Annotated in this window: 102 protein-coding genes and 2 pseudogenes (1 of these 104 running past the window's edge); 41 read left to right on the top strand and 63 right to left on the bottom strand. The window is 60.4% G+C overall.

The window, feature by feature from the left end; translation table 11 throughout:
• A protein-coding gene (locus tag ABIE33_RS20530; protein WP_429128739.1) for an MFS transporter crosses the window boundary here: on the top strand, positions 1 to 1,092 show its 3' portion. The gene continues 528 nt to the left of window position 1, outside the view; the window shows 1,092 of its 1,620 coding nt (coding positions 529–1,620); the start codon falls outside the window, past its left edge; its stop codon occupies positions 1,090 to 1,092.
• A 6-nt stretch (positions 1,093 to 1,098) separates the two neighbouring features.
• On the opposite strand, the gene ABIE33_RS20525 is transcribed toward ABIE33_RS20530, so the two are convergent.
• Positions 1,099 to 1,425 (bottom strand): hypothetical protein, encoded by a 327-nt coding sequence (locus ABIE33_RS20525; protein ID WP_429128737.1) that lies wholly within the window; start codon positions 1,423 to 1,425, stop codon positions 1,099 to 1,101.
• Between the two features lie 101 nt (positions 1,426 to 1,526).
• Between ABIE33_RS20525 and ABIE33_RS20520 the strand changes: the two genes are divergently transcribed.
• The 3 genes from ABIE33_RS20520 (at position 1,527) to ABIE33_RS20510 (ending at position 2,936) form a co-directional block, all read left to right on the top strand.
• Positions 1,527 to 1,742, top strand: a complete 216-nt coding sequence (locus ABIE33_RS20520) for a hypothetical protein (protein ID WP_429128734.1) — start codon at positions 1,527 to 1,529, stop codon at positions 1,740 to 1,742.
• 358 nt (positions 1,743 to 2,100) lie between these two features.
• Positions 2,101 to 2,457, top strand: a complete 357-nt coding sequence (locus ABIE33_RS20515; protein ID WP_429128732.1) for a hypothetical protein — start codon at positions 2,101 to 2,103, stop codon at positions 2,455 to 2,457.
• Positions 2,458 to 2,618: 161 nt separating this feature from the next.
• Positions 2,619 to 2,936: a FliM/FliN family flagellar motor switch protein gene (locus ABIE33_RS20510; RefSeq protein ID WP_429128729.1), complete on the top strand. Its 318-nt coding sequence runs from the start codon at positions 2,619 to 2,621 to the stop codon at positions 2,934 to 2,936.
• A 276-nt stretch (positions 2,937 to 3,212) separates the two neighbouring features.
• On the opposite strand, the gene ABIE33_RS20505 is transcribed toward ABIE33_RS20510, so the two are convergent.
• The gene (locus ABIE33_RS20505) at positions 3,213 to 4,199 is read right to left on the bottom strand and encodes a cyclase family protein (RefSeq protein WP_429128726.1); all 987 of its coding nucleotides are present in this window, start codon (positions 4,197 to 4,199) and stop codon (positions 3,213 to 3,215) included.
• A 114-nt stretch (positions 4,200 to 4,313) separates the two neighbouring features.
• Between ABIE33_RS20505 and ABIE33_RS20500 the strand changes: the two genes are divergently transcribed.
• Positions 4,314 to 5,210 carry a LysR substrate-binding domain-containing protein gene (locus tag ABIE33_RS20500; RefSeq protein ID WP_429128723.1) on the top strand — a complete coding sequence of 299 codons (897 nt, stop codon included), beginning with the start codon at positions 4,314 to 4,316 and terminating at the stop codon, positions 5,208 to 5,210.
• Between the two features lie 156 nt (positions 5,211 to 5,366).
• Here the strand turns inward: ABIE33_RS20500 and ABIE33_RS20495 are convergent, their stop codons facing one another.
• A complete protein-coding gene (locus ABIE33_RS20495; RefSeq protein WP_429128721.1) occupies positions 5,367 to 6,440 on the bottom strand; it encodes a LacI family DNA-binding transcriptional regulator in 1,074 nt (357 codons plus the stop codon).
• A 117-nt stretch (positions 6,441 to 6,557) separates the two neighbouring features.
• Between ABIE33_RS20495 and ABIE33_RS20490 the strand changes: the two genes are divergently transcribed.
• From ABIE33_RS20490 to ABIE33_RS20445, 10 genes are all read left to right on the top strand, one after another.
• Entirely contained in the window at positions 6,558 to 7,658 is a 1,101-nt protein-coding gene (locus tag ABIE33_RS20490; protein WP_429128718.1) for a glycoside hydrolase family 88/105 protein, read from the top strand.
• Complete coding sequence (kduI, locus tag ABIE33_RS20485) at positions 7,655 to 8,491, top strand: 5-dehydro-4-deoxy-D-glucuronate isomerase (protein WP_429128716.1); 837 nt, start codon at positions 7,655 to 7,657, stop codon at positions 8,489 to 8,491. The genes ABIE33_RS20490 and kduI overlap by 4 nt, the downstream gene beginning before the upstream one ends.
• Positions 8,488 to 10,974, top strand: coding sequence for a hypothetical protein (locus ABIE33_RS20480; RefSeq protein ID WP_429128714.1), 2,487 nt, complete (start codon positions 8,488 to 8,490; stop codon positions 10,972 to 10,974). The genes kduI and ABIE33_RS20480 overlap by 4 nt, the downstream gene beginning before the upstream one ends.
• A 74-nt stretch (positions 10,975 to 11,048) precedes the next feature.
• Positions 11,049 to 12,317, top strand: coding sequence for an ABC transporter substrate-binding protein (locus ABIE33_RS20475; RefSeq protein WP_429128711.1), 1,269 nt, complete (start codon positions 11,049 to 11,051; stop codon positions 12,315 to 12,317).
• 182 nt (positions 12,318 to 12,499) lie between these two features.
• Positions 12,500 to 13,528: a carbohydrate ABC transporter permease gene (locus ABIE33_RS20470; RefSeq protein WP_429128709.1), complete on the top strand. Its 1,029-nt coding sequence runs from the start codon at positions 12,500 to 12,502 to the stop codon at positions 13,526 to 13,528.
• Positions 13,525 to 14,577, top strand: coding sequence for a carbohydrate ABC transporter permease (locus ABIE33_RS20465; RefSeq protein WP_429128707.1), 1,053 nt, complete (start codon positions 13,525 to 13,527; stop codon positions 14,575 to 14,577). Before ABIE33_RS20470 ends, ABIE33_RS20465 begins: the two co-directional genes overlap by 4 nt.
• Positions 14,578 to 14,587: 10 nt before the next feature.
• On the top strand, positions 14,588 to 15,673 hold the full coding sequence (locus ABIE33_RS20460; RefSeq protein ID WP_429128704.1) for an ABC transporter ATP-binding protein: 1,086 nt from the start codon (positions 14,588 to 14,590) through the stop codon (positions 15,671 to 15,673).
• Positions 15,657 to 16,415 (top strand): 2-dehydro-3-deoxy-D-gluconate 5-dehydrogenase KduD, encoded by a 759-nt coding sequence (gene kduD, locus ABIE33_RS20455; protein WP_429128702.1) that lies wholly within the window; start codon positions 15,657 to 15,659, stop codon positions 16,413 to 16,415. The genes ABIE33_RS20460 and kduD overlap by 17 nt, the downstream gene beginning before the upstream one ends.
• A gap of 65 nt (positions 16,416 to 16,480) precedes the next feature.
• Positions 16,481 to 17,317: an alpha/beta hydrolase family protein gene (locus ABIE33_RS20450; protein ID WP_429128699.1), complete on the top strand. Its 837-nt coding sequence runs from the start codon at positions 16,481 to 16,483 to the stop codon at positions 17,315 to 17,317.
• Between the two features lie 382 nt (positions 17,318 to 17,699).
• Positions 17,700 to 18,917: a S41 family peptidase gene (locus ABIE33_RS20445; RefSeq protein WP_429128932.1), complete on the top strand. Its 1,218-nt coding sequence runs from the start codon at positions 17,700 to 17,702 to the stop codon at positions 18,915 to 18,917.
• A gap of 37 nt (positions 18,918 to 18,954) precedes the next feature.
• Here the strand turns inward: ABIE33_RS20445 and ABIE33_RS20440 are convergent, their stop codons facing one another.
• Both ABIE33_RS20440 and ABIE33_RS20435 read right to left on the bottom strand, forming a co-directional pair.
• A complete protein-coding gene (locus ABIE33_RS20440) occupies positions 18,955 to 20,442 on the bottom strand; it encodes a pyridoxal phosphate-dependent decarboxylase family protein (protein ID WP_429128697.1) in 1,488 nt (495 codons plus the stop codon).
• A 51-nt stretch (positions 20,443 to 20,493) separates the two neighbouring features.
• Complete coding sequence (locus tag ABIE33_RS20435; protein WP_429128695.1) at positions 20,494 to 21,342, bottom strand: class I SAM-dependent methyltransferase; 849 nt, start codon at positions 21,340 to 21,342, stop codon at positions 20,494 to 20,496.
• Between the two features lie 279 nt (positions 21,343 to 21,621).
• Between ABIE33_RS20435 and ABIE33_RS20430 the strand changes: the two genes are divergently transcribed.
• Positions 21,622 to 23,430, top strand: coding sequence for an ABC transporter ATP-binding protein/permease (locus ABIE33_RS20430; protein WP_429128692.1), 1,809 nt, complete (start codon positions 21,622 to 21,624; stop codon positions 23,428 to 23,430).
• A gap of 111 nt (positions 23,431 to 23,541) precedes the next feature.
• Here ABIE33_RS20430 and ABIE33_RS20425 read toward each other — a convergent pair whose 3' ends face one another.
• Both ABIE33_RS20425 and ABIE33_RS20420 read right to left on the bottom strand, forming a co-directional pair.
• Entirely contained in the window at positions 23,542 to 24,369 is an 828-nt protein-coding gene (locus tag ABIE33_RS20425; RefSeq protein WP_429128689.1) for a bifunctional allantoicase/(S)-ureidoglycine aminohydrolase, read from the bottom strand.
• Positions 24,370 to 24,444: 75 nt separating this feature from the next.
• Entirely contained in the window at positions 24,445 to 25,131 is a 687-nt protein-coding gene (locus ABIE33_RS20420) for a GntR family transcriptional regulator (protein WP_429128686.1), read from the bottom strand.
• Between the two features lie 192 nt (positions 25,132 to 25,323).
• Here ABIE33_RS20420 and ABIE33_RS20415 point away from each other — a divergent pair.
• Positions 25,324 to 25,524, top strand: a pseudogene (locus tag ABIE33_RS20415) (flavin reductase family protein); the annotation flags it as partial.
• Between the two features lie 68 nt (positions 25,525 to 25,592).
• A complete protein-coding gene (locus tag ABIE33_RS20410) occupies positions 25,593 to 26,327 on the top strand; it encodes an aspartate/glutamate racemase family protein (RefSeq protein WP_429128685.1) in 735 nt (244 codons plus the stop codon).
• Between the two features lie 81 nt (positions 26,328 to 26,408).
• On the opposite strand, the gene ABIE33_RS20405 is transcribed toward ABIE33_RS20410, so the two are convergent.
• The 10 genes from ABIE33_RS20405 to ABIE33_RS20360 form a co-directional block, all read right to left on the bottom strand.
• Positions 26,409 to 27,401 (bottom strand): ABC transporter ATP-binding protein, encoded by a 993-nt coding sequence (locus ABIE33_RS20405; RefSeq protein ID WP_429128682.1) that lies wholly within the window; start codon positions 27,399 to 27,401, stop codon positions 26,409 to 26,411.
• Entirely contained in the window at positions 27,398 to 28,384 is a 987-nt protein-coding gene (locus ABIE33_RS20400; protein ID WP_429128679.1) for an ABC transporter ATP-binding protein, read from the bottom strand. The genes ABIE33_RS20405 and ABIE33_RS20400 overlap by 4 nt, the downstream gene beginning before the upstream one ends.
• Complete coding sequence (locus ABIE33_RS20395) at positions 28,377 to 29,867, bottom strand: amidohydrolase family protein (RefSeq protein ID WP_429128676.1); 1,491 nt, start codon at positions 29,865 to 29,867, stop codon at positions 28,377 to 28,379. Before ABIE33_RS20395 ends, ABIE33_RS20400 begins: the two co-directional genes overlap by 8 nt.
• A complete protein-coding gene (locus tag ABIE33_RS20390) occupies positions 29,864 to 31,057 on the bottom strand; it encodes an amidohydrolase family protein (protein WP_429128674.1) in 1,194 nt (397 codons plus the stop codon). Before ABIE33_RS20390 ends, ABIE33_RS20395 begins: the two co-directional genes overlap by 4 nt.
• A 3-nt stretch (positions 31,058 to 31,060) precedes the next feature.
• The gene (locus tag ABIE33_RS20385; RefSeq protein ID WP_429128672.1) at positions 31,061 to 32,011 is read right to left on the bottom strand and encodes an ABC transporter permease; all 951 of its coding nucleotides are present in this window, start codon (positions 32,009 to 32,011) and stop codon (positions 31,061 to 31,063) included.
• Positions 32,012 to 32,020: 9 nt separating this feature from the next.
• The gene (locus ABIE33_RS20380) at positions 32,021 to 32,992 is read right to left on the bottom strand and encodes an ABC transporter permease (RefSeq protein ID WP_429128669.1); all 972 of its coding nucleotides are present in this window, start codon (positions 32,990 to 32,992) and stop codon (positions 32,021 to 32,023) included.
• Between the two features lie 59 nt (positions 32,993 to 33,051).
• Positions 33,052 to 34,614 carry an ABC transporter substrate-binding protein gene (locus ABIE33_RS20375; protein ID WP_429128667.1) on the bottom strand — a complete coding sequence of 521 codons (1,563 nt, stop codon included), beginning with the start codon at positions 34,612 to 34,614 and terminating at the stop codon, positions 33,052 to 33,054.
• A 453-nt stretch (positions 34,615 to 35,067) separates the two neighbouring features.
• Positions 35,068 to 36,372, bottom strand: a complete 1,305-nt coding sequence (locus ABIE33_RS20370; protein ID WP_429128930.1) for an HlyD family type I secretion periplasmic adaptor subunit — start codon at positions 36,370 to 36,372, stop codon at positions 35,068 to 35,070.
• Positions 36,373 to 36,374: 2 nt separating this feature from the next.
• A complete protein-coding gene (locus ABIE33_RS20365) occupies positions 36,375 to 38,126 on the bottom strand; it encodes a type I secretion system permease/ATPase (protein WP_429128665.1) in 1,752 nt (583 codons plus the stop codon).
• A gap of 130 nt (positions 38,127 to 38,256) precedes the next feature.
• Positions 38,257 to 44,193, bottom strand: coding sequence for an Ig-like domain-containing protein (locus tag ABIE33_RS20360; protein ID WP_429128663.1), 5,937 nt, complete (start codon positions 44,191 to 44,193; stop codon positions 38,257 to 38,259).
• 263 nt (positions 44,194 to 44,456) lie between these two features.
• Here ABIE33_RS20360 and ABIE33_RS20355 point away from each other — a divergent pair, with 263 nt between their 5' ends.
• Complete coding sequence (locus tag ABIE33_RS20355; protein ID WP_429128660.1) at positions 44,457 to 45,407, top strand: LysR substrate-binding domain-containing protein; 951 nt, start codon at positions 44,457 to 44,459, stop codon at positions 45,405 to 45,407.
• A 34-nt stretch (positions 45,408 to 45,441) separates the two neighbouring features.
• Here ABIE33_RS20355 and ABIE33_RS20350 read toward each other — a convergent pair whose 3' ends face one another.
• From ABIE33_RS20350 to ABIE33_RS20310, 9 genes are all read right to left on the bottom strand, one after another.
• Positions 45,442 to 46,473, bottom strand: coding sequence for a histone deacetylase family protein (locus tag ABIE33_RS20350; RefSeq protein WP_429128657.1), 1,032 nt, complete (start codon positions 46,471 to 46,473; stop codon positions 45,442 to 45,444).
• Between the two features lie 22 nt (positions 46,474 to 46,495).
• Positions 46,496 to 47,008, bottom strand: a complete 513-nt coding sequence (locus ABIE33_RS20345; protein WP_429128654.1) for an N-acetyltransferase family protein — start codon at positions 47,006 to 47,008, stop codon at positions 46,496 to 46,498.
• 58 nt (positions 47,009 to 47,066) lie between these two features.
• A complete protein-coding gene (locus ABIE33_RS20340) occupies positions 47,067 to 48,014 on the bottom strand; it encodes a 3-keto-5-aminohexanoate cleavage protein (protein ID WP_429128651.1) in 948 nt (315 codons plus the stop codon).
• A 10-nt stretch (positions 48,015 to 48,024) separates the two neighbouring features.
• Positions 48,025 to 49,392 carry an aspartate aminotransferase family protein gene (locus ABIE33_RS20335; RefSeq protein ID WP_429128648.1) on the bottom strand — a complete coding sequence of 456 codons (1,368 nt, stop codon included), beginning with the start codon at positions 49,390 to 49,392 and terminating at the stop codon, positions 48,025 to 48,027.
• A gap of 12 nt (positions 49,393 to 49,404) precedes the next feature.
• Complete coding sequence (locus tag ABIE33_RS20330; RefSeq protein ID WP_429128645.1) at positions 49,405 to 51,042, bottom strand: N,N-dimethylformamidase beta subunit family domain-containing protein; 1,638 nt, start codon at positions 51,040 to 51,042, stop codon at positions 49,405 to 49,407.
• Between the two features lie 8 nt (positions 51,043 to 51,050).
• A complete protein-coding gene (locus ABIE33_RS20325) occupies positions 51,051 to 51,815 on the bottom strand; it encodes an amino acid ABC transporter ATP-binding protein (protein ID WP_429128642.1) in 765 nt (254 codons plus the stop codon).
• Complete coding sequence (locus tag ABIE33_RS20320; RefSeq protein ID WP_429128639.1) at positions 51,812 to 52,471, bottom strand: amino acid ABC transporter permease; 660 nt, start codon at positions 52,469 to 52,471, stop codon at positions 51,812 to 51,814. Before ABIE33_RS20320 ends, ABIE33_RS20325 begins: the two co-directional genes overlap by 4 nt.
• A 13-nt stretch (positions 52,472 to 52,484) precedes the next feature.
• Positions 52,485 to 53,132, bottom strand: a complete 648-nt coding sequence (locus ABIE33_RS20315) for an amino acid ABC transporter permease (RefSeq protein WP_429128636.1) — start codon at positions 53,130 to 53,132, stop codon at positions 52,485 to 52,487.
• A gap of 78 nt (positions 53,133 to 53,210) precedes the next feature.
• Complete coding sequence (locus ABIE33_RS20310; RefSeq protein WP_429128633.1) at positions 53,211 to 53,993, bottom strand: ABC transporter substrate-binding protein; 783 nt, start codon at positions 53,991 to 53,993, stop codon at positions 53,211 to 53,213.
• Positions 53,994 to 54,134: 141 nt separating this feature from the next.
• On the opposite strand from ABIE33_RS20310, the gene ABIE33_RS20305 reads away from it, so the two are divergent.
• Positions 54,135 to 55,094, top strand: a complete 960-nt coding sequence (locus tag ABIE33_RS20305; protein ID WP_429128631.1) for a LysR family transcriptional regulator — start codon at positions 54,135 to 54,137, stop codon at positions 55,092 to 55,094.
• A 21-nt stretch (positions 55,095 to 55,115) separates the two neighbouring features.
• On the opposite strand, the gene ABIE33_RS20300 is transcribed toward ABIE33_RS20305, so the two are convergent.
• Positions 55,116 to 55,535, bottom strand: coding sequence for an acyl-CoA thioesterase (locus ABIE33_RS20300; RefSeq protein ID WP_429128628.1), 420 nt, complete (start codon positions 55,533 to 55,535; stop codon positions 55,116 to 55,118).
• A 212-nt stretch (positions 55,536 to 55,747) separates the two neighbouring features.
• Between ABIE33_RS20300 and ABIE33_RS20295 the strand changes: the two genes are divergently transcribed.
• Positions 55,748 to 56,323, top strand: coding sequence for a nucleoside 2-deoxyribosyltransferase (locus ABIE33_RS20295; protein WP_429128625.1), 576 nt, complete (start codon positions 55,748 to 55,750; stop codon positions 56,321 to 56,323).
• A 12-nt stretch (positions 56,324 to 56,335) separates the two neighbouring features.
• Here the strand turns inward: ABIE33_RS20295 and ABIE33_RS20290 are convergent, their stop codons facing one another.
• The gene (locus ABIE33_RS20290; RefSeq protein ID WP_429128622.1) at positions 56,336 to 57,124 is read right to left on the bottom strand and encodes a pentapeptide repeat-containing protein; all 789 of its coding nucleotides are present in this window, start codon (positions 57,122 to 57,124) and stop codon (positions 56,336 to 56,338) included.
• A 489-nt stretch (positions 57,125 to 57,613) separates the two neighbouring features.
• Between ABIE33_RS20290 and ABIE33_RS20285 the strand changes: the two genes are divergently transcribed.
• A complete protein-coding gene (locus tag ABIE33_RS20285; protein WP_429128619.1) occupies positions 57,614 to 59,011 on the top strand; it encodes a PLP-dependent aminotransferase family protein in 1,398 nt (465 codons plus the stop codon).
• Positions 59,012 to 59,196: 185 nt separating this feature from the next.
• A complete protein-coding gene (locus ABIE33_RS20280) occupies positions 59,197 to 59,607 on the top strand; it encodes a DUF983 domain-containing protein (protein ID WP_429128617.1) in 411 nt (136 codons plus the stop codon).
• Between the two features lie 173 nt (positions 59,608 to 59,780).
• On the opposite strand, the gene ABIE33_RS20275 is transcribed toward ABIE33_RS20280, so the two are convergent.
• From ABIE33_RS20275 to ABIE33_RS20245, 7 genes are all read right to left on the bottom strand, one after another.
• Positions 59,781 to 60,386 carry an alkylhydroperoxidase domain protein gene (locus ABIE33_RS20275; protein WP_429128614.1) on the bottom strand — a complete coding sequence of 202 codons (606 nt, stop codon included), beginning with the start codon at positions 60,384 to 60,386 and terminating at the stop codon, positions 59,781 to 59,783.
• An 18-nt stretch (positions 60,387 to 60,404) separates the two neighbouring features.
• Positions 60,405 to 61,022, bottom strand: coding sequence for a CMD domain protein (locus ABIE33_RS20270; RefSeq protein ID WP_429128611.1), 618 nt, complete (start codon positions 61,020 to 61,022; stop codon positions 60,405 to 60,407).
• A 56-nt stretch (positions 61,023 to 61,078) separates the two neighbouring features.
• Positions 61,079 to 62,128 (bottom strand): putative FMN-dependent luciferase-like monooxygenase, encoded by a 1,050-nt coding sequence (locus tag ABIE33_RS20265; protein ID WP_429128608.1) that lies wholly within the window; start codon positions 62,126 to 62,128, stop codon positions 61,079 to 61,081.
• Positions 62,129 to 62,157: 29 nt separating this feature from the next.
• On the bottom strand, positions 62,158 to 63,807 hold the full coding sequence (locus tag ABIE33_RS20260) for a dipeptide ABC transporter ATP-binding protein (RefSeq protein WP_429128605.1): 1,650 nt from the start codon (positions 63,805 to 63,807) through the stop codon (positions 62,158 to 62,160).
• Entirely contained in the window at positions 63,804 to 64,688 is an 885-nt protein-coding gene (locus ABIE33_RS20255; protein ID WP_429128602.1) for an ABC transporter permease, read from the bottom strand. Before ABIE33_RS20255 ends, ABIE33_RS20260 begins: the two co-directional genes overlap by 4 nt.
• Positions 64,685 to 65,629: an ABC transporter permease gene (locus ABIE33_RS20250; protein ID WP_429128599.1), complete on the bottom strand. Its 945-nt coding sequence runs from the start codon at positions 65,627 to 65,629 to the stop codon at positions 64,685 to 64,687. The genes ABIE33_RS20255 and ABIE33_RS20250 overlap by 4 nt, the downstream gene beginning before the upstream one ends.
• A 67-nt stretch (positions 65,630 to 65,696) precedes the next feature.
• Positions 65,697 to 67,337 (bottom strand): TIGR04028 family ABC transporter substrate-binding protein, encoded by a 1,641-nt coding sequence (locus tag ABIE33_RS20245; RefSeq protein ID WP_429128596.1) that lies wholly within the window; start codon positions 67,335 to 67,337, stop codon positions 65,697 to 65,699.
• A gap of 308 nt (positions 67,338 to 67,645) precedes the next feature.
• Between ABIE33_RS20245 and galE the strand changes: the two genes are divergently transcribed.
• A complete protein-coding gene (galE, locus tag ABIE33_RS20240) occupies positions 67,646 to 68,632 on the top strand; it encodes a UDP-glucose 4-epimerase GalE (protein WP_429128593.1) in 987 nt (328 codons plus the stop codon).
• Between the two features lie 40 nt (positions 68,633 to 68,672).
• Here the strand turns inward: galE and ABIE33_RS20235 are convergent, their stop codons facing one another.
• The 4 genes from ABIE33_RS20235 to ABIE33_RS20220 form a co-directional block, all read right to left on the bottom strand.
• The gene (locus tag ABIE33_RS20235; RefSeq protein WP_429128928.1) at positions 68,673 to 69,674 is read right to left on the bottom strand and encodes an acyltransferase family protein; all 1,002 of its coding nucleotides are present in this window, start codon (positions 69,672 to 69,674) and stop codon (positions 68,673 to 68,675) included.
• 14 nt (positions 69,675 to 69,688) lie between these two features.
• Complete coding sequence (locus ABIE33_RS20230) at positions 69,689 to 70,972, bottom strand: O-antigen ligase family protein (protein WP_429128590.1); 1,284 nt, start codon at positions 70,970 to 70,972, stop codon at positions 69,689 to 69,691.
• Positions 70,973 to 70,981: 9 nt separating this feature from the next.
• Complete coding sequence (locus ABIE33_RS20225; RefSeq protein WP_429128926.1) at positions 70,982 to 72,184, bottom strand: polysaccharide biosynthesis/export family protein; 1,203 nt, start codon at positions 72,182 to 72,184, stop codon at positions 70,982 to 70,984.
• 143 nt (positions 72,185 to 72,327) lie between these two features.
• Positions 72,328 to 73,008: a sugar transferase gene (locus ABIE33_RS20220; protein WP_429128587.1), complete on the bottom strand. Its 681-nt coding sequence runs from the start codon at positions 73,006 to 73,008 to the stop codon at positions 72,328 to 72,330.
• Between the two features lie 782 nt (positions 73,009 to 73,790).
• Here ABIE33_RS20220 and ABIE33_RS20215 point away from each other — a divergent pair.
• On the top strand, positions 73,791 to 74,075 hold the full coding sequence (locus ABIE33_RS20215; RefSeq protein WP_429128584.1) for an exopolysaccharide production repressor protein: 285 nt from the start codon (positions 73,791 to 73,793) through the stop codon (positions 74,073 to 74,075).
• A gap of 152 nt (positions 74,076 to 74,227) precedes the next feature.
• Complete coding sequence (locus ABIE33_RS20210; protein ID WP_429128581.1) at positions 74,228 to 75,247, top strand: glycosyltransferase family 2 protein; 1,020 nt, start codon at positions 74,228 to 74,230, stop codon at positions 75,245 to 75,247.
• 47 nt (positions 75,248 to 75,294) lie between these two features.
• Here the strand turns inward: ABIE33_RS20210 and ABIE33_RS20205 are convergent, their stop codons facing one another.
• Entirely contained in the window at positions 75,295 to 76,245 is a 951-nt protein-coding gene (locus ABIE33_RS20205; RefSeq protein ID WP_429128578.1) for a polysaccharide pyruvyl transferase family protein, read from the bottom strand.
• 87 nt (positions 76,246 to 76,332) lie between these two features.
• The gene (locus ABIE33_RS20200; protein WP_429128576.1) at positions 76,333 to 77,298 is read right to left on the bottom strand and encodes a glycosyltransferase family 2 protein; all 966 of its coding nucleotides are present in this window, start codon (positions 77,296 to 77,298) and stop codon (positions 76,333 to 76,335) included.
• A 124-nt stretch (positions 77,299 to 77,422) separates the two neighbouring features.
• Here ABIE33_RS20200 and ABIE33_RS20195 point away from each other — a divergent pair, with 124 nt between their 5' ends.
• The 9 genes from ABIE33_RS20195 to ABIE33_RS20155 all read left to right on the top strand — a co-directional run bounded on the left by ABIE33_RS20195 (position 77,423) and on the right by ABIE33_RS20155 (position 88,817).
• On the top strand, positions 77,423 to 78,907 hold the full coding sequence (locus ABIE33_RS20195; RefSeq protein ID WP_429128574.1) for a lipopolysaccharide biosynthesis protein: 1,485 nt from the start codon (positions 77,423 to 77,425) through the stop codon (positions 78,905 to 78,907).
• A gap of 410 nt (positions 78,908 to 79,317) precedes the next feature.
• Positions 79,318 to 80,433, top strand: a complete 1,116-nt coding sequence (locus tag ABIE33_RS20190; RefSeq protein ID WP_429128572.1) for an acyltransferase family protein — start codon at positions 79,318 to 79,320, stop codon at positions 80,431 to 80,433.
• 2 nt (positions 80,434 to 80,435) lie between these two features.
• Entirely contained in the window at positions 80,436 to 81,218 is a 783-nt protein-coding gene (locus ABIE33_RS20185) for a glycoside hydrolase family 16 protein (protein WP_429128569.1), read from the top strand.
• A gap of 105 nt (positions 81,219 to 81,323) precedes the next feature.
• Positions 81,324 to 82,526, top strand: coding sequence for a glycosyl transferase family 1 (locus ABIE33_RS20180; RefSeq protein ID WP_429128566.1), 1,203 nt, complete (start codon positions 81,324 to 81,326; stop codon positions 82,524 to 82,526).
• Positions 82,523 to 83,521, top strand: coding sequence for a glycosyltransferase family 2 protein (locus ABIE33_RS20175; RefSeq protein WP_429128563.1), 999 nt, complete (start codon positions 82,523 to 82,525; stop codon positions 83,519 to 83,521). The genes ABIE33_RS20180 and ABIE33_RS20175 overlap by 4 nt, the downstream gene beginning before the upstream one ends.
• Before the next feature lie 17 nt (positions 83,522 to 83,538).
• Positions 83,539 to 84,465, top strand: coding sequence for a glycosyltransferase (locus tag ABIE33_RS20170; protein WP_429128561.1), 927 nt, complete (start codon positions 83,539 to 83,541; stop codon positions 84,463 to 84,465).
• A complete protein-coding gene (locus tag ABIE33_RS20165; RefSeq protein ID WP_429128558.1) occupies positions 84,462 to 85,478 on the top strand; it encodes a glycosyltransferase family 2 protein in 1,017 nt (338 codons plus the stop codon). The genes ABIE33_RS20170 and ABIE33_RS20165 overlap by 4 nt, the downstream gene beginning before the upstream one ends.
• A 4-nt stretch (positions 85,479 to 85,482) precedes the next feature.
• On the top strand, positions 85,483 to 86,388 hold the full coding sequence (locus tag ABIE33_RS20160; protein WP_429128555.1) for a UTP--glucose-1-phosphate uridylyltransferase: 906 nt from the start codon (positions 85,483 to 85,485) through the stop codon (positions 86,386 to 86,388).
• A gap of 71 nt (positions 86,389 to 86,459) precedes the next feature.
• Entirely contained in the window at positions 86,460 to 88,817 is a 2,358-nt protein-coding gene (locus tag ABIE33_RS20155; RefSeq protein WP_429128552.1) for a polysaccharide biosynthesis tyrosine autokinase, read from the top strand.
• A gap of 30 nt (positions 88,818 to 88,847) precedes the next feature.
• Here the strand turns inward: ABIE33_RS20155 and ABIE33_RS20150 are convergent, their stop codons facing one another.
• Positions 88,848 to 90,233 (bottom strand): TrkH family potassium uptake protein, encoded by a 1,386-nt coding sequence (locus tag ABIE33_RS20150; protein WP_429128924.1) that lies wholly within the window; start codon positions 90,231 to 90,233, stop codon positions 88,848 to 88,850.
• A 336-nt stretch (positions 90,234 to 90,569) separates the two neighbouring features.
• Here ABIE33_RS20150 and ABIE33_RS20145 point away from each other — a divergent pair, with 336 nt between their 5' ends.
• Complete coding sequence (locus ABIE33_RS20145) at positions 90,570 to 90,812, top strand: hypothetical protein (protein ID WP_084814700.1); 243 nt, start codon at positions 90,570 to 90,572, stop codon at positions 90,810 to 90,812.
• Positions 90,813 to 91,095: 283 nt separating this feature from the next.
• Here ABIE33_RS20145 and ABIE33_RS20140 read toward each other — a convergent pair whose 3' ends face one another.
• Both ABIE33_RS20140 and traA read right to left on the bottom strand, forming a co-directional pair.
• Complete coding sequence (locus tag ABIE33_RS20140) at positions 91,096 to 91,224, bottom strand: hypothetical protein (protein WP_429128549.1); 129 nt, start codon at positions 91,222 to 91,224, stop codon at positions 91,096 to 91,098.
• 174 nt (positions 91,225 to 91,398) lie between these two features.
• Positions 91,399 to 96,006 (bottom strand): Ti-type conjugative transfer relaxase TraA, encoded by a 4,608-nt coding sequence (traA, locus tag ABIE33_RS20135; protein WP_429128546.1) that lies wholly within the window; start codon positions 96,004 to 96,006, stop codon positions 91,399 to 91,401.
• Between the two features lie 189 nt (positions 96,007 to 96,195).
• Between traA and ABIE33_RS20130 the strand changes: the two genes are divergently transcribed.
• Genes ABIE33_RS20130 through traG form a run of 3 tightly spaced genes read left to right on the top strand, consistent with a single transcriptional unit; the run spans position 96,196 to position 98,617 of the window.
• Positions 96,196 to 96,420 (top strand): TraC family protein, encoded by a 225-nt coding sequence (locus ABIE33_RS20130; RefSeq protein WP_429128543.1) that lies wholly within the window; start codon positions 96,196 to 96,198, stop codon positions 96,418 to 96,420.
• A gap of 49 nt (positions 96,421 to 96,469) precedes the next feature.
• The gene (locus ABIE33_RS20125) at positions 96,470 to 96,682 is read left to right on the top strand and encodes a conjugal transfer protein TraD (protein ID WP_429128540.1); all 213 of its coding nucleotides are present in this window, start codon (positions 96,470 to 96,472) and stop codon (positions 96,680 to 96,682) included.
• A gap of 12 nt (positions 96,683 to 96,694) precedes the next feature.
• The gene (traG, locus tag ABIE33_RS20120) at positions 96,695 to 98,617 is read left to right on the top strand and encodes a Ti-type conjugative transfer system protein TraG (RefSeq protein ID WP_429128537.1); all 1,923 of its coding nucleotides are present in this window, start codon (positions 96,695 to 96,697) and stop codon (positions 98,615 to 98,617) included.
• Positions 98,618 to 98,688: 71 nt separating this feature from the next.
• On the opposite strand, the gene ABIE33_RS20115 is transcribed toward traG, so the two are convergent.
• The 16 genes and pseudogenes from ABIE33_RS20115 to ABIE33_RS20040 form a co-directional block, all read right to left on the bottom strand.
• Positions 98,689 to 98,835 carry a hypothetical protein gene (locus tag ABIE33_RS20115; RefSeq protein WP_429128534.1) on the bottom strand — a complete coding sequence of 49 codons (147 nt, stop codon included), beginning with the start codon at positions 98,833 to 98,835 and terminating at the stop codon, positions 98,689 to 98,691.
• 354 nt (positions 98,836 to 99,189) lie between these two features.
• Positions 99,190 to 99,534 (bottom strand): DUF2958 domain-containing protein, encoded by a 345-nt coding sequence (locus ABIE33_RS20110; protein WP_429128531.1) that lies wholly within the window; start codon positions 99,532 to 99,534, stop codon positions 99,190 to 99,192.
• Positions 99,535 to 99,605: 71 nt separating this feature from the next.
• Positions 99,606 to 99,929, bottom strand: a complete 324-nt coding sequence (locus tag ABIE33_RS20105) for a DUF736 domain-containing protein (RefSeq protein WP_429128528.1) — start codon at positions 99,927 to 99,929, stop codon at positions 99,606 to 99,608.
• Between the two features lie 523 nt (positions 99,930 to 100,452).
• Complete coding sequence (locus tag ABIE33_RS20100; RefSeq protein ID WP_429128527.1) at positions 100,453 to 100,662, bottom strand: dodecin; 210 nt, start codon at positions 100,660 to 100,662, stop codon at positions 100,453 to 100,455.
• 297 nt (positions 100,663 to 100,959) lie between these two features.
• Positions 100,960 to 101,955: a P-type DNA transfer ATPase VirB11 gene (virB11, locus tag ABIE33_RS20095; protein WP_429128525.1), complete on the bottom strand. Its 996-nt coding sequence runs from the start codon at positions 101,953 to 101,955 to the stop codon at positions 100,960 to 100,962.
• Positions 101,956 to 101,965: 10 nt separating this feature from the next.
• Entirely contained in the window at positions 101,966 to 103,138 is a 1,173-nt protein-coding gene (gene virB10, locus ABIE33_RS20090) for a type IV secretion system protein VirB10 (protein ID WP_429128523.1), read from the bottom strand.
• Positions 103,135 to 104,004: a P-type conjugative transfer protein VirB9 gene (gene virB9 / locus ABIE33_RS20085; RefSeq protein ID WP_429128921.1), complete on the bottom strand. Its 870-nt coding sequence runs from the start codon at positions 104,002 to 104,004 to the stop codon at positions 103,135 to 103,137. The genes virB10 and virB9 overlap by 4 nt, the downstream gene beginning before the upstream one ends.
• Before the next feature lie 5 nt (positions 104,005 to 104,009).
• The gene (locus ABIE33_RS20080) at positions 104,010 to 104,681 is read right to left on the bottom strand and encodes a virB8 family protein (RefSeq protein WP_429128520.1); all 672 of its coding nucleotides are present in this window, start codon (positions 104,679 to 104,681) and stop codon (positions 104,010 to 104,012) included.
• Positions 104,682 to 105,010: 329 nt separating this feature from the next.
• Entirely contained in the window at positions 105,011 to 105,943 is a 933-nt protein-coding gene (locus ABIE33_RS20075; protein ID WP_429128518.1) for a type IV secretion system protein, read from the bottom strand.
• Between the two features lie 5 nt (positions 105,944 to 105,948).
• Positions 105,949 to 106,092, bottom strand: coding sequence for a hypothetical protein (locus tag ABIE33_RS20070; protein WP_429128516.1), 144 nt, complete (start codon positions 106,090 to 106,092; stop codon positions 105,949 to 105,951).
• Complete coding sequence (virB5, locus tag ABIE33_RS20065; RefSeq protein WP_429128513.1) at positions 106,089 to 106,781, bottom strand: P-type DNA transfer protein VirB5; 693 nt, start codon at positions 106,779 to 106,781, stop codon at positions 106,089 to 106,091. Before virB5 ends, ABIE33_RS20070 begins: the two co-directional genes overlap by 4 nt.
• Positions 106,778 to 109,147 carry a VirB4 family type IV secretion/conjugal transfer ATPase gene (locus ABIE33_RS20060; RefSeq protein ID WP_429128510.1) on the bottom strand — a complete coding sequence of 790 codons (2,370 nt, stop codon included), beginning with the start codon at positions 109,145 to 109,147 and terminating at the stop codon, positions 106,778 to 106,780. The genes virB5 and ABIE33_RS20060 overlap by 4 nt, the downstream gene beginning before the upstream one ends.
• Positions 109,131 to 109,477: pseudogene (locus ABIE33_RS20055) on the bottom strand (type IV secretion system protein VirB3). Before ABIE33_RS20055 ends, ABIE33_RS20060 begins: the two are co-directional and overlap by 17 nt.
• Positions 109,478 to 109,482: 5 nt before the next feature.
• The gene (locus tag ABIE33_RS20050) at positions 109,483 to 109,779 is read right to left on the bottom strand and encodes a TrbC/VirB2 family protein (RefSeq protein WP_429128507.1); all 297 of its coding nucleotides are present in this window, start codon (positions 109,777 to 109,779) and stop codon (positions 109,483 to 109,485) included.
• Positions 109,776 to 110,498 (bottom strand): type IV secretion system protein VirB1, encoded by a 723-nt coding sequence (locus tag ABIE33_RS20045; protein WP_429128504.1) that lies wholly within the window; start codon positions 110,496 to 110,498, stop codon positions 109,776 to 109,778. The genes ABIE33_RS20050 and ABIE33_RS20045 overlap by 4 nt, the downstream gene beginning before the upstream one ends.
• Entirely contained in the window at positions 110,485 to 111,024 is a 540-nt protein-coding gene (locus ABIE33_RS20040; RefSeq protein WP_429128501.1) for a hypothetical protein, read from the bottom strand. The genes ABIE33_RS20045 and ABIE33_RS20040 overlap by 14 nt, the downstream gene beginning before the upstream one ends.
• An 87-nt stretch (positions 111,025 to 111,111) precedes the next feature.
• Between ABIE33_RS20040 and ABIE33_RS20035 the strand changes: the two genes are divergently transcribed.
• Positions 111,112 to 111,465: a MarR family transcriptional regulator gene (locus ABIE33_RS20035; RefSeq protein ID WP_429128498.1), complete on the top strand. Its 354-nt coding sequence runs from the start codon at positions 111,112 to 111,114 to the stop codon at positions 111,463 to 111,465.
• Positions 111,466 to 111,569: 104 nt separating this feature from the next.
• On the opposite strand, the gene ABIE33_RS20030 is transcribed toward ABIE33_RS20035, so the two are convergent.
• The 3 genes from ABIE33_RS20030 to ABIE33_RS20020 form a co-directional block, all read right to left on the bottom strand.
• Complete coding sequence (locus tag ABIE33_RS20030) at positions 111,570 to 111,947, bottom strand: hypothetical protein (RefSeq protein WP_429128495.1); 378 nt, start codon at positions 111,945 to 111,947, stop codon at positions 111,570 to 111,572.
• Positions 111,928 to 113,211: an aminotransferase class I/II-fold pyridoxal phosphate-dependent enzyme gene (locus tag ABIE33_RS20025; protein ID WP_429128918.1), complete on the bottom strand. Its 1,284-nt coding sequence runs from the start codon at positions 113,209 to 113,211 to the stop codon at positions 111,928 to 111,930. The genes ABIE33_RS20030 and ABIE33_RS20025 overlap by 20 nt, the downstream gene beginning before the upstream one ends.
• Before the next feature lie 178 nt (positions 113,212 to 113,389).
• Positions 113,390 to 114,118 (bottom strand): response regulator transcription factor, encoded by a 729-nt coding sequence (locus tag ABIE33_RS20020; protein ID WP_429128492.1) that lies wholly within the window; start codon positions 114,116 to 114,118, stop codon positions 113,390 to 113,392.
• A gap of 376 nt (positions 114,119 to 114,494) precedes the next feature.
• Between ABIE33_RS20020 and ABIE33_RS20015 the strand changes: the two genes are divergently transcribed.
• Positions 114,495 to 114,728 (top strand): hypothetical protein, encoded by a 234-nt coding sequence (locus tag ABIE33_RS20015; protein WP_429128489.1) that lies wholly within the window; start codon positions 114,495 to 114,497, stop codon positions 114,726 to 114,728.
• The last annotated feature ends 93 nt before the right edge of the window (positions 114,729 to 114,821 follow it).

Genomic DNA, 114,821 nt, shown 5'->3' with positions numbered 1-114,821 from the left:
GGCATCCTCGTCGTCGTCTCAGCCATCGTTCTTCTTCTGAGCTTCCGCCTAAAACCGGATCAAGGCCGGCCCGAGGTGCAAATCGACATGATCGGCGTGCTGTTTGCGGCCAGTGCGATCGCTCTGATCAGCTTCGGATTCAACAATCTGAATGGCTGGGGCCTAGTCTTGGCAAGTCCCAATGCTCCTTTTAACATCCTCGGTGTTTCGCCAGCGCCGGTTATGATTGTCATTGGCATCGTACTGGGCCAAGCCTTTTTCCTTTGGACCCGGCGCCGTGAAGCGTCCATGCGGACACCCCTGCTGCCGCTCGAAGTCTTGGATTCTCCTCAGGAAAGGGCAGCCGTTTACGCGATGTTTTCCGTTGTCGCCCTGGAGGCTGCGCTTAATTTTTCCGTCCCGCTCTATATACAGATCGTACAGGGACGTTCGCCGCTCGCGACCGCAGTCGCGATGTTGCCCTTCAATCTCACCGTTTTCTTTGCAGCAATGCTGATCGTTCGCTTCTATGAACGCGTTACTCCAAGACAGATTGGGCGGTTCGGCTTCGCGGCCTGTGCCCTTGCGCTTTTATGGCTGGCGTTTGTTGTCCGCAACGATTGGAGTTCGGGTCCCGTATTGTTGGGGCTCATCCTGTTCGGAGTTGGCCAAGGATCGTTGGTCACTCTCCTATTCAACGTGCTGGTGACGGCCTCGCCGAAACATCTCGCCGGAGACGTCGGGTCTTTAAGAGGGACCACCAACAACCTTGCAGCCGCCGTCGGCACTGCCGTGTCAGGAGCCCTGCTCGTGGGCCTTCTGAGCTCCGCGGTCATGCGTCAATTGACTGCGAACCCTACTCTACCGATCGAAATCCAATCCCAGGTCAATCTCGATAGCATTACGTTCGTTAGCAACGATCAACTGGCGTCGGTCATACAAGCGACATCCGCCACGCCTGAACAAAAGATGGAGGCGCTGCGCATCAATACCGAATCAAGGCTTTTGGCGCTGAAGATCGGTTTTTTGATTATGGCCGGACTTGCACTTCTCGCCTTGCTGCCTGCGGGTCGGCTTCCGAACTATCGGCCAGGGGAAATACCAGACAAGTGAGCGTGCCTATTGGAAGTGTCGTCGCATGCAAGGCGGATGCAGCGGGCTAAGCCGCTCCCCAACCGTAGAGCGGCCACCGACCGACGAGTTGAACCAGCAGAAGATCGGTTGCCCACTGCCGGCCCGATGTTTGATAAAGTCGATTGCGGTGGCCGACGTCTCGTTGTCGATTTTCTCCATGCGCTTCTTGGCCAGGGGATCCATTCCTTCAATCATCTGCTTGCCGACACGACGCCAGCGCGGATGCTCGGTCGGATCGTCGGTTTCACCGACGCTCCCGCTAACCTGTCGCCACTCCCCGGGGGGAAAGCGGTTGGCGATGCGCGCGGCCATTGGTGCATGCGAGCATATTGAGGCGGGTGGATATACCGGGATCTACAGAAACGCTACAATCGCGTTTGGGTGCGAGGCGTCGAAAGACCGCAGAGAAGGCCATGCATAAGTTCACCGTCACTATCACGGAAGAGATCGCGGCTGATACCCCCGAGGAGGCCGCCTTGCTCCTGTATCAGGAGTTGACCAAGCGGCCGCCGCCCCTGTCCTATTCGGTCACAGACGAGGCAAAGACGACCACTGCTCTCACGCTCGATCGGAAAAAAGCCGACGAGTTTGCCAGTGTCGACCACACCGCCGACCCCGGCAACTGGTGACGCACGTTTCGCCCGCAAGAGAGGAATTGGCGTCCTTCATTGGCCGTTGAATGCGTATCGATCATTCGACGGCTCACGCAACGCTTGCTAATTCGATGCGTGGGAGCGTTTGACGGGGCTGTTGCCTTGGATCGCTCACGCCACTGAGTGTGGCCGCCTCTCGAAGGCAATCGAAAGATGTGGAAACCGCAGGCGGTCGCGTTGTCCTGTCAGGGTCAGGATGAAATGTTTGGCATGGAGCGCTGAGGCATCTGAGTCGCATCGTCAAGCAAGGGTCCGAGATGGATCTATTGTAGGGCCGCAAATCGACATGGCCGCCTCCTCAGCCCAAGCATCAGTAAAAAAGGAGGACTGCATATTGGCCGCAGCCACGTTTCACCCGAATGTCATGAGGCCTAACGGCATTTCCTCGCAGGTTGCAGCAATTTCCATCTGCAGCTTATCTGCCTTGACTGCGATTTATTATGTTGCGCCGACGCCCAGTTTACTTTGGAGCGACGCTGCCGTGGAATTTGCGCCTGAGATCGACCCTTCAAAAGGCACGGTTGCCCCGAGCCCTCAGAAGTTCGAAATTGTGTTCAGCGACGGTGATCGCGGCCTGATGGTCTATGGCGGATATGTTTACGTCGTCCGACTCGGTGACAAGCTGCCTGACGGTCGCCGGGCGATCGGGTTCGAAAAGCGGGAAGGAAGTTGGTCCGCAATGACACTCTAGGACGCGTTTCCGATGTCACCTTTGTGGATGTTAATGGATTGTTAACGCTCACAGAAGGCGCACGGGCCCTGCCCTCCCAGGTGCCATTGCCTGTCATGGCGAACAGGCGCAACCCTTTCGTTAAGGACTTGTAAACCAGTGTTTTTGGGTGGTGCATGATGATGAACGAAACTTTGTACAATGGCTTGCCGGAGATCGAAACCGGCCCTGTTCCGCCAGAAAGCGCCCCGATTGGCGAATATGCAGTACAGGGCATTCCCCTCGTCATCGAGGCAGTGCTCGGCCGCAGCAGGTTGACTGTGGCCCAACTGTCCAAGCTGCATCGGGATGATCACATAGATCTCGACACCAATTTTGGAGACCCGGTCGACCTCAAGGTCAATGGCACCGTCATTGGCCGCGGCGAGATCGTTTTCAACGAATCCAAGACCGCCATCGGCGTGAAGATCGTGGAGATTTCTCACGGCAGGCGCCGGTAATTGCCATCAGCCGGTTTCGGCCGTGAAACCAGCCACCTACCACCCATAGGCCCATTGCGAGCAATTTTGGCTGAACTGGAACGGATGCCGAATGGGCAAGCGGTAGCAGTGTCAGCCTGTCGTTGTCGGGACAAGGTCACGGCCTCACGGAGGCCGCTGCCCATCAAACGGCACAAAGATCTAGGCGCTCGAATTGAGGCCCGGGACGTAACAAGAGCGCCGCGGGTTTTCCCCACGGCGTCTCGGTTGGCCGCTTGTGGACACCAGGTACCAGTCCTATCGCAGCGGCAAGGCCACCGGGCGGATTGGCGCCGCATCCGCGCCGCGGAACTTCAAGGACGCACCGACAAATGCGAACTCATAGATGCTATCCTTCGATAGCCCTTCGAGATTGACGAGCTCGATGATTGGCGCGCCCTGTTGGGCGAGAAGATAGGTGTGCACCGGAACGTAATTGTTTTCAGTTTCAGCAGGAAACGCCTCGAAGCTGAGGTTGTCAGCACCGACCACCATGGCTCCGCCGTCCTCAATCAGGAACTTCGCCGCATCGATGCTCAATCCCGGTGGATTGCTCATGTAGGCGGGCGCGTTCTCATAGTGCTGCATGCGGCCGGTGCGGATCAGCACGACATCGCCCTGCTGCAGTTTCACACCTTGGCGGTCGAGCGTCTCCTGCAGATCCTTGCGCGTCACCCGATAGTTGTCCGGCAGCATCTGCATGCCCTTGGCCGCCGCGACATCGACCATGACCCCGCGCGCAATGATAGGTGGCAGCTTCTCGGCGCCTGTGACGGTCCAGCCCTGGTCGCCGAGGTATTCGGTGGCGGCATAACCGTTCCAGATCTTGCCGTTCAAACCAAAATGATTGAGTGCGTCGATATGTGTACCCATGTGTGCATACATCGAAACGGCCGAGCCCGTGTAGCTAACATGGTCGTTCATTTCCTTGCCTACTTTCATCGGGTCGGAAACCGCTGTGCCATGTGGCGTATGGGTCATCCACATCTGGTATGGCGGATCGCCCGCCGCTTCCCAGCTTGGCATGCCGATGAAATATTCGACTGCGAGATCGTAGGACCTGCTGCCGTCAATGCGCGACAGGATCGCAGCGCGCGATTCCGGCGTGATCAGATTGAGGCGCCCGATCTCATCCTTTGGCCCCCATGGGCTCTTGCCGACCTCTTGCGCGGAAGCCGCGTTTCCAACGAGACCGGCGATAAGCGAGGCAGCCAAGGCGCGGCCGAGAACTTTCGTATCGAACATGATTAACTCCTTCTTCTCGCTTTCCCTAAATCAGGAAGCTGGATCCACCTTATTGCTAGCCGCAGCGCAAATAATCGGCGATAATTGGAAAACATAATTTACTTGGAAGAAAATATGGATGTGTTGGCCGCCATGCGCGCGTTTCGTCGCGTCGTCGAGTTGCAGAGTTTCAGCAAGGCGGCTGAAGAGCAGCTGCAATCTAATGCGTCGATCAGCAAGCAGATCCGGCAGCTCGAGGCGCGGCTCGGCACAGTGCTGATCGTGCGCACGACCCGCCGCATGAGCCTCTCGGAAAGCGGGCGCAGCTATTTCACCGAATGCTGTAGGTTGCTCGACGAGCTCGACCATCTCGAGCGGAAGACTTCCGGGGAAACTGGCGAAATCAATGGCCGGCTCCGGATCAATGCACCCTTGTCTTTCGGATTGACCGTTCTTGCACCGATGCTTGCCCGCTTCATGATGCTTCACCCGCAATTGAAGATCGATATGACGCTCGATGACCATGTGCTCGACGTCGTCTCCGAGGGCTTCGACGTCTCCATCCGCGTGCGCGCGACGCTTACGGATTCATCCTTGATTGCCAGGCGGCTTGGTGAAGTCGAGCAATTCATCTGCGCAGCGCCCGCCTATCTCTCGGCAAATGGCACCCCGACCAAGGTCAATGATCTCAAGGATCATCATTGCCTCGCCTACCGGCTCGCCGACCAACCGGGGAGCTGGGTGTTGGAAGGTCCCGATGGGGCGACAAGCATCGAATTGCCCGCGCGCTTCGTCGCAGACAATAGCTTGATGCTCTCTGACATGATCCAATCCGGCATCGGTATCGGTGCCTTGCCGTCCTTCATCGCCACCCCGTTGCTTGATGGCGGCAAGCTCCTACGGATCTTGCCAGAGCAAAAGCTTGCCCGGCGCAGCATTTACGCGGTCTACCCGACCAATCGCCTACTGCAGTCGAAAGTGAAGGTTTTCACCGAATTTCTCGCAAGCGAATTTCGACAAGCCCACTTATAGGTAGCGCTGATGACGGACCGGAACCGGTATTGCCGACTAATCCTTGAGGGCCGCCGGTTGCAAGCCGCCGAGGTGTTCCGTCTCGGCAACAACCTCGATCTCGGCGATCGTGCCATCGTGTCCGGGCTGAAGCGTTATCGGCCTGAGTGGTTTGCGCTAGCGCCTGCCTTCAGGAGCGTCGCTGTTGCGCGCTGGTCCGGTCGATGAGCGCTCGACCAGATGGCATGCCAGCTCCACGCGGCGTGGCGGCATGGGGATGCCGGAGAGGTTATCCCTCAGGAGATCGACAGCGGCAGAACCGATCTCGCGCATAGGTATGTGCATGGTCGTCAGCGGTGGGCTGAGGAATGCGGCCTGGGGAAGATCGTCCATCCCCATGACCGAGACGTCCATCGGCACCGAGAAACCCATCTGCTGGATGCCCATCATCGCCCCGACGGCAAGGCTGTCTCCGGCCGCCAGCACCGCAGTGAAATCAAGGCCGCGCGTGCCGATACGCTTGGCGACGGCTTGTGCGGCGAGCTCGGGCAGCCAGTCGTCAACGTGAACGACAAGATCCTCGTCAACCGCGATGCCGCGCGACCGCAAGGCATCTTGCCAACCCTCGTAGCGTCTTTCGATGGTCCTGCGACCCGGCCTCATCAGGAACAGGATCCGGCGATGACCCAGGCCTATCAGATGGTCCGCTGCAAGCCGGGCGCTCGACCGGTTGCACGGCGTGACGCTGGAAAGCCGCATATAGGGGTCGTCGGCGTTGAGCAGCACGACTGGTTTGTCGAAGCCACGGGTCGCTGCAAGCATGCCTTCGTCATCGATGGTCAGAAAGAGAAGACCCGCGACTTCCGGATCGTCGCGTGCTTCGCTGAGTAGGACCTGCTCCTCGTTTCTGTCAGCGATAGGACGCGTGACAATCTCCAGGCCCAATGCTTGCGCACGTTCTTTCACGCCTTCCAGAACGTAAAGCGTGAACTGGTTTCGCACGTAGTCGATCATCGCCGCGCTTGATGCCGCCAGAATGAGCTTCTGGCCGGCGACGGCAGTGGCAACGGCGTAGTTTGCGATTTTCGCCGCCTCGAGCACCTGCTGGCGAATTTCCGGGCGAACGCCTTTTTCGCCGGCAAGCGCACGCGATGCTGTGCTGAGCGACACGCCGCATGATTGTGCGATGTCCTCCAGACGTACACGTCTGCTCTTCTTTCCGCGTTTTCCAGGAAGTGGCTTGGCCATCATCGGTGGTCTCCTTGCTGCAAGCATGAGAAAAATTTTCAGATTGCGCAAGAATAATCGACATGCATCTTATTGTCTCAAGGAGCTGCCCTAAAGAGCGGCAAGGAATGGAGGAGCACCATGGGCCTGAATGGCGCCGACATCCGTATCGGACTTGATCGCCTTGTCGCGGGCATGACCGGCCTCAAGCATGACGGTCGCTTTCATGAACCCAATCTTGACGGCACGGCTGGCGACTACATCAGCTTCGACAGTTGGGAATGGCCACAGGGCGTCGGCCTCTACGGCCTGATCAGGCTATGGCTGTTCACGGGCCGAGACGATCTGAGGCAGCTGGTCGAGAACTGGTATTCCGACCGCCTTGAGGCTGGCCTTCCCCAACTCAACGTCAACACCACGGCGCCCATGCTGGGATTGTCGGTACTCTGGGCAAAAACCCGTGATCCCAGGTGGAAGCCCCTTTTGGATGAATGGGCGACCCGTGTCATGCAGGACATGGGGCGGACGCCCGAGGGCGGATTTGAGCATCATGTCTCCGACAAGGTCAACGACAACGAACTTTGGGACGATACCCTCTACATGGTCGCGTTGTTTCTGGCTTCCTACGGTCAGGCCAGCGGTCGGCGAGAACTGGTCGACGAGGCGTCGCGGCAGTTCCTTGTCCACGCGCGCTATCTAGCCGATACGCACACGGGCCTTTGGTTTCACGGCTGGACATTCGACGGCCGGCACAATTTTGCAAGGGCCCGCTGGGCACGTGGCAACGCGTGGATCACAGCCGGCATGTTGGACCTGTTCGACCTTGCGACCGTGGACAAGCCGGTGAAGGATTTTCTCCTCGGCGTCCTCGTGGCTCAGGTCGACGCGCTTTTGCCGCTGCAGACCACATCGGGGGCATGGCGCACGCTGCTCGACGACAACACCTCCTACGAAGAAATCTCGGCCACCGCCGGCATAGGTTACGGGTTGCTCAAGGGCTTCCGGTTGGGTATCGGCACGCCCGCCTGGCGCTCGGCCGGGCTGAGAGCGTTGCAGGCCGTGATGAACAACATCGATGAGATGGGAACGGTTTTGAACGTCTCGTACGGCACGCGTATGGGCCACGATCTGCAATTTTATAAAGACATACCGCTTCAACCGACCGGCTACGGGCAAGCCCTGGCGATCCTGTGCCTGTCCGAGGCGCTGCGGCATGTCGGGCAAGAAGGACAAGCAGCATGACAATGAAGGTGCTCTACGGGGCTGGTCCCGAGGATGTCAAAGGCTACGATACGGAACGCCTGCGCCAGGAGTTCCTGATATCCGGCCTGTTTCAGCCCGATACGGTGAACTTCACCTACACGCATGTCGACCGCCTGATCGTCGGCGGCGCGATGCCGCTTACAAGGCCGCTTTCCTTCGGTTCAGGAGCGGAGATCGGCACGTCGCATCTGCTTTCGGCGCGCGAGATGGGCATTGCCAATCTCGGCGGTGTCGGCAGCGTGATCGTCGACGGCGTAACCTTCACGCTCGAGAACCGTGACGTCTTGTATGTGGGGCGCGGTGCCAAGGACATTTCCCTGTCCAGTCTGGCGACCGACAAGCCCGCGCGTTTCTACATGAACTCTGTGCCAGCCGGGTCTGACCTGCCTCATCGACTGATCACGAAGGCGCAGGCAAAGGCGCTCGACCTGGGGGATACGAAGCGATCCAACAAGCGCCGCCTGGCGATGTACATCCACCCGGAAGTGGCGCCGTCATGCCTGCTACTGATGGGCATCACCGATCTTGCCGAGGGAAGCGCCTGGAACACCATGCCGCCGCATCTGCACGAGCGCCGCATGGAGGCCTATTGCTATTTCGACATGGCGGCGGAGGATCGGATCGTTCATCTGATGGGACGTCCGGAAGAAACGCGCCACCTCATCGTTGCTGACGGCGAGGCTCTGCTTTCGCCTGCCTGGTCGATCCATATGGGCGCCGGCACGGGACCCTATGCCTTTGTCTGGGGCATGACCGGCGAAAATCAGGAATACAACGACGTAACTCCCATCGCTCTGGCAGATCTGAAATGAACCACACACAATTCCACCTCAAGAAGGACTTGAGCCCGGGTGAGGCCGTCCGCTACTGGCAGCTCGGCAGGATCGCCGAAGAGCGCTTCGACGTGGCGGACGTCCCGATGAAGGGGGAGATGGACCCCTTCTTCTTCCTGACGAAGCACAAGAACTTCATACCGCACGAGTACCCCTGCCGCACGATTTTTGCGGAACGTTACCGCGGCAAGCGCCCGGACGTCCGCGGTGCGTTCGAACCGGCGCGATGGTGGCTTCCCTTCGGATCGCCACGACTTGACCTGTCCGGATTTTGGTTCCGCCCGACAAGGCTTGCAAATTGGGCGCGCACGGTGATCGAAAGCACGGATGCCGGAACGGCGAAGGTGCGGCTGGGTACCTGCGGCGGCGCCGTCATCTGGGTGAATGGCGTCGAAGTGGGTTGGATGGCGCCCTATAGTCGCAACCTTGAAGCCAAGGCGGAGTTCGACCTTCCGCTTGAGGCCGGGCTGAACGAAGTCACAATATTCTTCGACGATCTGGCCGAACGCGACGCACGATTCTTTTTCCAACTCGACTACGTCTCCGGCCCCTCCAGCCGCCTGGCAATTCCCGTTGGCTGTGCGAGCGCGACCGCAGCGCAGGTGGAGATTGCTCTGGACGGCATGCATTTTGACCGAACGGCCTATTTCGAGGGTGACATAACGCTCATTTTCGCTGCTGGGCTGCCCATCGACGTAAAGGTGAACGTCTCCGTCGAAGGCGACTTCATGTCCACCGAGCGCTTCGACTATGATTTCCTGCTAAAGGCCGGCGAGACCCGACTGACGATAGGCGCTTCGGAACGCGCCCCGGCGGATTTTCGTCACTTCCGGGTCTCGCTCGACGCCGGCGGTTTCGTTGCGGCACGCTCGCTCGGCGTTGAGATCTGCCATGCCACCCGGCAAGGCACGTCCCCGGCCTCACTTGCCGAGCGGATAACCGAGGCGCTCGACGAGGTTTCAGAATTTTCCGAACGTGACACCGTGCGCGCTTTCGCGCGGCTTGCCAGCGGTCGGGGCGGATCCGATACGGACGCAATGATCGAGGAGATCCTGCCCTCGATCGAAGATTGCCACGATTGCGCCGATTTCTCGCTCGTGCCGTTGATCTGGTCGCGCAGCGTGTGGGGTGCCGACATCGGCGAGAAGACCCGGCAGCGCATTGACCGTGCGATCCTCGACTATCGCTTCTGGATGGATGAGCCTGGTAACGACGTGCAGTGGTATTTCTCGGAAAACCATGCACTCCTGTTTCACACAGCCGCGTATCTTGGTGGCCACCTGCTGCGGGACGAAACTTTCACCCGATCGAGGCGAACGGGCGCACAGCAAAGCGCGTTCGGCGCAGCGCGGGTGCGCGCCTGGCTCGATCATTTTGAAGCCTGGGAAATGGCCGAGTTCAACTCCGCGCCCTATTTTCCGATCGACCTTAAAGGACTGACCGCGCTCGCGGCACTTTCACCGGACGGCGACATCGCCACCCGTGCGAAGAAGGGCATCGTCCGCCTGTGTGAAGTAATCGCCCGCTCGGCTCACCAAGGAATGGTCACTGCAGCGCAGGGACGCTCCTACGAGCATACGCTGTGTGCCGGCCGTTCGCTCGAATTGTCGGGCGTCGCGCGCCTGCTCTGGGGCAAGGGATGGTACGGCAGACGTGTCCACGCCTTGCCGCAGCTCGCCGTTTGCCTGCGCGATCATGGCCTGGTCATACCGGACGATCTGCAGGCGATCGCCAATCATCAGGCTGGTGAGCATCAGGAATGGTGCTTCGCACAGGGAGAAGGCCGCTTTGCGGCACTCTACCACTACAAGGGACGGCACTTCGCGATGGGTTCCACCGCACATTACCGGTGGAATGAATGGGGATACCAGGAGACGGTGCTGCATCTGCGCCTGGGCGATCGGCCCGAGGCCGCGATCTGGATCAATCATCCCGGCGAAACCATTCAGTTCGGATACGGGCGTCCGTCCTATTGGGGTGGCTGCGGCACGCTTCCACGCGCCCACCAGTATCGCGGACTGGCCATACTCGACTTCACGACTTTCGAGGAACAACCCGGTTTCACCCATGCATGGTTTCCGACCGGAGAATTCGACGAAAGCACGGTTCAGGGCAATGTCGCGCTCGCGCGATGCGGTCGTGGCGGCGTCATGTTGCTTGGAGACGGCGAGCTCACGCCTGTCGCCGATGGCCCTTCGGCCAACGCGGAACTGCGCCAGTATGGCAGGAGGACGCGCTGGATCGTCAGGGTTTGCGAAGTCTCTGATCTGGCCGAAATCAATAGCCGTTTTGGTGGTCTTGCCGTCCGCGAGGAAGACGGCGGGCTGCTGGTCGTCGAGGATCCCGACTACGGAACGGTTCGCTTCAAGGCCGACGGTACGGTCGAGGCAGAGGGCCGTTTGATATCGCCGGAGCAGTTCACCGTGGCGGGAGAGGTTTCCATGCTCGCGGCGCAGAAATGATGCGGCCCCGGTGCTGACCGAGGCTAGGTGTACCTGCGGGCGGGAGGGCTCGCACAAAAAGGAGGAGAAGTATCATGACCAAGGCAAAGACGTTGCTCGCGGCGTTTGCCGTCGGACTTCTGACGTCGACGGCGGCGCTCGCCGGAGACGTGCGCATCATGTGGTATTCGGACGGCGTTGAGGGTGAGGTCCTGAAGGATCTTCTCGATCGCTTCATGAAGGATAACCCGGGGATCAACGTCATTCTTGACAACGTTTCCTACAGCGTCGTGCGCGAACAGCTTCCGGTCCAGCTTGAGGCGGGCAACGGCCCGGACATCGCCCGCGTCACCAACTTGAAGGCGCAGAGCCAGCATTGGCTCGACCTTCGTCCGCTCGTTGCCGACCCGGCCTATTGGGACGCCAATTTTGGCGGTCAGGCCGATTGGATGCGGCCCGACGGGTCAAATCAGATCTCCGGCTTCATGACGCAGATCACTCTTGCTGGCGGTTTTGCCAACAAGACACTCTTCGATCAGGCGGGCGTCGCGATGCCCGGCAAGGATGCGACCTGGGACGACTGGGCAAAGGCAGCAAAACAGGTCGCCGAGAGCCAACAGGTCCCCTTCCCGATGGCACTGGACCGCTCGGGCCATCGGCTGACCGGACCGGCCGTTTCCTTCGGGGCAAACTACATCGGACCTGACGGCAAGCCTGCGCCGCTTGATGACGGTGCCAAGAGCTTCCTGAGCAAGTTCGTTGGTTGGATTGCCGACGGCACGATGAGCAAGGACGTCTGGGTATCGGCAGCCGGTTCGACCTATCGCGCCGGCGCCGACGACTTCATCAATGGCCAACTCGTCTACTATTACTCCGGGTCGTGGCAGGTTCCGAACTTCTCGACCAAGATCGGTTCGAACTTTGACTGGGTTGCCACCGGTAGCCCTTGTGGGCCGGTCAACTGCACCGGCATGCCTGGCGGTGCAGGTCTCGTGGCGATCAAATACACGAAGAACCCGAGCGAAGTCGCAAAGGTGATGGACTACCTGGCACGCGAGGACATTGTGAAGGAGTTTTCCGAAAGGACACTCTTCCTGCCCGCACATAAAGGCGTGCTGGAAAAAGGGCTGGACTTCAAGACAGACGATGCTCAGGCGAAGGCGGCCCTGAATGTCTTCGTTGCCGCGACAGCTTCACTTTCGGATCTCGCGCGGAAGCTTCCTGGTTGGTACTGGTCCGACACTTTCTATGGTGCGCTCGTCACGAGGGTAAGCCAGGCTGCGGCCGGGGAGATGCCGGTAGATGAGGCATATACACGTATCGATGCCGACATCGCCGCAAAGGTGAAGGATTCCGGCCGCTAAGAAGCCGGATCGACACTCGGCGACAACGACTGCGCTCGTGTCGCCGAGCATAGGCTGACCGCGGCGCGACGATGGCTGCCTCCCAGGGGTTCGAATGCGGATCAGGTGGGGGCCTCTCAGATCGCCGCCGGGAACTGGCATTTCAGCGCACCAATATCGGGTTGTGGTGAGGAAACCGGACGATGAAGGCAGTTACGCCCAAGCAAGACGGCCATAGCCTAGGCGAGGCTGCCATGATCCCTGTTCGCCTCATGATGGGCCTTGTCGACGCACCGCTGCGGTGGGTTCAAAAAACGTTCGGCCTCGGCGGCATGGCGACCGTTTTCCTGATGCCCAACATGCTGATATTCGGGGTGTTCGTACTCCTGCCGTTCTTCATCAATTTCGCCTATTCGATGACCGGCGGCACCGCTCTATTCCTGTCGGATCGCTCCTTTGTCGGCGCCGAGCAGTATGAGCGTCTTTTCGACTGCTCCAGCTATCTCGATCCCGGCAGTTGCGGCGAGGATACGTTCTGGACGGCCGTCGGCAATACCGCGTGGTTCGTGCTGTTGCAGGTCACGCTGATGATCGGCTTCTCCTTGATCACGGCCCTCATCCTCAATCGCGACCTCATGGCGCGCAGCTTCTGGCGTGCGGTATTCTTCTTTCCCGTCCTGTTGTCTCCCGTGGTTGTGGGCCTGATCTGGAAGTGGATCCTGCAACGCCAGGGGCTGCTCAATTTTGCGCTGTACGGGTTCGGGTTCGAGCCACATACTTGGCTAAACGATCGTAACTGGTCCTTTGCAGCGGCAGTTGGCGTGTCGATCTGGGCCCATATGGGGTTCTACACCCTGATCCTGCTTGCGGGCCTGCAGGCGATCCCGAAGGATCTCTACGAAGCGGCGGAGATGGATGGCACCCGCCCTGCCCGCGCGTTCTGGCGTATCACGCTGCCATTGCTGATGCCCAATTTGCTGGTCGTGGTCGTCCTGGTTCTCATCCGCGCAGTGCAGATCTTCGATGAAGTCTATGTTCTGACCGGCGGTGGTCCCGGCACCAGCACGCTGTATCTCACGCAATACATCTACGAAACCGGCTTTGCGACACAGTTGCGCAACCCCGGACTTGCCGCGGCCGCCTCTATCCTGATGGGAGCGGTGCTGGTCATTCTTACCTTGCTGCAACTCGGTCTTGGCAGGTCACGCGACAACAAGGGAGGCCGCAAATGAACCGGCTCGCGCAGTTCGTTTTCCGTCGCAAGGGCGGTAAGGGCTGGCATTGGACCGATATCGTCACATGGGTGTGGCTCATCGGCGGCCTCGTTGTCATGTTCGGTCCCGCAGTGTGGCTTGTTGGCTCGTCGTTCAAGTCCCCGGCAGCGCTTGCCGAGTTTCCTCCGACCATCCTGCCCTACGTCACGCAGAAAGCGGCCGTTGCGGGCTACGACAAGGCGCTGGACCTCTACGAAGTCACCACTGCCGACGGCGGCAAGACGGTCCTTGCGGAGGTGCGCCGCATCGGCATCGTCAGTCAGATGGTCGATCCCGACAAACCCGGCGAAATCATAAAGGTCAAGATTTCCGATCGCGTGCCGGTGCGCCAGATGCACTTCTCCACGGACAACTACACCGAACCTTTCACCCATTTCGACTTCGTTCGCTATCTCTGGAATTCGGTGTTCGTCACGGTAACCGCGACCTTGATTACGCTGGTCGTCAATTCAATGGCCGCCTTTGCATTGAGCAAATACGAGTTTCGCGGACGCACTCTTGCCATGCTCTTGATCCTGGCGACGCTCATGGTGCCGCTGTCTGTCATCATGGTGCCGCTCTATTCGATCGTCTCGGCGCTTGGCCTCTTCAACAGCCTTTGGGGCGTCATCCTGCCGACGGTCGCCACGCCAACCGGCGTCTTCATCCTGCGCCAATACATGCTGACCATACCCGACGAACTGATTGACGCAGCGCGCATGGACAAGGCCTCGGAGTGGCAGATCTACTGGCGCATCGTCCTACCGTTGACCGCGCCAGCTCTTGCTGTCCTTGCGATCTTTTCGGTGGTTTGGCGCTGGAATGATTTCCTCTGGCCCTTGATCGTCCTGTCGCGCAAGGAACTCTACACCTTGCAGGTTGGCCTCAGCATCTATTCGGGAGAGCTGAATGTGCAGTGGCACTTCATCCTCGCAATGACCGTCGTGACCATGATCCCCGTCGTCCTGGTCTTCATTTTCCTGCAGCGCTTCATTACCACCGGCATCGCCGGCACCGGTCTGAAATAAGGGGGTGGTCATGGGCCATATCCAACTCACGCACATTGCAAAGTCGTTCGGCGCAATCGATGTCCTTCACGACATCAATCTGGAGATCGCCGACGGCGAATTCGTTGTCTTCGTCGGTCCGTCCGGATGCGGGAAGTCCACACTTCTGCGGATGATCGCCGGGCTCGAACGGCCGACGGGCGGCGAGCTTGCGATCGACGGCAAAGTGGTGAACGCTGTACCGGCGGCCGACCGTGGTCTGGCCATGGTCTTCCAGTCCTATGCGCTCTATCCGCATATGAGTGTCCGTCAAAATCTGGCTTTTGGTCTAGAAAACACCAAAATGCCGAAGGCGGAGATTGCCGCACGCATCGCCGAGGCGGCCCGCATGCTCGAGATAGAACCCTATCTAGAGCGCCGGCCCGGACAGCTTTCAGGCGGTCAAAGGCAACGCGTGGCGATTGGCCGTGCGATCGTGCGCCGTCCGGTCGCCTTCCTTCTCGACGAGCCCCTCTCCAATCTGGACGCTGAACTGCGCGGCTCTACCCGCGCCGAACTCGCCGCGCTCCACGCCCGCCTTCGGGCCACAATGATCTACGTCACCCACGACCAGGTCGAGGCGATGACGCTTGCCGACAGGATCGTCGTTTTGAGAGCCGGGCGCATCGAACAGGTCGGCACGCCGCTCGAGCTTTACAATGCACCGGCCAATCGCTTCGTCGCCGGCTTTATCGGATCGCCACATATGAATTTCCTTGAGGGAATCATCGAGGACACACCCCCTGGAAGGGCCGTGGCGACCTTGGCCGGTGGGCACCGCCTGGATCTACCGCCGAACGTTGCAAGCCTTGCCAAGGGCGGGCAAATTACGCTCGGCGTGCGACCACAACATATAGCCATAGAGGCAGATGGCAGTGGAATTCCTGCCAAAATCAAACTTGTAGAAGCGCTGGGCTCCGAGACAGTGGTTCATGCCGACGTCGCCGGGCAGAAGGTCCTGGTTGTCGCGCCTGGGCAAAGGGATCTCGCGCCGGGAACAGATATTCACCTCTCGCTGTCAGCGGCGCCCTTGCATCTGTTTAACGAGAAGGGTTTGCGCCTTGAGCACTCTGTTTGATCTTTCGGGCAAGGTTGCGCTCGTCACCGGTGCCAGAACCGGACTTGGGCAGGGTATGGCGCTTGCGCTTGCCCGTGCGGGGGCCGACATAGCGGCGCTCGGCTCGACGCCCATGCCTGAGACCGGCGGGCTCGTGCATGACCTCGGCCGGCGATTTCACGCGCTTGAGGTTGATCTCTCCCTTGCGTTCGATCCGGCTGCCGTTGTCGAAGAGGTCGTCGCGGCCCTCGGCGGCCTCGATATTCTCGTAAACAATGCCGGGATCATTCGCCGAGCCGATCTTCTTGACTACTCTCAAGACGATTGGGACAGCGTTATCGATGTCAACTTGAAGGCGGCGTTTCTACTTTCGCAGGCGGTTGCTCGCCACATGGTTGAGGCGAAAAAGCCGGGACGCATCATCAATGTCGCGTCGATGCTGACGTTTCAGGGGGGCGTTCGCGTTCCGGCGTACACGGCCTCCAAACACGGCATTGCGGGACTGACGAAAGCGATGGCCAACGAGCTTGCGCCGCACGCAATTACCGTAAATGCCATAGCGCCCGGCTATATGTCGACCGACAACACGCAGGCCCTTAGGGACGATGTGGAGCGCAACGCCCAGATTTCCGCGCGCATTCCGATGAAACGATGGGGAGTCCCGGATGACCTCGACACCACGGTCGTTTTTCTGGCCGCTCCGGGTTCGAACTATGTGACCGGGACGATCATTCCCGTCGATGGCGGTTGGTTGGTGCGTTAGTGCCCGAACGCCCGGCAATATCGGTTCATCAATTGCGCTCCCTGCTCAAGGTTCGCGAGCCGGCGATGACGCTCATATCGACTGAGGTCGAGAGCAAAGTCGACCACATCGTTGAACACCTGGTTTTCCGCCATCCCGACGGGTCCGAGATCCGCGGCTTTCTGACGAGGCCTTTGGGTTCTTCGAATGCATGCCCGGCCATTTTGTATGCGCATGCCCATGGCGGGCGCCACGAAATAGGAGCAAGCGAGCTTGTGTTGGGTCGGCCAGCGCTGCTCGATGCTCCAGGCCCCATGTTGGCGCGGGAGGGTTACGTGGTGCTCTGCATCGATATGCCCACGTTCGGCGCGCGAACCAACGTCAGCGAAAGCGCCGCGACAAAAGCGGCCCTTTGGTACGGGGACACCCTGTTCGGTCAGATGCTGGGCGAACAGGCTGCCGCACTGAGTTGGCTTGCAAGGCGCCAGGATGTCGATACCGACCGCATCGGCATGACGGGAATTTCGATGGGCGCCACCCTCTCGTATTTCCTGGCAGCGATCGATGTCCGGATCAAGGCGATTGCACATCTCTGCTGCTACGCGGATTTCGCGACACTGATCGAACTGGGTGCACACGATCTGCACGGCCACTACCTGACGATACCGGGCCTTCTGTCCCTGACGTCGACCGGGACAATAGCCGGAATGGCAGCCCCTCGCGCGCAACTGATTTGCGTCGGTCGCGACGACCCGCTGACGCTGTCCTTGGCTGTTCGGCGCGCCTTCGCGGAGACGTCCAAGGCTTATGAGCACGCCGGTGCTGAAGGGATGCTGGAACTTATCGAAGAAGATGGCATCGGGCATCGTGAGACGGAGGCGATGCGTGCTGCCGTTCTTGCGTTTTTCAGGCGCCGTCTGTGACGACACACTGAAATCCTACCTCAAGGGGCGCGGTGCATGACCAAGATTTCGGATTTTCTTCGGGCTTGATGGAGGACATGCGCGCCAAGACGATTCCCGACGATCTCGTCACGGATGCCGGCAGTTTCCAACGACACCTCCTTGCTCGAACGCCTGGAGTGAGCCGATCTTGCTGTCATCCAAACGGACCAGCCGGCATGAGCCGCCGCACCCGACACTAGCGATCACGCAATTTTGCAATGCCGGGCCTCGCCTCCGCCGCGCTTCGACCGATAATGAGCGGAAACGAACCGGAAGACCGCCGATGCGCAATCCGATACTCAAGTCCGTACGAATCCCGATCCTGCTGGCGTTCATATCCGTGAGCGCCTTTGCCGCCGACATGCCTCGGTCGGGCGATGCTGTCTTCGACCGAGTCATCGCGTTGGTGAATTCGGAGTTTCACGACGAAAGTGCGCTCGATCGTTTCAACGCCGCTGCAAAAAAAGAGATCGAAAGCGCGGCACCCGCGCTGTCCACGATTGGTTCCACGGCCCGCGTGGATGTGGCTATCGAAACGGCGCTGGCCAGCCTGCAAGCTTCCCACAATGGCCGTTTCAAATCAGACACGATTGCCTATTTCGAGTTGAGCGACATCTTCCGCTTCGCTATCCGCGACGATCTGCGACGGGTGTTTCCGCCCGATGGAGAAGTGAGTTATGCCGGCATCGGCATGGTTACACAGCTGGTAGGCGGTACCCGGTTCGTGACCGATGTCTATGATGGCTCTCCGGCTGCAAAGGCGGGGCTCGTCATGGGCGACGAGATCCTGACCGTTGATGGTATGCCCTATCGGGAGATCGCCTCTTTTCACGGCAAGGTCGGGCAGTCGGTCGACATCCGCCTGCGGCGCAGGGCCGATGCGGCGCCGATAAGCGCCAAGGTTGCGGTCGAACGGCTGCGCCCGCTCCCGACATTCGAAAAGGCGATCGAGAACAGCGTCGCAGTGAGTAAACGGGACGGGCGTAAGATCGGCTATGTGAGGTTCTGGACCCTCTCGACGCGCGATGGGCTGGACATCGTGGCGCGCGAGCTTTCGACTGGTCGCCTGCGCGATGTCGACGGGGTGGTCGTCGACCTTCGCGGGCGCTGGGGTGGTGGCGCCGCGGACGCCGCCGAACTGTTCGTCGGCGACACGCCGTCGTTCCGATTGATCCCGCGGCGCGGAAAGGACACGCTTGCAAATGTTCGCTGGCGCGGTCCGGTGGTGGCGCTCGTCGATGAGGGCACGCGTAGCGGGCTTGAGCTTTTCGCCTACGCACTGAAGATCAATGGCATTCCGCTTGTGGGCGAGCGGACCGCCGGCGCGCTGTTGGCTGGCCGCGCCTATACACTGCCCGACGACAGCCTCCTGGAAATCGCCGTTTCCGATGCGGTCATCGATGACAATATTCGGCTCGAAGGAACGGGCATAACCCCGAACATTCACATCGGGCTTCCCCTCGCCTATGCCGCCGGACGAGATCCGCAACGCGAAGCTGCGGTCTTGGAGATGCTTCGGATTCTTGCAGACGGCGCCTCAGACCGTATTCAACCGGCTGAACGTTCGCTGGAACGATGACGGCAATCGGCGGCGCACTGCGTTGATGCCGGTTCATTCAGGTCGCTGCGTTCGCCGACACGATCTCCCGACCGAGCCTGACGATCTCATCGACGAGCAGCTTCAGGTCCTGGCGTTTGGTGCGGTGATTGTTGATCGCGACCCTCAGGCAGTGTTCTCCATGCACGGTCGTGTCTGAAAGAACCGCCGTGCCCTCGTCCTGCAGCCGCAGCATGATCTCTATATTGAGCGCCTTCAATTCCTCACCGTGTTTTCCTTCGCAACGGTATCGGAAGCAGACAATGTTGATGCTGGTCGGCGCCACCAATTCGAGAGCGGGCTCTGCCTCGATCAGGCCACTCAGATACCGTCCCTGGGCTATGTTCTGGTCGACGAGCCGACCAAACTTGACGATGCCGTGCTCTTTCAGCGCCATCCAGATTTTCAGCGCCCGGAAGCCTCGTGTCGTCTGCAAACCATAGTCATAAAGCCAGGGTGCTGCCGCCAGACCACGCGTAGTTGCGACGAGAAATTCCGGCGTCACCGCGAACGTCTGGCGATGGGCCGCGGCATCCTGCACCAGTACGCAGCCCGCCTCGAAGGGCGCGTGCAGCCACTTGTGCGGATCGAGCGCCACCGAATTGGCCTTCTCTATCCCCGCGACGCGAAAGCGGTTCTCGGGCGCGATGGCCATCAGCGCTCCGATGCAGCCATCGACGTGCAGCCAGAGGTCCTCTTCCGCAGCGAGCGTGGCGAGTGCCTGCAGATCATCGATGGCACCGGTGTTGACAGTGCCGGCTGTCGCGATCACGCAGGCGGGTTTGAAGCCTGCCGCCCGGTCTTCGGTGATTGCGCGCTTCAGCGCAGCCACATCGATGCGCAACTCCGCGTCGGTCGAAATTCGTCGCAAAGCCTGGTTTCCAAGCCCAAGCGTCTCCATCCCCTTGCGGTGGCAGCTGTGCATCTGGTCGGAACCGTAATAGCGCAGCCGCCGCTCGATTGCCGCGACACCAAGCTCGCGGATATCGACGCCGGCTTTAACATTGCGGGCGACGGCAAGGCCAATGATGTTTGCCACCGATCCGCCGCTGACCAGCGTGCCGCTGGCGTCAGCCGGAAAGCCCATCATCTCCTTGCACCAGTCGACGACCTGCTGATCCATGAGAGCCGCCGCATGATTGCCGCCGCCCAGGTTGGAGCCTTGGACGGCCGCAAGAAAGTCACCGAGCGCGCCGGTGAAATTGCTGGAGCCCATGTACCATGACCAGAAACGCGGGTGGATATTGCCCATCGGGTAACCCAGGATGTTCGCGGCCACCTCGCGGTAGACTTCGGCCACCGGCGTCGGCGCCTGGGGCAGCGCGGCGTCAAATGACGCACGCACCGCCTCGGGCATGTCCTGCCAGACACACCGCTCGCGCACGCCACTGATGTAATCGATGGCGTCATCGACGATCCGATGGGACAAAGTCCGCAGCGCAGCCCAGTCTTTTGGGTCAAGCGTTTCTTCTTCGAAGGGCTCGTGTTCTGTTGGCAATGCACCCATTCGGTCCTCCCCCGCCACGGATGTTTGTTCTAAGACCTGTGTCGCGTGCCTTTATCGTCGTGTTCCTCCGACAATCGTCGCAGTAGAGCGTAACTCGACCTTGTTGCCGCGCATGGACTGACGCGCCAAATCGAGAACCTCATTTTTGATCGCCTCACGCGTCGCGGGGTCTGCTTGAGCCAGCCCGGCGACCACGGGCGCCGCTACTTCGGTCATGAAGGTCCAATACCGTTCGGGCGTATCGTGCACCATCGTCGTGGAGATCTCCTGCTCATCGACGTCTTGAAAACCTGCGTCGGCGAAGGCCGCCGACATCATGCCCCCGGCTGCACAACGAAACAGGCCGGGCGCTCCAGGCATAGGCGTGGGCAAAGTCACGTGCCGCGCGATCGTTGCCATTATTGTGGTTGCCCAGGGATTTTTTTCAGGCCCGCTCCAAACAGCAGCACAAACACGCGCGCCAGGTTTCGCCACACGAGTGAATTGTCGCGCCGCCGAGCCGATATCCGGGAAAAACATGAACCCGAACCGGCATAGGACTGCGTCGAAGGATTTATCGGCAAAAGGCAGACTGCCGGCGTCGCATATCTCGGTCGTGAAATTGCTGAGACCGCGATGTCGGGCATTGTCGGCGGCCACCTGGAGCATGCGCTCGGACAGGTCTGTTACCGTCACTCGACCATTCGGGATCAAAGCGGCAGCCGTTAACCCTGGCTCGCCGGTACCGGCCGCGACATCGAGAACAGTGTCACCATCCCTAAGCTTGGCCTGACGGATCATTGCATCGCCGAACGGGGCGAGCCAGCCCAGAACCAGTTCGTCCCATTTCTTCCAGCCGGTTGAAAACCGGTCCCAGATATCTTTCTGCTGCTCACGGATGTGGTCGAGATTGTTGGACATGCACGTTCCTCCCGCGGATGCGCTCTCCTGTCTCGTTGATCGGAACTATGAACCCTCCGGAGAAGGATACAACCACTTTCCTGCCTTTGGGCGCGCGCCCCGCACTATCGTCCAGCCGCCTTTTGAATAGAGGTTTGCAGCCCGAATGCTGTTGCTTGGGCAACAGGGGCCACCCAAATTACCTTCTGCTGATTTGCATAACGACAATCGGGGCTAGGGAGACCGGGCTCGGCAGGCTATATTTCCCTGGTGGAGATCGTGACGGAGAGATTCGCATCGATGCCGAACCCTACAAACGGCAAGAACAATGGTCGGGTAGAGGCCAACGACGAACAACCCCTCGGCGCCCAGTTGCGGATGATGCATGCAGCCTTCATGGCTTCGCCGCTCCGAAACCGGATCATCTGGCTCGCCCTCGGCATCCTGGCCGTCATCGTCACCACCGCCTTCGGTCAAATCATCCTCAATCGATGGTACAAACCGTTCTACGACACGCTGGAAAGACGTGACCTGCCGGCCTTCCTGCACCAGCTCGTGGTTTTCGCCCAGATCGCCGGAGCTCTGCTCGTCTTCAATGTTCTGCAGACATGGCTCGGCCAGCTTGTCCGGCTGAAGCTCCGCGAGGGCCTGACACTCGATCTCATCCACGAATGGATGAAGCCGGCGCGTGCGTTCCGGCTGGCCAATGCCGGCGCCATCGGTATCAATCCAGACCAACGCATACACGAGGACGCCCGTCATCTCTCGGATCTCTCAGCGGGGCTATCGATTGGGTTGATCCAATCCGGCATCCTGCTGGCCGGCTTCATCGGCGTGCTCTGGTCGCTGTCGGACGGCTTTGTCTTCCACATCTCGGGCATGGCCATCAACATTCCGGGCTACATGGTCTGGGCTGCCATTCTCTATGCGGGCACGGCGTCATGGCTGAGCTGGCTCGTCGGGCGCCCACTGGTCAAGCTCAACGGCGAACACTATGCACGCGAGGCGTCGCTGCGCTTCTCGCTGATGCGCATCAACGAACACATCGAGGCGGTCTCGCTGTCATCGGGCGAGGCGAACGAGAAACGCCGGCTACAGGGAGATCTGGCGTCCGTTCTGGAGATCAGCCAAAGCCTGCTGCTGGCCGTCACGCGGCTGACCTGGGTGACGGCCGGTTATGGATGGATCACCGTTGTCGCACCGATCGTCATCGCCTCACCGGTCTATTTTGCCGGCGATCTCAGCTTCGGCGGCCTGATGATGGCCGTCGGAGCCTTCAACCAAGTGCACGCGTCGCTGCGGTGGTTCGTCGACAACATCGGTGCCATTGCCGACTGGCGCGCGACATTGATGCGCGTCGCCGCCTTCCGTTCGGCCCTGCTCGTCGTCGACGACCGGCATGAAGGCGATAAGCGCATCGAGTTCGTTACCGCGGACGGCCCGCAGATGATGTTCGATCATATCGAGATCGTCACGGCCGCCGGCTGCATCAAGCTCTCAGAGCCCAATGTCACCATCAATCCGGGCGAACGGGTCCTTGTCACCGGCGCGTCGGAGGTGGAAAAGGCCCCCTTCTTCAGGGCAATTGCGGGCCTCTGGCCCTGGGGACATGGCCGCATTTCGCTGCCGATCGACGACGGCCTCGCCTTCGTTCCTCGCTCGCCGTATTTCGCGCCGGGTACGCTGGAGGAGGTGCTTGCCTACCCGAAGACGCCCGACAGCTTCAAGAACGGCGAACTCAGCGGCGTGCTTTCCAAGGTCGGCCTTGGCCGGCTCGCCGATCGTCTCGACCAGGACATGCGCAAGAAGCTCAATCTGAGCGAACTCGAGATGCGTCTTCTGGCGATTGCGCGCCTTGGTTTGCACAAGCCGCGCTGGTTGATCATAGACGAGGCGTTGGATACACTGGAAGACGATGCCTATCGCAAGGTGATGACCTTCCTCGACCAGGAAATGGGCAAGGCCGCAATCGTCAACATCGGTCGCAAGGAACGCGCCAACGGCTTCTTCACCCGTGTGCTGGAGCTGGAGAAGGACGCGGCCGGCGGTTCGCTGCGTCTGATCCGCCCGAAGAGCCTGCGCCCCACCAATCCACAACTGGTGGATTGACCTCGCGCGTCTGAATGCGGCGCTTTAAATCTCTGCCATATCCTATTGATAAAAAAGAAAGCGCGCCTTTGCCAAAGGCGCGCTTTTGGTTCGGGAGCGTGATCGTAAATCTTAGCGCGAGCGCAGCTTCATGTGCCGGTTGACGTCCTTGTAGAGCAGATAACGGAACTTGCCGGGGCCGCCGGCGTAGCAGGCCTGCGGGCAGAAGGCGCGAAGCCACATGTAGTCACCAGCTTCAACCTCGACCCAATCCTGGTTAAGCCGATAGACGGCCTTGCCCTCGAGCACATAGAGGCCATGCTCCATGACGTGCGTTTCGGCAAAGGGAATGATCGCACCCGGCTCAAAGGTCACGATGGTCATGTGCATGTCATGCCGGAGATCGGTCGGGTCGACGAAACGCGTCGTTGCCCATTTGCCCTCGGTGCCGGGCATGGCTGACGGCGTGATGTCAGCCTCGTTGGTGAAGAACGCTTCGGGAGCGGAAAGGCCGTCGACATATTCATAGGCCTTGCGGACCCAATGGAAGCGAACAGGCGCTTCGCTTCTGTTATGCGCCGCCCAGTTGCTGGCGGGCGGAATGAAGGCGAAGCCGCCGGGCTGCATGCGATGGTCCTTACCGTCGAGCGTGACGGTCAGTTCTCCCTCGACGACAAACAGCGCACCCTCGGCGCCCTCGTCGAGTTCCGGCCGGTCGCTGCCGCCGCCGGGAGCGATTTCCATGATGTACTGCGAAAATGTTTCAGCAAAACCGGACAACGGACGCGACAATATCCACAGGCGGGTTTTGTCCCAGAACGGCAGATAGCTGGTGACGATGTCCATCATCACGCCCTTCGGAATCACCGCGTAGGCCTCGGTGAAGACCGCGCGGTCGGTCAGGAGCTGCGTTTGTTCCGGAGCGCCGCCATGGGGCGCATAGTAGTTACGACCAGTCATTTCCGTCCTTCAGTTCTCAAAACAGGCACCGCCTCCTCACAAGAGCGGTGCGGTTGGGTTATTGCCAATGGCATGTCAAAGCAGTGCTGCGCGCAGGTCGCGCGGCTGATCCTTCTCTTCGTCGAGATCCAGTTCCGCCTCGACGTGATGCAGATGTTCGGCCATCTCACGGATCGCTGTGTCCACATCCCTCGCCGCGATGCGGTCGACGACCGCCATATGCTCGTCCGGCCCGCAATTGTGCAGGTGGTTCGAGCGGTACATAGCGGTGATCAACGATGTGCGCGAAACCAGATCGCGCAGGATGCCGAAAAGGAAGGCAGAACCGGAAAGTTCCGCCAAAAGCAGGTGGAATCCGCCGGAAAGACGAACGATTGCAGAGAGATCGCCTGCACTGCCGGCAACCCGTTCCTCGTCAATATGAGAGCGCATGCGCTCGATGTCTTCCACCGTCGCCCGCTCGCACAGGCGCTCGACCACGCGCTGCTCGATCGCCCTTCTGGTCACGAAGACGTCCCGCGCCTCGTCCACCGACGGCTCGGATACGAAAGCGCCCCGGTTTGGCATGATCGTGACCAGCCCGTCCCGTTCGAGCGCAGTCAGCGCCTGACGGATACGGGCTCGACTGACGGAAAAAATCTCGGCAAGCTGCTCTTCCTTGAGGCGGGTGCCTGGGCGCAGGCGCCGCTCCGCAATGGCAAGCCAGATCTTCTCACAAATGATAGCCGTCGGCGCTCCGGCGGTCTCGTCCGCATTGTACATGAAATCTCCCATAGCCGTTCGCATACTCTCGTCGGCCAGCGTTCAAAGTCAATTCCACTCACTGCAGTTTGATATTGACTACAAAATTGTAGACAATATTGTGTACCGTAACTTGATATGCTGTGGCAACCACTTAAACAACGGCCATCGACCGGTGTGACAACCGACCGCGCCCCACCCGAGAGCTCATTAATGGACTTCGACTTCACCCGACTGCCCGCCCAGGACCGCTACCGGTTGCCGACGAATTTCATCGGTCCGCGCCCAAGTGCGCTTGTCTCCACGCGCTCGCCGAACGGCCAGGACAACGCCGCGCCGATGAGCTTCTTCAACGTCTTCTCGCATGATCCGCCCCTCGCGCGGCTTCACGCAAACAACGACATCACCTCCGATCGACAGTTCGAGATGCAGGCTCGCGACATCGCATCCTTTGCCGCCCTCAAAATGAAAACGAACTGATCATGCGCATTCTTGTCGTCAACCCGAACTCCACTACCTCGATGACCGAACAGGCGCACCGCAGCGCCGAGCGGGTTGCCTCACCGCTTACGCTGGTCGAGTCCGTCAACCCGACCACAAGCCCCGCCAGCATCGAGGGCCATGCGGACGAGGCCATGGCGGTGCCGGCCATGCTTGCCGAAATCCGTGCCGGCGAGGCGCGCGGGGTCGATGCCTATGTCATTGCCTGCTTCGACGATCCCGGCCTTGGCGCCGCGCGTGAAATCGCACGCGGACCGGTCATCGGCATCTGCCAGGCCGCCATCCAGGTGGCAATGAACATCGCCACGCGTTTCTCCATCATCACGACATTGCCCCGCTCTGTACCGATCGTTGAGGATCTGGTCGATGCCTATGGTGCCGGCCATCACTGCCGCAAGGTGCGCTCGGTCGACATGCCCGTGCTGGCGCTCGAGGAGGACCTCGCCCATACGGAAGAAATGCTCGTACGGGAAATCCTGCGCGCCAGGCATGAGGATGGCGCCGAGGCAATCATTCTCGGCTGCGCCGGAATGTCGGAACTGTGCGACCGGCTGAAGCTTAGAACCGGCATGCCAGTGATCGACGGCGTAACTGCAGCGATCAAGCTTGCCGAGGCGCTGGTTGGCGCGGGCTACGCCACCTCCAAGGTGGGCGCCTATGACTATCCTCGTGTCAAGTCTGCGGCCGTCGCCCGCCTTGTGAATACGATAGTTTAACAACAGACGATAATCGGCTGAAAATAAAAAGCTCCGGAGGAAATTCCTCCGGAGCTTTTTTATTCTGGGATGACGCTTGAGTTATGCCGCCTGTGTCGGCTTCGCGGCCGTTGCGACAGCTTCCTCGACGCGGTGGCACGCCGCGCGGGAACCATCGGCAAAGCTTCTCATTGCCGGACGTTCGCTCTTGCAGCGGGCATCAGCGAGCGGACAACGCGGGTGAAAGGTGCAGCCCGACGGCGGATTGAGCGGGCTTGGCACTTCGCTGGCGGTGATGCTGCGCTGGCGCTTCGGCTCGGCGATATCGGGGATCGTCTCCAGCAGCAGCCGCGTATAGGGATGGCGCGGATTGGCGAAAAGCGTCTCCGTGTCCGCCTCCTCGACAATGCGGCCGAGATACATCACCGCGATCCGGTCCGACATATGGCGGACCACGCTCATGTCGTGGCTGATGAAGAGATAGGTGAGCCCCATCTCATCCTGCAGCTTGCGCATGAGATTGAGGATCTGCGCCTGTACCGACACGTCGAGTGCCGAGGTCGGTTCGTCGCAGACGAGGAACTCCGGCTCGCCGGCAAGCGCACGCGCAATCGAAATACGCTGACGCTGGCCGCCGGAAAACTCGTGCGGAAACTTCGAACCGTCCGAAGGCGCAAGTCCGACGATGCGCAGCAGTTCGCCGACACGCTCCATCACCTCGGCTTCCGAATTGCGCAGCTTCAGTTCGCGCAACGGCTCGGCGATGATGTTCTTCACCCGCCAGCGCGGATTGAGGCTGGCGAAGGGATCCTGGAAGATCATCTGGGCGGAGAGTGGCTCGCCGGAACGCCCGGGCGCAAAGCGCACCTCCCCCTCCGAGGCGCGATAGAGGCCGGTGACGAGCCGGGCGACGGTCGACTTGCCGCAGCCCGATTCTCCCACGAGGCTAAGGCAGCCGCCCATCGGCACGGAGAAGCTGATGTCGTCCACCGCCCGCACGAACTGGCGCGGCTTGCGCTCCAGCACGCGGTTCAGCCAGGGGGCCGACACATCGAAATTGCACGTCAGATCATTGACGGTCAGGGCATCACTCATAGAACTCCTCCTGCATTGAGCCAGCAAGCACTGACGCCGAGACCGACCGGGGTCGGCTCCGGGCGATCTTCACGGCAACGCGGTCCCGCCTCGGGACAACGCGGATTGAAGGCGCAGCCGCGCGGGATGGCGTTCAGGCGCGGCATCGACCCGTCGATCTGGTTCAACCGCTCGACACGACGGCCAAGCGCCGGGATCGAGCCCATCAGCCCGCGCGTATAGGGATGGCGCGCATTGCGCAGCACCTCTTCCACCGGGCCGATCTCGACCAGGCGACCGGCGTACATCACCGCGACCCGATCGGCAGTCTCGGCAATAACCCCCATGTCGTGGGTCACGAGCATGACGGATGTCCCATGATCGTCGCAGAGACGACGCAGTAGCGATGTGATCTGCGCCTGGATCGAGACATCCAGAGCCGTTGTCGGCTCATCGGCGATGATCAGCTTCGGCTCCGCGGCAAGCGCAAGGGCAATGACCACGCGCTGCCGCATGCCGCCCGAAAACTGGTGCGGATAGTGATCGAAGCGTGCCTCCGGTGCCGGAATGCCGACTTCCTTGAGCAGGTGGATGGCCCGATCCTTCGCACCCTGCTTCGACAGCTTCAGGTGAAGGCGGATCGTCTCGACCAGTTGCGCGCCGACGGTAAAGAGCGGGTTCAGCGATGTCAGCGGATCCTGGAAGATTGCGCCGATCTGTCGGCCGCGCACGCCCTGCATCTGCGTGTCGGAAAGCTGGTCGATGCGGCGACCCGAAAGCCAGACCTCGCCGCCGGATATCCGTCCCGGCGGTTCGAGCAGGCCTTGAACGGCAAGGCCGGTCATCGACTTGCCAGCACCGGATTCGCCGACTACGCCCAGGATCTCGCCCGGCCGAATGCTGAGCGAGACGTCGGACAATGCCGCCACGGTACCGTGCCGTCCGGGAAACTCGACACAAAGTCCCCGCACGTCGAGAACCGGCGATGTTACGAGCTCACTCATGCCGCAGTACCTCCAAGGGATAGCTGGGTGGGAAGATTTCGCTGACGGGTGGATGCGCCCAGCTGCGTTCGGGATATTTGGCAACCAGCCCGTCAAACTGCTTTTGTGCCTGCCGGCGTCCGGCATCCATGTCGATGCCGGCCACCTTGCCCTCGTGCATCGAGAGACGGCCGTCGACGAAAACCGTCTTGGTGACGCGCCCGGAGCCACCGACGACCAGCGTCGTAATCGGGTCGATCGCTGGCGCCATGTGGTGATCCATCAGATCGAAGACCGCGATGTCGGCCCGAGCGCCCGCTTCGAGCCGTCCGAGATCGCTGCGTCCCAAAGTCTTCGCTCCGCCCAGGGTGGCAGCGTCGAAGAGATCCGCACAGCTGACGGCTGCGGTATCGCCCTCGACGACGCGGCAAGTGATGAGGCCGATCAGAAGGTTCATCAGCATATCCGGCGGCGTCGTGTCGGTGCCCATGGCGATGTTGATGCCGCGCTCCTTGACCGAGCGGAAGGAGTTGAGCGTGCTGCCACCGCGTGCCGAGACCATCGGGCAATGGACGATGCTGACGCCGCTATCGGCATAGAGCTCAAGATCGTTCGCCGTTGCCTGCGTGGCATGGGGGGCGATCAGCCGCGAGCTTAGGAAACCAAAGCTCGCCATCCACTCCGGTGATGTCTTGCCGTGAAGGCGGCGGACAGTGTCGACCTCCATCGTGCCTTGCGCGGCGTGAAGCCTGATCGGGCAATCAAGATCGCGGGCAGCATCCGCCGTCTGTCTGAGCAGGCGCTCGGTGCATGTCTCGACCCGGTCCGGCGCCAGCAACCCGCGAACCAGACCGCCATGACGGCCATCATGATCGCGGATGAAGCCGATGGCGTCGTTGAGGCCCTGCAACCCCCTCGCTTCGTCGAACACTGCCTCGAGTTGTCCGGGCGCTTCCAACACCATGCCGCCGGATCGGTAGGCTGGGCTCAGATAGACGCGGAGGCCAAGATCGCCGGCGGCATCTGACGCGGCCGCGAACTCCTCGACCGTCTCTCCCCATTCGCGGTAGAACAGCGACGCGATCGGCGCCGCAGTGGTGATGCCGTTGAGCAGAAGCTGGGCGAAGGAGAAGCGTTTCTGGAACGCCAGTTCGTCCTGCGTGTACATCTCATAAGGACCACGTTCGACGTAGGAGCGCGGCCACACCCGGCCCTTGGCCCAGCCCGGCTGATGGTCGATGGAAAGGATCGTCGTGTCGAGGTCAGAGAGGGCATCGAGATCGATCAGGCCGGGGCTGATCATCGCCGCGCCGAAATCCACCCTGCGTGCGACCTCGCCCTCGAAGTGCGGCCCGACATAAAGCAGGCTGCCGCCTTCGATGACCACTTCGCCGTTCGGGATGAGGCGGTGACTGTCGTCGCGATGGCCGAGAACCCATTGGGCCGTCAGCAGCGTGCGGCCTTCGGCGCGTGTGCCGAGTTTCAGATCCTTGAGATCGATCATGGGATGGCCACCTCCGCGGCACCGTTGCGGGCAACGACGCGGCCGCGCTTGACGACCAGCGGACGCGGTGCGACTTCGACGACCGCATGGGCGAGCGTTTCGCCGACGAGCAGCGTGAAATCGGCATTGCAACCGACGTCGAGGCCGTAGCCGGCAATGTCCATGACGTCCGCGCCACCGGTGGAGCAGACATGAAGCGCGTGCTCCAGATCGACGTCGCGGCGCAGCCCGTTCTTCATGCCGAGGATACGAGCGCGATCCATCATATCTGGCTGGCCCCAGGGGCCCCAGGTATCGCGAATGCCGTCGCAACCGGCGGCTACCTTCACGCCAGCGTCGTTGAGGCGCATGATCGATGGAACCGTCGAGGACGGCGAGCCCGTCGTGACGATGCGCACATCGAGATCGGCGATCTGCTCGATCAGGCCGGCGACCCGCAGGTAATCCGGAGCGCCAAGCGCGAAAGCGTGGCTGATCGCAACCCGCCCCTGCATACCGAGCGCGCGAATGCGCTCGAACATCATTTCCATGCTGAAAGCGCCGAGCTCGCCGGCTTCATGCAGGTGGATATCGATCGGCTTGCCATGCTTTTCGGCGAGGCCGAAGACCGCATCGAGATGCCCTTTCGGGTCGCGGTCGATACCACAAGGGTCAATTCCACCAAGGACTTCCGCGCCGTTGCTCAGAGCTTGGTCGAGCAGTTCGACGGTGCCCGGGCGCGTCACCAGCCCCGACTGCGGGAAGGCGACGATCTCAATGTCGATAATTCCGTCGAGTGCTTCGCGCGTTTCGATGATGCCTTCCATCAGGCGCAGGCCGTGTGTGGTGTCGATATCGACATGGCTGCGAATATGGCTGGCGCCGTTTGCCGCTAGCATGATCGCCTGGCGCATGGACTGACGATGCGGATCGATGCCGATCTCAAGCCGCTTCTCGCGCTCGAAATCGATGCGGCCGCGCAGTGTCGCGACTTTGGCGTTTTCGTGCCAGGACATACCCCAGACCGACTTATCGAGATGGGTGTGGGCTTCGACCAGACCGGGAATGGCGATGTGGCCACGGCCATCCTCGATCGCCACACCATCGGCCTCAAGGTTCTGGCCGATCGCTTCGATCTTGCCGTTACGGATCAGGATATCCGTCGGCACCCCGCCGTGGGGACGGACGTTACGGATCAGAAGATTGGACATCATTCACCTCAGTTTAGGATTGAGTGCATCGCGCAGCCAGTCACCGAGAAGGTTGACCGAGACGACGAGAAGGCAAAGCTGCAGCACCGGGAACAAGACGACCCACCAGACACCGGAGAACAGGAACTGGTTGCCGAGCCGGATGAGCGTTCCGAGGCTAGGCTGGCTCGGCGGCATGCCGATGCCGAGGAAAGAGAGCGTCGCCTCCGTGAGGATCGCCATGCCGAAGTTCAGCGTGGCGGCCACCATGATCGGCGTCAGCGTGTTCGGCAGGATATGGTTGAGCATGATCCGCCGCGCCGGCGTCTTCAGGAGACGGGCTGCCTGCACATATTCCTTGCCGCGCTCGACGATCGTCTGGGCGCGAACGGTTCGGGCATATTGAACCCAGGCGCTGAGCGTAATCGCCAGCACGAGGACTGCGCCCGATCCGACATCGCGCAGCTCCGGCGGCAGCATCTGGCGGGCAACCGCACTGACGAGGATGGCGATCAGGATTGTCGGAATAGAAAGCAGCACATCGCCGATACGCATGAGGATGTTGTCGACAATCCCGCCGAAATAGCCGGCGATAAGACCGAGGCTGAGGCCGACGGTCAGCGACAGGATGACCGAGCAGACGCCGATCAGGATCGATATGCGCGAGCCGTAGAGTATGGCCGACAGCATGTCGCGGCCCTGGGTGTCGGTGCCGAGAATGAAGGGCCATTGGCCATCGGCCTGCCAGATCGGCGGCAGTTCCGAGTTCCAGAGATCAAGCTGTGCCGGATCGAACGGGTTCTGCGGCGCGATCAACGGCGCGGCAAAGGCCGCGGCGATGAGGACGAGCAGGATCAGCGCGCCGGCAATTGCCGACGGGCTACGGGTGAAGGACCACCAGAGATCGCTCTGACGCCAGCGCGCGAGCCGGCCGATCTTGGCTGTCGAGGTTGTTTCCTGAGCCTGGTCAGTCATGGTGCGGCCTCAGCGTGTGGCATCGCGAAGACGGGGATCGATGACCGCATAGGCGATATCGACGAGCGTGTTCAGCGTGACGAAGATGAAGGAGACGATGCACAGGTAGCCTGCCATCACCGGGATATCGAGGAAGGTCACCGCCTGAATGAACAGCATGCCCATTCCAGGCCACTGGAATACGGTTTCGGTGATCAGCGCGAAGGCGATCAGCGATCCGACATTCATCGCCGTCATGGTGACGACCGGCATCAGACAGTTTCGAAGCGCGTGGCGGAAGTTGATGCGCCACCGCGGCACGCCGCGGGCACGGGCAAACTTCACGAAGTCCGAGCGCAGGACTTCCATCATCTCGGCGCGAACGAGCCGCATGACGAGGGTGATCTGATAGAGCGCGAGCGCAAAGGACGGCAAAAGCAGCGAAGCGCGCCCGGATGCGGTCAAGAGGCCGGTGCTCCACCAGCCGAACTGAACGACGTCGCCACGGCCGAAGGCCGGCACCACGCCGAGCGAGACGGCAAAGACTAGGATCAGCAGGATGCCGACGACGAAGCTCGGCAGGGAGACGCCAATGATGCTGACGAACTGCAGGCCTTCCGAATACCAGCGACCCCTGTGGATCGCTGTCAGAACGCCAAGCGGAATGCCGATCAGCAGTGACAGGACCGTGGCCACCAGTGCCAGTTCGATGGTCGCCGGGAACCGTTCGGCGATCAGTGTCATCACGTCCTGGCCGTTTCGGTAGCTGATGCCGAAATCGCCTTGGGCCGCGTTGACGACGAAGCGCACATACTGGGTCAGGAACGGATCGTTCAGCCCGAGCTTTTCGCGCAGTTCGAGCCGATCGGCCTGCGACATCTGTTCGTTGGCCATCAGTTCGACCGGGTCGCCGGCGAAACGAAAGATCATGAACGCCATCAGCGCGACGGCAAGCATGACCAGCACGGCATTAGCCAGCCGCTTGATCAGAAAGACAATCATTGGGTTTCCCGCTCAATGAGAAACCCCGACAGAGCAGGCTCTGCCGGGGCAATGTGAGATCAATCGCCGATACGGGTGAGCCAATGGCGCGGCTTGTTATCGGCGCGGATGGTGACGTCGGTCACTTCCTTCGACATCGCCCATGCCATCGGCTGCTGGTGCAAGGGGATCATGATGACCTGATCCTTGGCAAATTTCAGCGCTTCGGTCTCGATTGCCAGTCGCTTGTCGCGATCCATTTCGACGGCGGCCTTCTTCACCATCGCGTCGAGTTCCGGATAGGACCAGCCGCCATAATTGGCGACGCCGGCCGCGCCTTCGCGGGTCGATAGCACCTGGATCAGAAGCGAGTAGGCATCGAGCGTCGGCTCGTTAGCCCAGCCGATCATGTAGGCGTCGGATTTGCCGCCGGCACGCTTCGGCGCCTGAACGGCGCGCGGACCGATGTCGAGCGTCGGCTTCAGACCAACCCGCGACAGCATGGAAACGAGCGCGCTGCAAACGTCTTCCTCGTTGACACTTTCGTCGTTCATGCAGACGAGCGTAAACTCGGTGCCGACAGCGCCCGCCTCTTCCAGGAGCTTCTTCGACAGTTCCGGATCATAGACGGTCGGCACATCCAGTTCGGCGCTGTAGCCCGGGATTTCCGGTGCAACCATCGTGCCGGCGACGTGCGACTTGCCGCGCATAACGCGCTTGAAGATCAGTTGACGGTCGATCGCGTGATCGATCGCCTGGCGGACCTTGATATCGTTGAAGAAGTTTTCGCGGCCATCGTTGAGCTTGTCCTTGCGGTTGAAGACGAGATGGATCGTGCGCAGGTCGGAGCGCTCGACAACCTTGATGTTCGGGTCGCTCTTCAGCCGGTCGAGGTCCTGCACTGGCGCGCCGTCGGTGAGGTCGATCTCACCCGAAAGCAGTGCGGCGACGCGGGTTGCAGCGGACGTGATCGGGGTGAATTCGATGCGATCGAGGTTGTGCTTGGGCGTATCCCACCAGCCGTTATTCTTGACCAGCACGGTCTTGCTGTCCGGCACGCGCGATTCAACGATGAACGGCCCGGTGCCGTTGGTGTGGTAGGTGGTGTAGCCTTCGACCTTGCCGCCGACATCGGTCGGCAATTCGGACTTGTTCTCGATCAGCCAGTCCTTGTCGAACATGAAGATGTTGGTCATGTCGTTGAGGAACAGCGGGCTCGGCGAGTTCACCTCGATATCGACTGTGTAATTGTCCACCTTGGTCGTCGAGACATAGGCCGGAATGTTGCCGCGCAGAGGCGACGTCGGGTGGCTGACACGAGCCATCGAGGCTACCACGTCGTCGGCAGTGAAATCGGCGCCGTTCTGGAATTTTACGCCCTTGCGCAGGTGGAAGCGCCAGACCTTTTCTGAGACCAGCTCCCACTTGGTGGCGAGTGCCGGCTCAACGACGAAATCCGGCGTGTAGCGCGTCAGCCCCTCATAAACGTGATTGAGGAAGGCGAGGTTCGACGTGCTGCCGTAGGAATATGGGTCGAGCGAGAAGATATCCCGCGGGCTGCCCCAGCGCAGCGTTTCGGCCTGTGCCGTCGAGGCGAGAAAGGCGAATGCCAACCCCGCGAGGAGATGCTTTCTCAGTTTCATGTGGTTCCCTCTGTTTTTTCCCATTCGTCGCCGTGCCGATCCGGTCGGTCCACGATCCTTCGATCGCTGGAGGCCTGACGACGCTAGATTTGAAGTTGTTGTCGCTAATGTCAACTATTTTGTCGACAATTATGTTGGCAAGAATTAGCGATCCCGGTTTTATGGGGAAAAACGGTGCGAATTCAGCGGCTTTGAAGCGATGGTGACTTTGCAATCGTGACGTGAGAAACGGGGCGACAACCCATTTTTCAGGTGGATTGTTGTTGAGGGAGACACAATCAGCCGGCTGCAGCATGGTCTCGGCAGGTCGCATGCAGGCAGAAATCTGCGGGTTCTTGCTGCATCATGGCCCCCGGAATAGCAAAACAGCCCGCCCCGCCGCGATCGGATGACCGGATGGAACGGACTGCTTTTCGTTAGCAACAATCGGCGGATTACCAATCGACGGTTGGCTCAGCTCTCGCGGAACGCTCGGCTCACCTGATCCATCAGCGGTTTGATGAAATAGGAAGCGACGCTTCGTTCGCCGGTGGTAATAAAAGTCTCGACCGGCATGCCCGGCATCAGGGAGACGTTTCCGAGCCTCTGGATCTCTGCAGGCGCGATCGCGATGCGCGCGACGTAGAAGCTCGCACCTGTCCGTTGGTCGACCGACACATCGGCGGACACCCGTTCGACCGCGCCAAAGATTTCCGGTGTCGTCTTCTGGCTAAAGGCGGAGAAACGCAGGATCGCCTTCTGTCCGGAATAGATCTGATCGATGTCCTGCGGCGCGACCTTGGCCTCCACCACGAGCTTGTCGATATCCGGCACGATCATCATGATCGGCTCGCCCGGTGCGACCACGCCACCGACCGTATGGATGGCGAGCTGGTGCACGATGCCGTTCTGTGGCGCGACGATGTCGACCCGTTTCAGCTGGTCTTCGGCCGCCACCTTGCGCTCGACATATTCGCCGATGCGGGCATCCATTTCGCGCAGGTCGGTGCCGACCTCTTCGGCCCACTGCTCGTCGACCTGAATGATCTGCAGCGAAGTCTCGGCAATCTTTTCGTGCACGCCGGCGACGCCTGCAAGCAGCCTGCCCATCTCGCCATCGATATCGGTTGCCTGGCGCTCGAGTGCGCTGAGGCGGCTCTTTTCCATCAGACCCTTGTCATGCAGGAAGGTATAGCGGCCAAGCTCCTCGTTGATCAGTATCCGCTCACGGCCGCTGGCCGTGCGCTCGGCTTCCATGCCGCGGATCTCGTCGTTCAACTGCTGCACGCGCCGTTCCAGTTGGCGCTTCTTACTCTCGCGCACATCCCTTCGGCTTTGGTAGAGACGTTGCTCGGCATGCATCATTGCAGTCACATCAGGATCTTCGGCGCGCGAAAGGAGCGTTTGCGGGAAGACGACCCGCTCGGCACGGTCCCGCTCGCTCTCCAGCCGCGCCTTGCGCGCCGCGAATTGGTCGAGGCTCTTGAGAATGATCGCCAGATTGGCCTTCGTCATCGTTGCGTCGATGCGCATGACGACGTCCCCCGCCTTCACGTGGTCGCCGTCGCGCACCATGAGGTCGCTGACCACGCCGCCAACGGGGTGCTGCACCTTCTTCAGGCTGCTCTCGACAACCACGGACCCTTGAGCGATTACCGCTCCGACGATTTCCGTACCGATCGCCCAACCGCCGAAGAGCCCGACCAGCGTGGCAAATCCGAGCACGCCCACGATCAGGTGGGTGCGGATCGAACGTCTGAGTGTCTGCCAATCGTCCATGTTCATGCCTTTGCTGCTTCTGCTGATTGCACCACCTTGAGCGCACCCGGATTGGCGGGTGTCTGCCTTAGAACCTTCGAGAGAACTTCGTCCTTCGGGCCGAAAGCCTGCTGGCGGCCCGCGGCAAGCATCAGCACCTTGTCGACGGCAAGCAGAGCGCTTGGGCGGTGGGCAATGACGATGACGATGCCGCCACGTTCGCGGATCCCGAGGATCGCTGAAGTCAGCGCCTCCTCGCCTTCGGAATCGAGGTTTGAATTCGGCTCGTCGAGAATGACGACGAAGGGATCCCGGTAAAGCGCTCTTGCAAGGGCGATGCGTTGCTTCTGGCCTGCGGAAAGCGGGCGGCCATTTTCTCCGACTTCAGTGGAATAGCCCTCCGGCAGGCTGACGATCAGATCGTGAACTCTTGCTGCGCGCGCAGCGGCGATGATGTCATCGGGCCCAGCATCGGGGTCGAAGGAGGCGATATTCTCCGCGATGGTGCCGTCGAGCAGTTCGATCGATTGCGGCATGTAACCGATATGGCGGGCAAGGGCTGCGGCCGGCCATTGGTCCGGCGTGGCACCGTCGAGCCGGATGGAACCGCGCGCCGGGCGCCAGATGCCGACAAGCAAACGCGCAAGCGAACTCTTGCCGGAGCCGCTGGCACCTATGACGCCGAGCCCGGTTCCGGCCTCCAGTGTGAATGTGACATCCTGCAAGACGGCTTCCGTCGTTTCAGGCGGAAGAGCGCTGATGCGGTCGACAAAAAGAGCGCGGCTCGGTGCCGGCAGATCCATGCGATCAGGCGCATCGGGCAGCAGTGCCAGCGTCTTCTGCAGGCGTCGGCGGCTTTGGCGAGCACCGATAAAGCCTTTCCAGTTGGCGATCGCCAGATCGACCGGCGCGAGCGCCCGGGCCGACAGGATCGAGCCGGCGATGATGATCCCAGGCGTTGCCTGTTCGTTGATGACCAGCCAAGCGCCGACCGCGAGGATGCCGGACTGCAGCATCATGCGCAGCACCTTGCTCATCACGCCGAAACCCGAGGAAACATCGCTCGCGCGGCGCTGCTCACGCGTAAACGCACGGTTCTCATCCTGCCAGCGGCGCCTCAGATGCGGGCCCATGCCCATGACCGAGATCACATCAGCATTGCGACGGCCGCTCTCTGCCATGCGGTTGCGTTTGGAGGAATGGCGCGCAGCCTCCTCGACGGGCCGTTGCGATACGAGCTCCGTCAGCAGGGTGATTGCCGCCAGAATGACCGCGCCCGCGAGTGCCGTGACGCCCAGCCAGAAATGAAAGGCGAAGCAGATTGCGATATAGAAGGGAAGCCACGGCAGGTCGAACAGTGCGGTCGGCCCGCTGCCCGAGAGAAAAGCTCTGATGGTATCGAGATCGCGCAACGGTTGGGCATAACGGGCGCTGATCGGCACCTGCAACTGCAGACCGACGATCGCATCATAGATCCTTGGCGAAAGAGCCTGATCGAGCCGATCGGCAATGCGCACCAACAATCGGCCACGCAGCGCGTCGAACAGGCCCTGAAACGCATAGAGCACGACAACGATGGCGAGAAGTGCAACGAGCGTCGGCAGGCTCCTGCTTGGAAGCACCCGATCGTAGACTTCCATCATGAAGAGCGATCCGGTGAGGTAGAGCACGTTGACGACCGCGCTCATCAGGCCGATGCCGACGAAGGCGCTCGCGCAACCTGCAAACACGCCCTTGAACTGGCTGGAATTTCTGTTGGAAGAACTGTCGTGCATGGTCCCTGATCCGTTGAGATCGCGGCGGTATCAGGCAGGCATCACAAGGCGATGACATGCTTGAAGTGGCTGAAGCCTACGCCGCGCAGGAAAGAATGGGCGCGCCGGGTGGCGCGCCCCTTCGCTTTGGTTAGGCGAAGCGGAAGTCGTCGATGACGAAGTTTTCCGTTTTCACACCGTTGAAGGTGATGGACGACCCGTCATCGAACGCGATCTGCGCACCGGCGTCACCATTGGTGAAGGCGCCGGAAGACAGGAGCGCCTGGTAGTCGGCGAACACGTCCTTCGAAAGCAGGACGACATCGTCGCCCTGAGCGCCGGCCTGGAAGTCCAGGACCACGTCGCGACCGTCGCCGGCCGCAAAGACGAAGGTGTCGGCACCCACACCGCCCGTCAGCACGTCATTGCCCGTGCCGCCGTTCAGCGTGTCATTGCCAGCTCCGCCGTTGAGCTGGTCGTTGCCGGCGCCGCCGCTGAGCGCATCGTTGCCAGCGCCGCCCATCAGCACGTCATTGCCAGCACCGCCTTCGACCACGTCGTTGCCGTCACCGGCCACAACCCGGTCATTGCCAGCTCCGGCATCGATCATGTCGTTGCCATCGCCCGCGAGCACCGTGTCGTTGCCGTTGCCGGCCTCGATCATGTCCTTGCGGTCCGTCGCCACCAGCGTATCGTTGCCGTCAGTGCCTTCGACGACGTTGTACTCCGTGTAGCCGTCGACCTTGATCGTGGCCGTGCCGGTCGATTCCCCACCCTGGGCGTCACGCACGGTGTAGGTCACGGTGACCATGGCGTTCTGTTCGTCTTCCAGAGCCTGGAAGGCGGAAGACGGATCGGCGACAAGCTTGCCATCGACGATCGAGAAGGCTGTAGCAGCCTCAGCGTTCGTCAGTGCCAGACCGGTGACGGCCGTGACCGCGAAGCCGACAAGCGTCAGCCGGTCGCCTTCGATATCGCTATCGTTGGCAACGAGGTCGAAAGTGGCAGTCTCGTCCTCGGTAACGGCGCCAGTATCGGCGACAGCCACCGGCGCATCGTTGACCGGTTTGATCGTTACGCTGACGGTACTTTCGCTGCTGCCGCCCTTGCCGTCGGACACAACGACGATGAAGCTGTCCAATCCATTGACATTGGCGTTTGGAACATAGGTCCAGGCGCCGGTTCTGCCGTCGAGTGTGACGCTGCCGTTGGCCGGCCCGCCACCCGTCTTGACTGCGTAGGCAAGCGTATCGCCATCGATATCGGTTGCGGTGATCGTTCCGCTAACCGACGTGTCCTCGTTCGTCTCAACGGTCAGGGACGATGCAACAGGCGCATCGTTGACCGGCTTGACGGTAAAGGCGGCGCCGGCCTCACTGGAGCCGCCGCGACCATCGGAGATCTGGTAGCGGAAGGATGCTTCGCCATTGAAGTTGGTGGCGGGTGTGAAACGAATACCACCCTCCTCAACGGTGGCGGTACCACCCACGACCGAGGTGACGCCGGTCACCTTCAGCTGATCGAGATCGGCATCGGTGTCGTTGGCGAGCAGGCTCGCAAACGGGATGACGAAGGACGGCGCATCCTCGTCGATCGCGGCAAGCGTGTCGCCGGCGGCAACCGGGCCACGATTGACGAGGCCATTGGCGATCGCCGCGCGGTTCATGACCGTGCCGTCGGCGAAGGTAACGAGTTCGACGCCGCCGCCTGCCAACTGGCCCTTCAGGGTCAGTTTTTCGCCATTGGCGAATTCGACCTCGACGGCTTCACCGTATTTGTGCAGGACGGCTTCGCCGCGGGCGATGTCGTGCAGGACGAGAACGTCGCTATCAGCAGATGCAGCGGCCGTTTCGACGATTTCGTCGGTGTCTTCGCCACGTCCGTAGACATAGGTATCGGAACCGTCTCCGCCGATCAGCACGTCGTTGCCGGCACCACCTTCGATCAGGTCGTCGCCGAGACCGCCGGCAATGATGTCGGCACCCTCGCCGCCCATCAGCACGTCGTTGCCCTTGCCGCCGGCAAGCCCGTCACGTCCGGCACCACCCATCAACGTATCGTCGCCGTCACCGCCATCGAGGCGATCGTCGCCGCCGTTGCCGATGAGGGTGTCATTGCCGGCAAGACCGTAGATTGTCTCGCCGGCTTCCCCGCCGACGAGCATGTCACGGGCATTGGAACCGTTGATCACCTGGCCGCCTTCGAGGCCCGACTTGAGATCGACGACCGTCAGATCGTCGAAGGACAGCCCGGCATTGCCCCAGGAATAAAGGCCGAAGGTACCTGCATCGAGACCACGGTCGCCGACCGGATAGGCAAAGAGTGCCTCATCGTTGAGGAAGGCGGTGATCTTGTCGCCGACGACTTCGACGCGCAGCTTCATCGCCTGGCCAGGCTCATACTTGCCTGGAACCTGGGCGAGAATCTCCTCGACCCCGTTCTTCATGCGTACGAGGTTGAAGATGCTGCCGGCGCCATTGCCGGGGCTGCGGTCGAGGATGCCATCGGCATCGAGTTCGAGTTTGTAGTAGTTTTTGTTGTCCTTGTAACGGAACAGGAAGCCGAGGCCGTCCTTGTCAGGCGTCTGGATCGTTGCCTCAACGGCATAGTCGGTCCAGGCAAGTGCCGCCGGGTCCTTGAACAAGGCATAGGTGCCGAGACGAAGGACGTTGACGCCGTCGCCAAGCGGGCTCCAGCCACGCTTCCAAAGATCGGCAGCCGTTGCCCCGCTCCAAGTTAGTTCGCGGCTCGCAAGCCCCGTCGTCTGCACCAGCTTTCCGTCGGCAAGCAGCCATTCGGATGCCTTGCCGTCCGGCCCGATACCGCCAAGTTCGCCTTCATCGACGATATTGAAGCGCGACAGGGACTGCGGCGACGAGAAGTCTTCGGCAACGAGGATTTTGGTGCGGTCGACAACGGTGATATCGACGCGGTCGGTCGAGACCGAACCGTCAACAGCCGTCACCTTAAGGAGCAGTTTGTTGACGCCGGTGTCGAGATTGACGTTGGCGGTCTTGCCATTGGCAATGACGTTGCCGGCGAGATCCGTCCAGACGTAGTCGAGCAACTGCTTCGGACCGAACGAGCCGGAGGCGTCGAGCTTGACGGAAGCCTTGCCGTCGCCGTCGATGTCGTAGGTCCGCTGATCGATGCCGGCCTTTGCCGTCGTGTCCGCCTTGGTGACGACGATATCGTCGAAGACCGAAGCGCGCTGGCCGCTGGAATAGAGGCCGACGGTGCCGCCGGTAAGCGGTGCGTTGGCGTCCGTGACCGGTCCGGCAAAGACATTCTTGTCGCCGAGGAAGACGTTGATCGCGCCGCCGGTGACGGCCACGGTCAGCGGGATTTCCATATTGTAGGGCGAACCTTCGTTCACCGATGCCAATATGGTCTCGACGCCATTGGCCACCTTGACCAGTTGGCGACGGTTGGTCTCACCATCGAGCGTGAAGCGGTAGTGGTTGTTGGCGTCCTTGTAGTAGAAGAGAACGCCGATCGTGTCGTTGTCGAGCTGCGTCAGTGATGCTTCGAAGACGTAGTCCGTCCAGGTGGACGAGCCTTCGCCGACGAAGACCAGCTTGTTGCGGGCGGCATCGCTCTGGTCGAAGAGTGCTGCCTCCGGTGCGGCAAGCCCTGCGGCTCCGGTCGGACGCGAGAAGACCGTTCCCTTCAACAGGAAGTTTCCGGTGTTGCCGTTGGCAGCGCCGATATCAGTGGCCCAGCCATTGGCATTGCCGTCGTTGAAGGTCTCAACGAGCAGAGTGCGATCGCCCCGGACAATCACGTCGACAGTGTCGCTGGTCTTGATGCCGTTGAAATCGGTCGTGGTCAGCGTCAGCTTGTGCTTGCCAAGCTCGAGCTCAGCCTTGGCGTCCTTGCCTTCGGCCACCACGTCGCCGTTCTCGTCGGTCCACACCCAGCTCTTGACGCTTGCCGGCAGCAGCGATTTGGCACCGGAAAGCGTAACATTTGCGGATGCGGCGCCTGCGGAGGCGTCGGCGATGATGTCGTCGCCGGCTTCGGCCATGGCGCGTGCATTGCCGCCGCTGACGTTGATGTTTTCGAACACTTCCTGGTGGCCACGGTAATAACCGGTCAGGCCGTCGCGATCGAGTTCCGGCTTGGTGCGGAAGCCGTCGAGGTAGTCGTCGAACCCGGTAAAGTAGGTTTCGGTGGAAATGCGGTTGTTGTCGGGGTCGATGGTGATGAGGCGGATGGCGCCGTTGCCGCCATTGTTGCCCTTCGCCTCGTTGCCGTTGCCGGTGATCTCTCGCGATACGCCGTTCTGGTAGTTGACCAGGAACTGGAAGACCGGCTCGCCGTACTGGTTGTAGGTGATGTCGGTTTCAGCGCCGTCGCCGAAGATGTGACCGGAGAACGTCATGACGATGTTCGGGTAGCGAGCGAGCAGCTCGCGCGAAACATATTCGCCGTCATTGGCGCCGCGCTGATCGGTGCGCATGCCGTAATCGTATCCCGCACCTTCGTCATAGAGCGGAAGAGCCAGATTGTCCTGGCGGCCGGCATAGCTTGTCAGCGAGTGGGTGGCGAGCATGACGCGATAATCGGGATGCGCCTCGATGACATCGCCTGCCCAACGGATCACGTCGTCGCGCGGGCCGAACTCGAGCGAGATCGACAGCCACTTGGTACCGTCAGGGGCCGTGAACGTGCTGTAGGTGTTGCGGGCGCTCATCAGTTCCTGATCGTAGGCGCCGCCGAAGGTGCCTGGGCTGGTCGCTGCCTGCTTGTCGGGCGAGAAACGCTGGTCGAGATAGATCGACGAGTGGTCGGCAGCACTGCCGCCGTTGGCCTGGTCATGGTTGCCCGGAAGCAGGGCGTAAGGGATCTTGCCGTCGAGCTTGCGAAGGGCAGCTTCGGCGATGTCCCACTGGCCGGAGAGATTGTTCTGGGTGATGTCACCGACATGGGTCATGAAGACGATGTTGTGGCTCTGGCGATTGTCGACCAGCCACTGCGTCATGTCGCCGAAGAAGTGCTTGATACCATCGTTGGACGTGTAGTCCTGTGTGTCTGGGAACACGGCGATCGTATAGGCATTAGCACCGGCGACGCGGACGCGGAAATCGTCGGTGATTGCGTGTCCGGTGCTATCGGTTGCAGTCACGCGGATGTCGGAGTGGCCGAGCGCTGCAAAATCCAGCACCAGCTTGTTGCCGTTGGTCAGGACGGCATTCAAGACCTCGCCCTTGCTGTTCTGCACGGTGAAGGTCAGGTTTTCGCCGGAGAAATGCTGCGACAGGTCGATCGACACATTGGCCGCATCCGGCGTGACCATCATATCCTTGATGGCAGACGTCTTAACGACGGAGCCGGGGTTGGGGGTCGTGTCCTGACCGACGGCCGGAATGCCCGCCGTTGCCGGTGTCGTTGTCGAAACCGTCGTGCCTTGGCCGCTCAAGGAACCCTGCCCGAAGGCAGGCGTGGTCGGGCCTTCACCGAAACGGAACTCGGTGCCGTTGGACGACAGCGCGTCAGTCTTCAGCGCATCCGGAACGATGCCTTCCGGCTTGGCATTGCCGAGCGCCGACAGTTCCGAACCGGTGAGAACCTTTTCGATGAAGAGGAAATTGCTAAGGTAGCCGGAAGACGTTTCACCATCCTCGTCGGCGAAGATCAGGAAGCCCTTGGCCTTGTCGATGGTGAAGCGGGCGGCAAGCGTGCCGGTCATCTTCTGTTCGGCGGCGAACTCGCCGTTGATGTATTTCTTCATCGAGACGCCGCCGCTGGCGTCCTTGTCGATCGTGAGCCCGATGCGGTTCCAGGCATCGAGCTTGGCGGCGCCGCGATAATCACTGTTGATGCCGAGGCCGAAGCTCTCGCCGCCTACCTTGCCGAAGATATCGCCGTCCGAAGTGTTGGTGACGTCCGTCTGCAGGAAAGGGATCCAGCCGCTGGAGCCTGCCGACGGGAAATAGACGTCGTAGACGAGGCTGTAGGACGAGACAGTGCCGGTGCCGCCGGGCGACACCAGAATGCCCTGCTGGGCCTGCACACGCGGAATATTCAGGAGCCAATCGGAGGAAGATTGGATCGGCGTCGCAATAGAACTGGGGGAGGAAGTCATGTCGGCTTTCTCTCTAAAGGTGAACGGGATCGGCGCTTGGCCGTGCGTCACCGTTAGCCGCCACGCTTACCGCGCAGATGACAGTTGCTTAACAAAGCGTAAAACGGCCATAGCGTTTTCCGATGGCTGCCATCGGTTTTATCCACCGTCTGAGGGGGCGATCGGTATGGTAACCGCCGGTGTCATGTGCCTGTCAGCTTTTCCAACAATGATACGCGCGTGGATCCAACAGGCCGTGCCCGCGGGCAACAGAACTGGAAGCAATGTCGATCACTCAATTGAAAGCATTTCACATCGTCGCCCAGTCCGGTGGCTTCTCCCAGGCAGCCCGCGACATGGCGATCAGCCAGTCCACATTGTCCCAGCATGTTCGGGAACTGGAGGCGGTCTGCGGGCAGAACCTGCTTGATCGAAAGGCGCGCGGCGTCAGCCTCAGCGCCCATGGCGAGCGCCTGTTCGAAATCACCTCGCGCCTGTTCCAGGCGGAGAAGGAAGCCACCGCTTTCCTGCGCGGCGAGGCCGGAACGACTGGCGGTCATCTGCGTGTTGCCGCCGATGGCCCCATCCTGGCGCTTCCGATCCTTTCGCGATTGAAGATCGATCGGCCAAAACTGACCTTCTCCCTTGCCGTCGACAACTCCGCCCGCGTGATCGACCAGATCATCGACTATCGCGCCGATGTTGCGATCACCGCGCAGATCCCCGACGACCCGCGCCTGCATGGCGTGCGTTTTCTGAGCATGCGCCTCGGCCTGTGCGTGCCGGCATCCCATCCGCTGGCGGCGCGCGACGGCGTCACCATGCAGGAACTCGAAGGCCTCTCATTCGTCATGCGCGAGCGCGGCTCGCGCACCCGCGAAATCTTCGAGAAGAACCTCGCCGATCATTCCATCTCGATCCATCAGATCGTCGAAATTTCGTCGCGCGAAGGTGTGCGCGAAGCAATCGCCAATGGCGTTGGCTGCGGCGTCGTTGCCGATCTCGAATTTGGCCACGACGCCAGGCTCTCTTTCGTGCCGATCGACGACGCGAGAGAGATCATCGACGAATACGCGATCTGCTTGGCGGAGCGCCGTCATCTGCCGCTGATCCGCAGCTTCCTCGATGAGGCAAGCCGCCTGTTGCCCGAGGTTGGCGACACGTTCAGAATGCCGTCATCTATTCAGAAAGAAACAACAAAAACAATAATCTCTGCGTCGTCTCTGACACAATAGATCATAACTTCCGTTCGTTGACGTAACGGCAGCCTCAGAGCTTGGCGGTCGCTCCGAAGCCTGTCAGGAAAGACGTCAGATTGTCGGACAGCGCATCACAGAGATAGCCGCCTTCCTGAACGATGGTTGTCGGCAAGCCCAGGCCGGCGATCGCCGCGCCGATCCTTGCGAAGCCTGATGTCGAGACCGACAGGCCACCGAAGGGATCGCCCTCGAACGCATCGAGGCCGAGTGCCACCACAAGCGCGTCCGGCGCGTAGGCGCGGATGCGGTGGAAGGAGACTTCGAGGGCTGCGAGGAATTCGGCGTCACCGGACTTGCGCTCAAGCGGCAGGTTGAGATTGTAGCCAAGGCCCGCCCCCTCGCCGCGCTCGTCGGCGTGGCCCCAGAAGAAGGGATAGAAGCGCACGGGATCCGCATGGATCGAGACCGTCAGTACATCGGAGCGACGATAGAAGATACCCTGCGTGCCGTTGCCGTGATGCAAGTCGATGTCGAGGATCACCACACGCGCCGCGTCAGACAGAAAGCGCTGTGCCGCAACGGCGGAATTGTTAAGAAAGCAGAAGCCCCCGGCAACATCAGCAAAGGCGTGATGTCCGGGCGGGCGGCAGAGTGCATAGGCGGCGCGATCGCCAGCCATCACGGCGTCTGCTGCATCGACCGCGCTCCAGGCGCTCCAGCGCACGCTCTCCCAGGTTTCTCCGGAGATCGGACATGCCGTATCCGCCATGTGATATCCGGCCTGCCCTACTGCGGAAGCCGGGTATCGCCCATCGCGGGCCAGCGGGTGAATGTTCGGGATTACCTCTTCCGAAGCTTCAGCGATCCGCTGCCAGCGCGTGTAGATATGCTCGAGGAAGTCTAGATACTCGGGCGTGTGCACGGCGGCAATCGGGCCGAGCCCCTGATCGCGCGGGCGTAGGATGGTGCACCCGGCGTCGCGAGCACCGATCAACAGCCGCTCGACCCGTTCGGGCTGCTCGGGGTTCGGCTGCGGCGCACCGCTCGAAAGGAAAGCTTTCGGATCGTGTCGCTTCTGTTCCTGTGCGTAGAAGGCTTTCATGCTTTCTCCAACTCCTGCGTCTTTAAACTTTCAGTCCCTCGGCGAGAGCCACGAAGGCCTCTCCATAGGCGGCATGAGCGCGATCTTTCGTCTGCCAGGCAATGCCGAGCCGCTCGTAAAGGCGCTGCGCCGGCAGGTTCTCCACGTCGACTTCCAGGCGCAGGTAGTCCCCGCCCCGCGCCTTCGACCACGCGGCCACCTCGCGCAGCAGGCGCTCGCCGATACCAAGGCCACGGACGCGATCGTCGACATACAGGTCCTGGACGAAGACGCCGGGTCGTCCGCGCCAGGTCGAAAAGATCGGGAAGAACAGGCAAAGGCCGGCAAAATCTCTACCCACCTCGGCAATCAAACTGCCGAAGGCGGCATCGGGGCCGAAACCGAACCGACGGTAGTCATCGGCCGTGCAGGTGACTTTCTCGGTCATATCGAGCCCGCGCCCCATGGCCCGGATCGCGCCATGTATCGCGTCTGCGTCCCCAATTTCACCCGCACGAATGCAGATATGCGCGGCTGTGCTCTGCGTTGTTGTCATGGTCGTCCCCTTCGATGCTGACGGAAGACCGCAAGCGACCTCGCCCGAGCCCGCGGCGTCAGAATGCCACCTGATCTCCGCCTTTGAGGCCAAGAAGATCACGCGCTTCCTTAGGGGTGGCAACCTCCAGCGACAAGGCGTCGAGCACGGTGCGAATACGCTTCACCTGTTCGGCATTGCTGGTCGCAAGTTGCCCGCGGCCATTGTAGAGGCTGTCTTCCAGCCCCACCCGCACATTTCCGCCCATGGCTGCTGCCATGGTGATCATTGGCATCTGGTGCCGGCCGGCGGCAAGCACCGAGAACGAATAGTCGTCGCCGAAGAGCTTGTCGGCGATCCGCTTCATGTGCGTTAGGTTCTCCGGATCGGCACCGATGCCGCCGAGAATTCCAAAGACAAACTGGATGAACAGATGGCCGGAGACCAGACCGCGGTCGCGGAAATGCGCCAGCGAGTAGAGGTGGCCGACATCGTAGCATTCGAACTCGAAGCGTGTCCCGCATCCCTGTCCGAGACGGGTGAGAATGAACTCCATGTCGGCAAAGGTGTTCTTGAAGATCGAGCTGCGCGTCGCCTCAAGCAGCTCCGGCTCCCATTCGTGTTTCCATTCGGCCGGCTTGTCCAGCGCCGGAAACAGGGCGAAGTTCATCGATCCCATGTTGAGCGAGCACATCTCCGGCTCGGCCCGCAACGATGCCGCGAGACGATCTTCGAGCGCCATCAACGACGAGCCGCCGGTCGAGATGTTCACGACCGCGTCGGTCGATTGCTTGATGCGCGGCAGAAACTGCATGAACAGCGAAGGGTCGGCCGAAGGGCGCCCATCGGTCGGGTTTCGCGCGTGGAGATGCAGGATCGAAGCGCCAGCCTCGGCCGCAGCAATCGCCTCGGAGGCAATTTGGTCCGGCGTGATCGGCAGGTAAGGCGACATGGTCGGCGTGTGTACCGAGCCCGTTACCGCGCAGGTGATGATAACCTTCCTGCGCGACGTCTTGGTTTTCGTCATGATGTCGATCTCAGCGGTTGACGGGAAGGTTAAGCTCGGCGGCAAGCTGCTCGAGCACGTCGCCGAGGATGGCGACGATCTCGCCGATCTGCTCCCTGGTGATGATCATCGGCGGGCAGACCAGGAAATGATCGCCCTCGACGCCGCCGCGGGTGCGCCTGGAATAGATGATCAGCCCGCGCGCATAGGCGAGATCGACGATCCGCTGGTGCGCATTCAATTCCTTCGGCAGCGGCTTCATCGTCTCAGGATCCGAGACGAACTCGGCGGCAAGCAGCAGCCCCTTGCCCCTGACGTCACCGATGAACGGGAACCGCTCAGAAAGCGCGACCAGTTCGGCCTTGAGGGCGTCGCCCATGACGGCGGCATTGTCGATGAGGCCGAGCCGATCGATCTCGTCGAGAACAGCAAGGCCGGCAGCGCAGGCAAGCGGATTGCCGGCATAGGTGAAGCCATGCTGGAAACCGCCGGCGTCGAGCACAGGCTGAACCAGCCTCGACGGCGCAGCCATCGCGCCGAGCGGGCAGTAACCCGAGGCAAAGCCCTTCGACAGTGCGATCAGATCCGGCTTGCAGTCCCAATGGTCGCCGCCAAGGAATTTTCCGGTGCGACCGGCTCCGCTCATGACCTCGTCATGGATCAAGAGGATGCCGTATTTGTCGCAGATTTCGCGAATGCGCCTATAGTAGCTGTCGGGCGCGACCAGGGCACCGGTCGATGCGCCGCCGATCGGCTCCATGATGAAAGCGAGTACGCTGTCAGGGCCTTCGGATTGGATCCTGTCTTCCAGCATGTCGGCATATTTGATGCCGCGCTGCTCCATCGAAAGATTGTCGCGATCGAGATAGGCGGTCGGCGCCGGCACCTTCGGCATTTCACGCATCATCGGCGAGAACGGATCGGAGAGAGCCGCGTAGCCCGTGACGGCCAGCGCCCCGAGCGTGCCGCCGTGGTAGGAGGGAAAACGGGAAATGACCTTCCAGCGTCCCTTCTGGCCGGTCGCAACCGCCCATTGGCGGGCCAGCTTCAGGCAGGATTCGACCGCTTCGGACCCGCCGGAGACAAAGAAGATCCTGTCCATGCCTTCGGGCAGCTTTTCGGCGGCGCGGCGGGCCAATTCTTCCGCGGGTTCGTTTTCGAAGTGAAGACGGTAGGCAAAGGTCACGCGATCCATCTGCCGCTTCATCGCCTCGAGCACATTGCGATTTCCGTGGCCGATATTGACCACCATCGCACCGCTCGAGCCGTCGATCACCCGACGGCCATCCTGGTCCCAGAGATAGATGCCCTCAGCCCGGTCGACCAGCGGCCGGCGAAGACGCGACTGGTAGAACAGATGTGAAGCGGGCCGTTCGTTGGAAGCTGTCGTCTTGAGCATATCCGGTCTCTGTCAGCGTTTGAGGTAACGGTTAAGAACATTGGCGGTGACGCGTTCGACCATCGCGTCGCCGCGCTTCAGGGCTGCCACCCATTCGCAGCTGCCGGCGTGGAACACCTCGCCCTTGCCGCGCGGAAAATTGACGATCATGCCGCAGCCGCGCTTGACGCGGTCGACAGCCGACTCTCCAGTATCGCCGATCAGGGTTTCTGCGACGAACTTCGCATCGGCATCGGAGAGAAACTGATCATCGGCGGGAATGTCGGCGCTTTCTTCCTTCAGCGACGACATGCCGAGCGCCAGGATTTCAAGTCCTTCTGGAGCACCGCTGTCTTCCGTAGGTTCCGGCAGGCCGCCGCGGATGATGTAGTCGAGGCCGTCGACCTCATAGCCGAAGGCGTGACCTTCGGCTCCGAGGATGTCGCCGTAGTAAATACCGGTTCCGGCAAAAGCCCAGTGCTCCGGACGATAGACCGGAAAGCCGCGGGCGCCGCGCGGGGCGCAACCGCCCCAGCCGACATAAAGCCCGCGCGTGGCATTGAGCCCGAAGGTCGAAGCACCGGGACGGCCGATCTCCGCCGCCTCCCAGGAACCGGACGTGCGTGTCGGATCGGCGGAACGATAGGCCGGATCCTCGGCGCGCGAGCGATATTTGTAGCAGACCTGCCGCTTGCCGCCGTTCTCCAGGCGCGTCTGCCACATGAAATTGCCGGCAAAGCGGGCGGCATGGCCGCCGCGCTCGACGTAACCGTCGACCGCGTCGCGCATCTCCCAGGTCCAGTACTCGTCGTGGCCGACGAAAACGACGCAATCGTATCCGTCGAGGATTTCCGGGTTGAAATGCAGCTCATGCTGGCTGGCGAGATCGACGGCATAGCCTTCGCGTTCGGCCCAGCGGAAGAAATGGCTGTCGTAGCTCGCCCAGCCGGAAGAGGCATACTTCTTGGAATAGCCGTTGGCATAGGCCCATTCCATATGCGGGTAACGAGGGGCGACCGCCATCGGCGAGTAGATCTCGAGCGGCACCCGCGGCGCATCGACTGGCAGCCGGACAAAGCCGCGGCAGAACGGTCGCTCGATGCTGACAGTCGTTGCATACTGGTCGCGGTTGGGACCGGTGATGCCCTGATAGTGGTTCGATCCGCCCCAGGTGTTGTAGGACGTCCATGATCCCGTCGCCGCCACCTGCAGCACGCGGCCCGGCTTGCGGCCGACCTCGGGGCGGAGGATGAAGAGATGATGACAGCGAATGGGCGCACCATCGCGGCCCTCGGCCGTCAGGGTGAGTCGGTAGGCACCGGAGGGCCAGCTCTCGTCCACCTGGAATTCAAGTGTCGTCTCCCAGCCGCAGCCGACCACGGAGCATTGATCAGGCGTATGCTGCCAGCGGGCCGCGATGCCCTGCCGTTTCATGACAGGTGTCTCGACGGCGCCGTCGCGCACGATCTCCAGTTCGAACAGAGCTGCGGTCGAACTCACCTGAAGTCGAACGGTCGCACCCGGCCGGTAGGCATAGGCGTCGGTGTAGCACCAGATCTCGCCGCGCTCCCCATCCATTCCGGGGTATTCGTAGTGGTGGCCGAGCACAGCTTCGCGGCGCTGCTTGGGCGTCAGCCCGAAATCGGGAAACTGATTGCTGCTTGTCTTCATCGCATCCATCACGCCGCAAGATACTTCTTAAGGAAAGCCCGTGTGCGCTCCTGTTTCGGCTCGCGGAAGATTTCGCTTGGCGCGCCCTGTTCGACAACGACGCCGCCATCCATGAACAGCACGCGGTCAGCGACTTCGCCGGCAAAGCGCATTTCGTGCGTGACGATCAGCATCGTCATGTGCTCGGCGGCGAGCTGCTTCATCACCGCATTGACCTCGTCAACCAATTCGGGGTCGAGCGCCGAGGTCGCCTCGTCAAAGAGCATGACCTTCGGCTGCATGGCGAGCGCCCGGGCGATGGCGACGCGCTGCTTCTGGCCGCCGGAAAGCCGCGAGGGATAGGCATCGACCTTCTCCGCCAGCCCGACCTTCGAAAGAAGCTCAACCGCCAGTTCGCGTGCCGTAGCCTTCGCCATGCCCTTCAGGATGATCGGCCCCATCGTCACGTTTTCGATCACCGTCAGGTGCGGGAACAGATTGAAGTGTTGGAAAACCATGCCCATCTGCTGGCGCACCCCATTGATGTGGCGCTCGAAGGCCTGGCCGCGCAGGCTCTGGTTGACCTGAACGCCATCAAGCCAGACCTCGCCGCCGTTCAGCGTTTCGAGATGATTGATCGAGCGCAGAAGCGTGCTCTTGCCGGAGCCGCTGGGGCCGATGATGGCAACGATCTGGCCACGGGCAACCGACAGGTCAATGCCCTTCAGGACTTGAAGTTCGCCATAGGCCTTGCGGGCACCCTTGACTTCGACCATGGGTCGCTGGGCGATCATCGTGATACCTCCACGTTCTGTTCGACCCGGCGCAGACCCGCTTCGAGCACGAGGTTTAGGATGTAATAAAGTGCTGCGACCGTGATGTAGAATTCGAACGGCCGGAAGGTTTCGCTGATCGCGAGCTGCGCGGCATGGACCAATTCGGCAATGCCGATGATCGACACCAGCGAGGACTCCTTCAAAAGCACGATCAGGTTGTTGCCGATCGCCGGAATGGTGTTGCGCACAGCCTGCGGCACGATGAAGTAGCGCAGGGTCTGGAAACGGCCAAAACCGAGGCTGCGCGCACCTTCCGTTTGCCCGACATCCACCGCCACGATACCGGCGCGCAGAATGTCGGCGTTGTAGACGGCAAAATGCAGGCCAAGCCCGATGATACCGGCGACAAGGGCCGGGATTTTGAACCCCAGTTGCCCAAGCCCGTAGTAGATCAGGAACAGTTGCAAAAGCAGCGGCGTGCCCATGAAGAGCCACATGAAGGCGCGCACCGGCAAAGCGACAGCCTTCGGCGCATAGAGGACGACGAGCGCAAAAACCACGCCGAAGACGAAGCTGATCGCGGCCGCCGAGACGGTAAGGACGACAGTCCACCAGACCCCCATCCAGAGGATATCGGCATAGGGCGGAACGACGCTGAAATCGAGACCTTGCATGCGTGCCTCTCCCTCAGGCTATGGCGTAGCGTCGGTCAAGCAGATCGACGATCCGCGCGACGACATAGACGATGAGCATGTAGAGCACGGCGGCAACGCCGAAGATCTCGAACGGCTTGTAGGTGGAGCCGATATAACGCTGGGCAGTGTAGGTGAGCTCGACGACCGAGATCGTCGATACCAGCGCCGATCCCTTCACCAGCGCTACGGTATTGACGCCGAGCGGGCGGATCATCAACCGTGCGGCCTGCGGCAGCACCACCTTGCGCATGGTCTGAAACCGGCTGAAGCCGATCGACCGTGCAGCCTCGGTCTGGCCGCGGTCAACCGACAGGATCGCGCCGCGAATGGCTTCAGCCATATAGGCGCCGATGTTGAGGCCGAGCCCGATCACGCCGGCGGCGAACGGTTCGAGATTGATGCCGATCTGCGGCCCGCCGAAATAGAGAACGAAAAGCTGGATTAGGCACGGCGTGCCGCGAAACAGGCTGACATAGGCGGAACCAAAGGCGCGCAAAGGCAGAGAGCGCGACATCTTTGCCGCCGCCAAGAGAAAGGCGACGATAAGCCCGAGCGCTAGCGAAAGCACCGATATCTCGATCGTGATCCACGCCGCTTCCACGAAGAACGGGAAGACGCGCTGCACCAGCGAAAAATCCATTGGAAAACTCCGGGGGAGGATGCGACGGTCTCCAGCCGTGACCGTCAACGGGCGGCCGGAGACGAAGAGGAAGAGGGATCAGCGAATGTCGCTGCCGACCCACTCCGTGGCGATCTTCTCGTAGGAGCCGTCCGCCAGCATATCCTCGAGCGCCTTCTGCATCGCAGCTTTCAACTCCGGATTGTTCTTGCGAATGGCGATGCCGATGGCGACGCTGCCGCCCTCGATGTCAGGCGTTTCGAGGCGACGGACCTTCTCGCCGGTTTCCTTGACGGCAACCATGACGGGAATGTTATCGACGACGATCGCATCGACGCGTCCGCTCTTCAGTTCCATCATCAGCTCGGGCAGCCCCTTGTAGGTGCGCACGTCCCAACCGCCCTGTTCGCGGGCCCATTTCTCGTGCGTTTCGCCGAGCGTGACGCCCAGCGTCTTGCCCTTGAGTTCGTCGAGCTTCTGAACGGCGGAGCCCTCGGCGACGAACACAGCGCGGCCGGCGTGATAGTACGGCCCGACGAAATCGACGACCTTCTCGCGCTCGGGGGTGATGGTCATGGAGCCGACGACCGTGTCGTATTTGTTGGCGAGCAGGCCCGCAATGATGCCGTCCCATGCCGTCGTCACCAGGGTGCCCTTGACGCCGACCCGTTCGGCGATCGCCTGGCCGATCGAGGCGTCGAAGCCGACGACCTGGTTCTGTTCGTTGACGAAGTTGAAGGGCGGATACTGTCCGCTCATCGCGATCTTCAATTCGCCCGCAGACTTCACGGCTTCAAGGTCGTCGGCGCGCGCCGAAACGGCGGAGAAGGTTGCGGCAATGGTGAGCGTAGCGGCCAACAGGCCGGAGAAAATGGTCTTCATGAAATGTTCCTTGCTCCTCTGGACGAATGCGCCTTCTCGTGCGCTTGGGACGGGCATCGAGGCGCCTTCCGAATTTCATGATTGCCTTTACGTCAGCATTGCGCAAATAGATAATGGGAATAGAAGGCATAGATTTCAGGAATGGTTACACCCCGATCCGAACGGCTCGTCTGGGAACTCGACTGGAACCTTCTGCGCACCTTCGTGGTGATCGCGGAGGTCAAGAGCATCACGCGCGCGGCCGAACGGCTGAACCTGAAGCAACCGAGTGTCAGCAATGCCCTGAAGCGGCTGGAGGACCGGGTAGGGCGGCGGCTGGTCGAGCGGGATGCGACGCGCTTCGAGCTCACCGAAGTCGGCCAGCTTCTCTACGAGCAGGCGGTCGAGGTCTTCGGGACGATATCGCAACTGCCGCAACTGGTGCGCGGGGTCAGCGACGACGTGACGGGGCACGTGACGATCGCCGTCGCCAGCCATGTGGTGTCACCGATCTTCGACCGGGCGCTGATGGAGTTTCATCGCAACTATCCGCGCGCGACGCTCAACATCTCGGTGGCCGCAAGCGGCGAAGTCACACGCCAGGTGCGGGAGAAGCGAGCCTCCTTCGGCCTCTGCCTCGTCAGCGTCCGCGACCCGGCGCTGGACTACCTCCTGGTCTTTCGCGAGTTCTTCGGCTTTTTCTGCGGACCGCACCATCGGCTGTTCGGCAGGCAAGGGCTGAAACTCACCGATCTCAAGGGCGAGACCTCGGTGTCGTTCCATACCGACCATATCGCCGACGCTTTGCGTCCGGTTGCGCTTCTGCGCAGCGAGGCCAAACTCAATGCCAACGTCGTTGGTGTCTCTTCCAGCCTCGAAGAGGTGCGCCGCATGATCATAGCTGGCCTTGGCGTCGGCCCTTTGCCGCTGCACGTGGCGCGACGTGATGTAGCGGATGGTGCGCTCTGGCGGCTGCCCCCTTATGAGGCGCCGCCTGCCATCGACATCTTCATGCTCACAAATCCCGACAAGGCGATGAACCGCGCCGAAAAGGCTTTGATCGCCGGGCTGCAATCATTGATCGCCGAAACCCCGGTCGACGAACGGATCTATGCGGACTGACGGCGCGCGGCTAGGAACAGATCACGCTTGAAGCAGTGCCTCGGCGCGGGCGCGGGCGGCCGGCTCCAGAGCCATTGCCGTGCGCGCCAGAAGATCGAAGCGAACGGTGACCGTTCGGTTGACAGCATGAACGACGTCATCAAGCGTCCCCGACATGACTTGTTCGAAGGTCACCGACGAACGGCCGAGCTTGACGACCCGCGAGCGGATGGTGATCAGCGCGCCGGCCTTCGTTTCGTGCTTGTATTCCACTTCCGACCGCACGTCTGCCCAGCCCCTGCCCGGTTCGCTTTCAGCGTCACGCCCGGCTATATGCCCAAGCAGCTGAAAGCTGGCATCATCGAACATCGCCGCGTAGTGGCGGACGTTCATGTGCCCCATCGTGTCGCACATCCACGGATGGGCAACACCGATATAGGTGGTCAAAGGCTGGCTCGGCATCGCTGGACCTCGCAAACGATTATGACTGGACGAATCGGCCGACAGATAGCGGAAGACGAAGCCGCGTGTCCATCCGTGCCCTGATCGACGCACCTATGGTCAGCTCAGATAGATATCGAAATATCAGTGGGTAAGCGGCGGTCGGCCGAACACGTCCACTAGGCGCATGCATGCGACCTCCCTAGGCTGGCCCGGGAAATCTGCAAGGAGGCATGATCGTGAAAGTATATTTGGCCGGACCTGAGGTGTTCCTGAGCAATGCCGTGGAGATCCAGGCGCAGAAGGCCGAGCTGGCCCGTGCGGCCGGTTTTACGCCGCTCGTTCCAGGCGACCTGGAAATTCCGCCGGCAGAAACCAAGCATGCCCGTGGCGTTGCCATCTACGGTGTGGATGAAGGCATGATGTTGGCCAGCGACATGATCATCGCCAATCTCACGCCGTTTCGCGGCATCAGCGCCGACGTCGGCACGGTTTTCGAGCTTGGCTTCATGTGCGGCCGTGGCCGTCATGTCTATGCCTACACCAACACCTCGCGCAGCTATTACGACCGTATCCTCCACGGCCATTACGGCGGTGAGGCAGCCGTGCGCCCGGACGGACGCATGGCTGGGCCGGACGGGTTGAGCATCGAGGATTTCGATATGGCTGACAATCTGATGCTCGATGGCGGCATCCTGGCGCGCGGCGGGACTTTCGTAAAGCGCGAGGTGGTCGAAGCCGACCGGCTGACCGACCTTGAGGCATTCAAACAATGCCTGGCGATTGCCGCCAAGCAACATCTCAGTTGAGATCGATTCTGTTCAGTCGACCGGGCAAGGCCAATCGGCCGGAACGGACAGCCCGGCCGGCAGTTTGGTCGCGCTGTCGCCGCATGTCAGGTTGACCTGCTCCTGCTCGAGCCCGGTTGCTGCCGACAGATCCACCCCTTCGATGCGCGTCAGGAACATGAACGCATCGGTGAAGTCGATCGGGCCCTCGAAGCTTGAGCCGCTGAATGTGGCGCGCGACAAATTGGCCATCGGGAAACGCGTGCCCGTGATCACCGCCTTGTCGAAGTTGGCGCGTCCGAGCTCCGCCTTCTCGAAGTCGGCGCCCGTCAACTTCGCTCCCGTGAAATTCGTTCGCTGCAGTTCGGAACTATTGAAGGAAGCGCCTTCGGCCGAGATGCCGGCGAAACTGGTTCGGTAGGCCTCGACCTTGGCGAAATTCGCCTTATCGGCCCTAGCGCCGGCCAAGGACGAGCGCACCAGCGTCGCCTTCTCCAGGTTTGCCGCCGTGAGATTGGCGCCTCTCAGATCCGTCAGGGTAAAGTCGGTATTGACCAGGTTGCCGCCCTCGAGATCGATGCCGCCAAGCATCAGCTGCTTCTTGTTGCAATCGCTCCAGTCAGCGCCCGGCGCCGATGGACCCTTGCAGTTTGCCGCATAGGCGAGGTTCGAGAGCGTCAGCGTCACAAGAAATGCAGACAGGCCGATGGCCGACCGTTTGCCACAGGCGCGAATGGCGCGTTTGATCCCGATTGTGTCGCTAAACCCAACCTCCCCGGTTGCGGCAAACGAACGAATGTGCTTCTGCTTTGGGATATGCATGGCGCTGCTCCACGGCCCTTGGGGTGGACCGGTTCTGTTGCATTTCTCGTTGGCGGGCTTCGTCGGCGAAACAACCACACGAAGCGCGCATCACTGCTTAAGCGTATGACATTGTTGCCCTTCGCGCAAATGACAGCCGCGCGATAGGGCAAACAAGATCTGCCCGCATGCAAAGGTGGCGGACGTCTCGTTGGTGGTGCCATGAACGCGTCGTTGTCGGCCGTTGACCGCGCTCGAAGACAGCGCGTCGGGCCGCGTTTGCGCTAAACCAGGTCAGGGCCGCCACGCCTAGGAGCGCAATCCAACGGGTCCTCGCGATTCGCCAACAATGCACGCCTGATTTTCTGGAGGCTTCCTGTACGCCGACGTCGACAAACACTGCCAAGGCTAGGAGCAGGCAGCGGTGTGCAACCGAGAACGAGACACTGAAGCTTGCCTTATGAACACTAAGCATGCAATATCCATACAATGTTATCTTGAGGTAGTGCCATGACTACGGACGCATCGATGACGATCTGGCTGCCGGCTATCCGGAAAGCAAACGGACCGCTCTACATCGCCATTGCCGACGCCATCGCCGCCGATATCGCCGAAGGTCGCCTATCCGAAGGCACGCGGCTGCCGCCCCAGCGCGCACTCGCCCGTGCATTGGGCATCGACTTCACCACGGTGAGCCGGGCCTACAACGAGGCGCGACACCGGGGATTGGTGGAGGGGCGCGTCGGTCAGGGCACCTATGTCAAGGCGCGAAGGATGAAGGGATTGCAGCCAGCAGCCGATGGTCTTGTCGACATGAGCATGAACCTGCCGCCACTTTTCGATGACGCCGCGCTGACGATGCGGCTGTGGAGCGACATCAGCAGCCTGCAGGTCGAACACGGACTCGATCTGTTGATGCGATATCAGGCGCCCGGCGGCGCGCTTCACAATCGCGCGGTCGGGGCCAGCTGGCTGCAACCCCGCCTCGGAGAAATTCCCGCCGAGCGCGTACTGATCTGCGCAGGCGCCCAAAGCGCCCTGCTGGCCACGATCAGCTGCCTTGCGAAGCCCGGCGAGGCGATCGCGTCGGAGGCCATGGCCTATCCCGGCCTTCGGGCGCTCACGGCGCATCTCGGCATTGATCTCGTCGGCGTTCCAATTGACGAAAATGGTATTATACCAGAACAGCTTGAAGTGATTTTCAAAAGCAGAAAGTTAAAGGCACTTTATTGCAACCCCACGCTCCACAATCCGACCACATCGACGCTGCCGCTCGAGCGCCGCAAGGCGATCGTCGCCATTGCCCGATCCCATGGTGTGGCCATCATCGAAGACGACGCCTATGGGGCGATTCCAGTCGCAGTACCGACGCCATTAGCAGCACTTGCGCCTGACCTTGTTTATCACATCGCAGGTCTCGCCAAATGCCTGTCGCCAGCGCTGCGGATTGGCTATCTCGTCGTTCCAGATCGCCAAAGCTGCGTGCGCATCGAGGGCGCGATCCGCGCCACGAGCGGCATGGCGCCCCCCTTCAACGCCGCGGTCGCAACGCGTTGGATCGAGGATGGCACGGCAAGCGAAGTCCTTTTCGCCATCCGCCGCGAAGTGACGATCCGGCAGGCGATGGTCAGCCGATTGCTGCCAAAGGATTTCATCCAGACGGATCAGGAAGGCTTCCACCTGTGGCTACACCTGCCTGCGCCGTGGACACGCGGCGATTTTTCCGGCCGACTGAGGGCATCGGGCATAAGCGTCGTTGCCAGCGATGCCTTTGCGCTGGGCCCGGCGCCAGAGGCGGTGCGCCTTGGCCTTGGTGCGGCGCGTACGCACGAGGAGTTGCAGCGTAGCCTGATGACGATTGCGGACCTGCTAGAGCAATCCCCTACCGCATCAAGCCTCGTTGTGTGAGCCATTCCGATTGCCGGCGGCGAAATTGTCGCAGCAATGTATGCATACAATAAATTGACAATGTATGGTTTTTGGCGCTTAATCCCTGCAGGCCTGAGGCGGCACGGAACATTCGTTGACCGCACCCAGGCATATCAGCTGGCGTGCCGGGAAGGCTGCGCCGCAGACGCCTGAAAGGAACGCATATGTCTTCGGATCACGACTGGCCTCCCATACCTCCGATGCAAACCGGCTTGCGCGGTCGTTGTCCGCGTTGCGGCCAGGGACATCTGTTCGAAGGCTTCCTCAATATGCGCAAGAAGTGCGAGGTCTGCGATCTCGACTACTCCTTCGCCGATCCGGCCGATGGCCCCGCCTTCTTCGTGATTTGCTTCGGCTGCGTGCCGAGCGTGCTGCTCGGCGTATGGCTGGAAGTGCAATACAGCGCGCCTCTGTGGATGCACCTTCTGGTCACCGGCCCGTTCATGTTGCTGACGTGCATTCCACCGCTTCGGCCACTCAAGGGGTGGTTGGTCTCAAGCCAGTTCTTCTACAAGGCTGAGGAAGGAAAGCTCGTGCGCAGACAGGCCGAGCCACCGCTCGCCCCGACTCAATAGGCTTTCCTTGGCAGACTGGCGTTGAACGTCAGATGCGACCAGTCATGGCTCGGTACCGGTAACGGATATCAACAAGGCGCGAGCATTGCTTGCGCCTTGTTCGGTTGGCCTTCAATGACGCGGATCGATACGGTATGGCCGCACCGTGCCTGGCCCCGCCCCGTCATCTCAGATCATTGTACTGCCGGCGTCGGCTCGCCGAGCGAGAGCATCAGGCGGTTGGCCCAGTTGAAGAAGGCAGCGCCGTGGATCACGTCGGCGATCTCGAGTTCGTCGAGGCCGGCCGCAGACAGGCGTTCGATATGATCGTCGCCGAATGTGGGTGGCGTCGCCGTCAGCGCGACCGACGCTGAAACGATTGCGTTCCAGCGTTCGCCGAGATCGGCATCCACGCCTTCATCCAGCAACTTCTGCACATCGTCGCCGCGCTTGGAATGATGCGTCGCGAAACGCGAATGGACGGAGGCGCAGAAAATACAGCCGTTCGATCGTGACGCGGCAGTCGCTGCAAGCTCGCGCTCGGCCCGCGGCAGGCCCGTGCGGGTATTGTAGAAGATATCCTTGTCCGTCTTCGTCCGGGCTTCGAGAACCGCGGGATCGCGAACGAGCAGACGAAAGTAGGGCGACTTGGCCCGTGACGCCTCCACGAGGCCGACAAGATGTGCCTCCTCCAGGTCATCCTCGGCAAGCGGCTCAAGCCACGGTGTCCAGCCGATCTCGGCCTGCGTGAACCCGACCGGGCGATTTTCGATCGTGGGCGTGATGATGTGGTCAGTCATGACAAACTCCTTCTAGGCTCAGGCCGCAGCGCGTCTGGCGGAGGCCGCAAGCAGCCCAAGGCCGGCGATCACCCGGATCTGAAACGCGACGAATGCGACAAGCTGCGACAGCGTCACGATCCCGTTCGTCGTCCAGCCGGCATCGATGAGCGCCTGAAGCGCCCTCGGGCTCGCGTCGCGCAGATGGAAGACAAGCAGATGTGCATGCTCCAGCGCTGCGGCAAGTTTTGCGCCGAGTGCTTCATGCCCGGCACCCGAGACCTGATAGATCGGGCCGGATGCGTCCTCGCCACTCAAGGGGCCGGCCGGATATCGCCCATAGGGCCCAACGGCCTGGGCTACACCGATCTCGGCCTTCAGCACCTCGACCAACCAGCGGTTCGCTTCGCTTTCCTCTAAGGGGCTGACGTAAAACTCAAAAATATCCGGTTGCTTGTGCAGTCCGGCGACGAAGCTGGCGATTGCCTGACGTTCGGCCTGGGAGACGTCACCGAAGTTTTCGGGTGCAAAGAGTGCCAGGTAGGTCTTCTGCGCCTGCTCGCGCGTTTCCGGCCGCTGGGTGCGGATGCGGTCAAGCGATGAGCCCGGCTTGATGCCGGCCAACAGGTCGATGATATCGGGTGTCGATGTGGTCACAGTAGTCTCCTTCCTTCAGTTTAGCGGCGCTCCATGTCCCGCTGCGGTGGGCGGCGTCACCAACCGACGGCTCCGAGGCGGCGGGGGGCGAATTTCTCCTCAGGCGCCCATCCGAGCGCCGGTGCGACCTTTGTCGCGATCAGCTCTATCGAGCGCAGGATCAGCGGGTGTGGCGGATCGATGGAGTGAACCTGGAAGACCAGGTCGGTGACGCGATCGAGCGTCGTATCCGCATGCAGGCTTTCGATGACGTCGTCGGGCGTGCCGACATGGACGTCGAAGGCGACGATCAAATCGGCGAGGGAGTTACCGGCCGGCTTGTGGCCGGCCGCAATCAACCGCTCCGCGCCGCGGCGCAAGCCGATTTCGGCCAAGCGCAACGCCTCGGCGCGGCTGTCTGCCACGAACAGGCTACGCGAACCCAGAATTCGAGGCGCGCGGCCTGCCGGCAATGCCGCGAGATAGGCGTCGATGATTGGGTTCTGCAGTTCGGCGAGCGACGCATCCGGGCGTTCGACGGTCCGTGGCTGGGTGCGCGACAGCATGAGGCCGTCGCCGGCGCGCCCTGCCCTCTGCCCGCCGGCGACAGAGAATGTGGCCTGCCAGATCCGGTCGAGCAATTGCGCCGCCGTCGGATAAAGCTGGTCCCCGCCTGCAAGGCTGCGTCCGGCCCATGCATCGAGCACGATACGCAAATGCCGGGCGAAGATATCTCCGCGCTCCGCGCTCTCGAGACCAAACGCGGTGAAAGATGACGGTGTACCGCCGGTGCCGAAGCCGATTTCCACACGCCCGCAGGAGAGAAGGTCGAGCACGGCCGCATCTTCGGCAACGCGGACGGGATTTTCGAGCGGCAAGGTGATGACGCCAGTGCCGAGCCTGATCCGCGACGTCTGCGCGGCAACGTGTGCCAGGAAGACGAGCGGCGCCGGCAAACCGCCTTCGTCGGCATGGAAGTGGTGCTGGGCGACCCAGGCGGTATCGAAGCCAAAACGCTCCGCAGTGGCGATCTGCTCGGCCGCGTAGTGGTAGCGCGCGCCGGCGGGCACGTCGTCGAGGAGACGCGTGAAGAAACCCAGTCGCTTGCGTGGCGTCGTATTCGTCATTTTCTGTCCTGTCATTCGTTCCTGCGTCATCAGACGAGGGCTGCTCGTTTTTGTCCGGGGATGGCATTGATGAGTTCGCGGGTGTAGTCGCTGCCCGGCCGTTCGAAGACGTCCTCGACGGCTCCTCCATCGACGAGACGACCGTCCTTCAGCACGGACACCGTGTCCGAGATCTGCCGAACGACTGCGAGGTCATGAGATACGAACAGGTAGGTCAGCCGGAGATCGCGCTGGAGTTCGTCGAGAAGATCGAGGATGCGGGCCTGCACAGTCACGTCGAGGGCCGAGACCGCCTCGTCGAGAACGACGACATCAGGGTCGAGAACGAGTGCACGGGCGATTGCCACGCGTTGTCGCTGGCCGCCCGAAAGCGTATGGGGACGGCGGCCAAGCGCCGCTTCCGGCAGACCGACGCGACTGAGGATTGCCCGGACCTTTTCCTCGCGTGCGCGCCGGACGAGCTTGCCGAAGTTCAGAAGGGGCTCGGCAACGATGTCGAACACCGTCTGGCGCGGATCGAGCGAGCCGTAGGGGTTCTGATAGACCAGCTGGATCTTGCGCCTGAACTGGCGCAGCGTTTCGCCGCGAAGCGACGAAAGATCGATACCATCGATCTCGATGCGACCCGCAGTTGGCTTCTGAAATCCGACAATCGCGCGAATGGTCGTGGTCTTGCCGGAACCGGATTCACCGACGATGGCATGGGTCGTGCCGCGACGGACCCGAAAACTGAGCCCGTCGACCGCACGAAAGGATTTGCCATCGCCGTCGGACCGCACGAAGTCCTGCACAAGACCGTCGACGATAACGACATCACTGCTGGTAACCGGAGGCTTTTCACGCGCGACTGCGGGGGCCTTGCGCGCAACGGCGGAGAACGACGGCGCGTCGGCAATCAGTTGCCGTGTGTAGGCGCTTCGCGGGGCAGCAAGCACAACTTTGGTTGCTCCGACTTCTTGAACCCGGCCGCCCTGCAGGACGACAAGCCGGTCGGCTCGGTCGGCGGCGACCCCGAGGTCATGGGTCACGAGCAGCACTGATGTGCCGTATTCGGTGCGCAATTCGTCGATCAGATCGAGAATGCGTTTCTGCACCGTCACATCGAGCGCGCTCGTCGGCTCGTCGGCGATGATGAGTTGCGGCTTCAGCGCAACCGCAATCGCGATTAAAACGCGTTGGCGCATGCCACCGGAAAGCTCATGCGGATACTGCCGCGCCCTGAGCACAGGCTCGCTCAGCCCGACGCGCTCCAGAAGCGAAATCACCTGCGCGTCCAGATCACGGCCACTGGCGGCGCCATGGATTAGAAGAATTTCGCCAACCTGAGCTCCGATCGTCTTTACTGGGTTGAGCGAGCTTGCCGGATCCTGCGGCACCAGGCTGATCTTGGCACCCCGCACCGCATCGAGTTGTCGATCCGACCAACGCGAAATGTCCGTGCCGTTGAGCTTGATACTGCCGCCATCAATGCGGCCGTTGGCCTGAAGAAGACCGATGATCGATTGCGCTGTCGTCGTCTTACCGGAACCAGATTCGCCGACCAGCGCGACCACCTCGCCGGGCTCGATCCGGAAAGAAACATCGTGCACGACACGGCGATGAGCAACGCCGTCGTGGTAGGCGATCGACAGGTTCTCCACCTCGAGCACCGGCGGATACGCGGTGGTTGACGTGCTCATACCGCCACCTTGCCGAAGATTTGGCTGACGCGATTCGCGGCCAGAACCACGAGAACGACGACGACACCGGGTGCGGTCGTCAGCCACCAGGCCGTCGAGATGTAGTTTCGGCCCTCAGCAATCAGCAAGCCCCATTCGGGTGTCGGCGGCGGCGCGCCATAGCCCAGAAACCCAAGCGTCGAGATCTGCAGCACCGCCGACCCGAACTGCAACGCGGCGACAGCGAAGACCGACGTCAGCGAGTTCGGCAGGACATGCCGCCAAAGGACGGCCACGAAAGTGCCCCCACTGCCGAAAGCCGCCTCGACATAATCGCTGCGCCGGACACGAACCACTTCCGAGCGCGCCAACCGGGCAAAACCGGCAATCGAGGTAACACCAACGGCAATGGCAGCATTGACCGTGCCGAAGCCAAGCAGAATGATGATGCTGAGCGACAGCAAGAGGGGCGGTATTGACAGCAAAAGGTCGACAAGGCGCATGATTGCGTCGTCAAGCCGGCGCCGGACCGAACCTGCCACGACACCGAGGCCGGTCCCGATGACCAGACCAAGGGCAACGGCGACGAAGGCGCCGGTCAGCGAATGGACCGCTCCATAGACGATGCGGGCGTAGAGATCGCGCCCGAGCGCGTCGGTACCGAGCAGATGGCTGGCGTCCGGCCGACGCAGCTGTTCGCCGCCGACCCCTTCCAGCGGATTGTAGTTGGTGAAAAGCCACGGCGCGACCGCCCAGAGGAAGGCTATGCCGAGGACCAACCAGGACAAAACGAGACCCGGCGGCAGCCGGCGGATGAGACCAGGCAACGAGAACCGCCTGCGCGTCCGCTGTCCGCGCCGTGGCGCAATGACATCGTCGTGAACCGTATCGAAGGTGGTCATGCCGTGGCTCCTGCTTTTGTCCGAAGACGCGGATCGAGCACAGGAAAGAGCAGATCCACGATGAGATTGATGATGACGAAGGCTAAGGCCGAGAGCACGACGATCGTCTGGAGCACGGCAGCATCCTGGCTGCCTACTGCCCTTTCCGTCAGTCCTCCGATACCGTTAAGGCCGAAGACCGTTTCTGTGACGACCGCACCGGCGATGAGCTCGCCAAAGAGCACGCCTGCGATGGTGAGCGTCGGCAGGAGTGCATTCTTGGCGACGTGCCGCCACAGGACCCAGTGGCGGGTGGCGCCCTTGGCACGGGCCACGGCCACGAAGGGTCGTGTCAGCACGTCATCGATGTTGCGCACCAGCACCTGGGCGAGCGGCGCGGAAATCGGTACGGCCAGCGTGACGACGGGCAAAATGAGTTCCTGCCAAGGACCGGGATTGATGACCGGCACGAGTTTCAGGCGAAAGGAAAAGATCTGGATCAGCATGATGCCGAGCCAGAAGGTCGGGATCGAGATGAAGAGCGACGGCACGGACTGGAGCGCGCCACGGAGCCAGGCAAACGGCGTAAGGCTCGACACGAAGGCGATGGCGACGGCAAAAACAGCGGCCAAGAGAAAACCAAGGGAGGCAAGTCTGAGCGTCGCCGGCAGGTGGGCCGCAAGCATCGTGCTGACCGGAACGCCCGCCTGAACCGAGTAACCGAAGTTGCTGGTCAGAAACCTGCCGATTGTCTGGACATACTGCACCCAAATGGGACTGTCGGCCGCGTAGGACGCCCGAATATCGGCGATCTGCTGCGGGTTGAGCCCGAGCTCCGGGTTCTGGAACTTGATCAGGATGGCGTCACCGGGCATCGCCTGAAGCAACACGAAGGAGATAGTGAATGCCGCCCATAGGACGAACAACGCCTGCCCCAGGCGATTGAGCAAATATCCGGACATTCGCCGTTCCTCTGCTTGGTGTCATTGCGAGAACCGGCCAGCCGTGCGCGTGGCCGGTTGGCCGGGATCAGTGTTCAGCAAGCCAGGTGCTGTAAAAGCTGGGGCGTCCGACCGCCTCGAACGCAATGCCCTGGACATAGGGAGCCCCCGCAAAGGCTTGCGGCTCCTCGAAGATCGGGATCGCATAGGCCTGGTCGACGACGTAGTCCTGAACCTCGCCGGCAATCGCCAGCCGCTTCTCGCGATCCGGCTCCGAGGTGAGCGCCTCAAGCAGGCCGTTCAGCTTGTCATCGGCGAAGCTCTGAACCTTGTCGCTCTGCCCGCCCTTCTGGCGAAGGACGTCGCGGTTCTTCGGGTAGTATTGGCTCTTGATCACGTCAGGATCGGCGCGGCCGACCATGGCCGGCGAAACCGGCGTCTTCAGCGGGTCGAGATCGTCGACGATCCGGCTGCCGCTGTCGCCGGCAAGCACGGTCAGCTTGACGCCGAGCTTGCCCCATTGCTGTGCCACGAGCTGCAAGGTTTCCTTGTTCTGCGGCTGCGGCAGCGATTCATAGGCGGTCAAGACCAGTTCCTTGCCGTCCTTCTGGCGCAGGCCGTTGGCGCCGACCGTCCAGCCGGCTTCCTCGAGCAGGGTTTTGGCCTTTTCCGGATCGAAGGACAGCTTTGCGGAGATATCGCGGTAGCCGAGCGCGGTCGATGCGATAATGGACGTCGCCTGCGGGTAGTTTGCGGAAAACAGCGTCGTGACGATTTCCTTGGCATCGGTTGCATGCAGCAGCGCCTTGCGGACCCTGACGTCGGCGACGAGCGGATTGTCGGGCCGGAAGACGACGCTGTTGTTCACCCCGCGTGTCGAGGGCGCGTAGATCTGGTAATCCTGTGCCTCGACCTGCTTTTCGTCATAGGCCTGGACCTGCCGGATGAAATCGGCCTGGCCGGCAAGCAGAGCGCCGATCCGCACGCTGTCTTCGCCGGTGATGATGTATTTGATACCGTCGAGATAGGCCCTGCCCTGATGCCCCAGCTTTGCCGGACCCCAGGCGTATTCCTCGCGCGCCTTCAGGTTCAGCTCCTTGCCGATCGTCTCGCTGTCTACGACGAAAGGCCCCGAGCCGATGATCTTGGTGGCATCACCCAATTGTTCGAAGGGTAGCGCCAGCGTGCTTGCAGCGACGAGACCGGAGCCGATCACCGACGTGCCCTGCAAGAAGCCTGGCGATGGTTTCTTGAAGTAGAATTTGACTGTCAGCGGATCGATCACTTCGCTGCGTTCGTAGTTGTTGATGACCTCTGAGACCGGCTGCTTCAGCTCTTTTTTACCGAGCCCGAACACGTCGTAATTCTTCGCAACGGCCGTGGCATCAAGCGGAGTGCCGTCGGAGAAGGTGACACCCGGACGGATCTTGAAGGTGTACTCGGTCGCATCAGCGTTGACCGTCCAGGATTCGGCGATCCAAGGCTCGACTTCGAGCGTCTTTGGGTTCTGGTAGGTCAGCTTGTCGGTGATCTGGTTGAGGATGCCCCCATTCGGGTAAAATCCGCCGGCCGGCGGGTAGAGATTGGTATGGGCCTGCTGCTCGAGATAGATCAGCGTGCCGCCCTTGACCGGGTCACCCGCGCCCTCTGCATAAGCGCCTGGCAGGAAAAAGCTGAAGGCGGTCAGTGTCGCCAGCGTCAGCGCAAGCCGTTTCAGTTTGGTCGTCATCGGAGCCTTCCTTTAGATGTCTGAAGGCTATCGTACGACCAAGCGCAGGCTTATCAACTAAATCTAGTAAATTAATATGCTATATGTTTCGACCGAAGGGAAAGAAGCATCTCCGTCTCCGCGCCGCTGGAGATATTTCTCCCGGGCCGCTTCCTTGCCTTCTTTTTCTGGGATCAAGCGGCATGCGGATCAGGGCGTCGAAAGAGAGCAGACTATCGCGCGCGAAACGCGTCACGAGCCATTGACAATTTGGCCAATATTCATTGAAAACTTTGCCAATTCCTTCCAAGCCCGAGATTGAGATATTCATGACAAATAACAAGGTTCTTGTCGTCGGCGGCGCCGGCTATATCGGCTCGCACACTTGCCTTCAGCTCGCGTCCAAGGGGTTCGAACCCGTGGTCTACGACAATCTGTCGAACGGCCATGAGGAGTTCGTCAAATGGGGTGTTCTGGAAAAGGGTGATATCCGGGACCGGCAGCGGCTCGATGAGGTGCTTGCGCGCCACAAACCGCGGGCGATCCTGCATTTCGCAGCGATGATCGAGGTCGGGGAATCCGTCAAGGATCCGGTCTCGTTCTACGATAACAACGTCATCGGGACCTTGACCCTGCTGTCGGCAGCACTTTCCGCCGGCATCGAAGCCTTCGTGTTTTCGTCGACCTGCGCCACCTACGGTCTGCCGGAAAGCGTACCGATCGACGAACAGCACCGCCAGGCGCCGATCAACCCCTATGGCCGCACGAAGTGGGTATGCGAGCAGGCATTGAAGGACTATGGGCAGTACAAGGGCTTGCGCTCGGTCATCCTGCGCTATTTCAACGCTGCCGGGGCCGACCCGGAGGGACGGATCGGCGAGTGGCATGAGCCCGAGACCCATGCGATCCCGCTGGCAATCGATGCCGCCCTCGGTCGCCGCGACGGCTTCAAAGTCTTCGGCACGGACTACGACACCCGTGACGGCACATGCGTGCGCGATTATATCCACGTCCTCGACCTTGCTGACGCCCATGTGCGCGCCGTCGAATACCTGCTTGAAGGCGGCGCCAGCGTCGAGCTCAATCTCGGCACGGGTACCGGCACGACGGTGAAGGAACTGTTGAACGCCATTACCGATGTCTCTGGCCGCAGCTTCGGTATCGACTATGTCGATCGCCGCGAGGGAGATTCGACCACGCTCGTCGCCAACAACGACAAGGCCCGCGAAGTGCTCGGTTGGGAGCCGCAATATGACCTGGCAGCGATCACGCGCACGGCCTGGAACTGGCATTCCCGCCGCAATCAGGGCGGCTGATGCCCGCCACCTTGGCTGACCGCATCCCTGGCTTAGATGACTAGGATGCCTGGCGTACCCGGTTCAGAGGCAATCTGGAGTGGGTGCGTCGAATGAGCGGACGCTCGATCAGGAGATAGGCCGCAATACCGGCAAGCGTGCCGGCGGCCAGAGCGCAGAGCAGCGTCAGCACTGGACCCAGGCCGATGATCGCGGCAGCCTTAACGACGACCGATATGGCAAAGGTGTGCCAGAGGTAGATGGAATAGGACCCATCGCCGAGCAGGGTCGGCAGTGCCCATTTCTGAAACCAACCGCCGGCTTCAAGCGCAAGAGTTCCGACGACAAGCATGACCGCCAGCGGACCAAGAATCCTTTCGTCAAACGGCAGGCGCAGCAGGGCAAGTGCTGCAAATCCGGTGAATGCGCCGAGGACGAGGACGAAGCCTAAGCCTGGCCCGGCGATCCGGCCCCGCAGCCAGAATTCGGCGACAATCATCCCGGCGACAAATTCCAGGATGACAGGGCGCGTATAGGTCAAAAACAGCGCGTTTTCCGTATCGATCGTGAGACCGAGCAACACCAGCGACACAAACAGCGCCGCCATCACCGGCAGCCGGCGGTCCCTTGGCAGCATCAACGAGGCCGCGAAGACGACGTAGAAGAACATTTCGAAGTTGAGCGTCCAGCCTTGCACCAGCACCGGCCAGATCTCGCCGCTGCTGGGCGAGCGCACCGGGATGAACATCAGGGACGCCAGGATATGCCCGAGCGTCAGCACGAGGTTTGGGAAGAGGCCGGCAACGCCGCCCCCGATCATCACCAGGGTGGCGAGCCAATAGATCGGCGCAATCCGGCGCAGTCGCTCTTTGAGGAATGCCAGCGGCGCGGTCGGGCGACGGTCGCTGATCACCCACATGATGAAGCCGCTGATGACAAAGAAGACGTCGACACCGGCGGCGCCGATCGCGAAGTGATGGCCTGTCCGTTCGGCTGCGTGAAAGAGCACCACCCCCAGCGCCGCAAGTGCACGCAGATACTGGATGCCGTGGATGGTTCTCATCGGCGTAGGCGCCATCAGAACCTCAACTGCGGATGGTGGCTCGCCAACACTCTGCCCTCTGCGAGGCGGCGCTCGCTGACGATGCGCCGGCCTTGCCTGATCGTCAGTTTTCCGGCTGCGAAGTAGAGCAGGAAGGAGCCGACGTGATAGGGATTCATGATGTCGATTTCGACAAACGCCCGCATGAAAAGCAACATGGCCGCGCCGAAGAGCACCGAGGACTCGGTGTGATGGTCATAGGTCAGCAACCGTTTGATATGACCGAAGACAGTGACCAGAAGTACAGCACAAAGGAGCACCAGCCCGATCGCTCCGGTCTCCACCATCGCCTCGATGAATGTGTTGTGAAAATGGAACCCCGAGCGGGTCGCGATGAAGAACTCCTCCCAGAGACGCTCGGGTTCAGAGAAACCCTGGACCCAATAGGCCTGGTAGCCCACCCCGACGACCGGCGAGGAGAGTGCGGCCTGTATCCCCTGCTGCCAGAGATAGGTTCGCCCGGTCAGCGTGGAATCCTTGCCAAAAAGGCCGAGAACGAAATCGACGCCGCCGCCATAGACCGCGGCAAGAGCGGTGACGCCGCCGACGACGACTGCACCCAAGAACAGTCCCTTGCGATGGCCGGGCGACAGCATGCCGACGGCGCGCATGCCGAGCCAGCAGCCAATGATGGCGACGGCGGTCAGGACCGACGTCGCCGATTGCGAGGCAAACAGCGAATAGGCGGATATCAGCCCGACGGCCCCCGCAGCGCCGAGCCAAAGCCCGCGTTCCCTAAGTGCGACCGGTGCGATGAAGGCGAAGTAGATCCCGAGAGAAGCGTAAAAGCCGAGCTGGTTCTTCGACGCAAAGGCACCGACGAAGCTAAAAGTTCCGTCCAGCGGATCGAGATGGTAGACGCCGAACAGCAGCGAATAGGTGAGCACGATACCGACGCCCGCAAGCGCGCCACGCACGAGCGTGCGGATGTCGATCGTGCGCATGGCGATCAAGGCGCAAACGACATGGGAGAGATACTGAATCCCCGTCCTTGCCGTCATCCCGGGCGCGGCCGACCAGAAGACGGACAGGCAGGCAAAGACGGCAAAGGCGAGGATCCAGATGTATTTGCCGTAATTGCCGAGCACACTTCGATAGTCGACGAGCACCAGCGGCAGCCACAGTGCATAGTAGACAAGGATCGACGCCTGCCCGAACCGCGAGGAATAGGCAAAGACGAAGAACGATATCGCCAGCGCAAACGTGCCGTAGGCCTGGTTTGTACCAGGAGAAACGAGGCTCGCCTTAGAAATCCTCATCGCGTTCCCTTAGCGCATCGCCAGGTTGGCTTCGACCTTGATCACGTCCCCCGGCAGAACCGGTGTGTTCTCGTCGGCCGCAATCTGCAACGCCTTGCCGTCCTTTTCACGCACGATCGAATAGCTGATCACAGCGTCCGACATGTTGTCCTTGGTCTGCGCCGCCTCAGCCGATTGCAGCAGCGCCTCGGTCATGAGGTCGCGACTGGTGCCAAGCTTGATCGCCAGAGTGTCGAGCTCGGCTTCGGTGTTTTGCAGGTCCTGGGCAAGCTGGGCGTCCCAGTCGTTGCGCAGGTTGGTATCGTCCTGGGTTGCCTTGCTGACATCCTGCTTTGCCTTCAGAGACGCCGTGTCGATATCGAGGACGGCTGACTGCAGCTCCGCCACGCGCTGTTCCAGCGCAAGCTTGCGCGCACTCAGCGCCAACCCCTTTTCGGCAAGCCCCTCAATCTTGTCCCGGTCCTCGATCACCAGGTCCAATTGACGGTTCTGCGTTTCGGACTTTTTCGCCAACGCCTGGATTTCGCTTTCGAGCAGAGACTTGAGGTCCGCCAACGACGCCAGCTGGCGCTTCTGCCTTTTGTCGCGCGAAACCATCAATGCAGTCTCGCTCTCAAGCAAGCCGGCAACGTCAGCCACGTCCTTCAATTCTTTCGGCAGTTCGATCTTCTCCTTGCCGGCGATCTCCGCCTGCAGCCGCGCGCGCCGGATCAGCAACCGGTTGCGCTCGGAGACCTGTACGCTCGAATCACCGCGTGCGTTGATGTAGTCGCGTGCGAAGCGCTGTCCGCTCTCCGAACGTCTCAACCCGCCGCCAAGGCTGACGGCCTTGAGGACCGTCAGGTTCGGCGCATAGGGATATTCACCGGGCTTCTGGATCTCGCCTGAAAGATAGACCGGACGATACTGGGCGAGTTCGACGGAAGCCGAAGGCCGGTCCCGCAGGCCGAACAGCGTCTGCATCTTGACGCCGATCGCCTCGCTCATCTCGTTTGTCGTCTTGCCGGCCGCCGGCAGGTCGCCGATGAAGGGGATAGAGACCATACCGGAGGCACCGACGGTATATTCGCCGCTCACCACCGACCAGTCGCGCACCGCGCCTTCGGCCGTTTGCCACTCGGCAACCCGGATCTTCAACCTGTCCATGACGCCGAGATGGTACTCATCGGCATGGACAGGCAATGTGCCGAACACAGTTATGGCCGCCAGCATGGCGACCTTCAGAGAATACGGCTTTCGGAGGGAGATACGCGATCTCCCGTTGGCAATTTGATGTTTCATTACAGTTTCCCGGTTGCTGGTCGCGCGCCGGCGTCCGACGACTGAGGTCGTCAGGCTCCGTGGCGCAGCGTTCGTCAGTAGCTGCCGCGAGAAAAGCAGACTGCGGGGATCGTCTTGACGACGATGGAGAAGTCGCGGATCAGCGACCAGTTCTGGACATAATGCGTGTCAAAGGCGACGCGCGTGGCATAGGAAACGTCATTCCTGCCGCTGATCTGCCAAAGGCCCGTCAGGCCCGGGCGGGACTGCAGATAAAAGACGGCTGCAGCATCGTAGAGTTCAAGTTCGTCTTCGACGACAGGGCGTGGCCCGACGATACTCATCTCACCACGGATGATGTTGATCAGCTGCGGCAGTTCGTCGAGGCTGAGTTTGCGCAGAACGCTGCCGACAACGGTGACCCGCGGGTCGTCCTGCAGCTTGCGTGTTGCACGCCATTCCTCGTAGGCGGCCGGATTGTTGCGGAGATATTCCTGCAAGAGCCGATCCCCGTCCGCCCGCATCGTGCGGAACTTCAGGCAGCGGAATGAGCGGCCGTTATGGCCGATACGACGGTGACCGTAAAAAACGGAACCGCCGTCGGAAAACTTGACGAGCATCATCAAGAGCAGGAAGAGCGGACTGAGAAAGACGAGAGCCAGCGAAGCGGTAAAGATATCGAAGCCACGCTTCGAAATTCCTCCTACCGGACGATATGCTCCCGACTCTGCGGTACTGAAAAACGGCGAATTGGCCGATCGAGTCGCAGACTTCATAGAGAAGACTCCATTTACGTTGGCGATTGGTCGGTCCCCTTGGGGCGCACTCGTATCCAAGAATGAGTGTATGGTTAGATTTTGCTTTTTAAAGGCGAAATGATGACCGCCGCCGTCCCCGCCGCCCGCGAACGTATATCATCGATTTCGAATATGTAATATTTCTTTGTGAACGAAGATCATCTATTCATAGCTAACCAAGTGGCTTCCAGTCGATCTCAATGTAGTTTCCGGATAATCGAAAATTACTCATGAAGAAATCGACCATACCTTCAGCCAAGGATGTTTGCTTTCCACTTGGGCCAGAATATTTTCCGCTGCTGTAATTTGAGATCCGTCAAATTCGCCGACGAATTTTGCAGCGCACCATTCTTTTGCACTGCACGCACAAAACGTTCACAAACGCGAATCTTGTAACAAAAGTTGATAATGAAAGCCGATCGCAGGCCAACCTCGAGACGAACGAAACAAGGCGAAACCCACAGAGGGTGGAATATAGGACGGCATATCGCGCGCCGTTCAGGTCTGCCCAACTCAAATAACGTCGGGTTCAAACCGATTCCCTGGGTCCGCTCCCCAGCGCACAATCAACGGAATTTGATCGGCAGCGGCCTGTTCTAAAGGCGACATAAACATTTTAGGGGCTATAGCGGCTTATATTGCATCTGCGGTTATTGTCGGTTGAACCGATGGATAACCGCCAATATATTGAAACTCTGTGGTGGGAAGGGCTTTAGCTCCGATGGAGACTCCAAGAACAGACCCGAAGGCAAGGTAGCGCGATGTTCGCACCACGCGTCTTTGCGAGCATGATTGGCGCTTTGACGGTCTTTGCCATCGTCACCTATCTGCTGAACGGTTCGCTTACCTCGACCCTTATTCAAACCTTGATCTGCGCCGTCCTGATGCAGGTCGGCTATTTCTTGGCTGTCGTCTTTCTCGTCTGGAAGAAGGCCCGCGAACGCGACAGGCGGGCGGCCGAGAACGCACGCGCAACGACCGATGAAAAGCAGGCGGGTAAGGTTTCGACAGGGCGCCTGAACAGGCCGGGACACTTCAACCCGTAGGGCACGATGGGGAATTCCCCTCGCCGGCCGCGATGCGAAAAACAAAAATGTCAACGTTTTGACGCGGTTGCGACATGATCCCGTTGCATCGTGCAGCGCGCCGGCGAGTAAAACCAATGCCGGCCATGCCCGACGTAACGCTGGAGGCCACAATGACCGCAGCTGCAACGATGGACGTCTGTGTCATCATCGCCGCAAAAAATGCCGCCGAAACGATCGCAAGGGCTGTCGCTTCGGCTCTGGCCGAACCGGAGACTGCCGAGGTCATCGTCATCGACGACGGCTCGACCGACACGACAGCATCGGCGGCCCTGTCCGTTGCCGATGACACCGGACGATTGAACATCGTGCGCTTTGAGAAAAACAGAGGGCCGGCTGCAGCGCGAAACCACGCGATCTCGATCAGCCGCTCACCCATCCTCGCCATCCTCGATGCCGACGATTTCTTTCTGCCCGGCAGGCTCGCCCAGCTTCTGAGCGTACCGGATTGGGATTTTGTTGCCGACAACATCGCCTTCATGGACGAGACGGCTGCTGCCAGTGCCGCCGCCGACGTGGACCGTTTCCAGCCTGAGCCACGCCTTCTCGATCTCGCCGGCTTCGTCGAAGGTAATATCTCGCGCCGTGGTGTCAGACGTGGCGAGATCGGTTTTCTCAAACCCCTCATGCGGCGTGAGTTTCTCTCCAAGCATCAACTCGCCTACAACGAGACCCTACGCCTCGGTGAAGACTACGACCTCTATCTGCGGGCGCTTGCCAAGGGTGCACGCTACAAGATCATCCACAGCTGTGGCTATGCGGCGATCGTGCGTGGCAATTCGCTAAGCGGCAGTCACCGCACCGAAGACCTAAAGCGCCTTTATGAGGCAGACCGGGCCATTCTCGCCGACAATCAATTGAGTGCAGAAGCGACGGCCGTGATCCGCCGGCATGAACGCCATATCCGAGGGCGCTACGAGCATCGGCGTTTTCTCGACCTGAAACGCAAGGGCGGCCCGATCGCCGCCGTCACCTACCTGCTCGGCAAACCGGGGGCCGTTCCGGCGGTCGCCGGTGGGATCTTTGCCGATAAGACCGAACGTATGAGGTCAAGCAAGCCGGACGCCCCTGTGGAACTCGGTGGCTCGGGGCGGCTGCGCTATCTGCTGCCAGCCTCCGCTGAGTTGAGCTAACGATAGGTCAAACGGCGCCCGCTCCGGGCGCCGTTTGATTTTGGCCGTTAGAGATAGTCGCGACGGACGTTATCAAGAACGTCGCGGAATCGTGCCTTGCGTTCTGCAAGGACGCGGTCTTCGCTCAATTGCGGTTGCGCTCTGCTTGCCTGCCACAATGCCAGCGTCGACGGCGCCGCCAGAAGCTGCTTGGCCGCTCCACGCAGGAAAGTCTGCCTTGGCTGGGTCGCTCCAACGACCAGATCTCCGTCGATCTGCCGCCGGTTCGGGTCTTCACCATAGCTCTCGGCGATATCAAAACCCATTCCCCAGAACCGCGTGCCCTTGATCATCGCTTCAGCCCGGCTTGAAACCGGCACATGCCGAGGGCGGTAGGTCACACCGACCGTCCGAGCCCAATCGTTCCATTTGAAACTGTTGATGCTGTTCGACGTCGAGACCGCAACCCACGGTACGCGAAAGGCGTCCGCCAGGATCGCACCATGCATGGATTCCGCCACGATCAGCTCGGATTGCGCGATCTCCCGGATTACGGCTCCGGCCTCTCCGCGCGGGTCGATGTAGTGCAGGCCGACAGTGCCGCAGGTCGTCGGCCACATACCGGCAATCGCACTCTCCCAATGGGGCACGAAGCTGCGCTTATGGATCTTGGGCAAGTTCTGGAACTCCGGCATCTCGGCGACCATCACGGCCGGGTCGATAATGCCGCGTTCGGGCTCGATACCGACCTTTTCGGCTGTCAGCGGGCCGCGCACACTGCGAATGTCCCATTCCGCAGTATCGCGCATATCCGGAAGCGTGCCGTAGCCAAAGCCGCTGCCAAGCACCAATTTTCGCATGCCGTCGGGCAATAACGCTCGATTGAGCACCGTACCGACGCCGACGAGCAGAATGTCGTCATGGCTGTCGCGGAAACCAGGCAAGAGGAAATCCCAGAGCCAAAGATTGAGGTCGTCTCCAAAATTTCCGTGATGTGATTCCCAGTAATAGGGCTTCATAAGCGGTCCCTTCTCTCAAATAAAAATGTGTGTCCGGCGCCGCAAGCGGCGGGTCTTTGTCCCTCCCGAGGGATGCTGTCTTCGCGATCAGCGTTGCGGTGCTAGTTTGCCGACGGCCAGTTCAAGCGCGCTTTGCAGCAATTTCGGGTCCCGCCACACCCAGCGTGCGAGCAGCCCGAACTGTGGCGCCTTCTTGCGACGCAGGCGCCGTGCCTGGCTCCACAATGCCTGGCGGCGGGCCGTATGCTGGTAGGAGCGGATCGAGGCAACTTCCTGCGGCCGGCGCGAAAACCGGCCCTCAAGCGTTTCAAGTGCCACGAAGGTATTGAACTGCTGCTGCAGAAACTCCGGCGAATCGTTGTCGATCGAATGAAAGATGTTGATGCCCTCGCCGCGTTCCGCACCGGCGGCATCGCAAAGCACCACGCGTCGCGCCGACAACACGCAATCGCAGAAGAACAGCACGTCCTCGGCTGCCAGCCGGAGTGCGGCGTCGAAGCGGATGGTCTCAAACAGCGAGCGCCCGATCACCATGCAGGAAAGGTGCAGAAAGCTCCAATTCCTCAGCATGACGTTGGAAAGATCGGGAATTTCCACCACCAGCGGGCTCTCCTGCAGCCGGATGCAGGTATCGCTCTTCAGGAGATCGGCGACGCCGAAATGGTAGTAGAATGCATCGCCACCCGTTATCGACGCCCAATAACAATCGGCACCGAATCGCGTCAGGCCTTGATAGGCATTTTTCAGGTGATCCGGCGTCCAGACGTCGTCGGAATCGAGAAAAGCCACGAACTCCGAATCGTCAGGAACATGGTCGAGCCCGGTGTTGCGTGCGCCGCCTGGCCCCTGATTGGATTGGCGCACAACAGTGATGCGCTCGCGCATGCCTTCGCTGAGCGGCGCCAGTTCCTCATCGATCGGATAAGGAGATTGATCGTCGACGACCAAAACATGGAAGTCCTGGAAACTCTGGGCGAAGACGGACGAAAGCGCCCGCCGAAGGATGCCCGGCTCCTTCTGGTAGTAAGGAATAATAATCGTCAGCTTTGCCATCTTTTCGCCCCTGCGGTTTCTCTAAGAAGAGTCTTGCGTGGTCACCTCCCACCGGGTCGCGGCCGTATATCTATCGCCTGTCCTTTGTCACTCATCCTTTCAAAGGACTCACGGGATGTTCGCCATGCCCTCAACCGTCAATGCCAAATCCGTCACCCGTAACGTCGGCTGGAGCGTGCTCTCAAAGACAGGCACATTCGGGCTGAAATTTGTCACCGTGCCTATTCTTGCGCGCATCCTGACGCCAGAAGAGTTCGGAACGGTCGCCGTCGCGCTCACCGTCGTGCAGTTTCTGGCGATGATCGGCGGCGCCGGTCTGGCCTCCGCGCTGATCATTCAGCGCGACGAGGAAATGGACCTCGTCCATTCCGCATTCTGGGCGAATCTGGCGATTTCCATGCTGATGGCGCTTGGCCTTTTTGTCTTTGCTGCACCGCTCGCAACGCTGCTGGGGGCGCCGGAAGCTGCCTACCTGTTGAAGATCATGAGCCTGCTCATCCCGCTCCAGCTTGGCGGCGATGTCGCCTATGCGCTCCTGGCGCGACGCATGAATTTCAGCAAGGATGCCGCCTGGAGCATGATTTCGGAGACGCTCGGTGCGCTCGTCGCCGTCGCCATGGCGCTCGCCGGTTTCGGCGTGTGGTCGCTTCTGGGCCAACTCTTCGTATCGGCGTTAATCCGCCTTGCTGGGCTTTATGCCGTCTCCGGCTACGTGCCGAGACTGGTCTTCTCGTTTCGACGCGTATGGACATTGAGCCGCTTCAGTCTCGGCATGATGGGCTCCGAGATTGCCAATTTCATTACCTTCCAGTCGCCAATGGTAGTGATCTCCCGCTATCTCGGTCTTTCCGATGCCGGCGCCTATTCCGCCGCCAACCGCTTCTCCAGCATTCCCAACCAGATCGTTCTTTCAGCTGTCATGGGCGTGCTTTTCCCCGCCTTCAGTCATATGGGCGAGGATCGCGAACGCCGGTCGCAGGCGTTGATGCTGAGCACGCAGGTCACCACGGTGCTGCTTGCTCCAATGATGTTCGGACTGTGGGCGCTCGCCGAACCGGCGATGCTCGTCCTTTTCGGCAGCCAATGGGCGGCGGCCTGGCCGGTTCTAGGTCTTTTGGCATTGTCCAAGGGCATCCTGACCCCCTGCAGCACTTACGTGCCCTATCTCAAAGGTATCGGCCAGGGCGCAGTCCTGTTCTGGTGGGCCGTCATCCGGGCAATTATCACCACCAGTGCGGTCGCCTATGGGGCCATCAACGGCTCGCTGATCGACGCCATGATCGCGCTGTGCATCGTCAACGTTGTGACGCTGGTCGGATATTCATGGGTGGTGTTCCGGGCCGACCGTATGCCGTTCGTGAGAGGCTTCTTCGTCTCGACGCGGCCGATGTTTGCTGCCTTTGCGATGGCGCTTGCCGTGCGCTTTCTCCTTGAGAGGTTCGGCTCCTTAGTTCCCAACGCAATCGTACAAGTGCTGATCGGGGCTGCTATAGGCGGCTTCATCTATCTCGTTTTGATGGTGCTGACGGAGCGGCAATTGCTGGTAAAACTTCGGCAAATGGTCCGGGCGCGTGGTGCGGTTGCGACGGCTCCAGAGCCCGCGGAATGATAGGGGTTGGGGAAGGAAATAGTGCCTTACACTCGCCGCAATTCCCGTCGCCAGCGGCTAAAAACTTCGAATTGACAACGGCTAACAAAAAAAACTGCACAACTTTGGCTGACGCTCGTTGGCGCTGGATTCAATCACAGACTTCAGAACATGAGAATATGATCATGTTCCGCAACATGCGACAACCGGTGCACTTTTAAGGACTACTGAGGTCAATTCGCTATCAATTTGCGGTGAACTCGAAATGTGGCGAATGCTGCATTGCAACAAATCATGATCGATTCTTTTGCTGCACCGCCATATTTTTAGCCACGCCCCTGCCCTAGCTTAATCGTTGCGGGCTCTAGTCTGCTCTGTTGAAACGGCGCCGAAAATGACGCCGGCAGATAGGAGTGACGGATATCGTGGCTATGGACGCGAACATTTCCTCGCGGATCAATTTGATGCGCATCGTGCTGATCTCGGGCATCGTCTTCGTACATGTGCCGCATGATCCGCAAACCAGCCCGTTCCTGGGAACCTATGGGTTCCTGGACTGGCTGCGCGTGTTTCTAGGCGACAGCCTGTTTCGCGTCGGCGTTCCCTGCCTCAGCGCGATCTCTGGCTATCTCCTGTTCCGGCGGGGTCTGGACACGTTCGACTATAGAAAGACGTTTCGGACCAAAGCGCGCACGGTGCTGCTGCCCTTCCTTCTGTGGAACTTCGCGTTTCTGGCACTCGTCTATCTCGCACAGCTGAAGGGTATCGGCTTCGGCTACCTGCCGGATGTGGTCAATGCCACGCCGACCGAATGGCTGAGCCTCGCCTTCGCGCTCGAGGGCCTGCCGATCAACGTACCGCTCTACTTTCTGCGCGATCTGCTGCTGTGCATCCTGCTTTCGCCATTACTGGCCTGGCTGATCAAGCGCTATCCGCTGCAAACGCTCGGTGTTCTGCTCGCCTTCGCCGTGCTGCCGCTGCCGAACGGCATCTTCCTGAAGAAATCGATCCTCTTCGGCTTCTGCACCGGTATCTATGTGAGCCTGCACCGCATCGACGCCAAGCTGCTCGATCCCTATGCCCGATCGATCGCCGCCGTTTTCCTCGCTGCTGCTGTCGCGCTCTCGATCGTTCTTTACCAGACCGGTCCGGAGTTCCCAGTCTGGGTCGATATGCTGCGCAGCCTGACGGCACTTTCCGGCATCGTCGGGTCCTGGGCCGTTTCAGCGCTTCTCGTGCGCACCCGGGTCGGCGAACGCCTGGCGCGTGCCGGTGGCCTCAGCTTCTGGATCTTCTGTGCCCATTATCCCCTGCTCATCCTTTTCTGGATGGTCTGGAATCGCACCGAAATCACCGACTACCGCCTGTTCTATTTCACGATCCCGTTCATCACGATCGCCATTCTCGTTGCCGCGCATGGGCTCGCCAAGCGCCTGGCACCGGGCCTCACCGCCGTCCTGACCGGCAGCCGCACCGGCTCCTCCCAAGCCAATGCGCGCTCGGATACAGGCCGTCGCTCCGACTACTCGCCACAGCAAAGGACCTGACCATGAGATCGATCAGACCTCACCGCCTCGCCCTGCTCACATGTCTCGCCACCGGCCTCGCCGGCTCCGCAATGGCACAGGAAGGTGCCACCGGCACGTCGTTCCTGGACAACTTCGACACGCTCGACACCGGCCACTGGTATGTTTCGGACGGCTGGAACAACGGGCCGCACCAAAACTGCACCTGGTCGAAAGAACAGGCGGTAGTGGTTGACGGCATCCTTGAGCTGAAGTTCGAGGAGGGCAAGGCAGGCGAACGCAACTATGCCTGCGGCGAAGTCCAGACCCGCAAGCGTTTCGGCTATGGGACCTACGAAGCCCGCATCAAGGCTGCCGACGGATCGGGACTGAACTCGGCCTTCTTCACCTATATCGGTCCTGCCGACAAAAAGGCGCATGACGAGATCGACTTCGAAGTGCTCGGCAAAAACCCGGCAAAGGTTCAGCTCAATCAGTACGTCTCCGCCAAGGGCGGCAACGAGAAGCTCGCAGACGTACCGGGCGGCGCCAATCAGGGGTTCAACGACTACGCATTCGTCTGGGAAAAGGAGCGGATCCGCTACTACGTCAACGGCGAGCTAGTTCACGAAGTGACCGATCCGGCCAAGATTCCGAGCAACGCCCAGAAGATCTTCTTCAGCCTTTGGGGCACCGACACGCTTAGCGATTGGATGGGTACCTTTAACTACAAGGGACCGACAGCGCTGCAGGTTGACCGGATCGCCTTCACCGCACCCACCGACAAGTGCCAGTTCGCTGAATCCGTCGCCTGCAAATTGAACTGAGGACGGCAGAACACCGCCGCATCCGTGCATCGCAACGCAACCGTTGCGATGCACGATTTCTTGAAAAAAGCTTGGCTCGGGCTGAGCAGGAAAACGGATGTTTTCATGCTGCAGATACTCTATTTCGCGCAGGATCTGGCTGACCCTGCGGTTCGCCGTCGGATACTGATGCTCAAGGCGGGCGGCGCGCGCGTGACGCTTGCCGGCTTTCGCCGCGGCGCGAACGCGTTGGCTGCGATCGACGGCGTCGACCCGATCGAACTCGGCACGACGCGCGACGGTCGCTTTGCCCAGCGCGTCGCAGCGATCACCAAGGCATGCCTGTCGCTACCCGCCAAGTTGCGCGCGGTCAGCCGCCCCGACCTGATCATCGCCCGCAACCTCGATATGCTCGCCGTCGCCAACAAGGCGGTTTCCATGTTCGGCGGCGATGTTCCTGTTGTCTATGAATGCCTCGACATTCATCGGCTGCTTCTGCGCCAGGATGTGGCTGGACGCGCCATGCGCGCCAGCGAGGCCCATCTCGGGCGCAATGCGCGGCTTTTGATCACCAGTTCCCCCGCCTTCGTCGAGCATTATTTCCGCCCGCTTTCAGGGCTGGACACGCCAGTCATGCTACTCGAGAACAAGGTGCTGGAGCTCGGCGATCGAGACAGCCCGCAGGTCGCCGCAGCCACCACACCGCGACCGGACGGCCCTTGGCGGATCGGCTGGTTCGGCGCCCTGCGCTGCCGCAAGTCGCTCGCGCTGCTTTCGACGTTTTCGCGCCGCATGGAAGGCCGTTTCGAGATCGTCCTTCGCGGGCGGCCCGCCTATTCCGAGTTCGACGATTTCGACGGCTTCATTCGCAAGGAGCCGCACATGACCTTCCATGGCCCTTACCGCAGCCCGGAAGACCTCGGCGCGATCTACGACGAGGTCGATTTCACCTGGGCAATCGATTTTTTCGAGGAAGGCCAGAACTCCAAATGGCTGCTTCCGAACCGGCTCTATGAGGGTTGCCGATACGGTCGGGTTCCGATCGCCGTGCGCGGCACGGAGACGGCCCGTTTTTTGGCGGTCCGTGGTCTCGGTTTTCTGCTCGATGCGCCCGAGCCGGACAATCTCGTTGCGCTTCTTGGAGCCGTCGACGCCGATCGCTACGCCGATGCGTCCGGGCGGGTTGCCGCCTGCAATTCCGATACCTGGGTCTTTGGCCGCAACGATTGTGAAAACCTCGTAAGGCGCCTTTCGGCAATTGCATTGACAGCCCCGGAGCCCGCGACGCCCGTTTCTCAAGCCCGTCAAAACGAAGGTGGTTTGTCATGAACACAACAGATCTGACGTCGACGCGCAGCCTGATCGTCATCCCCTGCCTCAATGAGGCGGACCATATCGAAGCCCTGGTGGACAAGCTTCGTCCATCATTGGCGCCGCTCAATGCCGTCATCCTGATTGCCGATGGCGGCAGCACCGACGGCACGCGTGAAATCGCGGCACGGCTGGTCCAAAACGATCCGTCCGTCCTGACGCTCGATAACCCCAAGCGTATCCAGAGCGCTGCCATCAATCTTGCGGTCGCTGAATATGGCTCGTCCTTCGACTATCTCATCCGTATCGATGCGCACGGCACTTATCCTGATGATTATTGCCTAAGGCTGGTCGAGGAAGTGGTCACAACCGGCGCAGACTCCGTCGTGGTTGCCATGGAGACGGTCGGTTTCACGCCCTTTCAGAAGGCGACGGCCTATGCCCAGAATTCCAAGCTCGGAAATGGCGGCGCCAAACATCGGCTCGGCGCCACAAGCCATTGGGCCGACCACGGCCATCATGCGCTGATGCGCATTGCAGCCTTCACGGCAATCGGCGGCTATGACGAAAGCTTCAGCCACAACGAAGACGCCGAGTTCGACTATCGGTTCCGCAGGGCCGGCTACCGCATCTGGATGACCGATCGGACGAGCATGGTCTATTACCCGCGTGCCAAGATCGGGCCGCTGTTTCGGCAGTATTTCAGCTACGGCCGCGGGCGCGCCCGCAACGTGCTGAAGCATCGCGTCGTGCCAAGCCTGCGCCAATTGCTGCCGCTCGCAGTAGCGCCGGTCGCTATCGGCGCATTGCTGGCCGTCATCAACTGGGTTGCGGTCGTCCCGGTGGTGCTTTGGGCCGCAGCCTGCATCGGCTACGGCGCCTGGATGGCGCTTGGCCAGAAGAATCCCTACGGCCCACTGGCCGCGGTTTCGGCCATGGTGATGCACTTTGCCTGGTCCGCCGGCTTCTGGCGCGAGTTGCTCGACCTTCGCAGCAGGCGGGTCGCACCATGATTGAGGCAATGAAGACAATGGCTACTGGCTTTCGGGTCGACGTCGCGGTCTGCACTTTTCGCCGCCCCGAGCTCGCCGAAACCCTGCGCTCGCTGGCTGCCATCACCGTGCCGGATGCAACGGCAATCCGGATCATCGTCGCCGACAACGACATGCATCCGACGGCAACTGGGCTTGTCGATGCGTTGAGGCGGGAAATTCCGTTCGAGATCGACTATGTGCATTGCCCGGCCGGCAACATCTCTGTCGCCCGCAACGCCTGCCTCGATAATGCAACGGGCGACTACCTTGCCTTTGTCGATGACGACGAAACGGTGGCGCGCGATTGGCTGGTGCGGTTGTTGGAGACGGCCACTGCCACCCGGGTCGAGGCGGTTCTCGGTCCGGTCCGAGCCGAATATGACCCTTCGGCGCCGGCCTGGATGCGCCGCGGCGACTTCCATTCGACGCGACCTGTGTGGGTCGGCGGAGAGATCGTGACGGGCTACACCTGCAACGTCCTGCTCGATCGCAAAAGCCCGGCACTTGCCGGCCGGCGTTTCAACCTCGCGCTCGGCCGGACCGGCGGCGAGGATACGGAGTTCTTCACCCATATGCACAAGGCCGGCGGCCGTTTGGCCTATGCGCCGGATGCCCTCGTCTACGAGATCGTCCCGGAAAAGCGCGCCAGTTTCGAATGGCTGGCAAAGCGACGCTTTCGCTCCGGCCAGACTCATGGCCGCCTGCTTGCACAGACCGCTGCGGGCAGCGGAAAGCCGGTGGAGATCGTTCGTGCCGCCGCGAAATCCGTGTATTGCGCTGCCGCATGCCTCATCCTGCTCGCCTCGCCGGTTGCACGTTCGCGCTATGCCCTGCGCGCCGTCATGCATGCCGGTGTCGTCAGCGGTCTTTTCGGCGTTCGCGAGCTCGAGCAATACGGCACATCGGAAGTGGCGGCGCCATGACGACAACCAATCCTGACGTTAGCTTCGTCATCGCGGCCTTCAAGGCGACTGATACCATCACGCGCGCAATCGACAGTGCGCTCGCCCAGGAAGATGTCGCGGTCGAAGTCATCGTCGTCGACGATGCGTCGCCGGACGACACCGCAGCCGTCGTCGAGGCTATCGGAGATCCGCGGATCCGGCTGATCCGGCTTCCGGCCAACCAGGGTCCCGGAGGCGCGCGCAATGCCGGTCTTGATGCAGCCCGCGGCGAATGGGTCGCCATCCTCGACGCGGACGACACGGTTCGCCCCGGGAGACTTGCCCGCATGATCGCCCGCGCGCGTCGCGAAAGCGCTGATATCGCCGTCGATAATCTGGAAGTCCTGAACCTTGATGGTCGGCGCGAGCGGATGTTTGACGACACGACGCTTGAGAAGACACCAATACTCACCCTTGCCGCCTTCATCGAGTCGAACGTGCTTTTCCGCTCGACCTATAATTTCGGCTACATGAAGCCGATCTTCGAACGTCAGTTTCTTGAGCAGAAGCAGCTGCGCTTCAAGGAAGACATCCGCATCGGCGAAGACTATATCCTGCTCGCCTCGGCCCTTGCCGCAGGCGGGCGCTGTGTCGTCGATCCGTCCGCCGGCTATCGCTACCATATCCGCGAAGGTTCGATCTCGCGCGTGCTGGAGCTGCGCCACGTCGATGCGATGATCACCGCCGACGCCGACTTTCTCGGCACCCACGCCATCGAAGAAAGCGCGATGGCCATGCAGCGCAAGCGCAGCCGCAGCCTTTACGAGGCGCGCGCCTTCCTGCAACTCGTTGAGCACCTCAAATCCAGATCGCTGGGCAGCGCCGTCAAGACGGCACTTTCCAGCCCGCGCGCGCTCCGGCATCTCAGGATGCCGATCGCCGTGCGACTGCGCCGCCTCGTTGCGCCGCTGTCGCGCTTGAAGCCCGCCACAATGACGGTGGCGGCTGAACGATCCACCTCGGGCAAAAGCCCTCACACGAGAAAAGGATAATGCCATGGACCGTATCAGAACTGTCAGAAAAGCAGTTATTCCGGTTGCCGGCAACGGCACGCGTTTCCTTCCTGCGACCAAGGCTGTGCCGAAAGAGATGCTGACGATCGTCGATCGTCCGGTCGTGCAATATGCCGTCGAAGAAGCCCGCGAGGCCGGCATCGAACATATCGTCTTCGTCACCAGCCGTAACAAGCAGGCAATCGAAGACCACTTCGACGACACGCCTGAGCTGATTTCGTCGCTGACGCGCTCGGGCAAGAATGCCCAGATTTCCGAGCTTGAGAGCATGTTGCCCAAGGCAGGCTCCGTCAGCTTCACCCGCCAACAGGCGCCGCTCGGCCTCGGGCACGCCGTCTGGTGCGCCCGCGATCTGATCGGCGACGAGCCTTTTGCACTGCTTCTGCCCGACATGCTCTCCTATGGCGCGCGCGGCTGCATGGCCGGCCTGATGGACCTCTACAGTCAAACAGGCGGCAATGTTGTCGGCGTCGAACAATGCGCGCCGGAGGATGCCTCCAAATACGGCATCGTCGGCAAGGGATCGGCCGTTCCGCATGGTTTTGCGGTCACCGAAATGGTCGAAAAGCCGAAAGCTGGAGAGGCGCCGTCGAACTTCTACCTCAACGGTCGCTACGTTCTTCAGCCGGAAATCTTCGGCATTCTCGCCCGCCAGCAGCGCGGCGCCGGCAACGAGATCCAGCTGACAGACGGCATGCTGAAGCTCTCCAAGGATCAGGCGTTCCACGCCCACCCCTATGATGGCCGAACCTTCGATTGCGGCTCCAAGCATGGGTTTATCGAGGCGAACGTCGCCTTCGCTCTTGCCCGCTCGGATATCGGCGACCTGGTCTACGAATCCGTCAGGGACATGGTTTTGTCTCACGAAGGCCGCATCCGCGCGGCATAAACCCGGTTTCCGGCGCCCCAATTGTGGGGCGCCGGCCGATCGACTGTATAAAAAACGGACAGAGCGACCCAATGAAACAAAGAAGTCTACCGTTCAGTAGCGTCCTGCCCCGCGAAGCCGAGGAATCCGATGGTTTCATCGACCTCGACCGGCTCTTTTCGGTGGTGGTTCGTCGCGGCAAGACAGTCGGGCTGTTCGTCGCCCTGTTCGTCGTTCTCGGCGGTGTCTACCTGCTTTTCGCCACGCCGAACTATACCTCGATGACGCAAATCCTGCTCGACGAGAACCTCTCGAAATACGCGGAAGAAGAGGCTTCGCCGCAAAACAGCCAGTTGCTCGATACCCAACTTGCCAGCGCCGTCGAGATCCTCAAATCAGGCGAATTGGCTCTGCGCGTCGTCGACAAGATCAACCTTGCCGACAACGGCACGATCCTCAATCCGCCGCGCTCGCCTTTCGGGGTGGTCAAGGACTGGATGAAATCGATCACAGGTGTCTTTTCGGGCGGTTCTGCGGTTTCCGAAGAGGCAGCGCGTAGCGGCCGGCGACAGAAAGCTGCCGCGCTCATCCAGCAGGGCCTTGCCGTCGAACGCGTGTCGCGAAGCTCGGTCGTCGCCCTTTCCTATCGTTCCAGCGACCCGCAACTGGCGGCGAAAGTGGTGCGCGCCTATGCCGATTCCTACCTGACCGACCAGTTGAACGCCAATTTCGAGGCAACCGAACGGGCGTCCGTGTGGCTGCAGGAGCGCCTTGCTGATCTAAGACAGCGTTCGCAGGTCGCTTCGCTTGAAGTCGAACAATACCGAACCGACAACGGGCTGACCTCGGCGCGGGGCGAGCTGATGTCCGAACAGCAACTTTCTGACCTGAACAGCCAGCTCATTATCGCCCAGGCAGACACGGCCACCGCTTCGGCCCGCTACAAGCAGTTTCAGGCAATCGTTGAACAAGGCCCGGAGAAAGCCGTCGATAACGCGACGATCTCGTCGAAGGACGGCGACAATTCGGTGATCCGTGACCTCCGAACCCGCTACCTCACTGTCGGCAAGCGCGAGCAGGAAGTGACACAGAGTTTTGGCGCCGATCACCCGCAGGCCGTATCGCTGCGGTCAGAGAAGAACGATATCGGCCGCCAGATCTTCCAGGAACTGCAGCAGCTGACTTCAAGCTATCGCAACGAATACGAAGTCGCGCAGTCGCGCGAGGCGTCGCTGCGCGAAAACATCGAGGGAACCACCGGCCGGAACTCCAACGCGAACCGGTCGCTCGTCCATCTGCGCGAGCTCGAGCAGAAAGCCGCTGCTTTGAAGACGCTCTATGAATCCTATCTCGGCCGCTATGAGCAGGCCGCACAGCAGCGCTCCTTCCCGATCGCCAAGGCACGAGTGATTTCCGAAGCAGGCGTGCCCGTTTCGCCCTCAAGCCCGAAGAAAACGATGATCCTTGCCCTCTCCGCCGTGCTCGGCATGATGGCAGGTGGAGCTTTTGCAGCGTTTCAGGAATTCCGAGAGCGCACCTTCCGTCTCGAAGGCGACGTGCGCTCTATCCTCGGGCATCGGTCGCTCGGTTATGTCCCGCTAATCGGCCCGCGCGCGCCGACAGCCACAGACCAGATGCGTGCCCGGTTGGTGAAGGACAAGGGACCACCCCAACCGACACCGGAGCCGGTGCCTTTCGAACGCGTCAGCCGCATCGTGCTCGACGCGCCGCGCTCCTCCTTTACCGAGACGTTCCGCAACGCCAAGCTCGCCTGCGACCAGATGCTGCATGGCAACTCATGCCGGGTAGTCGGCATCGTGTCGGCCGTTCCAGATGAAGGCAAGTCGATCGTTGCGGCCAATTTTGCCGCCCTTCTCGCCGCCAGCGGCAAGCGAACGCTGCTGATCGATGCGGATATCCGCAAGCCCGGCTTGAGCAAGATGATCAACCCGGCACCCAAGACCGGTCTTGTCGAGGCGCTGACCGGCGAAACGTCCTGGCCGGCCGGCATCAAGATAGACCATCAGACGAAGCTTGCGATCTTCCCCGTCGGTGGCGAGGCCTCCAACCACTATCCGCATGACAGCCACGAGTTGCTCGCATCACCGGCCATGGCGGGCCTCATCGAGAATGCGCGCAAATCCTTCGACTATGTGGTCGTCGACCTCGCAGCGCTCGCCCCCGTCGTCGACGCCAAGGCGTTTTCGCCGCTTGCCGACGGGTTCCTCTACGTGGCCGAATGGGGCCGCACACCGTCACGGCTCGTGCGCGACCTCCTCCATGCCGAACCGCAGATCAACGCCAAGGTCCTCGGCGTCATTCTCAACAAGACGGACATGCGGGAACTGGCGAAATACAGCGATTTCGGCGCCGCTGAACATTATCGCCACCGCTTCGAAAAATATTACGTCGACAACGCCGCGACCCGGCGCGAAGCAGAGCCGGTCTGAACGACGGGAGCCCAACTCGCTTGGGCTCTCCTAATTCTTCCAGAACAGTGGCGTCAGCACGACCAGAACCGTCAGGATCTCAAGACGGCCGAGTAGCATCATGATCGACAGCAGATAGAGCGCCGGATCGGACAAGGTGGAGAAGTTGCCGGCCGGCCCGATGATCGGGCCGAGCCCTGCACCGACATTTGAAAGGGCAGTGGCGATGGCCGACGCTGATGTCAGAAGGTCGTAGCCGAATGCGCCCATCGCCAGGCTTCCGAAGGCCCAGATCATCATATAGGCCGTGAAAAACAAGAAGACCGTCCGCTGCACGTCGATATCGACGAGCGCCTTGCCATAGCGAACCGTGTGGATCGCGTTCGGGTAGATGAGCTTGTAGAGCCCGGCGCGAATGGAATTGAAGATGATGATGAAGCGATAGGCTTTCATGCCGCCGGCAGTCGAACCGGAACACCCGCCCATGAAGGTCGCGGCAAAGGCAAGCGCGACGATGAAGTCGCCCCAAAGCATATAGTCATCGCTGGCAAAGCCGGTGGTCGACAGGATCGATGACACGGTAAAAAACGAATGCGCCAGCGCTTCATGGAAAGCGACACCGTTTTCCAGACGTTGAAACAGGCTGGCGGCGATCGCGAGCACCGTCAGGTAGGACAGGAACACGATGATCTGGGGATCCTTCAGCGTGTCCAGCCGCCCCCTCACGATGAAAATGATCAACACCGAAAACGGCAGACTGCTGACGGTCATGAAGAACGTCGCCACCCATAGGATCGGCAGGCTGTTGAAATAGCCGAGCGAGGCATCGTGGGTGGAGAAGCCGCCCGTCGCGATCGTCGACATCGCGTGATTGATCGCATCGAACCGATTCATACCGAGATAGCCGTAGATGATCGCACAGGTGACAGTCAGGACGATGTAGATCAGCACGAAAGCGCGGGTAAAGGTGACGATGCGTGCAAACGGCTTCTCGGTGGTATCCGACGATTCCATCTTGAAGAACGAAAGTCCGCCGACGCGCAGATAAGGCATCACGAACAGCCCGAGCGCCACGATGCCGATGCCGCCGAGCCAGTGAAGCAGCGAACGCCAGACGAGAATGCCGGGCGGCGCGTTGTCCAGGCCAGCGATCACGGTCGAGCCGGTCGTGGTGATGCCCGACACCGATTCGAACAGCGCCTCGGCAAAATCGAGATTGACTGAAGACAGCCAGAAGGGAACCGCACCGACGAAGGAGACAACGAGCCAAAGCAGGTTGACAAGGAGAAAGCCCATCTTGCGGTTGAAAGGCGGCGGTCCGCCTTGTGTTGCTGCCACCGTGACCAGAGAAAGGCCACCCATCAGACACGCCGAGATGGCGAAGACTTTCCAGTCGGGATGGCCGTAATAGAGATCGACCAGCGCGGGAATGAACATAGTGAGCGAGAGATAGAGGCCGACCTTTGCGGCAATGTTGATGGCGGACTGGTAAATGGTCGCGTTCAACGGTCAATCGCCTCGGTCTTGGCTGTCCCTTGTCCACTCGCGCGGCGCGAGTCGCTGTCACCTGCCATCGTCATCGGGATTAGCGGCCAGCGCCGATAAACGCAAGTTGCACATCGCACACCGATTACAGCAGGTTTTTCCTGGTGTCGACGATTGCTGTGGATCAGACACCCGATCACAGCATCGTGGCGCGACAAGTCATCACCTTGACTTATTTCTGCGTGTATAGCCTCATCGAACGACACCCTCGCAATCTTGAGCACTGAAATGACCCCCGCCCGATTTACCCAATGCCTGCTTGCCCTTCGCTGGACACCGATCAATCTCGCGAGCGCCCTCCATTGCAATCTGGCGTGGATCGAGGCGATGGAGACCGGCGACGAAAAGGTACCCACCGAACTGGCGACCTGGCTCGAAACGCTGGCAACGGCCCACGAGACACTGGGCATCCCCGTGGCCTATCGCGGCAAGGGCCTGGAGCCGGCAAGCAGCCGCGCGGCGCGCCGCTAGAGTCTGTCAGCATTAGGCGGAATCGTTTGGGATTCCCTTTGGTCGGGGTTTATGATTCAAGATCATTGCTGGTGCGGAGGCCAGCCATGATGGCGCGACCTCTTTCTCTGGATTTGCGGACACACGTTGCAACTGCGTTGATGGTGCCGGATATGGTGCAGCGTAAACCTGACAGACACTAGCAATCGTCGGCACTGAGTTTGGCTGCAGCAGAGAATTTCGGCGCAGGGATTGCGCGTTCAGCTTCGGAGAGCTTCGCGGCAGTACCATCGCATTGCATTACTCAGAGTTCGGCGCTGCATCTTTGGGCACGGCCCCAGGTTGGTAGCAGCGCTTCCGTCATTGCCGCGAAACCTGCTTGCTTTAATACACGCGAAATAATCCCGGCGTTGATGCCCCGGGTCATCGTCATGCGCGGCTCCGCGGGTCTCAACAGCCCAATCTGGTAAGCGTGTTTACCGCCGGGCTGCTGGCGCCTTCGGTGCCGAAGGCTGCCGCTTGATCGGAATATTGCACTTCGAACCTTAAGATTCGAATTGCAACGCGACGAGCAAGTCGATTTACGATGGCCAATTTACATACTGCTTCAACCTATAGCGGGGGCATCGCGGCGGTCGATCGCTCGGCGCTGGCGCACAGCTCTTGCCTCCTCTGCTTGATAAGCGCTAGTGGCCCGCTGAAGGCCGTGCAGACGATGACGCATCGCCTCAAATGCCGCCCGTTGCGATTTCGGAACCATTTTATTCGCATCTCTCTCGCCACGGGCGAGTGCTCCCGGTCCGAAACGAGCATCGAGCGCCTTGCAGACGGCTGTGAACTCCGCACGGATCTCCGGATCAAGCGCCCGAACCTTCCGCGCTAGATGCTTCGCATTCTCCGCCGTCTGTTCCGTCAAGCGACGGAGTTCTCTCTCAGCCTGTTTGGTCAACCCTGGTATCGCGACCGACATGCGGTTTCGCTCAGTGCTGACTGCGAGCAACGCCGCTTCGTATGCGGTGGCGTAGGAGCGTCCCATGGCACGAATGGAGGCAGCAGCGGAATCGACAGACTGCAATGCTATCCGACGCTCTCGTCCTGCTGCCAGGAGCCCATCCAACATCCTGTGGGAGCCGCGCAATGTGCCATAGGCGGCGGGATTGGCGACAACGGCATGGACAATACGTTCGGGGTCGACCTTCATTGTTAGAAGGCCTTCGATCGTCGCAACTGCGGCGCCCGGATCGCGCCAGATCCGAACTGCGTCCCGGCCGAGTATCGCCCTCTCCTGCCTGTAATGCTCGACCTCCACCGCCTTGAGCCGCGCCTCATCCTCCAAACCGTTGTTGAATTCGGTTACAGCTGGCAACATTGGCAAGCGCGCGACCGCATACTGCGGAGCAAATGCTGCCGGCGCGATCAGATGAGCGGGCTCGTGTTTTTCGATCATGCGCTGCTCTGCCGCAAAACGTCTAACAGCCGAAAACAACACAGTCAGTGCGACCTTCTTCTCTTCCACCATGCTTTCCGGCATACGCATCGCCGTGTCGCGCTTAGCGAATCCATCTGCCTTGTCGGAAAACGCTAGCCACCCGAACCGACGGGTCAGTGCCTCGTCGATGGCCTTGATCTCTTGGACTATTGAGCGATCCTCCGTAGCGATCCGGAAAGCGGACCGATAAGCTTCATCTCCCCCGTTCTTCCCGACCGCTTCGACCTCCCAAAGCCGCGCTTTTGCATTTTTGGAAAGTGCCGGAGCAAGGAAACCCATATACAATCTGCGCATTCGCTCGCGGTTGAGGAAGCGCCCTTCTTGTCTGCGAAACTCCGTCGCGTGGGCCCGCGCCAAAAGTGCGAGCTCTGGCACAGCTGATAATGCCGCCGCCCTCTCCTTCCGCGCCGCTTGACCATCGACAAGGTTGTCGCCGCCGCGCAGGTTCCCGAGTCCTTTTGGCAACCGAGTAAGCCCGTCTGCGATCAGCTGCGGATCCCTGGCGGTATTCGAGGTTCGCTCGTTCAACCGCGCAAGCGCCGCCGCCGGATCGCGGTAAATCCGCTTGAGCAAAGGCATGATGACCGCTTCCCGCTCCGACCAGGCAAGTGATGTGAGATGGGCAAGACGTGCATCCACCTCGAGTGTCCGCGAGAACGAAATCGTTGCCGGGAGTAACTCCGGATCGTCATCCGCAGCGATCTTAGGAGCTTGCCGCTTGGCTTCACTGCTGCTTGCCTCAGTGCATTTGGAACGCTCAGTCGCAGTGTCAAGCGCGGCGTTGGCCCGTTGCCATAGCTGGACCACTCGACCACGCTGATCTGAAACCCAGCTCAGCGCACGAACGGCTTTTTCAACCAGACTCCAGCTGGAAACAGCCTCAATTCCGCGGCGCCGCGCGAAGTCGTCTGCCAGTAATCGGTATGCATCCTCCGTCACGTAATCGAGGGTGGTCGTTTTTCGGCCCGAACGCGAGAGCCGTTCAACCAACTGCGGAAATAGGTCCGGCAAACGGTTTTCCTTGGCAATCCGGCGTTTTCGGTCCCCTGCCTTTTCGATCAAACCCGACGTCCAAACGTTGCGCTCGAATACACGCTTTTCGAAGCGCCTCGTGTCAGTGTCTTCAGCGATGACCGGAACCTTGACCGTGACCTTTTCTTTCCCATCCTTTCGAAGCATTACGGTGTCGCCGACCTCCACTCCGCCATCCTCTAGCGCCTTCGGCAGGCTCACGCCCCACAGACGATGGGTCATTCCATCTTCGGTACGAAGATCGGCATAGGGACTTGCACCTACATCGTCGCGCGTGTGAAACTTCCCAGAACCTGTTTCGATAAGCTCGCCGATAACCCCGTCGGTGTAGTCGGTGCGCGGCGCTCTGTCGCATTCCCGCCTCCGCTGGAAATCCCCCACCGCAGCATAAAGATCGGCGCGATCGCGGTGGCGGGTCATTGCGACATACGTCAGATGCTGGTCCATCATGCCGGTCGCAAGCACGAAGGCACGATTAAAGGTCGAACCCTGGCTTTTGTGGATGGTGGCGGCGTAGCCATGATCGACATTGCGATAGGTATTTTCGGCGAAAACGACCTCGCGCCCATTGTCGAGCCGGACCGTGAGCAGCGCCGTTCCACTTCCGGCTGCCGTCGAGCAAACCGTCCCGAGCATGCCGTTCTTCACGTGCTGAACAGTAAGGTTCTTGGCATGTGGTGCGACGAACCGCGCATTTTCAAGAAAGACGATCCGATCACCAATCGCGAACTCCCGCATACCGCGCTCGGTCAAGAACGGCCTGCCATCCGACAACAATCCGTCCGCCGAAAGCACATCGCGAATAGAGCGGTTAAGGACCTTTACGTCGTCATTGGTATGCGCAAGCACAATCAATTCGTCGCCACGAAGTTTGCGACCTTCCGCCTCCGTTTTCGCCACCAACTCGCGATGTGCAGCTATCCAGTCTACGACAATACGCTCGATGGCAGCCTGACGGGTCTCGACGCTAACGATATGCCCGCGTTCGCCATAAGCGGTAAGCGCCGCTTTTACATCACCGCGGGCAAACTCCTTGGAGGCAGTACGCGCCCATTCCTCTTTCTGCCGCCGGACACCGGCCAGCTCCGCAGAGCTGATGCGCTCGACAATCGCCCGGAAAGCCGCACCTGCTTGAATCGGCTGAAGCTGCATTGCATCACCGATGAGCACCGCCTTTGCGCCCGCAGCCTCGATGCGCTTCAACAAACTCCCCATCTGTTGTGACGACACCATTCCGGCCTCGTCTACGACCAGCACATCACCTTTTCCGAGGAGGTCGTTTCCTCGCTCCCAGGCACGCTCCCAGGAGGCGATGGTGCGGGCGCGAATGCCGGAGCTTTCCTCCAATCCTTCCGACGCCTTGCCGGCGAGCGCCGCACCGACGACACGCCGCCCCTCTGCTTCCCAAACAGTACGGGCGGCACGCAACAATGTCGATTTACCGGCGCCGGCCACACCGACGACCGCGGCAATGGCGCCACCGGCGGTAACATGCCGGACGGCGTCGATTTGCTCTGCGTCGAGCCGAACACCCGCGGCAGAGCGTTCAGATCCAAGTGATGCAACGGCGGCATCAACACAGGTCTTAGGGACACCGAAGCCACTCATCTTCGACAACTTCGTTGCCAAGCGTGCCATTTCATATTCGATTCTGACCAAATTGCGCGTAGTGAACACCGTCGGCAGCTCGACTTTGCTGGTTTCGCTATTTAGCTGCTGCGCTCGCAATATCACTAGATCGTCCGATGCCATCAATCTGGCGCGTACATTGGCAAAGACGATCGGATCGTCGATGTAGCGATGAAGCGCGCGGGCGATGTCCCTCTCGTCAAAGGTCGATCGCTCGTTGGCAAGTTGCTTAAGCAACAGGGTCGGATCCTCCGCGAGCCGGTCGGCAATCTCATAGCGCCTGGCCAATGCTGTCGGTGAAAAGTAAGCTTCGATGCCTCTACGAACGAGCGCAGCACGATCTGGACCGAAATGCCGCTGCTCCAGGCCGCGTAGTCCTTGTTCATCGTAGGAGCGGCCGTCAAGGTGGAAGTCATGACCGGCAAGCGCAAGATGGCGGCTTGCTGTTTCCGCCCAGGCGACCTTCCACTTCTTCATCGCTTCCTTGTCGCCTGCCCACAGCCGATAAACGATTTTCCCCTCAGGTCGGTCGGGCGTTTTGACGCGTACCGGTTGGCCGCCTTCGCCGACGATCGCGACTTTCTTCGGCCCGAACCCCTCCTCGGCCAAAGGGCGCAGTGTTGCCATGATATGGATATGCGGATTGCCGTCCTTGTCGTGATAAACCCAATCGGCGACCATTCCTTGCGCCGTGAGGTTCTCGCGCACGAAGTCGCGCACAAGTTCTATGTTCTCCTTGCGACTTAGTTCCACCGGAAGTGCGAGAATGATCTCGCGGGCAAGCTGCGCATCGCAGCGGGTCTCGAAACGGTCGACCGCGTTCCAGAGCTCCTTACTGGCACCAGCGACGGTGCGCTCAGCTAGGGCCGACTTCAGCCATGCGGGTGTCTCGGCGGGCAAAGCAAGCTCTTCATGCACCAGCTCCGCAGCTCCGCCATAGTAGCGGAATTCCTTACCGATCTGTTCGTCCATCATCTTGGAGCGATGACGATAGGCAGCGGCAGAGATGATGCTGCGTCCGGCACCCCGGCTGATCACCTGGGCCCTCATAAACATGATAGCCAAGTCAGTTCAAACTCCTCTTCTAAGCTGGTCGCAATTGCGACGTATATTGCGCCATTCGCCAAATTGGCGGGATTTCCAGAACAGTCTTTAGTTCGAAATTTCATTTCTCATATCTCACCTCCAGCAATTTGACTATCATCTTTATATGAGTATAATCTGGTTCATCGGTAGACAGAGGAAGGGTGAGACGTGCGCGCAAAGACAACGATCTCCGAAATCGACGCTCAGATCGAAGCACTACGGACGAAACGCAAGAGCCTGCTGATTAAAGCAAACGAGCGTTTCGCCCGGATGGCGCAGAAAGCCGGTCTTGCCGAACTCGATATTCCCGACAGCGAACTCGACGCCATTTTCGCAGAGATCGTCACACGATTTCGCGAGAGGGTCCGACCGACCGACGGTCCATCCGTTTAGGCGGCTTGACCAGCGGATTGTATTTCTCGAACGCAAGCGGCAACGCAGGATGACGCAAGAGCACAGGCGTGAAACCCGCGAGAAGATCATCCTCGGCGGATTAATCATCAAGGCAGGCTTAAAGAACGCCGATCGGGCGTTCCTGCTCGGCGCGCTGATCGAGACGAGCCGGGTCCCGGTCGGAACGATGGAGCATGATCGGCTATGCGCCCTCGGTGCGGAGGCCTTTCGGGCGGAGGCCCGCGCACCGATGAAGCTATAGAGAGGGTGCACGATGACAGCAAAACGGCGGTACAGCCCGATGGCCCTGCTGGCACTCGTGCCGATAGCAGTGAGCCTTACGACACTGTTTACCACCGCATACAAGTGGCCGACGCTAGCGACGATGGTTGCGCCCGAGTATGCCTATTGGTTCATGCGTGCATCGCCGATCCCCAATCTTTTCCTTGGACCGATTTCGGGGCTCATTACTGTGGCCGTCCTGCCTCTGCACCGGCGCAGACCGATCGCACTTGTCAGCGTCATCACGTTTCTCTGCGTTGGCGGATTTTACGCCGTGCGAGAACATGCCCGACTGTCCGTCTTCATTCAGTCTGGCGTGGTCACCTGGACAGCGGCGTTTTCCTATCTCGATCTCTATGCAGCCGCAGGCGCAATCGGTGGCTTTGCAATCGTGGCGATGTCCGTCCGTATGTCCATCGCCATCAGCCGACCGGTCAAACGAGCCCGGCGGGGCACCTTCGGCGATGCTGATTGGCTGTCGATGTCAGCCGCCACCACTCAGTTTCCGGCGGACGGCGAAATCGTCATTGGCGAGCGCTACCGGGTCGATCTAGAGACGATCCACGGTGTCCCCTTTCGGCCTGACGACCGGTCAACCTGGGGGAAAGGCGGCAAGGCACCGCTGCTCACCTATAGGCAGGATTTCGATTCCACTCACATGCTGTTTTTCGCTGGCTCAGGCGGATACAAGACCACGAGCAACGTTGTTCCGACAGCGTTGCGCTATACCGGACCGCTTATCTGCCTCGATCCCTCGACCGAAGTAGCGCCGATGGTTGTTGCCCATCGAAGATCGAAGCTCAAACGAAACTGCATCATACTTGGCCCATCCAATCCCGCTTGGGGCTTCAACGTGCTCGACTGGATCGAAACCTCAAAATCCAAGGAAGAGGACATCGTCGCGGTTGCTCACATGCTTCTGTCGGAAAGCTCTCGGATCGAAACCTCGACGGGGTCATACTTCCAGAACCAGGCGCACAATCTTCTGACGGGTTTGCTGGCGCACGTCATGCTCTCTTCGGACTACGCCGGCCGACGCGATCTTCGCAGTCTGCGCCAGATCGTTTCCGAGCCCGAACCGTCAGTTCTGGCGATGTTGCGCGACATTCAGGAAACATCGCAATCGGCCTTTGTCCGCGAGACGCTGGGCGTCTTCACCAATATGACGGAACAGACTTTCAGTGGCGTCTATTCCACTGCGTCGAAGGATACACAATGGCTGTCACTCGACGACTATGCCGCACTCGTCTGCGGGACCGCGTTCAAATCGGGCGATATCGTCAAGGGCGCGATCGACGTTTTCCTGAACATTCCCGGCTCGATCCTGCGAAGCTATCCGGGGATTGCCCGCGTCATCGTCGGTTCACTGATCAATGCCATGATCCAGGCCGACGGGGCCTTCGACCGCCGCGCACTCTTCATGCTCGATGAGGTCGATCTGCTCGGATACATGCGCGTGCTCGAGGATGCCCGCGACTACGGCCGGAAATACGGCATCACGCTGATGTTGATGTACCAATCGGTCGGCCAGCTCGAAAAGCACTTTGGCCGTGATGGCGCGACCTCCTGGATCGATGGATGTGCCTTTGCATCCTATGCGGCGATCAAGGCGCTCGACACTGCCCGAAACGTTTCCGCTCAATGTGGTGAAATGACCGTGGAGGTCGAAGGCCGGTCCCGCAATATCGGCGGGAGCAGCTCTGGCAAAGCTTCAAGGCGGTCAGAGAGTGTTAGCCTCCAGCGCAGGCCATTGATTATGCCGCACGAAATCATCCAGTCCATGCGCAAGGACGAGCAGATCATCATTGTCCAGGGTCACAGGCCGTTGCGTTGCGGACGGGCGATTTATTTCCGGAGAAAGGATATGAATGCGGCGGTCGAACCCAACCGGTTCGCCAAGGCATCGACGACCTGAACGATCCCTTCCTGTCGCCGCCCGGTGGTAGGTCGAGTAGATTGGGGTCGAAGCAAGATGACGCACGATCTTTATTCAGGGGGCGGGTCATCGGTGTTGCGACGTACGAGTTCCTGCCGTGCCGCTTCTAGTTCGACTTCGATCTGGTGGCGCTCGTTGGCGTCCGGGCAGTATTGCAATTCGGCGCGCAGTTCCTCGATGTGCTGTTCGATCGTCATCGTTATCTCCTTGAATTTGCGAACGATGACGCCGTCGGTCATGAGGGGTTGGAAGGGTCAAGGCTCGCGTCACGCGACCGGCGGAGCCGGCGCGCGGAGGAGCCGATTTTGTCGCTTGCGGCAAAATTGGAGGGGCCGCGCGGCCTTGAAGCGTTCCGGCGCCTCATGGCATGCTAGACGTTTCTGAGCAGACAGGGTGGGTTGGGTATGCCACCCAGAATATGCTGGCGGCTGGCTGCCCTCGCCTTCTGATAAGATCCAGTTGCAGCTTCACGACGCAGCATTTCGCCAAGGACGACAAAGAAGTCGGGGCCGTAGCCTGGCCACTACGGCCCCTTCTGGCTACTTGCCCAGCTAGGCGACAATCCGGCTGGCTGCAGTAGCGAGTTGGGCATAGGCAGAAATTGGCCGGTCCGCTTTAAAGGCGAGGTCCCGTTCGACGCGCAGGCCAAGGCGGCCGCGAACGGATTGGATCTCCGAGAGAAGAACGCAACCGAGTTCGGGAAACCCAACGCCGAGGTCGCAGAGCCCGAAGAGGAGATCGGGGTCGTCCGGTTCGGCAGAGGCGATCAACCATGTGGCGGCCGCGTCGGGCGTGAACAGTTTGACGAGCGGAAGCGGATCGAAGTCTGGATCGCGTTGGAAGCGCTGACCGTTGGTGATGAGGGCCGTGCGGATTTCATCGGTAATGAGGCGCATTGGTATTCTCCAGGATGAAGGGTTTGGACGGAGCGGCCCCGCGATCACCGCGGGGCCGGCGCATTCGACGCTCAGGCTGGATCATTCCAGAGGATGACCTTGCGGTTCGCCTCGCCGCCAGGTGCCGGTGCGACATTGCCGAAGATCACGCCGATCTCGGGCGCTTCGAGCTTGACGGAGAGGTATTCCTCGCCGGTACGCTGCGAGTTCCGGTACCAGCCGGCGCCGATTTCGAAGCCAGTGCGGCGGTGGATGATGCGATAGTCAGGGGCGCCTTCGCTTGCCTTCTGGGCATTCGGGATGAGAGCGATCGGGACGTTGACCTTGATGGTGGCGAAGAGACCTTCGAGGGTGCCGTCGGTCTTTTCGGTAAGGGTTGCGATCGTGGTGGCCATGGTGCTGTCTCCTTCGGTTGCTCGGGAACCATTCCCGATGGCGCCCGAAGAAGGGGCCGAGCCGCAAGTGTCACCGTAGCGAAGCGGAGGGAAACCCCTTGCGGGTTGACGCTGACCGCGGCCGGTCCCTTAGAAAGGCGACATCGAGAACGGGAATGGTTTGCGACGCGACCGATCGGGGAGACGCGTGGTCCGTACCCGCCATCGCATCCCGGCGTTCAAAAACCGGCATCGCGGGTGTCGCATGAGGCCGGGATCTCGTGAGCAACGTTATCACCCGGAAACAATGTACGGTTGGGAGGCCGCCGCGCGTTGCATCACTAGCCGACGCAGCCGACGGACTGGCGCGCAGGAGCCGCCAAGGTCCGCGCGTTGCCGAAGATGACGCCGATCTCGGGTGGTTGCAGTTTGACCGAGAAATATTGCTCGCCGGTATGCTGTAACCGGCATCCGCGGCCTCTATGAATACCCGACCGACAAGCAGAAAGCTTCGTGCGTCGGAACAGACCACTGGCCTAGCGTCTCAATCGTCGATCCGAAATCCGACCTTCACGACCACCTGATAGTGCGCCACCGCGCCATCCTTGATCTGTCCCCGGATTTGATCCACCTCGAACCATTCGAGATTTCTCATGGTTTTCGAGGCCCGCGTAATCGCCGTCTCTATTGCTTCGGTCACCGAGACTTTCGAACTACCGATTAGTTCCACCTTCTTGTAGACATGGTCGCTCACGCTATCCTCCCATGGTTCACGCTACGCTTGGCTTCGAAAAGGGCTCGTGGGCAACGCTCGACGGGATTGCGGCTCGATCGAGCGGGCATCGTCACGCCGACAACGCTGCGTCAAGAGACTGCTTGCGCTGAAATTCACAGCTAAACACCAACGATCCGGCAATACCGGATTGTTGTCAAACGATGTGACAGGCGAAGATGCCGCCACGCAGCCTTAAGGAACTCGCGGAACCCTCATCATAAGAACCTGGAGACACGGGCCGACAGGTTCCGACCTGGCCCGCTCCGACAGAGGGCATTATATCGCGCGACTTAACCATATCTCCGTCACCCGGAACTTCCCCTCCACCCGTTTGCACTGAACGACGACATCGACCAACATCTTCAAGAGGCTGCGGATATCGTCGCGTGTGAGGTCCTTTCCGCCGTCCGATTCCTTCACGAGGAGGGTTAGCTGCTCAAACGCGAGGGCGGGCGAGTCAGCGTGCACCGTGGTGATGGACCCTGGATGTCCAGAGTTGATATTTCGGATGTAGTAGAAAGCCGTGCCGTCGCGCAGTTCCTGCAGCAGGACACGATCGGGGCGCATGCGCAGGCTTGACTCCAGCAGTTCCTTGGGGCCGACCTTCGCAAGGCCCTGCTCCCCTTTCGAATAGAACAGGCGAACGTGGTTTGGTTGTGGTATGGCCAGCTCGGCCGTATCTTCGATCGTGATGATCCGTTCGTTCATCGGGATGTGCTGGATCAGCGCCTTCGACAGCGTGGTTTTTCCCGATCCGGTCGCCCCGGAAATAATGATGTTCTTCCGGGCGAGCACCGACTGCCTCAGGAACGCCGCATAGTTCCCGGCCTCATAAAGCTCCGTCAGCTTGCCGTCCTGAGTGTTCGGTCTATCATCCGCTGCAGCGCTGACAGAAAAAAGCCCGGCTGCGTCGAGGTCGCTCAACGACAGCGAAACCGATGAGGGCTTGCGGATGGTGATGCTAACCGTGCCTTTTGCCGTTGCCGGCGGGATAACGACCTGGATGCGCGCATCGTTGGGAAGGGTTGCCGAAAGGATTGGCCTCTGCTCATCGATCGCCTGGTGTGAATGGCTGGCGACGGTGCGCGCTAGACGCATCAGTCTGTCGAAGGTCAGTTCCGCAACGTCATGGCACGACCAGCCATCAGGACCTTCGGCCAGAACTTCGCCGGGCCGGTTAATGACCACCTCATAGAGATCGGGGTTTTGCAGCAGTCCAGCGATCGGCGACAGAAGCTGGCGCACGACAGACGCGTCGGACGATCCCGTCACGCGCCGAACCTCATTTCGCGGTAACTCGGTCGTGCTTGCGAAAATCCCCGAAGACCGCACGATCGAGCACCCGATTGCGAGGCTCGGTCACACGCAAATCGTAGATCCCTGAAAAGTCTAGATCACGCGAAACGAAGATCGACACCAGCTCGCCCTGACGTTTGGTCAATGTCGGTGGAATATTGATGGACTGCTCCACGGCAATCGCTGCCGCTTGACTGCCCGCACTCGTCGTGGCCTGCGCTTCGACGTCTCGTTCCTGCAATTGGCTTGCGGTCCAGCTGGTGACGTCCCCGACGACAGACAGCAAAAGCGCGCTTCCGAAGCGCTCCCACCAATGGGTATCGACATCGCCGTCAAACCCGGCACGTCCGAGCGCATCGGTTGCGGGGGACGCTAGGGTGATGATAACGCCGGTTGGTGTTTTCGCCCGGTTCCAAAGAACGAAGAGCCGTTTTTGGCCGCGCCGGAGGCCGCCTCGGTATTCGCCTACAAGCTGTGTGCCCTTCTCCATCAGCACCACACGGCCGTTGTCGGACAGAACGTCACGATTGATCACACAGCTGGTGAAGCCCGGCTGGTTGGAGGAGAGCGCCGTCTCGAGCACGCAAGGGAACGAGGTGCCCATTGCGACGATATAGTTGCGGTTGCCAAGATGTCCGGCGCGCGAACCTTCGAGCCGTGTCGGCTTTAGCATGCGATCGAAGCGCTGATCTTCGTTCTCACCCGCCTCACCGCCAAACGCACCATTAACAGGCAGGTAGGTCGATGATGGATCCGATGGTGATTGCACATCTTGGGAACGGTGATCCATCCCTTGGCCTGCGCTGAAGGCCATGACTGGCGCTCGCCGCGCCGATTCCAGAAGCTCATCCTTTTCGGGTTCGATGGGCGGTTCGGCGATCACCGGCGTTGGCAATTTGACTTCGGGTAATGACTCCACCGCCTTCGGCTCCTCTTTCGCCGGCTCGAAGTCCGTTGCTTGGCGGATGACCACCCGCTCCTCACGATTGGCATTCGGGTCAAGGGTTTGCGAACGCATGGACCACAGTCCGAAACCGATGAAGGCGAGGATAGCTGCGACAACGGCGCCGCGTTTGAGAGCCGGGTTGCTGTCGAATCCTTGGGGAAGCTGGGCATGTCCGCGTTCGCCGGGAATCGTCGTTGGAACATCGTCTGTCATTGTACGTCTCTTTGGGCTGGGTCCTCATCTACCTGGACGACCCTCTCCACCGATGGGGATGTGGTAAAGGTACCGGGGTTGTCTCCGGCAAGAGTATGGGCTTCGTTGTAGACGCAGATCACATCCACTCCACGACGCAGGATGAACTTGCGGCTGATGGCATGAACGAGCACGAGATCACCGGAGACGGATTTCGGGACGAGGCCTTCGGTTCCGTCGGAGTTCTCAAGGTAGATCGCCGGGAACTCTCGATTGTCGGCAAAGACAAACGTCGTAAGCTTGCCGTTGTCGTAAACGGCCTGCGGTTCGATCGCGGCAGATCCTTGCACCGAATATTGCCAGTTGCGCGGGCCATATTGCTCATGGAGCGCCAAAACATCGTTTGCAGCACCGGCTTTCTCCGCTTGGCCTCGGGCCTGCGCTTCCAGGCGCCGGCGCTGCGCCTCGTCGGCGGGATAGCGGTACTTCACATAGAAATAGGTATCCTGCCCGGCAGCAACGGAGCCGTCGCGCACCGTCAACTCCATCTGGTAACTGCGCTTTGAGCCATCTCGTCTTGTTGTGACTACGGAGATGTTGGTGATCGGCTGGTTCTCGCGGGGTTTTAGGAACAGAATATTGCCGGCCGGCGCCACCTCCCAGGCGACCGAATTGCCGAGCGCCACATGCGCGATCTCCTCGTTGGGCGCGAACTCCACCTGTACCGACGAGCGGAGCGTGCCGACGATGCGGGTGATGTTGTAGGGCTGGTAGTTGACGAAGCGAACACGGTTGTCCTGCCGGGCGCCGCTCGGAATATCGAGGGCCAGGGCGGGATGAAACACCGCCGTGACGGCGACAAGGGCTGCAAAGACTGACAATGAAATTGTCTTCAATTGATCGCCTCCGGATCTGCCCGATAGTCACTAACGATGAAGCCAAGCGGATTGACCAGCCGGTCGGTCGAGGAAACCGGGGAGTTGACATAGGAGTAAGTGATCGTCGCCACCCAATGGGTCGTGCGGACATCGTCTGCACGGGTTATGGTGCTGAGAAAGCGCACCGACACGACGTTTGCATTGATCAGGGAGATCGACTTGATCGTGACTTTCGCCGTCGAACCGCGCCCGTAAACATTTTGTGGGGAGTGGGGGTTGCTGCCGCGGTAAATGGTGGCAAAGCGCATCTGCTCGGGTTGGGTCGACAGGAGTGAGACGGTCTCGAAATTCTCCTTGGCCTCCGACCAAACATAGCCTTCGCGCGCCCTGACATAGCGCGCAGCAAAATACTTGGTCACCGCTTCGTCGTAGCTTCCAGCCCCCGAAGGCAGCGCCGACACCACGTCGACAATCCCGGTCGAGTTGTCGACACGTACGACGAATGGCACGGCCGTCTTCAGTGGCGTGAGCGCGGCGACGGCAAAGACGGAAGCGCCGGCAACGCAGCTTGAAACGATCGCAATAACCCAAGCAATTCGTGCCGAACGTTCGACGCTTATCAAGCGATCATGATCGAAACGGCGCGCTCTGTCGAAATATGCCTTCAAACTATCCGGGGTGATCATTGGCGCCCCAACTCGCCTGCACATTTGCTATAGGACGCGCGTTCGTCAAACGCCTCGAAGGCAGCGGGAACACGCTCTTCAAGCAAGTAACCGAGCGGTTTTGCAGCACGCTGTGTGCCGCCCTCCCATTGCCACATTGAACGGTTGAGCGGGCGTTTGGCATATCCGTCGCATTTCGGGAGATGAGACGTCATCGTATTGCATCCACTGACCAGGACCAACAATAAAAGGCAGGAGACAGTTCGCGGCATATCGACCGGTATCCCTTGTTCATCCGTAAACGGGGCGTAGCGCCGTTGAGGCACCTTGCTGGAAGAGCATCGGCAGGATCACGACGTGTCGTGTGCCGACAAGCGGCGAGCGGCGGCGCGCATACCGCGCCGAGCGGTGCGTTGGACGGCTACCGCTGCGGAGGTGAGCGTACTCTCATGCGCGTCGCGTGCTGCAGAGTAGCCATAGGTGAGCGACGCACCACCGGCCGCAAGGGATGCTGCGATACCGGGGAGCTGATAAAAGACATAGAGGCTTGCAATCCCAATGGCTCCGACCGCTATCGGCCGCATCAAGACGTCCTCATAGGCTTCGACGGTGGTGAACGACGTTTCGAGCGCCGTGATCAGCAGCGAGCCGACCGCAACGACGAGGATCTGCAAGATAACGAAATTGACCAGTTGGCCGATCCAGGCCTCGGTGAAGCGCCGCGTGCTCCGAAACATCGCCAGTGCAATGAAAATGGGACCGAGTGCCAGAATGATTGCGAGGGCGACGCGGGCATAGAGGGAGACGATATAGCCAATCGCAGCGACGATGAATGTAATGACGACCATCAAGAGACCACCGAACGCGGTCGCGATGTCGAGTGGCCAAGAGCTTCTGTTCCAGATTTGGTTGGCTGACGCCTGCCCCTTGTCGAGCAGCGCATCAAATGTCGAAGCGGTCGGTACGGTGCCGGTGTTGAGCGCGGTGGAGATTTCCTGCGGCAGACTGGTGAAGAATAGATCTGTTACAAACGCCCGATAGTCGGCGGCATTGCGCACGAGCATCACCAAGATGCCGAGCTTGATCGCGCGGTAGGCAAACTCCAGCACAGGCGCTTCAATGGACCCTCTGAGAACCAGATAGCCATAGAGGACGACATAGAGCACGAGAGCCACCGTCAAAGGTCCCGCCACCCACGTGCTGATGTTGGATGTTCCGGAAGAAATGAAACTCTCAAGTGGGGCCTTGAACTGATTGTCGAGGAAAGCAAAGACCTGGTACATCCGCCTCAGCCCCCACGCGCCTTGTTCATTTGCTCGAGCCGGGCCTTGCCACCGGCCGCCTCGGCCAACAGGTTCAAGTCGGTGAAAACCGGTTCACGGTGCGAGTAGGCGGCGAGCAACAGCAGACGGTTCGGTATCGACTTTGTCATTTGAGTGCGGCTCCCATTGCGTCCATCCGTTTGCGCCAGTCTTCGGCCTGGCGTTGCAGATCAACCTGAACCTGCGCTTGCTGGATCATCTGCAGCGCCTGCATGCGCAGGGTGTCCGTCTCGAGGAAGGCGGTTTCGGCAAGCAGTCGGGCGTGAAGGTCTGCTATGTCCTTGGCGTCGCCAGCCGCGGCAATCTCTTTGCGCAACTCGTCGATGCCGTCGATGCGCTTGGTTGCCGCGTCATAGATCTGCTGCCCGAGGCTCATCTGACCGGCGTTGCGGGTCTGCATGCGAGCAAGTTCTGAGGCGTAGAAATCGTTGGCGTCGGTTTTATAGATGCTGTTGTCATCGAGGAATTTCTTGGCGGCATCGCCAGAGGCGCCGGCACTTGAGCCCTTTAACAACCCTTGGACGGCTGCGAAATCGTCGGGTAGCGCGTTGCGGATTGCCGGATCGTTCAAAATGGTTGCGACATCAGCCATGTCGGTCAGCTTATTCAGGGAGCCGTAAAGCTGCTGGGCCTGATCAAGCTGCGCCTTCATCGTATCCAGTTGCTTGGTCAACTGGGCGATGCTCTCTATGTGTTTAGCGATTGCAGCGTTGTCGACAACCGGGACCCCCTGCCCATAAGCCCCCGTGGCATAAAACGCTGCGGCTGCGGCGATCATCGCTGTCTTCTTCCTGATCATGAGCTTGTACTCCTCATTTGCTGGAACAGCGGCAACCAGGCGGACGGATCGTCTCCCACGTCCGCACGAATGCGATCCCCCAGTTCGACATTGACGGTGCGTCCGGACAACACGGCCAGTTCATCGTCGAAGCCCGTCAGATTGAGTTCGACGACAACGCTGTTGTGGCCCTGCTTGACGATAAACCGTCTGGAATCGCTGGAGAGCGCCTGCGATATCAGTTCGAATTCGCGTTCCGTCAGTTTGAAACCATCGACATAGTCGGCACGACTGCCACGCGCATTCGGCATGAATAGCTGTGTCGGGCATTGCTCGATGATCGTATGTGCAATCGGTGAGTCGATAGCGTCGCGTGGGCTTTGCGTGGCAAACAGCATCAATCCGTTCTGCTTGCGGATCGTCTTCAGTTTGTTTTGAGCAAGGTCGCGGAAGGCCTCGTCGCCAAGCGCTTTCCAGAATTCGTCGATGACGATGATGATCCGCCGGCCGTCGATCAATTGCTCGACCCGATAAAACAGATAGGCCATCAGTGGCGTGCGAATTTCCTCATTGTCGAGGAAATGCGTCATGTCATAGCCGAGGAACTTCGCGCCGATCCCTATGTCGTCGGCCTCATTGTCGAACACCCAGCCAAGCGGGCCTCCCTTTTCCCAGCGACGCAGGCGCGCCGCTATGCCTTCGGGATCAGTGTTGTCGAGGAATGCACGCAGCGCCCCAATGGTTCGCTCATCCCGCGACAGGTCGGCAATTCCGTCGATGGCGGCGGCAATATCGCGGACTTCGGTGACGGAGAGCTCACGCGCCTTCGAGCCGACAAGCTTCGCGATCCATTGGGACAGAAAAACCTTGTTCTGCGGCGTGGGTTCAAGGCCTTTAAGTGGCGCGCATCCGGTCGGAGCACCATTACGCAGAGGCAGATAAATCCCGCCTGCGGCGCGCACAAACAGATCGGCGCCGCGGTCCTTATCGAAGAAGACAATATGCGGATCATGCTTCTGCAACTGCGAGAGCATGAAATTGACGACGACCGTTTTGCCCGATCCTGTCGGTCCGCAGACGAATGTATTGCCGAGATCGCCATGGTGGAAGTTGAAATAGAACGGCGATCCGGACGTGGTTTTCAGGAGAGCGACGGCGAGGCCCCATTCATTGCCGTGCTTCTGACCGCGGGGATAGGAATGAAACGGCGAAAGGGCTGCGAAATTTTTGGACGTGATTGCGCCGGAGCGGGCCCGATAGCGAAAATTGCCCGGAAGCTGCGCCCACCAGGCTGCTTCGAGCCCGAGGTCCTCACGGGCAACGACTGCGCCGCCATTGGTGAGGTGCGCGCGCGACTTTGCGAGAGTGTCATTGAGCTCCGTCACCGAGGGCGCAAAGACTGCGAGCGTCAGATGATGTTCGCCTAGGGCGAACCGGTTTGATTCCAGATCGTCGAGGGCGTCTGCAAGCTCGTGCAGTTGTGAACTTGCCCTGTCGCCGGCGCTGACCATCTGGTTCTGCTTGCGCCCCATGATCACCTTCGCTTCGGCTTTGCTGATAAAGACGAATGACTGAGTGAGAATGAGCTCGAACGGGGCCGTCAGCAGACCATCAAGCATGCCAGTGCGGGTACGCGCCGGGTACTCCTTGAACCCGAACATGCCGGCAAAACGGCTCGCGGCTTCGTGTCTTATCTCGGCGGTTTCTCGGCCGATGATGACCCGGTCGGAGTAGATCGCCGAAGAAATGCGGCCTTCGGTAAGCGGTATCGGTTCACGTCTGCCGCCGACAAGTTGATGGAGCACCTCACTCGGCTCGGAAAAGACAATGCCGTCGCGCTCGTAGATGGATAAAATGCGCGGCGCGAAGCGCGCCAAGCCGGCTGAGACGTCGGTCGTCACGTCAACTAGATGTTTGAGGGCCTGACGATCAAGTTCGAAGCCAGTGGCCCGTGCGGTCTTTAGCCGGGTGAGCAGCGATGCGACCTTTCGGGCAGGTTGACGGGCCGGATGCCATACCAGCGTCAGATAGAGATCGTTGCGGAAGAGATCCTCGCCAACCATCCTGTCTCGATATTTTCGATTGAGGCTGTCGGAGAAGGCATTGGCATAAACGCCATGCGGGTAGTCGTTGTCGCGCCGTCGGATGATATGCGCCCATAGCGCCAACCGCTCGTCGGCGATGTTGCGATAGAGCGTGTTGAGATCTCGGTGAAACGCATTGATATCGAGGGGATCGGCTGTTTCAAAAGCGATGCCTTCAAGGGCGATGACCGTCATTAAGGCGCGAGAATCGAGGCCAATCACGGTCTCGTCGATGTGACGGACGTAGGGAATGAAGGTTTCCGGTTCCAATTCGCGGGCTTTGAACTTAGCAAGACGAGGCAAGGTCTAAATCCTTCCAGCCATAGGATGATGGAGACGCAAGGGAGTGACGGTCGAGCCTCCCCACAGAACCGCGTTGCGCGCCCTGCCTCGCGTTTCGACACAGGCAACGAGGACGCGAAACATATTATGGTCGTGCTTGACGAGCGCTTTGAAAGCGAGATGGAGAACCACGCCAACGAGGGCATAGACAATCGAGCCGGCGACGATGAACAGGGTGGTCGTCAGCATCACGTTGATCGCCATCGCCTCCATAGTCACCCCGGCAACCATGATGGGACGCGTGCAAGCAAGAAATAGCGTGTCTTCTTCAACAGTGGCAGCGCGCGACATGAGCATCATCCGACTATGGTGTTGACCAGTTCGGTGGCGCCGAAGATGCCGCCGATACCAATGATCCAGAATCCTGCCTTGCGCAGATCCATGTAACCGAACATCCAGGAGATGCAGATGACTATGATAGCGATCACCGCGAGCAGGCGCGCAATATTGCCGGTCAGCATATCGACAATGTTCTGAAGCACGTTTTCAATGCCAGCAGCCTGGGCGAAGGCTGGTTCCATCATCGCCAAGGTCGTCGCCGCAGTGATCAATGTCGACGCCGCGACAGGCTTTAGACGCGATCGCAAGGTCATTCGAAACTCCCTTTATTGTTGGAAAAAACGAGAACCGAAGAGCCCGCTTTCGAAGCGAATACATCCCAGTCATCCTGACCACCGGGGGACAACAGTTGAACCTCGCGTGTCTTTGTTTCTTCGTCGTGCGGTGCGGCTTTATTCGGCAGTGGGTCAATGCCGCCGCCGTCTATCGCTCGGTGCGGCGACCGCGCCTGCCGCGTGACATCTTCCAGCGCGAGCTCGGCCAGGCGTGGCTTCAGCCGCTCCTTCTCTTTTTGAACTCGGCGGTCGTATCCGACGATCTCACCGATCTTTGCATCGCCTCGACCGAAGTACGCGCGTAGCGTGACGGCATCGAGCTCTGTGCCTTCGAACCCCGCGCGGTCTGCAGCGATCCTGTATTGCGTCAGAAGGTGAGCGGTGGCCTTGAGGTTCTCGCAGGGGTCAAAGCCATCGGCGATGCTCATTCCCATGCCCGCAAGGTCAGACGGGCTTATGCCCCCGAGCCCAAGATCGACGCTCTGTCCCTTGGCAATGAGCCTGGTCACAATATCGGCGGCTTCGCCGATATTGCGCGGGGGAGCGCCGAGCGGATAGTCACTGTTGATACGGATCGCCAACGGCGCAAGTCCGCTTTCAATGCTGACGACAGCCGCCAGGATCTCGCTTGAGATCGTCGGCGCGCAGGTCTCAGCCAATTCGACGAATAGGACGGACATCAGATCAAAACCAGACACGTTGGGGCGCGGCCCCATCAATCGTTAGGTCGACGAAGCGGGGGCGTTGGCGCACATGGGGCGGTTTCAGCCGGTATGCTACACAGACGCGTTGTCCTTGTGCCCATTCCCATTGGCCCGCCTGTCGCCCGTCCTGCCACCGCCGTCCGTCCTGCCACCGCCTTGTGCAACTGTCGTTGCCTGTTGGGACTGGCTGCAACGAAATGCAGGTCGCCTCGCGGCCGCGGTCTCCGCTGCGCTGGCGAAGCCGATACCCAGCTTCGCAGTAATAGGGCTCATAACCCGGACGGGACGCTCGAAAACCGATACCGCTACAAACGGGAAAGGATCGCCCCTTCGCCAAATGGTTCCAGAGCTTGTTGATTGACGGCCGGCATTCCCCGAACTCGGTTGGGCCGCCGGGGTTCGACAGGCAAAGAAAGACTTCACATGCCCAATTATCCGCATAGGATTTAGTCTCGCACACGGCATATATTGCAATCGACAAAGAGCCGGATAGGACGATCTTAGAGATGCTGGAAACCATGCGAAAACCTCGCGAAGCGACTAGAGAGACCTTTGGGGGAGCGATTTGTCAGATCGCCTGCGTGTCACAGAAATGACAGTTAAATCCATGCCAACATCGTTTGACGCTCGCTGGCAGAGCATTACGTTTTCGTCGCTCGCGATGAGCGAGATCATGGACAATCCGGTAGAGGGGGAGACCCCGCAGGCTCGCCTCAAGCAGCTGGGAATGCTAAGCCTGCTTTATACCTTGCACCTTGCCAACATCCCGCTGACGCTGACGAACATTACGGAAAAGACTGGATTGACGAGGGGTGGAGCGGCAGAATCGATCGATCAGCTGCTTGCCCGCGGCCTTCTGAGGGAAGGCTGGGCAAAGAACGCGCTTGGACGGGGCAAGGCCCGCGAATTCGAGATATCAGAAACGCTTTTTGCAAGACTGAGGCAGGCGAGCTCGCCTTGAGCGGCATTAGACTTTTCTTGGTCACAGTCGGTCACTCCATTCGATGGCGGGGCTGGCAAGAGAGACTTCACTGACGTTAGAAACCCCATGTTTCGCACATGTGGTCACACTGGAACTGAAGCTCGCCCTTGTTCATGATGCTGCGGCGACAGCCGGCGATCGAACTTGGCGGCATGCCACAACAGCAAGGTCGGAAGCGTCGGATGAATGGAACTAAGCTCCACGGCCAGAATGTCTTCGATCGCGATACGCGTGAGGAGGTCGCTTGCCTCCACGAGCAGAAACAATCGTTTGCCGCGCGCCCACATAGTGATCTTCCCGCCGGCGACAAATTTGATGAGATCGCCATGGTCCGTCTGGAGCAGTTGGCCAAGCGCCGGGCGTTCTGCCAGGCGTCTGACGACATAGGCGGCGCCTGGAACCTCAATACACAGCTCGCTGGCGGTGGTGGGCAAGGCAAACTTAGCGTTGGACGTCAGCATTTGATCCCACCTCCGCTTGCTCAAACTCTTCGAGAACGGCGACGATCGCTTCGCCGATTGCCTTGATATCGTCCTCGCTATGTCCCGCTGTCGGACATATGCGCAATCCGGCGCGTCCCTTTCGAACGGTCGGGAAGAAAATTGCCGATGTGTAGAAACCTCTATTCAGCAATGTCCTCGCCGCCGCGATTGCTCTTAATTCGTCTCCGATTTCGACTGTCCGTATCGGCAGTGAGGTGCCTCGCTGCTCCGTTGGGACGATGCAGTCGAAAAGAGCAATTCGTGACTGCAGTTCAAGCTGCAGATTTTGGAGTTCCGGCGTGCGATGCAAGGCTTGGGATGCGAGTGCAGCGCCGATCGCCGCCACGTTCAAAGATGCAGAAAATGCATGGGCAACAGCGAACCTGCGAAAGAGCTGCTCCTGGTGATCATTGCCGAGCATCAGCAATCCGCCTGACGCGCCAAAACCCTTGCCCAAAGATGCTGCTATAATCGTCCGGTCACCGAGCGAACCGCCAATCTGCGACCGGGCATAGCCTTCGCCGTTGCCTCCGAAGATGGAGATGCCATGGGCGTCGTCGACATAGAGAAACAAGCCGTAACGATCTTGCAACTGCCGCAGCTGTTCGAGCTCGACACAACCTCCCATGGAATAGACGCCGTCGCAAATGTAAGCAACCGCAGGGTATTTTTTACAAAGTGTCTCGAGCGCCTCGATGTCATTGTGCTCAATGGTTTCGACCTTGGTTTCACCAGCGAGCGTTCCCTTATGATAGGCAAGCGTTGCATGGGCGAGGCGATCAAAAACCATCACCGGCTTGGCACCACCTGTCAGGTGACCGGAGGCGATCAAAGGAAGGGCGCTCATGTTTGCGGCCAGCACCGTGCTGAAGGCTATCACGCGCGCATCGAACAACTCAGACAAGGCTATCTCGAGTTCGCCGATGATCGCGAAATTGAGCCGCGTTCGCGCGCAAGACCAATGCAAGGCTCCATACTTGATTAGCGCTTCGATGGCGCCATCGATAATCTTTGGATGATTATCGAGCCCCAGATAGGAGCAGCGCACGAAATCAACGACACGGCGCTCGCCTTCATGCGGCAGAACGACAGCCCGACCGGCTGAAGGTCGCGCATAGAGCGCCATCAGCCCATGGAAATGCGCAGCATCGAAGTGGCTTCGCGAGTGGCGGATGAGGCTATCGGTATTGCGGCGAAGGTTCCTGCTTGCGCCGTTCGGACCGGTCTTGGTGCTTATCGACATTTCGTGCCTCCAGAACATGAATTGACTGGAGATTGGCGGTTGTAACAATCTTATTCAACGAAGCATTGTACAAATATTATTGAATACTTTGCAAAATACAAAAACAGCAACGTAAACACTAATTAGCAATGTGCTGAATTACCAGATGCTAAATTCAGAATAGATAGTATTATGAAATTCAACCCTCCGCCATGGAAGGCTTGAGCTCCACCGCGTAGCCGGACGCTCTGACTGTACGAATGAGATTGCCGCCGGTCAGGCGTCGCAGCGAACGACGCAGGTGCCCGATGTGCACATCGACGGTGCGCGACTGAACATAGAGGTTTGGCGGCCAAGCGATCTCGATCAATTGTTGGCGGGAGAAGACGTTGCCGGGAGCCTCGAGAAGCCGGCTCAACAACTTGAACTCGATTGGTCCAAGTTGGAGCTCGCGCCCTTCATATTTCACCAGCCGTCGCCCGACGTGAATTGTCAGCCCTCCAAACGCCAATGTGTCCGTCAGCGTGTTCGTCAACGGCAGTTCTATCGGCGTCGGCCGCGCGGTGATTTTTGAAAGAGAATGAAGATAATTCAACAGCCTAATTGGCAAAACGGGCCGAACGAAATTTTCATCCACGCCTGCCTTCAGTAGATCCAGATAATGCCGCTCGTCGCCGGCTGCAACGAGGGCGATCGTTGGGATTGCGGCCGTGACCTCGTTGGACCTGATCGTCGCGCATGTCCTTAACGTCGATGCCGCGTCTGTGCCTGTATCTAGAATAATCGCCTCAGGCTTCATCGCCGCGGCCTTCTCGACGACGTCTTCTTCACTGGCAAGCATGGTTCGGAAGCCATCGACGTCCAGGATATGCGTGAGCAGGAGGTAGATGTCCACGTTGCGAGGGCAGATAAGGATCAGAGGCTTCATCGCACAGCCTCCGCGACTGTTGCTCGCTGACGTTTCATTCATCGCCCCATCTTTTTGATGTCACAAATTATACGTGTATCATGTCATCACATCCATTATACCCCTCAAATTTCATGATATAGTCGTAACGTTTCACACCCTGTTCAAAATAGACAACACAAATCCAGATATTTGATGCAACAACGGCTTGCCATGACCCGAGCTTTACCGCTATCTTAGCGTTATCGATAGCCGACGAGGACAAGCGTTCGTTATCGAATTAAGCTGCCAGGGACGACACGATAAGAACCGCCAAGCGGCTTCTGTGGCTCATGGATACGGAGTTCCAACGTCCGGCAACATCAACATCACCTGCCGGACTGCAGGGAGATGGAGCTTGTCCAAAATTCTCGTTAGAACATCCGGCTTCAGCAATACGGCCGACAAGGATAGTATCTGGGGAAACTTCAAAGCCGAGGAGGCAGCCACCGCAGCAATCGATCTTTATGGGCCGCAGGCCGCGACAGCCGCCGCTTATTGCGCACTGGATGCCTGGACTGAGGCGCGTAACGATGACTACCAATTCTGGTTTGGGGTGTTTTCAACGCTGAGGGATCGCAAGACGACTTAGAGGCTGCCTCAAAAAGAGGTGGGTGATTTCAACAGGTTATGATTCCTTCGGATTTGCGAGATTCGATGGAGAACACAATGGCCTGGACCAAAA

Source organism: Ensifer sp. 4252, assembly GCF_050434565.1.
Classification (GTDB): domain Bacteria; phylum Pseudomonadota; class Alphaproteobacteria; order Rhizobiales; family Rhizobiaceae; genus Ensifer.
This window is presented reverse-complemented; position numbering and strand designations above follow the sequence as displayed.

Excerpts from the sequence above, each read along its gene's own strand:
- ABIE33_RS20525 (WP_429128737.1), bottom strand. The coding sequence starts at position 1,425 with ATGGCCGCGCGCATCGCCAACCGCTTTCCCCCCGGGGAGTGGCGACAG.
- ABIE33_RS20520 (WP_429128734.1), top strand. The coding sequence starts at position 1,527 with ATGCATAAGTTCACCGTCACTATCACGGAAGAGATCGCGGCTGATACC.
- ABIE33_RS20510 (WP_429128729.1), top strand. The coding sequence starts at position 2,619 with ATGAACGAAACTTTGTACAATGGCTTGCCGGAGATCGAAACCGGCCCT.
- ABIE33_RS20505 (WP_429128726.1), bottom strand. The coding sequence starts at position 4,199 with ATGTTCGATACGAAAGTTCTCGGCCGCGCCTTGGCTGCCTCGCTTATC.
- ABIE33_RS20500 (WP_429128723.1), top strand. The coding sequence starts at position 4,314 with ATGGATGTGTTGGCCGCCATGCGCGCGTTTCGTCGCGTCGTCGAGTTG.
- ABIE33_RS20495 (WP_429128721.1), bottom strand. The coding sequence starts at position 6,440 with ATGATGGCCAAGCCACTTCCTGGAAAACGCGGAAAGAAGAGCAGACGT.
- ABIE33_RS20490 (WP_429128718.1), top strand. The coding sequence starts at position 6,558 with ATGGGCCTGAATGGCGCCGACATCCGTATCGGACTTGATCGCCTTGTC.
- kduI (WP_429128716.1), top strand. The coding sequence starts at position 7,655 with ATGACAATGAAGGTGCTCTACGGGGCTGGTCCCGAGGATGTCAAAGGC.
- ABIE33_RS20480 (WP_429128714.1), top strand. The coding sequence starts at position 8,488 with ATGAACCACACACAATTCCACCTCAAGAAGGACTTGAGCCCGGGTGAG.
- ABIE33_RS20475 (WP_429128711.1), top strand. The coding sequence starts at position 11,049 with ATGACCAAGGCAAAGACGTTGCTCGCGGCGTTTGCCGTCGGACTTCTG.
- ABIE33_RS20470 (WP_429128709.1), top strand. The coding sequence starts at position 12,500 with ATGAAGGCAGTTACGCCCAAGCAAGACGGCCATAGCCTAGGCGAGGCT.
- ABIE33_RS20465 (WP_429128707.1), top strand. The coding sequence starts at position 13,525 with ATGAACCGGCTCGCGCAGTTCGTTTTCCGTCGCAAGGGCGGTAAGGGC.
- ABIE33_RS20460 (WP_429128704.1), top strand. The coding sequence starts at position 14,588 with ATGGGCCATATCCAACTCACGCACATTGCAAAGTCGTTCGGCGCAATC.
- ABIE33_RS20450 (WP_429128699.1), top strand. The coding sequence starts at position 16,481 with ATGACGCTCATATCGACTGAGGTCGAGAGCAAAGTCGACCACATCGTT.
- ABIE33_RS20445 (WP_429128932.1), top strand. The coding sequence starts at position 17,700 with ATGCCTCGGTCGGGCGATGCTGTCTTCGACCGAGTCATCGCGTTGGTG.
- ABIE33_RS20440 (WP_429128697.1), bottom strand. The coding sequence starts at position 20,442 with ATGGGTGCATTGCCAACAGAACACGAGCCCTTCGAAGAAGAAACGCTT.
- ABIE33_RS20435 (WP_429128695.1), bottom strand. The coding sequence starts at position 21,342 with ATGTCCAACAATCTCGACCACATCCGTGAGCAGCAGAAAGATATCTGG.
- ABIE33_RS20430 (WP_429128692.1), top strand. The coding sequence starts at position 21,622 with ATGCCGAACCCTACAAACGGCAAGAACAATGGTCGGGTAGAGGCCAAC.
- ABIE33_RS20425 (WP_429128689.1), bottom strand. The coding sequence starts at position 24,369 with ATGACTGGTCGTAACTACTATGCGCCCCATGGCGGCGCTCCGGAACAA.
- ABIE33_RS20420 (WP_429128686.1), bottom strand. The coding sequence starts at position 25,131 with ATGTACAATGCGGACGAGACCGCCGGAGCGCCGACGGCTATCATTTGT.
- ABIE33_RS20410 (WP_429128685.1), top strand. The coding sequence starts at position 25,593 with ATGCGCATTCTTGTCGTCAACCCGAACTCCACTACCTCGATGACCGAA.
- ABIE33_RS20405 (WP_429128682.1), bottom strand. The coding sequence starts at position 27,401 with ATGAGTGATGCCCTGACCGTCAATGATCTGACGTGCAATTTCGATGTG.
- ABIE33_RS20400 (WP_429128679.1), bottom strand. The coding sequence starts at position 28,384 with ATGAGTGAGCTCGTAACATCGCCGGTTCTCGACGTGCGGGGACTTTGT.
- ABIE33_RS20395 (WP_429128676.1), bottom strand. The coding sequence starts at position 29,867 with ATGATCGATCTCAAGGATCTGAAACTCGGCACACGCGCCGAAGGCCGC.
- ABIE33_RS20390 (WP_429128674.1), bottom strand. The coding sequence starts at position 31,057 with ATGTCCAATCTTCTGATCCGTAACGTCCGTCCCCACGGCGGGGTGCCG.
- ABIE33_RS20385 (WP_429128672.1), bottom strand. The coding sequence starts at position 32,011 with ATGACTGACCAGGCTCAGGAAACAACCTCGACAGCCAAGATCGGCCGG.
- ABIE33_RS20380 (WP_429128669.1), bottom strand. The coding sequence starts at position 32,992 with ATGATTGTCTTTCTGATCAAGCGGCTGGCTAATGCCGTGCTGGTCATG.
- ABIE33_RS20375 (WP_429128667.1), bottom strand. The coding sequence starts at position 34,614 with ATGAAACTGAGAAAGCATCTCCTCGCGGGGTTGGCATTCGCCTTTCTC.
- ABIE33_RS20370 (WP_429128930.1), bottom strand. The coding sequence starts at position 36,372 with ATGGACGATTGGCAGACACTCAGACGTTCGATCCGCACCCACCTGATC.
- ABIE33_RS20365 (WP_429128665.1), bottom strand. The coding sequence starts at position 38,126 with ATGCACGACAGTTCTTCCAACAGAAATTCCAGCCAGTTCAAGGGCGTG.
- ABIE33_RS20360 (WP_429128663.1), bottom strand. The coding sequence starts at position 44,193 with ATGACTTCCTCCCCCAGTTCTATTGCGACGCCGATCCAATCTTCCTCC.
- ABIE33_RS20355 (WP_429128660.1), top strand. The coding sequence starts at position 44,457 with ATGTCGATCACTCAATTGAAAGCATTTCACATCGTCGCCCAGTCCGGT.
- ABIE33_RS20350 (WP_429128657.1), bottom strand. The coding sequence starts at position 46,473 with ATGAAAGCCTTCTACGCACAGGAACAGAAGCGACACGATCCGAAAGCT.
- ABIE33_RS20345 (WP_429128654.1), bottom strand. The coding sequence starts at position 47,008 with ATGACAACAACGCAGAGCACAGCCGCGCATATCTGCATTCGTGCGGGT.
- ABIE33_RS20340 (WP_429128651.1), bottom strand. The coding sequence starts at position 48,014 with ATGACGAAAACCAAGACGTCGCGCAGGAAGGTTATCATCACCTGCGCG.
- ABIE33_RS20335 (WP_429128648.1), bottom strand. The coding sequence starts at position 49,392 with ATGCTCAAGACGACAGCTTCCAACGAACGGCCCGCTTCACATCTGTTC.
- ABIE33_RS20330 (WP_429128645.1), bottom strand. The coding sequence starts at position 51,042 with ATGAAGACAAGCAGCAATCAGTTTCCCGATTTCGGGCTGACGCCCAAG.
- ABIE33_RS20325 (WP_429128642.1), bottom strand. The coding sequence starts at position 51,815 with ATGATCGCCCAGCGACCCATGGTCGAAGTCAAGGGTGCCCGCAAGGCC.
- ABIE33_RS20320 (WP_429128639.1), bottom strand. The coding sequence starts at position 52,471 with ATGCAAGGTCTCGATTTCAGCGTCGTTCCGCCCTATGCCGATATCCTC.
- ABIE33_RS20315 (WP_429128636.1), bottom strand. The coding sequence starts at position 53,132 with ATGGATTTTTCGCTGGTGCAGCGCGTCTTCCCGTTCTTCGTGGAAGCG.
- ABIE33_RS20310 (WP_429128633.1), bottom strand. The coding sequence starts at position 53,993 with ATGAAGACCATTTTCTCCGGCCTGTTGGCCGCTACGCTCACCATTGCC.
- ABIE33_RS20305 (WP_429128631.1), top strand. The coding sequence starts at position 54,135 with ATGGTTACACCCCGATCCGAACGGCTCGTCTGGGAACTCGACTGGAAC.
- ABIE33_RS20300 (WP_429128628.1), bottom strand. The coding sequence starts at position 55,535 with ATGCCGAGCCAGCCTTTGACCACCTATATCGGTGTTGCCCATCCGTGG.
- ABIE33_RS20295 (WP_429128625.1), top strand. The coding sequence starts at position 55,748 with ATGATCGTGAAAGTATATTTGGCCGGACCTGAGGTGTTCCTGAGCAAT.
- ABIE33_RS20290 (WP_429128622.1), bottom strand. The coding sequence starts at position 57,124 with ATGCATATCCCAAAGCAGAAGCACATTCGTTCGTTTGCCGCAACCGGG.
- ABIE33_RS20285 (WP_429128619.1), top strand. The coding sequence starts at position 57,614 with ATGACTACGGACGCATCGATGACGATCTGGCTGCCGGCTATCCGGAAA.
- ABIE33_RS20280 (WP_429128617.1), top strand. The coding sequence starts at position 59,197 with ATGTCTTCGGATCACGACTGGCCTCCCATACCTCCGATGCAAACCGGC.
- ABIE33_RS20275 (WP_429128614.1), bottom strand. The coding sequence starts at position 60,386 with ATGACTGACCACATCATCACGCCCACGATCGAAAATCGCCCGGTCGGG.
- ABIE33_RS20265 (WP_429128608.1), bottom strand. The coding sequence starts at position 62,128 with ATGACGAATACGACGCCACGCAAGCGACTGGGTTTCTTCACGCGTCTC.
- ABIE33_RS20260 (WP_429128605.1), bottom strand. The coding sequence starts at position 63,807 with ATGAGCACGTCAACCACCGCGTATCCGCCGGTGCTCGAGGTGGAGAAC.
- ABIE33_RS20255 (WP_429128602.1), bottom strand. The coding sequence starts at position 64,688 with ATGACCACCTTCGATACGGTTCACGACGATGTCATTGCGCCACGGCGC.
- ABIE33_RS20250 (WP_429128599.1), bottom strand. The coding sequence starts at position 65,629 with ATGTCCGGATATTTGCTCAATCGCCTGGGGCAGGCGTTGTTCGTCCTA.
- ABIE33_RS20245 (WP_429128596.1), bottom strand. The coding sequence starts at position 67,337 with ATGACGACCAAACTGAAACGGCTTGCGCTGACGCTGGCGACACTGACC.
- galE (WP_429128593.1), top strand. The coding sequence starts at position 67,646 with ATGACAAATAACAAGGTTCTTGTCGTCGGCGGCGCCGGCTATATCGGC.
- ABIE33_RS20235 (WP_429128928.1), bottom strand. The coding sequence starts at position 69,674 with ATGAGAACCATCCACGGCATCCAGTATCTGCGTGCACTTGCGGCGCTG.
- ABIE33_RS20230 (WP_429128590.1), bottom strand. The coding sequence starts at position 70,972 with ATGAGGATTTCTAAGGCGAGCCTCGTTTCTCCTGGTACAAACCAGGCC.
- ABIE33_RS20225 (WP_429128926.1), bottom strand. The coding sequence starts at position 72,184 with ATGCTGGCGGCCATAACTGTGTTCGGCACATTGCCTGTCCATGCCGAT.
- ABIE33_RS20220 (WP_429128587.1), bottom strand. The coding sequence starts at position 73,008 with ATGAAGTCTGCGACTCGATCGGCCAATTCGCCGTTTTTCAGTACCGCA.
- ABIE33_RS20215 (WP_429128584.1), top strand. The coding sequence starts at position 73,791 with ATGTTCGCACCACGCGTCTTTGCGAGCATGATTGGCGCTTTGACGGTC.
- ABIE33_RS20210 (WP_429128581.1), top strand. The coding sequence starts at position 74,228 with ATGACCGCAGCTGCAACGATGGACGTCTGTGTCATCATCGCCGCAAAA.
- ABIE33_RS20205 (WP_429128578.1), bottom strand. The coding sequence starts at position 76,245 with ATGAAGCCCTATTACTGGGAATCACATCACGGAAATTTTGGAGACGAC.
- ABIE33_RS20200 (WP_429128576.1), bottom strand. The coding sequence starts at position 77,298 with ATGGCAAAGCTGACGATTATTATTCCTTACTACCAGAAGGAGCCGGGC.
- ABIE33_RS20195 (WP_429128574.1), top strand. The coding sequence starts at position 77,423 with ATGCCCTCAACCGTCAATGCCAAATCCGTCACCCGTAACGTCGGCTGG.
- ABIE33_RS20190 (WP_429128572.1), top strand. The coding sequence starts at position 79,318 with ATGGACGCGAACATTTCCTCGCGGATCAATTTGATGCGCATCGTGCTG.
- ABIE33_RS20185 (WP_429128569.1), top strand. The coding sequence starts at position 80,436 with ATGAGATCGATCAGACCTCACCGCCTCGCCCTGCTCACATGTCTCGCC.
- ABIE33_RS20180 (WP_429128566.1), top strand. The coding sequence starts at position 81,324 with ATGCTGCAGATACTCTATTTCGCGCAGGATCTGGCTGACCCTGCGGTT.
- ABIE33_RS20175 (WP_429128563.1), top strand. The coding sequence starts at position 82,523 with ATGAACACAACAGATCTGACGTCGACGCGCAGCCTGATCGTCATCCCC.
- ABIE33_RS20170 (WP_429128561.1), top strand. The coding sequence starts at position 83,539 with ATGGCTACTGGCTTTCGGGTCGACGTCGCGGTCTGCACTTTTCGCCGC.
- ABIE33_RS20165 (WP_429128558.1), top strand. The coding sequence starts at position 84,462 with ATGACGACAACCAATCCTGACGTTAGCTTCGTCATCGCGGCCTTCAAG.
- ABIE33_RS20160 (WP_429128555.1), top strand. The coding sequence starts at position 85,483 with ATGGACCGTATCAGAACTGTCAGAAAAGCAGTTATTCCGGTTGCCGGC.
- ABIE33_RS20155 (WP_429128552.1), top strand. The coding sequence starts at position 86,460 with ATGAAACAAAGAAGTCTACCGTTCAGTAGCGTCCTGCCCCGCGAAGCC.
- ABIE33_RS20150 (WP_429128924.1), bottom strand. The coding sequence starts at position 90,233 with ATGTTCATTCCCGCGCTGGTCGATCTCTATTACGGCCATCCCGACTGG.
- ABIE33_RS20145 (WP_084814700.1), top strand. The coding sequence starts at position 90,570 with ATGACCCCCGCCCGATTTACCCAATGCCTGCTTGCCCTTCGCTGGACA.
- ABIE33_RS20140 (WP_429128549.1), bottom strand. The coding sequence starts at position 91,224 with ATGACGATGACCCGGGGCATCAACGCCGGGATTATTTCGCGTGTATTA.
- ABIE33_RS20125 (WP_429128540.1), top strand. The coding sequence starts at position 96,470 with ATGACGCAAGAGCACAGGCGTGAAACCCGCGAGAAGATCATCCTCGGC.
- traG (WP_429128537.1), top strand. The coding sequence starts at position 96,695 with ATGACAGCAAAACGGCGGTACAGCCCGATGGCCCTGCTGGCACTCGTG.
- ABIE33_RS20115 (WP_429128534.1), bottom strand. The coding sequence starts at position 98,835 with ATGACGATCGAACAGCACATCGAGGAACTGCGCGCCGAATTGCAATAC.
- ABIE33_RS20110 (WP_429128531.1), bottom strand. The coding sequence starts at position 99,534 with ATGCGCCTCATTACCGATGAAATCCGCACGGCCCTCATCACCAACGGT.
- ABIE33_RS20105 (WP_429128528.1), bottom strand. The coding sequence starts at position 99,929 with ATGGCCACCACGATCGCAACCCTTACCGAAAAGACCGACGGCACCCTC.
- virB10 (WP_429128523.1), bottom strand. The coding sequence starts at position 103,138 with ATGACAGACGATGTTCCAACGACGATTCCCGGCGAACGCGGACATGCC.
- ABIE33_RS20080 (WP_429128520.1), bottom strand. The coding sequence starts at position 104,681 with ATGATCACCCCGGATAGTTTGAAGGCATATTTCGACAGAGCGCGCCGT.
- ABIE33_RS20075 (WP_429128518.1), bottom strand. The coding sequence starts at position 105,943 with ATGTACCAGGTCTTTGCTTTCCTCGACAATCAGTTCAAGGCCCCACTT.
- ABIE33_RS20070 (WP_429128516.1), bottom strand. The coding sequence starts at position 106,092 with ATGACAAAGTCGATACCGAACCGTCTGCTGTTGCTCGCCGCCTACTCG.
- virB5 (WP_429128513.1), bottom strand. The coding sequence starts at position 106,781 with ATGATCAGGAAGAAGACAGCGATGATCGCCGCAGCCGCAGCGTTTTAT.
- ABIE33_RS20050 (WP_429128507.1), bottom strand. The coding sequence starts at position 109,779 with ATGACCTTGCGATCGCGTCTAAAGCCTGTCGCGGCGTCGACATTGATC.
- ABIE33_RS20040 (WP_429128501.1), bottom strand. The coding sequence starts at position 111,024 with ATGGTTTCCAGCATCTCTAAGATCGTCCTATCCGGCTCTTTGTCGATT.
- ABIE33_RS20035 (WP_429128498.1), top strand. The coding sequence starts at position 111,112 with ATGCCAACATCGTTTGACGCTCGCTGGCAGAGCATTACGTTTTCGTCG.
- ABIE33_RS20030 (WP_429128495.1), bottom strand. The coding sequence starts at position 111,947 with ATGCTGACGTCCAACGCTAAGTTTGCCTTGCCCACCACCGCCAGCGAG.
- ABIE33_RS20025 (WP_429128918.1), bottom strand. The coding sequence starts at position 113,211 with ATGTCGATAAGCACCAAGACCGGTCCGAACGGCGCAAGCAGGAACCTT.
- ABIE33_RS20020 (WP_429128492.1), bottom strand. The coding sequence starts at position 114,118 with ATGAAGCCTCTGATCCTTATCTGCCCTCGCAACGTGGACATCTACCTC.